General features: G+C 71.4%; 108 protein-coding genes, 1 pseudogene and 1 riboswitch (2 of these 110 cut by a window edge). Of the genes and pseudogenes, 58 read left to right on the top strand and 51 right to left on the bottom strand.

Going from position 1 to position 110,340, the window contains the following annotated elements; all coding sequences use genetic code 11:
- The 3 genes from ABWV20_RS06665 to ABWV20_RS06655 form a co-directional block, all read right to left on the bottom strand.
- Positions 1-832, bottom strand: partial view of an alpha/beta hydrolase family protein gene (locus ABWV20_RS06665; protein WP_353354047.1) — the 5' portion only. The gene continues 248 nt to the left of window position 1, outside the view; 832 of the gene's 1,080 nt are visible here — the first part of the coding sequence; it begins with the start codon at positions 830-832; its stop codon lies off the left edge, out of view.
- Between the two features lie 116 nt (positions 833-948).
- Positions 949-1,821: a CHAP domain-containing protein gene (locus ABWV20_RS06660; protein ID WP_353354046.1), complete on the bottom strand. Its 873-nt coding sequence runs from the start codon at positions 1,819-1,821 to the stop codon at positions 949-951.
- Positions 1,822-1,823: 2 nt separating this feature from the next.
- A riboswitch (cyclic di-AMP (ydaO/yuaA leader) is annotated at positions 1,824-2,016 on the bottom strand.
- Between the two features lie 145 nt (positions 2,017-2,161).
- A complete protein-coding gene (locus tag ABWV20_RS06655; protein WP_353354045.1) occupies positions 2,162-2,959 on the bottom strand; it encodes a hypothetical protein in 798 nt (265 codons plus the stop codon).
- A gap of 191 nt (positions 2,960-3,150) precedes the next feature.
- Here ABWV20_RS06655 and ABWV20_RS06650 point away from each other — a divergent pair, with 191 nt between their 5' ends.
- Entirely contained in the window at positions 3,151-4,254 is a 1,104-nt protein-coding gene (locus ABWV20_RS06650; RefSeq protein ID WP_353354044.1) for a transposase, read from the top strand.
- Positions 4,255-4,470: 216 nt separating this feature from the next.
- On the opposite strand, the gene ABWV20_RS06645 is transcribed toward ABWV20_RS06650, so the two are convergent.
- The gene (locus tag ABWV20_RS06645) at positions 4,471-5,487 is read right to left on the bottom strand and encodes a zinc-dependent alcohol dehydrogenase family protein (RefSeq protein ID WP_353354043.1); all 1,017 of its coding nucleotides are present in this window, start codon (positions 5,485-5,487) and stop codon (positions 4,471-4,473) included.
- A 61-nt stretch (positions 5,488-5,548) separates the two neighbouring features.
- Between ABWV20_RS06645 and ABWV20_RS06640 the strand changes: the two genes are divergently transcribed.
- The 3 genes from ABWV20_RS06640 to ABWV20_RS06630 all read left to right on the top strand — a co-directional run bounded on the left by ABWV20_RS06640 (position 5,549) and on the right by ABWV20_RS06630 (position 8,858).
- Positions 5,549-6,802 (top strand): MFS transporter, encoded by a 1,254-nt coding sequence (locus ABWV20_RS06640; RefSeq protein WP_353354042.1) that lies wholly within the window; start codon positions 5,549-5,551, stop codon positions 6,800-6,802.
- Between the two features lie 216 nt (positions 6,803-7,018).
- Positions 7,019-8,422 carry an FAD-binding oxidoreductase gene (locus ABWV20_RS06635; RefSeq protein ID WP_353354041.1) on the top strand — a complete coding sequence of 468 codons (1,404 nt, stop codon included), beginning with the start codon at positions 7,019-7,021 and terminating at the stop codon, positions 8,420-8,422.
- Positions 8,423-8,570: 148 nt separating this feature from the next.
- Positions 8,571-8,858, top strand: a complete 288-nt coding sequence (locus tag ABWV20_RS06630) for a WhiB family transcriptional regulator (protein ID WP_353354040.1) — start codon at positions 8,571-8,573, stop codon at positions 8,856-8,858.
- Between the two features lie 204 nt (positions 8,859-9,062).
- Here ABWV20_RS06630 and ABWV20_RS06625 read toward each other — a convergent pair whose 3' ends face one another.
- A complete protein-coding gene (locus ABWV20_RS06625; protein ID WP_353354039.1) occupies positions 9,063-10,220 on the bottom strand; it encodes a GNAT family N-acetyltransferase in 1,158 nt (385 codons plus the stop codon).
- Positions 10,221-10,316: 96 nt separating this feature from the next.
- Between ABWV20_RS06625 and ABWV20_RS06620 the strand changes: the two genes are divergently transcribed.
- Together ABWV20_RS06620 and ABWV20_RS06615 are read left to right on the top strand one after the other, a co-directional pair.
- Entirely contained in the window at positions 10,317-11,252 is a 936-nt protein-coding gene (locus ABWV20_RS06620) for a DUF4097 family beta strand repeat-containing protein (RefSeq protein ID WP_353354038.1), read from the top strand.
- Between the two features lie 74 nt (positions 11,253-11,326).
- Positions 11,327-12,616, top strand: a complete 1,290-nt coding sequence (locus ABWV20_RS06615; protein ID WP_353354037.1) for an alpha-hydroxy-acid oxidizing protein — start codon at positions 11,327-11,329, stop codon at positions 12,614-12,616.
- Positions 12,617-12,660: 44 nt separating this feature from the next.
- Here ABWV20_RS06615 and ABWV20_RS06610 read toward each other — a convergent pair whose 3' ends face one another.
- The 4 genes from ABWV20_RS06610 to ABWV20_RS06595 form a co-directional block, all read right to left on the bottom strand.
- The gene (locus ABWV20_RS06610; RefSeq protein ID WP_353354036.1) at positions 12,661-13,278 is read right to left on the bottom strand and encodes a DUF3618 domain-containing protein; all 618 of its coding nucleotides are present in this window, start codon (positions 13,276-13,278) and stop codon (positions 12,661-12,663) included.
- Positions 13,275-13,718: a phage holin family protein gene (locus ABWV20_RS06605; protein ID WP_353354035.1), complete on the bottom strand. Its 444-nt coding sequence runs from the start codon at positions 13,716-13,718 to the stop codon at positions 13,275-13,277. The genes ABWV20_RS06610 and ABWV20_RS06605 overlap by 4 nt, the downstream gene beginning before the upstream one ends.
- A complete protein-coding gene (locus ABWV20_RS06600; protein ID WP_353354034.1) occupies positions 13,715-14,620 on the bottom strand; it encodes a hypothetical protein in 906 nt (301 codons plus the stop codon). Before ABWV20_RS06600 ends, ABWV20_RS06605 begins: the two co-directional genes overlap by 4 nt.
- A 241-nt stretch (positions 14,621-14,861) precedes the next feature.
- Positions 14,862-16,370 (bottom strand): long-chain-fatty-acid--CoA ligase, encoded by a 1,509-nt coding sequence (locus ABWV20_RS06595; RefSeq protein ID WP_353354033.1) that lies wholly within the window; start codon positions 16,368-16,370, stop codon positions 14,862-14,864.
- 192 nt (positions 16,371-16,562) lie between these two features.
- Between ABWV20_RS06595 and ABWV20_RS06590 the strand changes: the two genes are divergently transcribed.
- Positions 16,563-17,534, top strand: coding sequence for a zinc metalloprotease (locus tag ABWV20_RS06590; protein WP_353354032.1), 972 nt, complete (start codon positions 16,563-16,565; stop codon positions 17,532-17,534).
- 3 nt (positions 17,535-17,537) lie between these two features.
- Here the strand turns inward: ABWV20_RS06590 and ABWV20_RS06585 are convergent, their stop codons facing one another.
- Positions 17,538-17,726: a hypothetical protein gene (locus ABWV20_RS06585; protein ID WP_353354031.1), complete on the bottom strand. Its 189-nt coding sequence runs from the start codon at positions 17,724-17,726 to the stop codon at positions 17,538-17,540.
- Between the two features lie 232 nt (positions 17,727-17,958).
- Between ABWV20_RS06585 and ABWV20_RS06580 the strand changes: the two genes are divergently transcribed.
- On the top strand, positions 17,959-18,501 hold the full coding sequence (locus tag ABWV20_RS06580; protein WP_353354030.1) for a 2'-5' RNA ligase family protein: 543 nt from the start codon (positions 17,959-17,961) through the stop codon (positions 18,499-18,501).
- A gap of 9 nt (positions 18,502-18,510) precedes the next feature.
- On the opposite strand, the gene ABWV20_RS06575 is transcribed toward ABWV20_RS06580, so the two are convergent.
- Both ABWV20_RS06575 and ABWV20_RS06570 read right to left on the bottom strand, forming a co-directional pair.
- A complete protein-coding gene (locus tag ABWV20_RS06575) occupies positions 18,511-19,944 on the bottom strand; it encodes a lipase/acyltransferase domain-containing protein (RefSeq protein WP_353354029.1) in 1,434 nt (477 codons plus the stop codon).
- 118 nt (positions 19,945-20,062) lie between these two features.
- Positions 20,063-21,064, bottom strand: a complete 1,002-nt coding sequence (locus tag ABWV20_RS06570) for an ERCC4 domain-containing protein (protein ID WP_353354028.1) — start codon at positions 21,062-21,064, stop codon at positions 20,063-20,065.
- A 103-nt stretch (positions 21,065-21,167) separates the two neighbouring features.
- Between ABWV20_RS06570 and ABWV20_RS06565 the strand changes: the two genes are divergently transcribed.
- Both ABWV20_RS06565 and ABWV20_RS06560 read left to right on the top strand, forming a co-directional pair.
- Entirely contained in the window at positions 21,168-21,692 is a 525-nt protein-coding gene (locus tag ABWV20_RS06565) for a hypothetical protein (RefSeq protein ID WP_353354027.1), read from the top strand.
- A 1-nt stretch (position 21,693) separates the two neighbouring features.
- Entirely contained in the window at positions 21,694-22,434 is a 741-nt protein-coding gene (locus tag ABWV20_RS06560) for a S1C family serine protease (protein ID WP_353354026.1), read from the top strand.
- Positions 22,435-22,444: 10 nt separating this feature from the next.
- Here ABWV20_RS06560 and ABWV20_RS06555 read toward each other — a convergent pair whose 3' ends face one another.
- On the bottom strand, positions 22,445-23,053 hold the full coding sequence (locus ABWV20_RS06555; RefSeq protein ID WP_353354025.1) for a hypothetical protein: 609 nt from the start codon (positions 23,051-23,053) through the stop codon (positions 22,445-22,447).
- A gap of 54 nt (positions 23,054-23,107) precedes the next feature.
- Positions 23,108-23,806: a hypothetical protein gene (locus ABWV20_RS06550; protein ID WP_353354024.1), complete on the bottom strand. Its 699-nt coding sequence runs from the start codon at positions 23,804-23,806 to the stop codon at positions 23,108-23,110.
- A gap of 352 nt (positions 23,807-24,158) precedes the next feature.
- Here ABWV20_RS06550 and ABWV20_RS06545 point away from each other — a divergent pair, with 352 nt between their 5' ends.
- Together ABWV20_RS06545 and ABWV20_RS06540 are read left to right on the top strand one after the other, a co-directional pair.
- On the top strand, positions 24,159-25,271 hold the full coding sequence (locus ABWV20_RS06545) for an alpha/beta hydrolase (RefSeq protein ID WP_353354023.1): 1,113 nt from the start codon (positions 24,159-24,161) through the stop codon (positions 25,269-25,271).
- 163 nt (positions 25,272-25,434) lie between these two features.
- The gene (locus ABWV20_RS06540; RefSeq protein ID WP_353354022.1) at positions 25,435-26,187 is read left to right on the top strand and encodes an SDR family NAD(P)-dependent oxidoreductase; all 753 of its coding nucleotides are present in this window, start codon (positions 25,435-25,437) and stop codon (positions 26,185-26,187) included.
- Between the two features lie 84 nt (positions 26,188-26,271).
- On the opposite strand, the gene ABWV20_RS06535 is transcribed toward ABWV20_RS06540, so the two are convergent.
- Complete coding sequence (locus ABWV20_RS06535; RefSeq protein WP_353354021.1) at positions 26,272-26,682, bottom strand: PRC-barrel domain containing protein; 411 nt, start codon at positions 26,680-26,682, stop codon at positions 26,272-26,274.
- Positions 26,683-26,897: 215 nt separating this feature from the next.
- Between ABWV20_RS06535 and ABWV20_RS06530 the strand changes: the two genes are divergently transcribed.
- Positions 26,898-27,932, top strand: coding sequence for a hypothetical protein (locus ABWV20_RS06530; protein WP_353354020.1), 1,035 nt, complete (start codon positions 26,898-26,900; stop codon positions 27,930-27,932).
- An 18-nt stretch (positions 27,933-27,950) separates the two neighbouring features.
- Here ABWV20_RS06530 and ABWV20_RS06525 read toward each other — a convergent pair whose 3' ends face one another.
- From ABWV20_RS06525 to ABWV20_RS06515, 3 genes are all read right to left on the bottom strand, one after another.
- A complete protein-coding gene (locus tag ABWV20_RS06525; RefSeq protein WP_353354196.1) occupies positions 27,951-28,298 on the bottom strand; it encodes an NINE protein in 348 nt (115 codons plus the stop codon).
- A gap of 157 nt (positions 28,299-28,455) precedes the next feature.
- On the bottom strand, positions 28,456-28,827 hold the full coding sequence (locus ABWV20_RS06520; RefSeq protein WP_353354019.1) for a carboxymuconolactone decarboxylase family protein: 372 nt from the start codon (positions 28,825-28,827) through the stop codon (positions 28,456-28,458).
- Positions 28,828-28,853: 26 nt separating this feature from the next.
- Positions 28,854-29,117 carry a metal-sensitive transcriptional regulator gene (locus tag ABWV20_RS06515; RefSeq protein WP_353354018.1) on the bottom strand — a complete coding sequence of 88 codons (264 nt, stop codon included), beginning with the start codon at positions 29,115-29,117 and terminating at the stop codon, positions 28,854-28,856.
- A gap of 166 nt (positions 29,118-29,283) precedes the next feature.
- On the opposite strand from ABWV20_RS06515, the gene ABWV20_RS06510 reads away from it, so the two are divergent.
- From ABWV20_RS06510 to ABWV20_RS06490, 5 genes are all read left to right on the top strand, one after another.
- Positions 29,284-30,795, top strand: coding sequence for a protein kinase domain-containing protein (locus ABWV20_RS06510; RefSeq protein WP_353354017.1), 1,512 nt, complete (start codon positions 29,284-29,286; stop codon positions 30,793-30,795).
- Between the two features lie 124 nt (positions 30,796-30,919).
- Complete coding sequence (locus tag ABWV20_RS06505) at positions 30,920-31,594, top strand: phosphodiesterase (RefSeq protein WP_353354016.1); 675 nt, start codon at positions 30,920-30,922, stop codon at positions 31,592-31,594.
- A 332-nt stretch (positions 31,595-31,926) separates the two neighbouring features.
- Positions 31,927-32,244 (top strand): rhodanese-like domain-containing protein, encoded by a 318-nt coding sequence (locus tag ABWV20_RS06500; protein WP_353354015.1) that lies wholly within the window; start codon positions 31,927-31,929, stop codon positions 32,242-32,244.
- Positions 32,245-32,311: 67 nt separating this feature from the next.
- Entirely contained in the window at positions 32,312-33,043 is a 732-nt protein-coding gene (locus tag ABWV20_RS06495) for a class I SAM-dependent methyltransferase (RefSeq protein ID WP_353354014.1), read from the top strand.
- Complete coding sequence (locus tag ABWV20_RS06490) at positions 33,040-35,874, top strand: cation-translocating P-type ATPase (RefSeq protein ID WP_353354013.1); 2,835 nt, start codon at positions 33,040-33,042, stop codon at positions 35,872-35,874. Before ABWV20_RS06495 ends, ABWV20_RS06490 begins: the two co-directional genes overlap by 4 nt.
- Positions 35,875-35,884: 10 nt before the next feature.
- On the opposite strand, the gene ABWV20_RS06485 is transcribed toward ABWV20_RS06490, so the two are convergent.
- On the bottom strand, positions 35,885-36,961 hold the full coding sequence (locus ABWV20_RS06485; RefSeq protein ID WP_353354012.1) for an NYN domain-containing protein: 1,077 nt from the start codon (positions 36,959-36,961) through the stop codon (positions 35,885-35,887).
- 186 nt (positions 36,962-37,147) lie between these two features.
- On the opposite strand from ABWV20_RS06485, the gene ABWV20_RS06480 reads away from it, so the two are divergent.
- Entirely contained in the window at positions 37,148-37,495 is a 348-nt protein-coding gene (locus ABWV20_RS06480; RefSeq protein WP_353354011.1) for a hypothetical protein, read from the top strand.
- A 92-nt stretch (positions 37,496-37,587) separates the two neighbouring features.
- Here the strand turns inward: ABWV20_RS06480 and rocD are convergent, their stop codons facing one another.
- Complete coding sequence (gene rocD / locus ABWV20_RS06475; protein WP_353354010.1) at positions 37,588-38,802, bottom strand: ornithine--oxo-acid transaminase; 1,215 nt, start codon at positions 38,800-38,802, stop codon at positions 37,588-37,590.
- Positions 38,803-38,992: 190 nt separating this feature from the next.
- On the opposite strand from rocD, the gene ABWV20_RS06470 reads away from it, so the two are divergent.
- Positions 38,993-40,378, top strand: coding sequence for a cyclic 2,3-diphosphoglycerate synthase (locus ABWV20_RS06470; RefSeq protein ID WP_353354009.1), 1,386 nt, complete (start codon positions 38,993-38,995; stop codon positions 40,376-40,378).
- Positions 40,379-40,441: 63 nt separating this feature from the next.
- Here the strand turns inward: ABWV20_RS06470 and ABWV20_RS06465 are convergent, their stop codons facing one another.
- On the bottom strand, positions 40,442-40,780 hold the full coding sequence (locus ABWV20_RS06465) for a YciI family protein (protein ID WP_353354008.1): 339 nt from the start codon (positions 40,778-40,780) through the stop codon (positions 40,442-40,444).
- A 272-nt stretch (positions 40,781-41,052) separates the two neighbouring features.
- Between ABWV20_RS06465 and ABWV20_RS06460 the strand changes: the two genes are divergently transcribed.
- Positions 41,053-42,315, top strand: a complete 1,263-nt coding sequence (locus tag ABWV20_RS06460) for a PucR family transcriptional regulator (protein ID WP_353354007.1) — start codon at positions 41,053-41,055, stop codon at positions 42,313-42,315.
- 93 nt (positions 42,316-42,408) lie between these two features.
- Here ABWV20_RS06460 and ABWV20_RS06455 read toward each other — a convergent pair whose 3' ends face one another.
- From ABWV20_RS06455 to ABWV20_RS06445, 3 genes are all read right to left on the bottom strand, one after another.
- Positions 42,409-43,338 carry a serine/threonine-protein kinase gene (locus tag ABWV20_RS06455; RefSeq protein WP_353354006.1) on the bottom strand — a complete coding sequence of 310 codons (930 nt, stop codon included), beginning with the start codon at positions 43,336-43,338 and terminating at the stop codon, positions 42,409-42,411.
- A gap of 242 nt (positions 43,339-43,580) precedes the next feature.
- Entirely contained in the window at positions 43,581-43,943 is a 363-nt protein-coding gene (locus tag ABWV20_RS06450; protein WP_353354005.1) for an antitoxin, read from the bottom strand.
- A gap of 90 nt (positions 43,944-44,033) precedes the next feature.
- A complete protein-coding gene (locus ABWV20_RS06445) occupies positions 44,034-45,212 on the bottom strand; it encodes an acyl-CoA dehydrogenase family protein (RefSeq protein WP_353354004.1) in 1,179 nt (392 codons plus the stop codon).
- A 99-nt stretch (positions 45,213-45,311) separates the two neighbouring features.
- Here ABWV20_RS06445 and ABWV20_RS06440 point away from each other — a divergent pair, with 99 nt between their 5' ends.
- Positions 45,312-45,932: a TetR/AcrR family transcriptional regulator gene (locus ABWV20_RS06440; RefSeq protein WP_353354003.1), complete on the top strand. Its 621-nt coding sequence runs from the start codon at positions 45,312-45,314 to the stop codon at positions 45,930-45,932.
- 98 nt (positions 45,933-46,030) lie between these two features.
- A complete protein-coding gene (locus tag ABWV20_RS06435) occupies positions 46,031-46,807 on the top strand; it encodes an inositol monophosphatase family protein (protein WP_353354002.1) in 777 nt (258 codons plus the stop codon).
- Positions 46,808-46,819: 12 nt separating this feature from the next.
- On the opposite strand, the gene ABWV20_RS06430 is transcribed toward ABWV20_RS06435, so the two are convergent.
- From ABWV20_RS06430 to ABWV20_RS06420, 3 genes are all read right to left on the bottom strand, one after another.
- Positions 46,820-49,120, bottom strand: a complete 2,301-nt coding sequence (locus ABWV20_RS06430) for an FG-GAP-like repeat-containing protein (protein ID WP_353354001.1) — start codon at positions 49,118-49,120, stop codon at positions 46,820-46,822.
- Between the two features lie 176 nt (positions 49,121-49,296).
- Positions 49,297-51,477 (bottom strand): ATP-dependent DNA ligase, encoded by a 2,181-nt coding sequence (locus tag ABWV20_RS06425; RefSeq protein WP_353354000.1) that lies wholly within the window; start codon positions 51,475-51,477, stop codon positions 49,297-49,299.
- 168 nt (positions 51,478-51,645) lie between these two features.
- Positions 51,646-52,458 carry a UbiA family prenyltransferase gene (locus tag ABWV20_RS06420; RefSeq protein ID WP_353353999.1) on the bottom strand — a complete coding sequence of 271 codons (813 nt, stop codon included), beginning with the start codon at positions 52,456-52,458 and terminating at the stop codon, positions 51,646-51,648.
- A gap of 76 nt (positions 52,459-52,534) precedes the next feature.
- Here ABWV20_RS06420 and ABWV20_RS06415 point away from each other — a divergent pair, with 76 nt between their 5' ends.
- From ABWV20_RS06415 to idi, 4 genes are all read left to right on the top strand, one after another.
- Positions 52,535-53,617, top strand: coding sequence for a type III polyketide synthase (locus ABWV20_RS06415; protein ID WP_353353998.1), 1,083 nt, complete (start codon positions 52,535-52,537; stop codon positions 53,615-53,617).
- Between the two features lie 3 nt (positions 53,618-53,620).
- Positions 53,621-54,160 carry an isoprenylcysteine carboxyl methyltransferase family protein gene (locus ABWV20_RS06410; RefSeq protein ID WP_353353997.1) on the top strand — a complete coding sequence of 180 codons (540 nt, stop codon included), beginning with the start codon at positions 53,621-53,623 and terminating at the stop codon, positions 54,158-54,160.
- Positions 54,157-55,260 carry an NAD(P)/FAD-dependent oxidoreductase gene (locus tag ABWV20_RS06405; RefSeq protein ID WP_353353996.1) on the top strand — a complete coding sequence of 368 codons (1,104 nt, stop codon included), beginning with the start codon at positions 54,157-54,159 and terminating at the stop codon, positions 55,258-55,260. Before ABWV20_RS06410 ends, ABWV20_RS06405 begins: the two co-directional genes overlap by 4 nt.
- A complete protein-coding gene (idi, locus tag ABWV20_RS06400) occupies positions 55,257-55,874 on the top strand; it encodes an isopentenyl-diphosphate Delta-isomerase (RefSeq protein WP_353353995.1) in 618 nt (205 codons plus the stop codon). Before ABWV20_RS06405 ends, idi begins: the two co-directional genes overlap by 4 nt.
- 30 nt (positions 55,875-55,904) lie before the next feature.
- Here idi and ABWV20_RS06395 read toward each other — a convergent pair whose 3' ends face one another.
- A complete protein-coding gene (locus ABWV20_RS06395) occupies positions 55,905-56,762 on the bottom strand; it encodes an arylamine N-acetyltransferase family protein (RefSeq protein WP_353353994.1) in 858 nt (285 codons plus the stop codon).
- Between the two features lie 158 nt (positions 56,763-56,920).
- Here ABWV20_RS06395 and ABWV20_RS06390 point away from each other — a divergent pair, with 158 nt between their 5' ends.
- A complete protein-coding gene (locus ABWV20_RS06390; protein WP_353353993.1) occupies positions 56,921-58,111 on the top strand; it encodes a 6-phosphofructokinase in 1,191 nt (396 codons plus the stop codon).
- 8 nt (positions 58,112-58,119) lie between these two features.
- On the opposite strand, the gene ABWV20_RS06385 is transcribed toward ABWV20_RS06390, so the two are convergent.
- The 3 genes from ABWV20_RS06385 to ABWV20_RS06375 form a co-directional block, all read right to left on the bottom strand.
- The gene (locus ABWV20_RS06385) at positions 58,120-59,115 is read right to left on the bottom strand and encodes a patatin-like phospholipase family protein (RefSeq protein WP_353353992.1); all 996 of its coding nucleotides are present in this window, start codon (positions 59,113-59,115) and stop codon (positions 58,120-58,122) included.
- 156 nt (positions 59,116-59,271) lie between these two features.
- A complete protein-coding gene (locus tag ABWV20_RS06380; protein WP_353353991.1) occupies positions 59,272-60,018 on the bottom strand; it encodes a dienelactone hydrolase family protein in 747 nt (248 codons plus the stop codon).
- A 49-nt stretch (positions 60,019-60,067) separates the two neighbouring features.
- A complete protein-coding gene (locus tag ABWV20_RS06375) occupies positions 60,068-60,316 on the bottom strand; it encodes a DUF2630 family protein (protein WP_353353990.1) in 249 nt (82 codons plus the stop codon).
- 47 nt (positions 60,317-60,363) lie between these two features.
- On the opposite strand from ABWV20_RS06375, the gene ABWV20_RS06370 reads away from it, so the two are divergent.
- Positions 60,364-61,041: an alpha/beta fold hydrolase gene (locus ABWV20_RS06370; protein WP_353353989.1), complete on the top strand. Its 678-nt coding sequence runs from the start codon at positions 60,364-60,366 to the stop codon at positions 61,039-61,041.
- 137 nt (positions 61,042-61,178) lie between these two features.
- Here the strand turns inward: ABWV20_RS06370 and ABWV20_RS06365 are convergent, their stop codons facing one another.
- Positions 61,179-61,871, bottom strand: a complete 693-nt coding sequence (locus tag ABWV20_RS06365) for a zf-HC2 domain-containing protein (RefSeq protein ID WP_353353988.1) — start codon at positions 61,869-61,871, stop codon at positions 61,179-61,181.
- Positions 61,868-62,356 (bottom strand): sigma-70 family RNA polymerase sigma factor, encoded by a 489-nt coding sequence (locus ABWV20_RS06360; RefSeq protein WP_353353987.1) that lies wholly within the window; start codon positions 62,354-62,356, stop codon positions 61,868-61,870. Before ABWV20_RS06360 ends, ABWV20_RS06365 begins: the two co-directional genes overlap by 4 nt.
- A 96-nt stretch (positions 62,357-62,452) precedes the next feature.
- On the opposite strand from ABWV20_RS06360, the gene ABWV20_RS06355 reads away from it, so the two are divergent.
- The gene (locus ABWV20_RS06355) at positions 62,453-62,944 is read left to right on the top strand and encodes a COG4315 family predicted lipoprotein (protein ID WP_353353986.1); all 492 of its coding nucleotides are present in this window, start codon (positions 62,453-62,455) and stop codon (positions 62,942-62,944) included.
- Between the two features lie 23 nt (positions 62,945-62,967).
- On the opposite strand, the gene ABWV20_RS06350 is transcribed toward ABWV20_RS06355, so the two are convergent.
- Positions 62,968-63,759, bottom strand: coding sequence for an O-methyltransferase (locus ABWV20_RS06350; protein ID WP_353353985.1), 792 nt, complete (start codon positions 63,757-63,759; stop codon positions 62,968-62,970).
- A gap of 162 nt (positions 63,760-63,921) precedes the next feature.
- Between ABWV20_RS06350 and ABWV20_RS06345 the strand changes: the two genes are divergently transcribed.
- The 5 genes and pseudogenes from ABWV20_RS06345 (at position 63,922) to ABWV20_RS06325 (ending at position 68,743) form a co-directional block, all read left to right on the top strand.
- A complete protein-coding gene (locus ABWV20_RS06345; protein ID WP_353353984.1) occupies positions 63,922-64,779 on the top strand; it encodes a uracil-DNA glycosylase in 858 nt (285 codons plus the stop codon).
- 41 nt (positions 64,780-64,820) lie between these two features.
- Positions 64,821-65,429 (top strand): TetR/AcrR family transcriptional regulator, encoded by a 609-nt coding sequence (locus ABWV20_RS06340; protein ID WP_353353983.1) that lies wholly within the window; start codon positions 64,821-64,823, stop codon positions 65,427-65,429.
- Positions 65,430-65,525: 96 nt separating this feature from the next.
- A pseudogene (locus tag ABWV20_RS06335) lies at positions 65,526-67,265 on the top strand (MMPL family transporter); the annotation flags it as partial.
- A 155-nt stretch (positions 67,266-67,420) separates the two neighbouring features.
- Entirely contained in the window at positions 67,421-68,200 is a 780-nt protein-coding gene (locus tag ABWV20_RS06330; RefSeq protein WP_353353982.1) for an MMPL family transporter, read from the top strand.
- A 39-nt stretch (positions 68,201-68,239) separates the two neighbouring features.
- Positions 68,240-68,743: a DnaJ family domain-containing protein gene (locus tag ABWV20_RS06325; protein WP_353353981.1), complete on the top strand. Its 504-nt coding sequence runs from the start codon at positions 68,240-68,242 to the stop codon at positions 68,741-68,743.
- A gap of 59 nt (positions 68,744-68,802) precedes the next feature.
- On the opposite strand, the gene ABWV20_RS06320 is transcribed toward ABWV20_RS06325, so the two are convergent.
- Positions 68,803-69,606, bottom strand: coding sequence for an HAD-IIA family hydrolase (locus ABWV20_RS06320; RefSeq protein ID WP_353353980.1), 804 nt, complete (start codon positions 69,604-69,606; stop codon positions 68,803-68,805).
- A gap of 78 nt (positions 69,607-69,684) precedes the next feature.
- Here ABWV20_RS06320 and ABWV20_RS06315 point away from each other — a divergent pair, with 78 nt between their 5' ends.
- Together ABWV20_RS06315 and ABWV20_RS06310 are read left to right on the top strand one after the other, a co-directional pair.
- The gene (locus ABWV20_RS06315; RefSeq protein ID WP_353353979.1) at positions 69,685-70,080 is read left to right on the top strand and encodes a VOC family protein; all 396 of its coding nucleotides are present in this window, start codon (positions 69,685-69,687) and stop codon (positions 70,078-70,080) included.
- A 168-nt stretch (positions 70,081-70,248) separates the two neighbouring features.
- Positions 70,249-71,259 (top strand): alpha/beta fold hydrolase, encoded by a 1,011-nt coding sequence (locus ABWV20_RS06310; RefSeq protein WP_353353978.1) that lies wholly within the window; start codon positions 70,249-70,251, stop codon positions 71,257-71,259.
- Here ABWV20_RS06310 and ABWV20_RS06305 read toward each other — a convergent pair.
- Complete coding sequence (locus tag ABWV20_RS06305; RefSeq protein WP_353353977.1) at positions 71,192-71,365, bottom strand: hypothetical protein; 174 nt, start codon at positions 71,363-71,365, stop codon at positions 71,192-71,194. The two genes, ABWV20_RS06310 and ABWV20_RS06305, sit on opposite strands and share 68 nt — an antisense overlap.
- A 498-nt stretch (positions 71,366-71,863) precedes the next feature.
- Between ABWV20_RS06305 and ABWV20_RS06300 the strand changes: the two genes are divergently transcribed.
- Positions 71,864-72,481: a class I SAM-dependent methyltransferase gene (locus ABWV20_RS06300; protein WP_353353976.1), complete on the top strand. Its 618-nt coding sequence runs from the start codon at positions 71,864-71,866 to the stop codon at positions 72,479-72,481.
- A gap of 31 nt (positions 72,482-72,512) precedes the next feature.
- On the opposite strand, the gene ABWV20_RS06295 is transcribed toward ABWV20_RS06300, so the two are convergent.
- Positions 72,513-73,337: an alpha/beta hydrolase gene (locus ABWV20_RS06295; RefSeq protein WP_353353975.1), complete on the bottom strand. Its 825-nt coding sequence runs from the start codon at positions 73,335-73,337 to the stop codon at positions 72,513-72,515.
- A 125-nt stretch (positions 73,338-73,462) separates the two neighbouring features.
- Here ABWV20_RS06295 and ABWV20_RS06290 point away from each other — a divergent pair, with 125 nt between their 5' ends.
- Both ABWV20_RS06290 and ABWV20_RS06285 read left to right on the top strand, forming a co-directional pair.
- Positions 73,463-73,723, top strand: a complete 261-nt coding sequence (locus ABWV20_RS06290; RefSeq protein WP_353353974.1) for a metal-sensitive transcriptional regulator — start codon at positions 73,463-73,465, stop codon at positions 73,721-73,723.
- A gap of 95 nt (positions 73,724-73,818) precedes the next feature.
- Positions 73,819-74,352 (top strand): hemerythrin domain-containing protein, encoded by a 534-nt coding sequence (locus ABWV20_RS06285; protein ID WP_353353973.1) that lies wholly within the window; start codon positions 73,819-73,821, stop codon positions 74,350-74,352.
- A 10-nt stretch (positions 74,353-74,362) separates the two neighbouring features.
- Here the strand turns inward: ABWV20_RS06285 and ABWV20_RS06280 are convergent, their stop codons facing one another.
- Positions 74,363-75,634, bottom strand: coding sequence for a class I SAM-dependent methyltransferase (locus ABWV20_RS06280; RefSeq protein ID WP_353353972.1), 1,272 nt, complete (start codon positions 75,632-75,634; stop codon positions 74,363-74,365).
- Positions 75,631-77,097 (bottom strand): FAD-binding oxidoreductase, encoded by a 1,467-nt coding sequence (locus tag ABWV20_RS06275; protein ID WP_353353971.1) that lies wholly within the window; start codon positions 77,095-77,097, stop codon positions 75,631-75,633. Before ABWV20_RS06275 ends, ABWV20_RS06280 begins: the two co-directional genes overlap by 4 nt.
- A gap of 169 nt (positions 77,098-77,266) precedes the next feature.
- On the opposite strand from ABWV20_RS06275, the gene ABWV20_RS06270 reads away from it, so the two are divergent.
- Together ABWV20_RS06270 and ABWV20_RS06265 are read left to right on the top strand one after the other, a co-directional pair.
- A complete protein-coding gene (locus ABWV20_RS06270) occupies positions 77,267-78,424 on the top strand; it encodes a MinD/ParA family ATP-binding protein (RefSeq protein ID WP_353353970.1) in 1,158 nt (385 codons plus the stop codon).
- 115 nt (positions 78,425-78,539) lie between these two features.
- On the top strand, positions 78,540-79,166 hold the full coding sequence (locus ABWV20_RS06265; RefSeq protein ID WP_353353969.1) for a LysE family translocator: 627 nt from the start codon (positions 78,540-78,542) through the stop codon (positions 79,164-79,166).
- Positions 79,167-79,174: 8 nt separating this feature from the next.
- On the opposite strand, the gene sigJ is transcribed toward ABWV20_RS06265, so the two are convergent.
- Positions 79,175-80,131 (bottom strand): RNA polymerase sigma factor SigJ, encoded by a 957-nt coding sequence (gene sigJ / locus ABWV20_RS06260; RefSeq protein WP_353353968.1) that lies wholly within the window; start codon positions 80,129-80,131, stop codon positions 79,175-79,177.
- A gap of 175 nt (positions 80,132-80,306) precedes the next feature.
- Here sigJ and ABWV20_RS06255 point away from each other — a divergent pair, with 175 nt between their 5' ends.
- Positions 80,307-80,747 (top strand): DUF6069 family protein, encoded by a 441-nt coding sequence (locus ABWV20_RS06255; protein WP_353353967.1) that lies wholly within the window; start codon positions 80,307-80,309, stop codon positions 80,745-80,747.
- A 47-nt stretch (positions 80,748-80,794) separates the two neighbouring features.
- Here the strand turns inward: ABWV20_RS06255 and ABWV20_RS06250 are convergent, their stop codons facing one another.
- Positions 80,795-81,805 carry a GTP pyrophosphokinase gene (locus ABWV20_RS06250; protein ID WP_353353966.1) on the bottom strand — a complete coding sequence of 337 codons (1,011 nt, stop codon included), beginning with the start codon at positions 81,803-81,805 and terminating at the stop codon, positions 80,795-80,797.
- Positions 81,806-81,874: 69 nt separating this feature from the next.
- Here ABWV20_RS06250 and ABWV20_RS06245 point away from each other — a divergent pair, with 69 nt between their 5' ends.
- A complete protein-coding gene (locus ABWV20_RS06245) occupies positions 81,875-83,452 on the top strand; it encodes a plasmid pRiA4b ORF-3 family protein (RefSeq protein WP_353353965.1) in 1,578 nt (525 codons plus the stop codon).
- Positions 83,453-83,471: 19 nt separating this feature from the next.
- Here the strand turns inward: ABWV20_RS06245 and ABWV20_RS06240 are convergent, their stop codons facing one another.
- A complete protein-coding gene (locus ABWV20_RS06240) occupies positions 83,472-84,671 on the bottom strand; it encodes an exonuclease/endonuclease/phosphatase family protein (RefSeq protein ID WP_353353964.1) in 1,200 nt (399 codons plus the stop codon).
- Between the two features lie 96 nt (positions 84,672-84,767).
- Positions 84,768-86,105 carry an amino acid permease gene (locus ABWV20_RS06235; protein ID WP_353353963.1) on the bottom strand — a complete coding sequence of 446 codons (1,338 nt, stop codon included), beginning with the start codon at positions 86,103-86,105 and terminating at the stop codon, positions 84,768-84,770.
- Positions 86,106-86,185: 80 nt separating this feature from the next.
- Here ABWV20_RS06235 and pdxR point away from each other — a divergent pair, with 80 nt between their 5' ends.
- Entirely contained in the window at positions 86,186-87,613 is a 1,428-nt protein-coding gene (pdxR, locus tag ABWV20_RS06230) for a MocR-like pyridoxine biosynthesis transcription factor PdxR (protein WP_353353962.1), read from the top strand.
- 88 nt (positions 87,614-87,701) lie between these two features.
- Here pdxR and ABWV20_RS06225 read toward each other — a convergent pair whose 3' ends face one another.
- From ABWV20_RS06225 to ABWV20_RS06215, 3 genes are all read right to left on the bottom strand, one after another.
- On the bottom strand, positions 87,702-88,136 hold the full coding sequence (locus tag ABWV20_RS06225) for a CHRD domain-containing protein (RefSeq protein WP_353353961.1): 435 nt from the start codon (positions 88,134-88,136) through the stop codon (positions 87,702-87,704).
- 83 nt (positions 88,137-88,219) lie between these two features.
- A complete protein-coding gene (locus ABWV20_RS06220) occupies positions 88,220-88,873 on the bottom strand; it encodes a hypothetical protein (protein ID WP_353353960.1) in 654 nt (217 codons plus the stop codon).
- A gap of 117 nt (positions 88,874-88,990) precedes the next feature.
- Positions 88,991-89,386 carry a DUF2237 family protein gene (locus ABWV20_RS06215; RefSeq protein WP_353353959.1) on the bottom strand — a complete coding sequence of 132 codons (396 nt, stop codon included), beginning with the start codon at positions 89,384-89,386 and terminating at the stop codon, positions 88,991-88,993.
- Between the two features lie 64 nt (positions 89,387-89,450).
- On the opposite strand from ABWV20_RS06215, the gene ABWV20_RS06210 reads away from it, so the two are divergent.
- Positions 89,451-91,592, top strand: a complete 2,142-nt coding sequence (locus ABWV20_RS06210; RefSeq protein WP_353353958.1) for a penicillin acylase family protein — start codon at positions 89,451-89,453, stop codon at positions 91,590-91,592.
- Positions 91,593-91,596: 4 nt separating this feature from the next.
- Complete coding sequence (locus tag ABWV20_RS06205) at positions 91,597-91,887, top strand: hypothetical protein (RefSeq protein ID WP_353353957.1); 291 nt, start codon at positions 91,597-91,599, stop codon at positions 91,885-91,887.
- 105 nt (positions 91,888-91,992) lie between these two features.
- Here the strand turns inward: ABWV20_RS06205 and ABWV20_RS06200 are convergent, their stop codons facing one another.
- From ABWV20_RS06200 to ABWV20_RS06185, 4 genes are all read right to left on the bottom strand, one after another.
- Positions 91,993-93,099: a DNA polymerase IV gene (locus ABWV20_RS06200; protein ID WP_353353956.1), complete on the bottom strand. Its 1,107-nt coding sequence runs from the start codon at positions 93,097-93,099 to the stop codon at positions 91,993-91,995.
- A gap of 87 nt (positions 93,100-93,186) precedes the next feature.
- Positions 93,187-95,346 carry an alpha-galactosidase gene (locus ABWV20_RS06195; RefSeq protein ID WP_353353955.1) on the bottom strand — a complete coding sequence of 720 codons (2,160 nt, stop codon included), beginning with the start codon at positions 95,344-95,346 and terminating at the stop codon, positions 93,187-93,189.
- A 36-nt stretch (positions 95,347-95,382) separates the two neighbouring features.
- A complete protein-coding gene (locus ABWV20_RS06190) occupies positions 95,383-97,014 on the bottom strand; it encodes an HNH endonuclease (protein ID WP_353353954.1) in 1,632 nt (543 codons plus the stop codon).
- 82 nt (positions 97,015-97,096) lie between these two features.
- Positions 97,097-98,743 carry an FAD-binding dehydrogenase gene (locus ABWV20_RS06185; protein WP_353353953.1) on the bottom strand — a complete coding sequence of 549 codons (1,647 nt, stop codon included), beginning with the start codon at positions 98,741-98,743 and terminating at the stop codon, positions 97,097-97,099.
- A 221-nt stretch (positions 98,744-98,964) separates the two neighbouring features.
- Between ABWV20_RS06185 and ABWV20_RS06180 the strand changes: the two genes are divergently transcribed.
- From ABWV20_RS06180 to ABWV20_RS06160, 5 genes are all read left to right on the top strand, one after another.
- Positions 98,965-99,576 (top strand): ATP-dependent Clp protease proteolytic subunit, encoded by a 612-nt coding sequence (locus tag ABWV20_RS06180; protein ID WP_353353952.1) that lies wholly within the window; start codon positions 98,965-98,967, stop codon positions 99,574-99,576.
- Positions 99,573-100,199 (top strand): ClpP family protease, encoded by a 627-nt coding sequence (locus tag ABWV20_RS06175; protein WP_353353951.1) that lies wholly within the window; start codon positions 99,573-99,575, stop codon positions 100,197-100,199. The genes ABWV20_RS06180 and ABWV20_RS06175 overlap by 4 nt, the downstream gene beginning before the upstream one ends.
- A gap of 67 nt (positions 100,200-100,266) precedes the next feature.
- Positions 100,267-100,707 carry a helix-turn-helix domain-containing protein gene (locus tag ABWV20_RS06170; protein ID WP_353353950.1) on the top strand — a complete coding sequence of 147 codons (441 nt, stop codon included), beginning with the start codon at positions 100,267-100,269 and terminating at the stop codon, positions 100,705-100,707.
- Between the two features lie 103 nt (positions 100,708-100,810).
- Complete coding sequence (locus ABWV20_RS06165) at positions 100,811-101,836, top strand: ATP-binding cassette domain-containing protein (protein ID WP_353353949.1); 1,026 nt, start codon at positions 100,811-100,813, stop codon at positions 101,834-101,836.
- Positions 101,833-102,687, top strand: a complete 855-nt coding sequence (locus ABWV20_RS06160) for an ABC transporter permease (protein WP_353353948.1) — start codon at positions 101,833-101,835, stop codon at positions 102,685-102,687. Before ABWV20_RS06165 ends, ABWV20_RS06160 begins: the two co-directional genes overlap by 4 nt.
- 6 nt (positions 102,688-102,693) lie before the next feature.
- Here ABWV20_RS06160 and ABWV20_RS06155 read toward each other — a convergent pair whose 3' ends face one another.
- The gene (locus ABWV20_RS06155; RefSeq protein ID WP_353353947.1) at positions 102,694-103,491 is read right to left on the bottom strand and encodes a deoxyribonuclease IV; all 798 of its coding nucleotides are present in this window, start codon (positions 103,489-103,491) and stop codon (positions 102,694-102,696) included.
- Positions 103,492-103,705: 214 nt separating this feature from the next.
- Here ABWV20_RS06155 and ABWV20_RS06150 point away from each other — a divergent pair, with 214 nt between their 5' ends.
- The 6 genes from ABWV20_RS06150 to ABWV20_RS06125 all read left to right on the top strand — a co-directional run.
- Positions 103,706-105,373, top strand: a complete 1,668-nt coding sequence (locus tag ABWV20_RS06150) for a peptide ABC transporter substrate-binding protein (protein WP_353353946.1) — start codon at positions 103,706-103,708, stop codon at positions 105,371-105,373.
- A 98-nt stretch (positions 105,374-105,471) separates the two neighbouring features.
- Positions 105,472-106,482 carry an ABC transporter permease gene (locus ABWV20_RS06145; protein ID WP_353353945.1) on the top strand — a complete coding sequence of 337 codons (1,011 nt, stop codon included), beginning with the start codon at positions 105,472-105,474 and terminating at the stop codon, positions 106,480-106,482.
- Positions 106,483-106,495: 13 nt separating this feature from the next.
- Entirely contained in the window at positions 106,496-107,422 is a 927-nt protein-coding gene (locus tag ABWV20_RS06140; RefSeq protein ID WP_353353944.1) for an ABC transporter permease, read from the top strand.
- A gap of 4 nt (positions 107,423-107,426) precedes the next feature.
- Positions 107,427-108,473, top strand: coding sequence for an ABC transporter ATP-binding protein (locus tag ABWV20_RS06135; protein ID WP_353353943.1), 1,047 nt, complete (start codon positions 107,427-107,429; stop codon positions 108,471-108,473).
- Complete coding sequence (locus ABWV20_RS06130; RefSeq protein WP_353353942.1) at positions 108,470-109,501, top strand: ABC transporter ATP-binding protein; 1,032 nt, start codon at positions 108,470-108,472, stop codon at positions 109,499-109,501. Before ABWV20_RS06135 ends, ABWV20_RS06130 begins: the two co-directional genes overlap by 4 nt.
- A gap of 109 nt (positions 109,502-109,610) precedes the next feature.
- A protein-coding gene (locus ABWV20_RS06125; RefSeq protein WP_353353941.1) for an MFS transporter crosses the window boundary here: on the top strand, positions 109,611-110,340 show its 5' portion. Its footprint extends 827 nt past the window's final position; only the first 730 of its 1,557 coding nucleotides appear in the window; it begins with the start codon at positions 109,611-109,613; its stop codon lies beyond the right edge, outside the window.

Below are 110,340 nucleotides of genomic sequence, written 5' to 3'. Positions count from 1 at the left end.
GCGCCCGCTCGGGCGTCCCGAGTCGCCGTAGCACCGCTCGGGCGTCGCCCTCGCGGTCGTCGTCGCGGCGGACCCACCGGTTGAAGTTGTCAACGGTGTCCGAGCTCACCGGGCTGTAGGCGACCCCGGCCTTGAAGAGGCCGGGCCTGGCGACGAGCGCGTTGTAGACCACCCCGCCGCCCATCGAGCGGCCGATGATGCCGATGCGGTCGGGGTCGACGGCCTCGAACTGCTGGAGGGCGAGACCGGCGTTGATCGCGTCGACCGCGTAGCCGAGGCGCAGCGCAGCGCCGTTGTCAGGGTCGTCGTCGGACTGCGCATGGTTGCGGTAGTCGATGTGGAGGGTGACGTAGCCCTGTCGGGCCAGGTAGTCGCGTTCCCGGAGCATCGTGGCGCCGTTGGTGTACTCCTCGATGGGGACGTAGCCGTGGGCGAGCACAACGGCGGGGAAGGGGCCCGTGCCGCGGGGGACGTTGATCCGTCCGGAGATCAGGAGTCCGTCTCCCCGGAACGTCGCGTAGAACTGGCGGTAGGCGCTCGTGCTCCCGCCCTCACGACCCAGCCGCAGGTCGCGACCGTCGAAGTCGGTGTCGATGAGGGACTGGATGAAGGCAGGGTCCGCAGGCTCAGTCGTGCTCGCCCGTGCCCGAGTCGTCCCTGATGACGTCGCGGCCGAGGCGGACGTGGGCGCCGTGGCCGACGCCGTGTTCGAACCCGTGGTGGGCGCACTCCGGGTCGCGGTGCCCCCGGGCGTCTCGCGGACGGACTCGCTCGTGCAGGCGCTGACGGCCAGCACGGCCGTCAGGGTCCAGGCGACGATGGTCCCTCGCACCCCTGCAGTGTCTCAGGGGAACCTGCCCAGCGGCCGCTGGCTGGGCATGACACAGGCGGGACGGGTGCCTCGGCACCCGTCCCGCCTGTGACCGCGGTGTCAGCAGCTGCGCTGCATCACGGAGCGTAGATGTACTGCATCCCGCCCACGTGCGTGACCGTGCGGGTGTTGTAGTTGTACGGCCCAGCAAGGGCGTTCATCTCGATCATGGTGATCTCGTTGCCGTTGACCGCGGTGACCCACGCCACGTGGCCGACGCTCGAGGAGCCGTGGACACCCGGCTGCATGACGACGATGGAGCGCGTGCGCGGGGTGCTGGACACGGTGTAGCCGGCGTTGGCGGCGCCATAGCCCCAGGCCATCGCGTTGCCGGTCCAGCCGCCCGGGTAGTACCCCTCGGACTGGTACCACTTGTTGAGCGCGCCCCAGGTGCACTGGCCGGCAGTGGCCCAGTTGTAGGCGGACTTCTGGCCGGACGAGCCGTTGACCGTCGCCTTCGGCGAGTAGGTCGACGACGTCAGCGTGGCGCGAGTGGCCGAGCGTGAGGCGCGCTCGGCGGCCGCACGGCGGGCCTCGGCGGCCTCGCGCGCCTTCTGGGCCGCCTCCTCGCGCTTCTTCTCGACGACGACGTCCTTGATGACGATCGGCTTGGCCGTGGGCGCCTTCGTCGTCGTCGACGCGTAGCCGATGGAGCTGAGCGCCGGTGCCGCCGCGACAGCGGGTGCGAGGGCGGCGTCAGGGCCGACGGCGGCGGCAGCCTTCGGTGCGGCGACCTTCGGCGCGGCGACCGGTGCGGCCGCGGACGCGCCGGACATGGTCTCGGCCGAGGCCGGAGCGGTCAGCGTGGCCACGAGCCCGCCAGCGGCGGCGACGACAGCCGCGCCCTTCATGGCCGGCTGCGCGGACTCACGAGCAATGCTCTTGAGCTCGCCGAGCGGGCTGTACCCACCCGGCGCCCGGTGGCGCCCGGGACGGTTGTCAGTCTTCACAGAGAACCTCTCCGCGCCTACGAGGTTAGCTGTCGGGTTCGGGCGAAAGGCTGCCCGGCCTCGTCTCGGGCCCGGAGGCCCTCCTCGAGTGCTACACCCCAAGAGCGACGGGCAACCGGACGGGTCCGGCTCCACGACGCTCGGAGGAACTGTGGTTCCCCCGCTCCTGCCATGCGGGTCAAGCGGGACCTCGAGGCGATGGCAGGACTCGGCGTCCGCCTCACGGCCGGCCCCACCGAGGGAGGGGCTGGGCAAGAGACTAGAGGACTCCTTCCCCGATGTCACGTTCGGGTAACGGGCTGTCCATCAAATGGTAAAGACGGCCGCCGGGTTGCCGGGCTCAGCCGGCCAGCGGGCAGGCCGCCTTGGCGCCCGCCGCGGCCGCCGTGAAGTAGGGCGGGTTTCGCTTCAGCCCCTGCTGCCAGAGGGACCGCCAGAGCGCCTCGGCGCGGGTCGCCGTGATGCCGCCCGCCTTGAAGTGCGACTGGTCCTTCAGGTGGGTCTCCCACGGCTCGATGGCGGCGCGGGCCCGGCCCAGGATCCCGTCGACCACCTTCATGCTGGCCGCGCAGGTGGCCAGGTCCTTCGTCTGCTGACTGGGCGTCGCGCCCGGGGGCACGTCGCAGCGTCGTTCCGCTGAGCGGTAGGCGCGGTCGGCCGCATGGAACGCGGCGATGTGCTGGGGCGCGTCGGCGGTGGTGGGTCCCCAGTCCTTCTTGGCCTTGGCCAATGAGATCTTGCCGGCCTGGAGGGCGTTCATGATGTCGAGGTGGGCGTCCCACTCCCTGAGCGACGTCCCTGCAGCGCTACGAGCCTTCGCCTGCAGGAGCCAACCGCTGCGGCACTCCTCCACCCGCGCCGCGACGGGGTCGACGGTGGGCGTCGGGGACTCGGAGGGGGTCGCCGCTGTCGTCGGCTGGGTCGAGGCCGTGCTCGGCGCGGTCGACGGAGGTGTCGAGGTGGCCGTCGGGCTGACGGGAGCCGCTGTCGGGGACCCGACGAAGAGGTCCTTGCCGAACCAGACGGCGGCGCCGAGGACGATCAGGGCGACCACGAGCACGGCGACGGCAGCCGCCGGCCCGCGCTGCTGGCGCTCGAGCTCGCGCCGTTCGCGGCGGGTCCCTGGTTGTTGTGTCATCGCGCTACCCCCAGAAGTGGCCGATTCCCGAACACCTACCCGGCCAACTCTAGGTGCTACCCGGCTCAGGGGATGTTACTGGCGCGTAAGGCTCTTCGAGACCGCCATGGACCGCGGGGGTCGGTATCCTCGCAGAGTTGACCGGATCCCGTCTCCACAGGTCCGGCCCGGGGGAGTCATGAGGTGCAGCCATGTCCCATCCACCAGTCAAGCGGTACCCAGAGGACAAGGACGCGAGCGACGATCGGCCCGAGGAGGCGGTCGTCGTCCATCTGCCGAGCCGTGGCACCTCCCGCCCGACGCCGTCGCGGGCCAAGCGGTACACCAGCGAGTTCCGCGCCCACGCCGTCGCGCTGGCTCGCCGACCCGGTGTCACGGTGACGGCCGTCGCCCAGGAGGTCGGCGTCAGCGTCAGCACCCTCCGGCGCTGGCTGCGGGACGCCGGTTCCGACGAGCTGCGCCACACCGCCGCCAGTGAGCCGCCGCAGCCCGTCGACGACCCCCGGCCCGTGCGCGAGCGCATCGAGGAGGAGTGGCCGGACTGGCGGACGTACGACTGGCCCGTGCTCCCGGCCCCGGAGTCCGAGGCGGTCAGCAGTGGGACCGGGACCGCCCCCAGCAAGGACGAGCCCTCGGCCCCGCAGCCCGCTCCCCGCGCCAAGTCCACGCAGCGCTCGCAGCTCACGCAACCCAGGCAGCCCATCCAGCCTGGTCCGGCCGCGGCCCGCGACCTCGCGGCGGCGGTGCCCACTGATGGGGTCTTCGCGGCAACCGCCCGCCTCAGCCCGCTCCACCGCCTGGTCATCGTCCTGACGGCCTTCGCCGGCTGCATCGTGCTGTCCCGGCTCGTTCCCGAGTCGTACTCGATGCGCCCTGCCGTGAGCGCCCTTCACGTGATGTCGCTCGTCGCATCCTTCGGGGCCGTGCTCCTCGTCGACTGGCACGGGCTGCTCTGGCTCGCCGGTCGCCGGGCGCTGACCGAGTCCACTCGCCTGGCTGCGGCGGCCTCGCCCATCATCTGGATGGGTCTCGGCGGGCTCTTCGTCACCGGCACCCTCCTGCGGCCCGACATCGGGTCGCCCCTCACCCTGCTCAAGCTGGCCCTCGTGCTCGCCGTGTCGGTCAATGGCGCGGTGATGGCGCCGGTCCGCCTGCGGCTCGCCGCCCTGTCGTCAGACGCGTCCCCGGTCGACGTCCCGGAGCGGGAGTGGCGCCAGATGATGCTGTCCACGGCGGTCTCCCAGGTGGGTTGGTGGGGTGCAGTCGTCATCGGCTTCGTCAACTCGGCCACGTGAGACATCGACGCCGGCCCACTCGTCAGGTGGTCCGCGCCGCTCCGGAGGGTGCTCCAGCACCTGGTCGCCGCGCTGACGGTGGGCTCGCTCGCCGTGCTCCTTCTCGTGGTTCGGGGCCCGGTCCTCGGCCGGGTCGCGCTGGGCCGGTGCCGTCGTCTGGGCGCTCGGTGGGTCGGCGACCGCCGGCCTCGGGATCGCCACCCGTGGCCGTCGACATCAGGGCCGCAGGAGCACCTTGATGGCTCGACGCTCGTCCATCGCCCGGTAGCCCTCCGCGACCTCGGCCAGCGGCAGCGTCAGGTCGAACACCCGGCCCGGGTTGATGCGCCCGTCGAGGACCCGCTCGAGCAGGTCCGGCAGGTAGCGCCGGACGGGGGCCATGCCGCCGGCCAGGCCGATGTTGCGGCGGAACATGTGCCGCACCGGAAGCTCGACACCGTGGGGAACCCCGACGAAGCCCACCGTGGAACCGGGCCGTGCGACGTTGAACGCCGTCCGGATGGCCTGGTCGGTCCCGACGCACTCCAGGACCGCATCGGCGCCGACCCCATCGGTGAGCTCGAGGACCGCGGCGACCCCGGAGTCGTCGCGCTCGGCCACGATGTCGGTCGCCCCGAACTCGCGGGCGAGCGCCTGCCGGTCCGCGTGCCGCGACATGACGACGATTCGCTCGGCACCCAGCTCTCGTGCCGCGATGACGCCGCAGAGCCCGACCGCACCGTCGCCGACGACAACGGCGGTCCCTCCCTGCCGGACCCCGGCAGCCACGGCCGCGTGCCAACCGGTCGCCATCACGTCGGACAGGGCGAGGAGTGAAGGCAGGAGCGAGTCGTCCGGCATGCCGTCGGTCCTGACCATGGAGCCCTCAGCCTGGTTGACCAGGGTCAGCTCCGCCTGGCCGCTCGACGTGAAGCCGAGGTTGTCGCAGGCGGACTGGACCCCGGCCCGGCAGTGCGGGCACGTGTTGTCGCAGTGGTCGAACGGGACGATGACGAAGTCGCCCGGGCGGAAGGAGCTCACGTCGGACCCGACCTCCTCCACGACGCCCACGGCCTCGTGTCCGATGGTGGCGCCGGCGTCGATGGGGTTCTCTCCGCGGTAGGGCCACAGGTCGGAGCCGCAGATGCAGGCGGCGACCACCCGGACGACTGCATCGGTCGGTGCGGTGATGGTCGGGTCGGGGACCTGGCTCAGCCGGATGTCGCGAGGGGCGTGGATCGTCGTGGCGCGCATGGCCCCCATCTTGCCGGGTCTGCGAGGACCGACCGGCATCATGGGGTGCGTGAGGAGAGAGATGACGAGCTGGCGGGTCGTGCTGTGGTTCGGCGTCATCAGCCTCACGGCGGACATGGTGTACGAGGGTGCGCGGTCGATGTACGGCCCACTTCTCGCCTCCCTCGGAGCCACCGCCCTTGTCGTGGGGGTGGTGACGGGCCTCGGCGAGGCGATGGCCCTCGTCCTGCGGCTGGTCTTCGGACCACTCGCCGACCGGACCGGCAAGTACTGGCTGCTCACCATCAGCGGCTACACGCTCACCGCGGTGTGTGTGCCCCTCCTGGCGGTGGCGCCCTTCGTCGGCGGGGCGGGGCTGGCGGTCGCTGCCGTGCTCATCCTGCTCGAGCGGAGCGGCAAGGCGATCAGGAGTCCGTCGAAGTCGGCGCTTCTCGCGCATGCCGCCGGCGCCCTCGGGCGGGGGCGTGGCTTCGGCGTCCAGAAGGCGATGGACCAGGTGGGCGCCTTTGCCGGGCCCCTCCTCGTCGCTGCGGTCGTCGCGGCGACGGGAGCCATCTGGCCCGGGATGCTCGTCCTCGCCGTTCCCGGAGGGGTCGCCATCGCCGTCCTGCTGGTCCTCCGGGCCCGGGTGCCCGACCTGGGCGTCGTTGCCGAGGACGGGCACCCGGAGAGCCCGCCCAGCGGCATACGGCGTCGGGGGGCGGTGCGAGCCTGGCTGAGCGATGCCTTCGGCCGGCATCTGCCACCCGAGTTCTTCTGGTTCGCGGTGGCGGCCAGCCTGACGACCGGGGGACTGGTCACCTTCGGCATCATCGGCTACCACCTGACGGCGGACGGCGTCGTCCCCGTCGCTGCCGTGCCGCTGGTCTACGCCGTCGCCATGGCCGTCGGGGCTGTGTCCGCCCTGGTCGTCGGGTGGGCCTACGACCAGGTCGGCGCCCATGTCCTGCTCGTCGTGCCGTTCCTCGTCGCAGCCGTCCCGCCGCTTGCGCTGACAGAGTCGGTGGGCCTGGTCCTCCTCGGCGTGATCGCCTGGGGGTTGGCTCTCGGCGTCCAGGACTCCGCCGTCAAGGCCCTCGTTGCCGAGATCGTCCCCCCGGGGCGGCGGGCGACGGCCTACGGCGTGTTCGCGGGCGTTCAGGGTGCTTTCGCCGTCATCGGCGGGGCCGGTATCGGCTGGCTCTACGACGTCTCCCTGCCTGTCCTCGTGTTCACGGTCGCCGCCGCCCAGGTCCTGGCCCTCGGCCTGCTCTGGCGCACCGTCCGACCCAGCGCTCGGCCGCGCCGGGGAGCCCGGCTCCATCCCGGGACGTAGGCGCGCCACCCCCGGCCTACGCCGCTGGGCGGAACTCTCCGCCGAATCGTTTGAACTGTCGGTGGTGCGACGTACGGTCGGGGGGAACTGTCACAACTGATCGACCTGACGCGTCGTATTCGTGCGCGCTCGTTCGACGTCAGGGAAAGGAGCCGAGCAACCGGCCGCAGCAAACGCATTGACTTAACGTGCACTTCAACTCGAAGGATGGACGCCATGACCTCCACACATGGTTCTGTGACCCTCGACCGCCAGCGACTGCGCGGGCTCGCCGAGACCGTCACCGGTGCGGTTCTCACCCCCGGCACGGACGGCTACGACGACGCCCGCCACATCTTCTTCCAGCACCTCGACCAGGCCCCGGCAGTCATCGTGCAGCCGCAAGACACCGACGACATCGTCGCCGCCCTCGCGTTCGCTCGATCCAACGGCCTCGAGGTCGCCGTCCGGGCCGGTGGCCACAGCGGAGCGGCCCACAGCACCGTCGAGGGGGGCCTCGTCATCGACCTGCGTCACCTCGCCTCGATCGACATCGACGTCGACGACCGCACGGTCCGGATCGGGGGCGGTGCGACCGCCGGGGCGGTCACCGGCGCGCTCGGCGAGCACGGCCTCGTCCTCGGGTTCGGCGACACCGGGACCGTCGGCGTGGGCGGCATCACGCTCGGCGGCGGAGTCGGGTTCCTCAGTCGGCTGCACGGCCTGACGATCGACAACCTGCTCGCCGCCGAGCTCGTGACCGCAGACGGGCGCGTCGTCGTGGCTGACGCGGACCACCACCCCGACCTGTTCTGGGCGCTCCGTGGCGGTGGCGGCAACTTCGGCGTCGCCACCCGGTTCACGTTCCGCCTGCACCGGCTCGATCAGGTCGTCGGCGGCATGCTGATCCTGCCGGCGACCGCCGACACCATCGCCGGGTTCGTGCGCCAGGCACAGCATGCTCCGGACGAGCTCACCTGCATCGTCAACGTCATGCCGGCACCCCCGATGCCGTTCCTCCCGCCGGAGCAGCACGGCAGGCTCGTCCTCTTCGCGTTGGTGACCTTCGCCGGGACGGCGACGGAGGCCGAGCCGGTGCTCGCACCCTTCCGGGCACTGGCCACCCCCCTCGCCGATCTCGTCCGGGAGATCCCTTACGCAGGGATGTTCCAGCCGGCCCCGGAGGACTACCGCCCGGTCGCGGCGGGTCGCAACGGCTACGCCGACGACTTCGACCGCACGAGCGCTCAGCTCGCCCTCGACACGCTGACCGCGCAGCTCGCGAAGCCGGAGGTGCAGATGGCCGTCGCTCAGCTGCGCCCGCTCGGTGGCGCCATCGCACGGGTCAGCCCCGATGCGACGGCCTACGCACACCGGCAGCGGGCCCTGATGGTCAACGTCGCGGCGATCGTGAACCGACCCGAGGAGCTGGACGCCCAGCTGCCGTGGCTCGACGCGCTCAAGGCGGCGCTCTGCGGCGGCACGCCGGGTGGCTACGCCAACTTCGTCTACGACGACGGGCCCGACCGGATCCACGACATCTACCCGGCCGACACCTACACGCGGCTCGCCCGAGTGAAGGCGCAGTGGGACCCGGACAACGTCTTCCACCGCAACCACACCGTGCTGCCGGCGTCCTGACCGGGCCGCCCGAGGGGAGCACCCAGACCAGCGAAGGGGGATCACACCGATCAGTTCCAGGCAATGCGTCCCGGCGCTCCACCGCCGGGCCGACGTCAGAACCAGGCGCGCCGCCTCCACGGGTGCGCCCGGACTACAGGGGTGAACGATGAAGGAGAGCAAGCAGCCCAACCTCGATGGCGAGGTGCTCCACCACGGCGAGACGATCCCGTGTCGCGAGTACGACGCGGAGCTCTGGTTCGCGGAGCGACCGGAGCAGGTCGAGTTCGCCAAGGCCTTGTGCGGAGCATGCCCGCTCCGGGCGGAGTGCCTCGCCGGCGCGCTTGACCGAGGGGAGCCCTGGGGGGTCTGGGGTGGACAGCTGATCGTCGACGGCGCCGTCGTCGCGTTCAAGCGGCCGCGAGGGCGTCCGCGCAAGCGGCCGGTCGCCGCCTGACCCGGGTCCACCGAGCGCCACCGAGCAGCACCGAGCAGCACCGAGCAGCACCGAGCACCACCGAGCAGCACCGAGCACCACCGAGCACCACCGCAGCGATGTCGTGTGCCGCCCAGCCGGTGGCACACGACATCGTCATGCCCGGCGTCAGGGTCCCGGCGGGGAGGGACCCGTGCGTCTCTTCCGCGCGCCACCGCGGCCCTCCTACAGGGGCGGGTGCCGGACCAGCTCCCAGTGGAGGGCATCCTCGAACCTGCCGTCGGCCAGCTCATCGGTCGCGTGCTCCCTGCCGAACTCGGTGAAACCGACCGCGCGGAGCACGGCGTTGCTCGCCAGGTTGTCGGCGGCCGTCTCGGCGACGAGCCGCCGCAGGCCGAGGCCCCCGGCGGCCCTGGGTGCGAAGGCGTGGGCGATGGCCAGGCGACAGGCCGCCTTGGTCAGGCCTCGGCCGCGAGCGCTGGGCATCAGCTGGTAGCCGAGCTCCGCCACGTCGCCCGTGAGCGTGCCGCCGCGCAGGAAGATCGTCAGGTGACCGAGCGCCCGGTCGGTGTCGGGGTGGGCGATGGCCCACTCGACGGACATGCCACTCGCCATCAGCTCGTGCCGGCGGAACAGCCAGGCGTCGAAGGTGTCGGGCCGGAGCGGGTTGGCCGACGGGAACCAGTGTGCCGGGTCGTTGCGCTCCTCGATCGCCGCCAGGTCCTCGGGTCGCCACCCGCGCAGCCGAATCAGCGCACCCTGCAGGGGTGTTGGCTCCATCCAGGGGTGGCGCGGCTGCATCGGCTCCCCGGCCGCAAGGCTGGCGTGCCAGGAGTCCAGGGCAGGGCCGTCCGGGTCGACCGGGTCGGCGTCAGTGCCGGGCAGGGTGCCGTGGAAGGTGAACCCGGCGGCCCAGGCGACCCGTCGTGAGGGCCAGTTGCCCGCGAGGGCGCGCCAGTGGATGCGGTTCAACGGCCGACCCCACAACCCGTGCTCGAAGGCGTGCGTCGCCACGAGGCGGACGGCGCGTGACATCGCGCCACGGCCTCGCGCCGACGGGTGCAGGCCGAATCCCAGCGAGGCGTGGTCCCAGGACGCGCCCGGGCGGGCGTCGATCGTGCCGGCGAACTGCGGATCGCCGTCGTCACCAGTGATCTCGATGGCCCACGAACGGGTCCCGGCCGGGTCAGCCCAGGCGCTCTCGATCTGCTCGAGGAACTCCACTGCGTGCGCGCGGGTGTAGTCCCGTGGGACGGTGGTCCACCGCAACGACCATTCGTCTGTCGCCTGCTCGACGATGCGGTCGACGTCGGCCGGAGTGTGCCGCCGAAGCGTCACCGTGCCATCGGTGAGCAGGCGCGCGGGAGTCGGATGAGAGGGCATGCGGTCACCCTGCCATCGGCGATGAGCGCGGGCGAACGAATAGTGTCCCCTCGATAAGTCGTGGCGCCCCGGGCACCACCTGCCTACGGTGGGGCGGTGACCTCCACACCCAGCGCTCCACCGCCGGGTGGGTCGGCCGGAGCCACCTCATCGGGTCCGTTCCTGCCCCGACCCACGATGCCCCCCGCGACGCACGTGCCGGACGACCGCGTGCCGGACGATCGGGTGCCGGGCGACCCCGGCCCGCCGCCGTCACCGGCCCCGTGGCCGGTCCAACGCCGGCTCCGCTCGCGCCGGCCGTGGCTCGCCGTGGCAGGGGTGGGCCTGGTCCTGGTCGTCTCCAGTGCCGGCGGGCTCGCGCACTCGGAGTCGCACACCGAGGTCGTTCCCTTCACCGGCGGCACGATCTCCTTCGATACCGGACCGACCGACGTCACGGTGCTCGGTGGCGCCCCGGCCGGCACCGTGGAGGTGACGAGGCACCTCGAGTGGGGGGTCGGTGGCTCGAAGCCCACCGTGGACGAGGCGTGGGACGGCGAGACGGCGGTCGTCCATGCTCCCGACTGCACCGGGTGGGACTGGCGTTGCTCGGTCGACTACGTCGTCCGCGTGCCAGACACCACGGCGATCACCCTCGACGGCGGGTCCGGCGATGTGGTGTTGGAGGGCCCGCTCGGGACGGTCCGGCTCGAGCTGGGATCCGGTGACGTGGAGGCCCGGGCCCTGGCGAGCAGCGACATCAGGATGGTGACCGGGAGCGGCGACCTCGATCTCGAGCTCGACTCCGCCCCGGCCTCGGTCGTCCTGCGCGCCGGCAGCGGCGACATCGACCTCGAGCTGGTGTCCGGTCCAGCCTCCCTTGACGTCACCACCGGCTCGGGGGACGTCGCGATCGACGCGGCGGAGGGTGAGCGGTACCGACTCGACGTGGGCACCGGATCGGGGAAGCAGGATCTCGACCTCGCCTCGGACGCCGATGCGAGCCAGCGCGTGAGAGTGCGGACCGGGTCCGGCGACGTCGAGATCCACTAGGCCGGATCCCGGACGTGGGGTCCTCGCGACCCTGACGACCCCGACGACCCTGGCGACCCGCCATGCTGGACGGCATGAGCGAGCAGGACAGCGTGGGTCGGCGGGTCCAGTCACGGATCTATCGGGAGGGGGTCTTCGGGCGCCGCCCTGCGGTGCCGGTGGAGCCGGCCGCGCTGGAGGAGGCGGCCCGGAGGAAGCTGAGCGCCCGCGCCCGGGCCTACGTCGCGGGCAGCGCCGGCCAGCAGCGCACCGACATCGCCAACCGGGCGGCCTTCGACGACGTCCCGATCGTCCCGCGCATGCTCGTCGACGTCTCCTCGCGGGACCTGTCGGCCGAGCTCCTCGGCCGACGCGTCCCGGCGCCGGTGCTGTTCGCGCCCATCGGTGCGCTCGAACTGGCCCACCCGCGCTCCGACGTGGAGCTCGCGTCGGGAGCGCGCGAGCTCGGCCTGCCGGTGGTCATCTCCAACCAGGGCTCGCGGCCGATGGAGGAGACGGCAGCGACCCTCGGCGACTGTCCGCGCTGGTTCCAGCTGTACTGGAGCAGCAACGACGAGCTGGTCGAGTCCCTCGTGCGCCGGGCCGAGGCGATCGGCAGCCAGGCCCTCGTCGTCACCCTCGACACCCACACGCTCGGGTGGCGGACCAAGGACCTCGACCTCGGCAGCCTGCCGTTCACCCGGGCTGAGGGCATGGCCCAGTACCTCAGCGACCCGGTCTTCCGCCGTCTCGTCGAGGAACGGGTCGCCAGTCCGGTGACGCCGATCCAACCGACGCCCCGACCCACGCGCGCGGCCGTCGGGGCGGCCCTGTCGATGGCGCGGCACTGGCCCGGCCCGATCCGGGACAACCTCCGCTCGCCGCTGCCGCGAGCTGCCGTCGAGACCTTCCTCGAGGTGTTCTCCCGTCCCTCGCTCACCTGGGCGGACCTCGGCTTCCTGCGCGAGCGGACGCGCCTGCCGATCCTCCTCAAGGGGATCCAGCACCCCGAGGACGCTGCGCGAGCGGTGGATGTCGGCATGGACGGTGTCGTCGTGTCGAACCACGGGGGTCGCCAGGTCGACGGGGCGATCGCCTCGCTGCATGCCTTGCCGGCCGTCGTGGAGCAGGTGGCCGGGCGCCGTGCGGTGCTCTTCGACAGCGGAGTCCGCAGCGGGTCCGACATCTACAAGGCGCTGGCGCTCGGGGCCGACGCCGTGATGGTGGGGCGGCCCTGGGTCTACGGGCTCGCCGTCGGAGGGGCGGCGGGAGCGCGAGCGGTGATGGAGTACCTGCTCGCCGAGCTCGACCTGACCATGGCCCTCACGGGGGTGCGCAGCATCGCCGAGCTGCGCGAGCGCGGCCTCGGCCGGGCAAGGACCTGAGGTCCCTCCCCGGCCGAGACCGCGCTCGGTGGACGCGACGTGGGTCAGCGGTTGACGTCGCGCGCCTGCTGCTCTGCCTCGGTGCGGACCGAGTCCGCAGAGCTCTGGGTCTGGCTCTTGATCTCCTGAGCGGAGTCGCTCGCGGCGGTCTTGACCTCCTCGACGGCCTCCTGGGCCGGCTGCTTGAGGTGCTCGGCCATCACGCTGCCAGCGGCCTTCACCTCAGCGGTCGCCTGCTCGACGAACGGCTGAGCCTGCTCCTTGACGGCGGCCGCCGCCTGCTTCTCCTTCTCGGAGGCCGGCAGGACGGAGCCCACCAGCCAGCCGGCAGCCAGCGCGACGACGCCCGCGGCGAGCGGGTTGCCCTGGGCCTGCTGACGGGCCTTGACCTTCATGTCGTGGCCCATCTCCTGGACCCCCTCGACGGCTGAGTGGCCCGAGTCGGTGCTGCCCGGGGCGGCGCCGCTCCTCGAGTACGGGTCGTCGTCGCTGCCGAGCAGGCGCTCGCGCCAGCTCGACACCTTCTGGCTCACCTTCGCCTTCTGTCGCTCGGCGATGGTGCTCGGCGACACCGTCGTGCCGAGCCGGTTGACGTCGTCGCTCAGTTCCTGGCGGGTGCGCTCCACCTCGGTGCGCAGTCGCTCGGTCTCGTAGTCGCTCATGATGCGTTCCCCTTCATGGCTTCAGGTATCTGCTTGGCGGTCTCGGTGGTCTTCGGCAAGCCCTGCACTCGCTTGAGCTCGCCACGGCCCATCGAGTAGAGGACGGCCGCGATGATGGCCCAGACCACGGCGACGATGAGCGCCGACCAGCCGAGACCGAGGGCAGCCCCGATGGCCCACCAGAGGGCGATCGAGAGGAAGAACAGGATGAACCAGCCGGCCAGTCCTGCACCGCCCAACATGCCGGAGCCCTTGCCGGCTCGCTTCGCCGAGTCCCGCAGCTCGGCCTTGGCCAGCTCGGTCTCCTGGCGGACGAGAGTCGACAGGTCCTTGGCGATGTCGGCCACCACGTCCCCGAGCGAGCTCAACGGCTCACCCGGCAGGTTGTCGGTCGTCTCGCGCGGCGGCGAGGCCCCGCGCGCGCCGGATGTGTCGATCATCGGGAGTCACCTCGATCGGTCCAGTCCTCGCGCGTCGCCTCATCCGAGCCGAAGGTGTCAGGGTGGGCGGCGGTCCCCGACGGGGTCGTCCCCGTGGTGGGGTTGGTGGCTCCGGTCGGCGCGGTGGGGGACGTCGCCGTGGTGCCGGTGGTCGCCAGGGGGCCGTCCATGACGGCTCCCGTCGTGCCCCCAGTGCCGTAGGCGCCCGTGGCGCCGGTCTCCGGGTAGGTCTCCGGGGCGGCAGCCGGGTACGCCGGCGTGCCGTACGCCGTGGAGCCCGCGGCCCGTGGAGCCGTGTCCTCGTCCTGGCCCGCCGCGGCGAGACCGCGCGTCATGCGGCCGGAGAGGAAGCCGAGTCCCGCGGCGACGGCGAGGAACGTGCCGGGCTTGCGCCGGGCAAACCGCTTGACCTCGTCGAGGACGGCGCCGGGCTCGTTGCCGTCGAGCCAGTCACCGAGGGCCCTGGCCTGCTGCGAGACCTGGCGGACCAGGTCGTGCGCGACACCCGGCTGACCAGCGACGGCCATCGAGTCGAGCTCGTCGGTGAGGCTGCGCAGGTTCGTGGTGAGCCGCTGCTGCTGGGAGCGGGCCTGCTCGGTCAGCTCTGAGCGGGACTGGTCCATGAGCCGGCGCATCTGGTCGGTTGCCGTGGCGGTGACGTTGCCGAGCTCCTGCTTGGCGGTCTCGGCGACGTGCTTCGCCTCGCCCTTGGCGACCTGAGCGGTCTCGCGACCGGCCTCCTTGGCCGCCTCGGTCCTCGAGCCACTGGTCGTGCTCGTCGTGCCTGGTGTGCTCGTCGTGCCTGGTGTGCCTGCCGTGCCTGGTGTGCCGCTCTGGTACGTCTCGGAAAGGCCCGTGTCCTCCAGGCTCCCGGACGTCCATCCGTTCGTGTGCTGGGACATCTGTCCTCCTCCTTGGGTCGCGGCGCAGGCGAAGCCCCGCCGCTGAAGTGCTCGTCAGCCCTCACTGCTTGAGGGTTCGACCGCTCCGCTCCCACTACCCCCGGCCGGAGAAGGCCTAACCGTCCCCACCCGGCCGGGCGGGGACGGGAGCCGCCGCTGGGAGCCGGCCCAGCGGCATACGGCACACGGGAGAGGCCGCACCCCCGGGAAGGGAATGCGGCCTCTCGTCGGCTGCCTGCGCTCAGCCCGGCTGGCGCACCTCGCGGCGCAGGATCTTGCCCGTCGGGCCCTTGGGCAGCTCGTTCAGCTGCCAGATCTTGCGGGGGTACTTGTAGGCGGCGATCCGCTCCTTGACGTACTCCTGCACCTCGTCGAGCGTCGTCTCCGAGCCCGGCTTGAGCGCAACGGCGGCGCCGACCTCCTCACCGAGGACGTCGTCCGGGATGCCGACGACCGCGGCCTCGAGGACGTCGGGGTGCGTGTAGAGGACCTCCTCCACCTCGCGCGGGTAGACGTTCATGCCGCCCCGGATGATGAGGTCCTTCTTGCGGTCGACGATGGTGAAGTAGCCGTCCTCATCGACGGTGGCGAGGTCGCCGGTGCGGAACCACCCGTCCGGGATCGCCTCCGCCGTGGCCTCCGGCTTGCGCCAGTAGCCCTTCATGACGTTCTCGCCCCGGATCGCGATCTCCCCGATCTCGCCGGGCGGTGTGTCGTTGCCGTCGAGGTCGACGAGCTTCATCTCGCAGCCCGGGATGGAGCGGCCGATGGTGCCCGGCTTCGTCGGCCGGTCGGGCATGTTGAAGGACGCGACCGGGGAGGTCTCCGACAGGCCGTAGCCCTCGAGGATCTGCGCGTCGAACTTCTGCTCGAAGTTGCGCATCACGGCCTCCGGCAGTGCGGACCCACCCGACACGCACGTGCGCAGGCTGGCGGTGTCGGCCGAGTCCGCGTCGGGGTGGTTGAGCATCGCGGCGTACATCGTCGGCACGCCCTGGAAGATGGTGACCTGGTCCCGTCCCACCACCTCGAGCGCCTTGGCGGGGTCGAAGCGGGGGATCAGCGTCAGGGTGCAGCCGCGCAGGACGCTCGTGTTCAGGCCACAGGTCAGCCCGAAGACGTGGAAGAGCGGCAGGCACCCCATGATCACGTCGTCCTCGCTCATCTCCATGATGTCGTCGCACGACCGCTCGGCGTTGCGGTGGAGGTTGAAGTGGGTCAGCTCGGCACCCTTCGGCTTCCCCGTCGTCCCCGACGTGTAGAGGATCACCGCGGTGTCGTCGTCGGCCCGCTCCACCGGCTCGGTCAGCGGGTCGGCGTCGGGAAGCGCACCGGGCCCGGGGCCCATCGCGGTGCACTCGATGACCTGGGTCGCGACGCCTTCGTCGGCGGCGATCTGCGCGCCCTTGCGGGCCTCCTCGGCGAAGTCCGGCCAGACGAACGAGAACGTCGTGCCGGCGTCCTGGTAGTAGTACGCGATCTCGCCGCTCTTGAGGAGCGGGTTCATCGGCACGACGATGCCGCCCGCGAGGAGCGTGCCGTAGAAGAGGACGGGGTAGGCGGGCACATTGGGGAGGATGAGCGAGACGCGGTCGCCGGTCTGGAGCCCCGCCTCCCGCAGCTGGCCGGCGACCTTGGCGGCGGCCGCGTGCAGCTGCCCCCAGCTGATCTCGGCTTGGTCGAGCTTGATCCCGACCTTGTCGGGCAACCGCGTGGCGGTGGCGACGAGATTGGTGGCGAGATTGGTCATGTGAGCTCCTTTGCGGCCTACCGGCGAGTACCAGAGCCATCATGCAGCGGATCGGGCCCGGAATGGTGCCGGAGTGGTGCCGACCACGCCCTCCTGAGATCGGGACGTGGTGAACGGCCCACGCGGGAGGGTTCGCAGGTAGCGTCGCACCGTCCTCCCACCGGAGAGCTCCCGACCGAAAGGCGCACCTCGATGCTCAGAAAGACTCATGCGCGACTGGCCCTGCTCGGCACGGTCACCGCCGCTGCCCTCATCGTCAGCGGCTCGACGCCGGCCGTCACCGCAGCCCCGTCCGACTCGCGGCCCACCACCTCCCCGGCGGCCGCTGAGTGCGAGCAGGCGGGTGGCCTCCCGGACCTGGCCCGGGTGCGGGACGGTGCCGCGGCAAAGGAGCCGCAGCTCTTCCCCGACAACGAGGCGAAGGCTTACGGTCTGCTCCCGGACCGGCCCACGCTGCCCGCCGGCAGTGTGAACGTGCGCACCGTCTTCCACTCCATCTCCGACCACCCCCTCAGCGCTGAGGAGCAGTCGCGGATGGAGCAGATGATCGAGGACCAGATGACGGTGCTCAACGACTCCTTCTCCGGTGCGACGGCCGCGGACGCCGCCGACACGCCGTTCCGCTTCGAGCTCGACAGCATTGACTGGGTCGTCAACGACGACTGGTACACCGTGACGCCCGGCAAGTCCGAGCGGGACATGAAGAAGTCTCTCTACAAGGGTGACTCCGAGACGCTCAACGTCTACACGGCCAACATCGGCGGCGGCCTGCTCGGCTGGGCCTACTTCCCGAAGGACTACAACACCGGCCGCGACTTCATCGACGGCGTCGTCATCCTCGACGAGTCCATGCCGGGCGGCACGGCAGGGAAGTACGCCTTCGGCGACACGCTGACGCACGAGGTGGGGCACTGGCTGCTGCTGCACCACACCTTCAACAACGGCTGCTCCGCCTCGGGCGACTTCGTGGCTGACACGCCCAAGGAGGCCCACCCGCAGTTCAACTGCCCGGAGGGCGCCGACACCTGCGCCGCCGAAGGCCTCGACCCGATCCGCAACTTCATGGACTACACCAAGGACGAGTGCATGGAGATGTTCACGACGGGTCAGGCGGACCGGATGAGCGACGCGTGGCTCGCGTTCCGCGCCGGCGGGAAGGGCTGACCCTCAGTCGGGCGGGTGCCGCGACCTGAGCACGAAGAAGACCCCGACGAGGGCGACGACGGGCCCGACCACGGCCCAGAGAGCGACCCGGGTCATCATGCTGCCGCCGATGTGGCCGAGACCCTGCAGCGTCCACAGGCCGCCGATCAGGATGAGGAGGATGCCGATGGGCAGGTTCCAGTGCCGGTTCACCCGCCACCTCCTCAGCTCGATGTCGTCCAACCCGTCACGTGGCCCAGTGTCCCCCACGACGCCGTATGCCGCTGAGCTCGCTCAGCGGCGCACGGCGGGGGCGGTTGGTGGGCGACCTGTGACGACGCGCGTGGCGAGCTGAGCGGCATCCGGACGACTCCGTATGCCGCTCAGCCGGCTTCGTGTCGACGGTGGACCCTCGCCGTCGTGGGCCTTTGCGCACTCTCGTGCGATGTCGCAGGCTATGGGGGTGGCTCTGGCTGTGTGCCTCCTCTTCGACCGGCGGACCGACCGGTTGATCCGCGAGCTCTGGGCGCGTCTGGAGGGCAAGGGGATCCGGACCCTGGAGTCGCACACCCACGGCCGGCACCGTCCCCACCTGTCCTACGCGGTGCTGCTCGAGTGGGACTTCGTCGTCGTGCGGGCCGCCGTCGAGGACCTGCCTGACAAGGGCGGGTTCGACGTCAGCTTCCAGGGGACCGTCGCGTTCCCCCGGGGGCGGGTGGCGCTCGCGCCTGCGGTCGCGGCGGACGTCGCCGCCCGCCAGGAGGCCGTCGCGGGTGCCGTCATCGAGTCAGGCGGGATGCTGCACCGCCACTACGCCCCCGGGCGCTGGGTCCCGCACGTGTCGGTCGCGACCCGGGCCACGGGGGCCGGCCTGGCCGTGGTGGTCAAGGAGGTGGCCGACGTCCTTCCCCTCACCGGCACGGTGGACCGGGCGGCGCTCATCGACAGCTCGACGGGGGAGACCTGGCCCCTCCCCGGGATCCCCTGAGCCGCGCCCTCAGTCCGGTGTGGTCGGCCAGACCACCGTCGAGGACGTGACCGGTCGGACGCCCGCGGCGGGGGTCGGACCCGTGATCGTCACGGTGTGGGTGCCGGCGGGCAGTCCGGGGAACGACGCCCTCCCCGAGCCCTCCCCATCGACAGTGACGATCTCATGCGCGAGGACCTTGCCCTTCTCGGTGCGGACGGTCACCTCCAGCGCCGACGGAGGGGCGGCGCCGAGCGGCCCGGCGTCGGCTTCCACCTCGGCGTCGACGTCCACGTCGAGCGACTCGCCCTGGACGACGAGGTCGGGCACGCGAGCCCGGACGGTCACGGACGACAGGTCGCGGCGCCGGACCGGTGCGGCCGTAAGGAGCTCCTGGACCTGGTCGAGGACGAAGCGGTTGCACTGGAGGGCGCTGTGGTTCTCCGGGACGCGGACCGCGATGTTGGTGTCCAGCCGCTCGTCGTGCCCGATCGCCCCGGCGAGGGGGACGGTGCCGTCGCCGTAGTCGTTGTCCGGGCCGAACGTCTCCGACACCGTCGCGCGGCCCTCGGACAGCCGGACGGTGGTGTTCGTCGGCTGCCGGATCCCGACGACCAGGTGCGCCATGCTCCTGCTGTCGGCCCGCCCGCGCTCGGCGTCCTGGAGCTCCGTGTGGAAGGTCATGGCGTCAGACACCATGGCGGTGCGCAGCTCGGGGATGGTTGTCTCCGTGGTCTTGAGGTAGCCGGATCCATTGGCGATACAAGCGAACTCGGGCATCAGCTGGTGCAGTGAGGGGAGACTGCGCGCGAACCCGGTCAGGTTGACCGAGAGCGGGCCGATGCCCTTGCGCACGCCGTTGACGAGCTGTTCGACCGCGTTGGTCGCGCCGCGCCAGGGCGTGCCGAGGGTGATGAGCTTGCGGGTCACCTCGTGGCCGCCGCACTTCTCGATGTACCACCGCGCGACCAGGCCACCCATCGAGTGACAGACGAAGACGAGCCGCGCGTCGGCATACTCGCCGCCCTGGGCCCGCCAGCGATCGAGGGCGGGCTCGACGATGGAGGCGATCTGCCGGCCGTTGTAACGGTTGGACAGTCGCCAGTCGTACGGGGCCGGAACGAGGTTCGCGGGACGGTCCCCGGTCGCCTCGTGGTACCCGAGCGAGCGCAGGTGCTTCACGAGGACGTCGTAGCCCTTGAGCGGCGTCCAGATCCCGGGGATCGCATGGACGTCCGGCATCAGGCCCACCGGCTCGACGCCGTCGTCCGGGTGCGCGTCCCCGATGCCCTCGGGCAGCTCGTGGTCGAGGATGCTGTTGCGCCGCGTGATGAGCTTCCAGATCGCGCCGCCGGACGGCGCCCAGAAGAGGTTGTCCGAGGCCGGCGACCCGTCTTTGCCCCGCACGCCGAGTGTGCTGCCCATGATCCCGGGCAGGACGACGACCACATCGTTGTTGTTCATGTCTGTGCCCCCCATGTCTGTGCCCCCCATGTCTGTGCCCCCCGTGTCTGTGCCCCCCGTGTCTGTGCCCCCATGAGTCCACGGTGGCACGCGGGAGGGGCGGACGTGGCCGGTTCGCTCAACGACGCGACGCGCGGTAGGCGTCCCACACCTCGGGGCGCAGGCGGCCGCGGTCACTGACCGGCAGCCCCTCCGCCACGGCCCAGGCGCGCACCTCGGCCGTCGTCGGCTCGCGCGGTGGCACCGGGCCGGCCCGCTCCAGGTCGTCGAGGTGCGGTGCCGCCCCGAGATCCAGCCGGGCCTCGTGCAGCGCCGCGGCGAGGAAGCGGAAGGTCCACTCCTGGGCCAGCGCCCGCGTCTCGCAGAAGATGATGGGCACGGTGGGGTAGCGGGCCTGGCTCTCTGCGACCGCGTCCGCGACGGCCGCCGGCCGGACGTGCTTGAGCGAGAACACGCGGGAGTACTTGTCCTCGACGACCACCGCCCCGTGCCGTATGCCGCTGAGCTCGGCGAGGGCGTACCTGAGCCTGCCGTTCAGCAGGCTCGACGACAGGTCCTGGAGGGACTTGCGCTCCACCGCGGCGACGACGCGACCGTCCAGCTCGACGGCGTAGTCCCCGACGGAGAGCGGCGCCCTGCGGGTCGTGGCCTGTTGACGGCTGAACGTCCATGCGTAGCGCTCATAGCTGTCGACGAGGATCTCCAGCTCAGCCGGGATCGGCGGCCCGGCGTCGGGGGTGTCGGGATCACCCGGTCGGGGCCGCGCGGTCGGGATGCGGACGTTGGGGCGGGCCTGCTTCGCGGTCCGTGGGGTCTGCCAGAAGATGACGTGCCGACCCTTGGCCCGAGCGAGGACGAACTGCGACCGGTTCTCCCGGCTGCGATCGAGGACGAGGTCGATGGCGGCACCCCGGCTCGTGCAGACCCGGGTCGGCACGCGCTCGAGCACCTCGGCGTCGATGGGCCACGCCTCGGCCCGGTGGCAGTAGACCTTGGCCGTCCGCGGCCACGGCTCGCGGGCCTTGAGCACGATCCCGTCCGGCCCGAGCGGGATGCGGATGACGTAGGGCAGGGAGCTGCCCTCCTCCGGGTTGCGGGCCACGAGGAAGTCGTCAGGCACGACCACAGTCTGCCCGTCGTTGCCGTCGTCGGGCCGTGCCCGAGCCCACAGCTTCCACCTGAATCTGCTGACGCCGACGGCCAACTGGTCCACGATGTCCGGTATGGGGGAACGCCGCCGCATCGTCTGGATCGTCACCACGTGCCTGCTGGTCCTTGCGCTGGGGGCGAGCTCAGCGGCATACGTCTACTCCAACAACTCGGCCCGCGAGTGGCAGCTCCGGGCCGAGCAGGTCTCAGCCGACCTCGCCGACATGTCGGCGCAGCGCCGGCAGGTGCAGGGTCAGCTCGACGCGTCGCAGGCGGCGCTCGCGGAGACGAAGACGTCGCTCGACGAGGTCACCGCTGAGTACAACGAGGCCGCGAAGCGCATCCGTGACCTGGCCGACGAGAAGGCGCAGGCGGCGGACACGGTCGGCGTGCTCGGGTCCGCCGTGGAGCGGTCCCGCAACGTGGCCGTCCAGCTCGACCAGTGCGTCGCCGGTCTGCAGGAGCTGCAGGACTACCTGATAGACATCGAGAGATACGACGTCTCGGTCGTCCTCGGGATCGCCGGTGACATCAACCAGGGTTGCGACGAGGCGCAGGCGGCGAGCGATGCGTTCGTCAGCTGGCTGGAGGGTGGCTGACGTGCACCGTGCAGTCCGCGCCGCTGCGGCCGCGGCATGCGTCATCGCGTTCTCCGCCGGCTGCGCGGAGCTCGCTCCCGTCGCCCCGCCCGAGCAACGGGTGGTGACGGCGCAGCCGGTGACTCCCTCGACGTCCCTGGACCTCGAAGCCGCGGAACCCACCCTCGAGGGTTTCACCGAGCTGGAGCGAGCCGCCCTGCGGATCCGCAACATCGGGTGCGGGGGAGTGCGGACGGGCTCCGGCTTCGCGATCGGTGACCGGCTCCTCGTGACGAACCGGCACGTCGTGGCCGGGGCGACGACGTTGGAGGTGACCACCTTCGACGGGAAGGACATCGACGTGCGGACCTCCGGCGCCGCGTCCGTGGCGGATCTCGCGATCGTCCGGACCAGGGAACGCCTGCCCGCGTCGATCACCCTCGCACCGGGCAACCCCGAGGTCGGCCAGACGGTCACCGCCATCGGCTACCCGCTCGGCGGGCCGCTCACCACCACGGATGGACGGGTGCTGGGCTACCGGCCGGACCCCGTGGCCAAGTCGGACCTGCCGATGCTCCTCAGCTCCGCGCCGGTGGAGCACGGCAGCTCGGGCAGCCCGCTCGTCGACATCACCGGCGAGCTCGTCGGGGTCGTCTATGCCTCGACCGGGCCGGGTCACACCTACGCGGTGCCGATCGAGGTGCTCGAGGACGTGCTCGACCGGCCCTCGGCGTTCGCCTCGAAGACCGGCTGCACCGACTGAGGGAGCGGCGTCAGCTGCAGTTGGGGCACGGCCCGGCCACCGGCATCTCCATGAAGCACGTCGGGCAGACGCCGCCGCGGCGCTCCTCGTGCGAGCGTGACCTCGGTGCTGAGCGCGCCGTCACCGTCGCCCGGCCGGCCGGGGGTCGGCTCCCGCTCGTCGTGGTGCCGGCGGGGCGCCGTGGGGTGGCGAGGGTCGGCTCGGCGTCCGCCGGGACGTCGTCGCACCAGTGGCGGTAGCACTGGAGTCGGGCGGACGCCGCGTGCAGCTCCCGCTCGTGAGGATCCGAGACTGCGGCGCCCTCGAGCCGGAGGACCTCGTCGTACCCGGCGCCGACCTGCCCGTCCTGCTTGTGGACGACGAGAGCGGTCAGCGCAGGCTCGCCGCGCAGGTGGTTCGCCTGGGCGACCATCTTGAGCAGCTCCCCGACCCAGGTGCGCATCGCGGCGGTGGTGCGCAGGCCGGAGCGGCGTTGCACCTCCTCGGCGAGCTCGCCATAGGTGATGACGGCGTTGTGCTGGCCGGCGGTCTCGACGAGCACGTCGTAGGCGTGCTTGATCCAGAACTTCTTGCCCACGGTGGGGTTGACGAACCGGTCGTCGTTGCCCGTCTGGCTCATCCCCCGATTGTGCCGTGGGGCCCCTCCGCTGCACACGGTCGGGGTGGGGCAGGGTCAGCCGGGGAATCCGAAGCAGGGGTAGAACTCCTCGACGCCGGGGCGGGGGACCTCGACGCAGCGGAACTTGCTCTGTGTCAGGGTTGCCTCCGCGGCGTGGCCGCTCACCTCGTAGCCCGCCGCGGAAACGGTCATCTGCGCGGCGACCGGGCGCTCCAGCTCGTTCGCGGTCGAGCTGACATTGCCGGCACCGAGGTTGGCGTGCGTGTTGGTTGTGGTGTGCGTGAGCGGGCCGGTCGCCCTCCACGTGGCCGTGAGGTGCACCGTCAGCGGGTCCCCGTTGGAGTCCGTGGCGGGGATGGCGGTGCTGACGCCGGCCCCGCGGAGCCTGTTGTCGGTCACGAGCCGTGCCTGGTTCTGGCCCTCGGCCTCGAAGAGAAGCCCTCCGCCGCCACCGCCGGCGGCGGGCCGGGGGCCTGCCGACATGGAGGGCTCGGTGGCACAGACGTCGGTCACTCGGACGAACACTCCCGTCAGGCCCTGCTTGTTGACGGGGCCGGGCTGACCGGCATAGCTGCCGAAACTCGATGACACGAAGACCTCGATCCGCTCGCAGCCCTCCGTCCGGTCGACGAAGGCGAAGCCATGGCTCGACGTGATCGTGTGGTAGATCCGCGGCTGGGCTGCCCCCGCAGGCACGGCGGACAGCACCGCCAGCAGACCCGCGGCCAGCGCCGCTCCCATCAGTCGCCTCATCGCACGCCCCTCCCATTGGGCCAGTTTCACGATAGGACGTGCGGACACCGCTGGCGGCCATGTGTGAAGCACGAGACGTTCTCCCCAGATCCGGACGGACCGGGGACCTTCGGCTCTACCGCGCCACGGGTCGGAAGGAAAGCATGACGTGGAGTCAGGCGACTGCGTCATGGCCACGTCGCCTTGGCGACCGCCCGCCCCGGCGTCGGGTCGGGCGAGTGGACCCGGACAGAGGGAGGTGGGCGCCATGACAACGATCCCGGCGCCCGAGAAGCCATCAGCAGCTCGGACTCGACCGTCTGTCACGCCGCCTCGTCGGCGTCGTCACTGGGCGAGGTGGCTGGTCGTCACCGTGGTTGTCCTGCTCCTCGGCGCGCTCGGCGCCGGGGGCTGGTACTTCTCCGGGCGCATCTACTCCGGTGCGCTGGAGTCGAACCCGGCGCAGCCGCTCCCCGGCTACGACGACGTCGAGGTCGTCTCGGTGACGAGCAGCGCGGTCACGTTGCGGAAGGGGCCGGATGCCGGCGACAACTTCGACCCTCCCGCCAAGTACGCCCTGGCGTGGGAGGGAGGTTACGGCCTCGTCGGCCCGGCCGCGATCAACTCCGACGGGACGGTCACCCGTGACCTCGTGGTCGTCTCCGGCAGCGCGCCGACGGTGGGGCAGCCGGCTGGGATCGAGCGGTCCTACTGGCTCGGGGACACTCCTGAGGCGATGGGTCTGACGAGGCAGGAGGTGACCATCGGGCAGGCGCCGGCGTGGTACTTCCCCAACGGAACCGTGGCCCCGCAACGGATGGCCGTCTTCGTGCACGGGCAGAACGGCAACCGTGAGAACGGGCTGCGCTTCGTCGACGTGGCCGCCGCGCTGAGGCTCCCCGTCCTCGACATCACGTACCGCAACGACCTCGGGGCCCCGGACCCGTCCGGTCGCCTCCAGTACGGGGCCACCGAATGGGTCGATCTCGATGCGGCGGTGGCCTGGGCGCTGGGCCGGGGGGCCACGGACATCGTCCTCGTCGGTCAGTCGATGGGCGGTGGGATCGTCGCGGCCTTCCTCGAGAACTCCGAGCGCGCCGACGCAGTCTCCGCGGTCGTCCTCGACGCCCCGATGCTGTCGCTGTCCGAGGCGGTCAAGCACGGTGCCCGTGCGGCGCTGCCCGGTGGCCTCGCAGTGCCCGATCCGATGCTCTGGTCGGCGCGGCTCCTGAGCACGTGGCGCTACGGCGTGGACTGGGCAGCCATCGACTACCTCGACGACACGGCGTGGCTCGAGGTGCCGGCCCTGGTGCTCCACGGGTCGGCCGACCAGGTGACTCCGATCAGCGCGTCGCAGGCGCTCGCCGACGCGAAGCCTGACCTCGTCAAGCTCCTCGAGTTTCCCAACGCCCAGCACACGGAGACGTGGAACTTCGACTCGCTGCGCTGGAACGAGGAGGTCGCCGCCTTCCTGCAGACGGAGTGACCGCGCCCAGTCGCGCTCTCGTATGCCGCCGGGCTCGCTCCGGCGGCAGACGCACGCCCGCAGGAGCGAGGTGGACCGCTCGGTGGAATGGATGCCAGAGGAAAGTTGTTAAACTTTCAACTAATCCATCCACAACCACATCGGTTCCCACGAAGGAGTCACCATGAACAGGCTCGAAGGTCGCGTCGCCCTCATCACCGGAGCGGCGAGCGGCATCGGCAAGGCGACGGCGCAGCGACTCGCCCAGGAAGGCGCCGCGGTCCTCATCACCGACATCGCCGCCGAGGCCGGCGAGGCCACCGTCGCCGAGATCCGCGACGCGGGAGGCAAGGCCTCCTTCTTCAAGCACGACGTCACGAGCGAGGCGGACTGGAAGGCCGCCACCGCGAAGGCCGTCCAGGAGTTCGGCAGCCTCGACATCCTCGTCAACAACGCCGGCATGGGCGACCTCAAGACGATCGAGGACACGACCATCGAGGAATGGAACCGCACCGTCGCCATCGACCAGACGGGGGTCTTCCTCGGCCTGAAGACCGCCGCGCCGCACCTGAAGAAGTCGTCCAACGCATCCGTCGTCAACATCAGCTCGATCTTCGGCACGAGTGGTGGGTTCGGCACCTCGCCCGCCTACCACGCAGCCAAGGGCGCGGTCCGCACCCTGACGAAGAACGCCGCACTCAACTGGGCCACCGAGGGGATCCGCGTCAACTCGATCCACCCCGGGTTCATCGAGACCCCCATCATCCAGCCGACCAAGGGCACCGAGTACTGGGACGCGATGACCTCGCTCACCCCGATGGGTCACCTGGGCAAGCCCGAGGACATCGCCGCCGGCGTCGCCTACCTCGCGAGCGACGACGCGAAGTTCGTCACCGGCCTCGAGCTCTACATCGACGGCGGCTACATCGCCCGCTGACTCCGGTGGAGGCAGGGTCGACGCAGACGGAGCGGTGCGCCGGCCCTCCGCCGGCGCACCGCCCTGTCCGTCACCTCCAGCGACTCAGACTCGAGGTCCGTAGTAGTCGCCGTAGTAGCCGCCGAGACGGTCCCGGTAGTCCGGGTCGTCCCATCCGGCCTCGCCGAGCTCCGGCGAGTCCTTGATCTCGTCCTTGGTCCGGTCGACGTAGACCGCCTGGTCCTCCCAGTCGACGCGCTCGATGGTCCCGGCTGGGAGCATCACCTTGCGGCCGAAGATCCACGGCCCGGTGTCGACGACGATGTAGCTCGCCCCGACCTCGTCCGTCGAGCCGTCGACCTTGCCGATCGAGCCGTCCGTCGCCTCGACGCGGAAGCCGACGAGGTCGTGCTGCCGACCGGTCGTGTCCTCCACGACATCATCGGTGACATCGCCTCGACGTCCGCTGTAGACGTTCTCGCGGTAGTTCCACGGATCCCAGTTGTGGGTCGTCATGCGCAGCTCCTTCCCTTGTGGGGTGTGCGTACTGGGCGCCTACCCGGCTCCCCCACGGGCCTAACGAGGACACGCCGGATCGTGGCCGTATGCCGCTGGGCCCGGTGCCGTCGACGCTTCCGTTTGGCTCTGGTTGCGTCCGGCGGCCGTCCCCGTGCCGACGCCGCTGTGCGGAACCGAGCCCAGCGGCATACCCCCGCTTGTACTCTCACGTCATGGACCCCGGCGCTCCGGTCGCGCGGTTCGGCGGCATGACGGCTGGCTACGAGAGCTTCTACCTGCGCGCGGCGGCACCCTCGGGCGGGCAGGGCTTCTGGCTGCGCCACACGGTCCGCATCGCCCCGGGTGAGCACCCGACCGGCTCGCTGTGGCTCACCTGGTTCGACGCGGTGCGTGGGCCCACTGCCACCAAGCTGACGGTGCCCGGCCCGGAGGCGGGCGAGGGTGGGCTGGGACACTGGCTGCAGATCGGAGGGGCGACCCTGGGCGAGGGGCGGGCCGTCGGCGCCATCGCGGAGGCGCCGAACGCCGCCCAGGCGCAGTGGGACCTCAGCTTCACCGGTGAACGGCGACTCGAGCACCTCGTTCCGGAGTGGCTGTACGCGGCGCCGCTGCCGCGGACCAAGCCGACGAGCCTGCACCCGTTCGCCCGGTTCGCCGGCTCCGTCTCCATCGGCGGGGAGCATCACGACATCGACGACTGGCCCGGCATGGTCGGCCACAACTGGGGCGCCCAGCACGCCGAGCGCTGGATCTGGCTCCACGGCATGCACTTCGACGGCGCCGGCGACGACACCTGGATCGACGTCGCCCTGGGACGGGTCCGGGCCGGTCCGGTGCTGCTGCCCTGGCTCGCCAGCGGCGCGATCTCGCTCCGAGGAGACCGGATCCCCCTGGGTGGGATCGGTCGCTTCCCCCGCCTCAGCGTGGCGGAGCGGCCCACCGGAGCCCTCCTGCGCCTACCCGGACCCGCGGGGATGACCGTGCGTGTGGAGGTCGGCGCTCCCCGTGAGCGTTTCGTCGGCTGGAACTACGCCGACCCGGACGGCCGCACGCACGACGTCGCCAACTGCTCCATCGCTGGTATCGAGCTGACGGTGCGGAGCCCGTCGGGCCCCGGGACCGTGCTGAGCGCCGCGGGCACGGCTGCCTACGAGCTCGGCATGCGGGAGGTGGACCACGGCATCACGATCCAGCCCTTCGCCGACGCGCCACGCGGTGCTCCCGAGCCTCCGGATCCGCCTGCGTGACGGCCGCGGGGCTCCGCGTCACCAGTTGATGAGCGGCCTGCCCTCCTTGTCGCGGAAGGCGCCCACGATCACCATGACGAGGTCGATCAGCCACCAGATGCCGAGGCCGCCGGCGGTCAACAGCTGCACCAACCCCGTCCCGATCTTGCCGACGTAGAACCGGTGCACACCCAGCGGGCCGAGGAAGGCGCAGAGCAGGGTCGCCGCGAGTCGTGAGCTCGGGCTCACCGGCATGCCGGTGGCGTCCACGGCATAGTGCGTCCCGAGCTGGCCGGGCGCGGCGGTGGCCAGCGGGGCGAGCTGCTCGGTCCAGCTCGCCCCATCCCAGTAGCGCGACATCGGCTTGCCCTCCGGTCCGGGTACCAGCCGGCCGGGGGACTGCTCGCTGAAGGCTGCTCGGGCATCATCGACATGGCTCCTCCGTCATGGCGCGTCGTCGGGTCGTGACGCGGAGGCCGCACCAGATCCCCCCGGTCCTGGGACCAACGGTAGTCGAGCCGTACGCGGCGCCGTCCGAGGTGGCTCAGTCCTCGACGAAGTCCTCGAAGGCGGCATAGGCCCGCGGGCCGTAGACCGTGGCCGGACCGCCGGACATGAGGATGGTGACACCGATCGCCTCGGCGACCTCCTGGCGGTTCGCGCCGGCCCGGGCAGCGCCACGGGCGTGTGAGGCGATGCAGCCGTCACACTCCTCGCTCACGGCGATGGCCAGCGCGATGAGCTCCTTGGTCTTCGTGTCGAGCACGCCCGGCGCGAGGGCCGCCTTGTGCAGCTCGCTGAAGCCCGCGTAGACGTCCGGGATGGCCTGACGCAGCGACCGGCTGAGCGGTGCGATGTCCTGCAGCACCTGCTTGCCGTGCGAGTGGTTGGTCTGCGGGGCGACGGTGTCGGTCATGATGTGCCTTTCGTGTTGGTGCTGGGTCAAGCCAGGCTGAGGAAGAGCTTCTGCAGCTGCTGCAGCTCGGCGTCGTCGGGCCCTTGCCCGGACTCGAAGCACGCCTTCATCCCGTCGGTCATGAGCACGACACCGGCGCGCTGGAGGGCCTTGATGACGGCCGACAGCTGCAGCGCGATGTCCTGGCAGTCGGCGTCGTCCTCCATCATCGAGATGACCTTGCCGAGGTGACCGTGAGCGCGCTTGGTGCGGTTACGAATCGCGGTCATCGACGCTGCGTCGAGCTGCATCGTGCGCCCTCCTGACGGGGTGACGAACCGGAGTCGGTTCCCGTCGACAATAACCCCCCGGGGGGATACCTCCGCAACACACCCGCTCACAGGCAACCCACCCGTGCCCCTGGGCGGTGCGTTGCCCGTTGTCGGGTGTGTTGCGGGATGCAGCAGGATGGGGGCCATGGAAGCGGGACAGGTCCTCGCCGGCCGGTACGCCATCGGCCGGTCGATCGGGGCGGGCGGAATGGGCCAGGTCTACGCCGGCACGGACCAGGTGCTGCAGCGTGAGGTCGCCATCAAGACCTGCCCGGTCGACCCCTCCGACCGCACCGGCTCGGAGCGCTTCCAGCGCGAGGCACGCGCGGCCGCGGCCCTGAGCCATCGCAATGTCGTGATGATCCACGACGCCGGGGCCGAAGCCGGCCTGGCGTACATCGTCATGGAGCTGCTCCCCGGCCCTGATCTCGCACGCCACGTGGCAGAGCGAGGTCCGTTGCCGGAGGCCGAGGCGGTGTCCATCGCCACCCAGGTCGCCTCCGGGCTCGCCGCCGCCCACGAGGCCGGCATCATCCATCGCGACATCAAGCCGGCCAACGTCCTCTTCGACGGGACCGGCGGGGTGCGCATCGTCGACTTCGGCATCGCTCGCCTCGAGCAGGCCGCTGGCCTCACGGCGGCCAACACCGTCCTCGGCAGCGCCGGCTACCTCGCTCCCGAGCAGGTGGCGGGCCAGCCGGCAGAGGCGCAGGCCGACCTCTACGCCCTGGGCTGCGTGCTCATGACGATGCTGACCGGGCGTCCCCCCTTCGAGGGTGAGCACGCGCTCGCCGTCGCCCACCAGCAGCTGAGCGCGGCGCCCCCACGCGTCTCGGACCGTCGCCCCGACGTCGACCCCCGGATCGACGCGCTCGTCGCCGAGCTGCTCGCCAAGTCGCCCACCGACCGGCCCTCGTCCGCACGCGAGCTCCTCGTTCGCCTCGACGCGATCGCTGGCGCCCCGAGCGCACCGAGCGCACCGAGCGGGCTCGGCGCAGCGCAGGCAGGGACGACGCGGGTCCTGCCCGCCGCGGGGCTGACGATGCCGATGGCCGGCCCTGCGGGAGTAGCACAGCAGACCGAGCGGATCCCCGTCGCAACGTCGGGCGCTGCCCGCGGCAGGTCACACGCCGGGCCACCGTCCGGTCGTGGGCCGGTTCGGCCACCACGCCGTCGAGCCCCGTGGGCCCTCATCTCCACGGTTCTGGTGCTCCTCCTGCTCGCCGGCGTCCTCTGGGTCGCCCTGGGCGGGGAAGGCGAGGACCCCGGCGCTGCAGCCGCCTCCGGTGCGCCGTCGGCCTCGGCCCGGACGACGCCCCGCACCACCACAGCTTCGCGGAAGACGGAGGCCCCGACGACGACCGGCGCCGGGGCCGGCACGACGTCAGGTGCGGCGGCCCGGGCCCTGGACACCGTCCGCGGGGTCATCTCCACGGTCGCGTCCTTCGGCGGTCTGCAGGACAAGGACGCCGCTGACCTGGGCAAGCGGCTCGACGACCTCGGCCGGCAGCTCGGTCGTGACAACGAGGAGCAGGTCGCGAAGAAGCTGGACGACCTCGAGAAACGGGTGGACGACCTCGCGGAGAAGGGTGATCTCTCCGAGAGCGGGCACCAGCTCATCAGGGCGGCCCTCGACGCTCTCGACGAGGTGCTCTGACGATCGGCCCCGACCGGGCATCAGCCTCCCGCTTCACACCCGACGGTTCCGCGACGACTCCGCGACGACTCCGCGACGACTCCGCCGGCGTGACGAGGTCGGGCCCGGAGAGTATGAGGCTGACATGACGACACCGACGGCCCATGCCGGCGCCAAGGCCGCCGGTCAAGCTCTCGCGGGTTCCCTGGGCGTGGTGGCCGCACTCACCCGGCGCAAGCCGCTGCACGCCAAGGGCCGCACCTACCGCGCCACCCTGCGCATCGACGGGCCGATGATCGGCACGGGCGTGCCGTTGCTCTCCGAGCGCGGGCAGCACCAGGGCCTCGTCCGCCTCTCTCGCGCGATGAGCACGCCCGAGGGCTGGTGGGACATCGGCGGCCTTGCACTGCGGGTCGACCGCGCCGGGCCCGGCTGCGGGCCCGCCGACCTCCTGTTCGCCAACACCGGCACCGGTCGGGTCGGCCGCCACCTGCTCCGCCTGTCGCGACAGCCGATGTCGGAGCCGATGACGACGCTGTTGCCGGTCCGGGCAGGAGCCTCGTCGCTGCTCCTGATGGTCCGCCCGATCGGCCGCGGGGCCGGCCGGGAGCCCAGGCAGTTCGAGCTGAACGCCGGCCTCGACGGCGGTGCCTGGTCGCCGGTCGGGATCATCGAGCTCCGCGAGGAGATCCTCGGCGCATCGCCTCGCTTCGACCCCCTCGTGCGCCGGTTGGAGGGCACCGCGCCCCCCACGTGGGTGACCGCGCTGCGCGAGCCGGCCTACCGCCTGGCGCGACAGCTGGGACGGCGCACCCACTGAGGTCGGCAGCGGCGGCGAGCCCAGCGGCATACCCTCGCCTCGGCCCTCTGCCGCCGGGCCTCAACGCCCACCCCCCGATCGGCAACACACCGACTACCGGGCAACGCACCGGTGACGGATCCCGGTGTGTTGCACGGCAAAGGGTGTGTTGCGCCGTGCATTGGAGCGTGGGCGCGTGGGACTGGACGCCGGCGCGAGCGTCCTTCGACCGGGAGACAGGGCGGACGCCCGGGCCACCGATTGGGGGAATGAACGGCCGTCGGTTACGGTTTGCTCCGACGAAAGCAATACCCCCCGGGGTATCAACACACCGATCTGGAGGAAGCCACAGCATGCCGAACGCCACCATCTCCGAGCTCGCCGCCGCCCACGCCGACGGCGCGCCCGTGGTTGACGTCCGAGAGCCCATGGAATACGTCGGGGGGCACGTGCCCGGCGCTGTTCTCATGCCGATGGGCCAGCTGCCCTCACGAGTGCACGAGCTGGACAAGACCCGCACCCACTACGTCATCTGCGCGACCGGGAACCGGAGCCAGGCCATGGCCGACTTCCTGCGCCGGGCCGGCGTCGACGCACGGTCCGTCGACGGCGGCACCTCCGCGTGGGCCCAGTCCGGTCGCCCGGTCATCGCAGGGCCTCGCCCCGCCTGACGCGAGCTCCCGCGGGTGCGAACGGCGCCCCAGCAGCCGGCCGTGGTGCGGGGCCTATCCTCGAACCATGGCCGGCTGCTGTGACGCCAGGGGTTGCGACCGGGTCTTCGGGCCTCGTTTCGCCCACCACGCCGCGGAGCGCTACCGAAAGCGCGGCCTCGACCGGCCGTCCCGGCACCTCGTGGACTGGCTCGTCGCCCAAGGACTCGATGGGGCCAGCGTCCTCGAGATCGGCGGCGGCGTCGGTGAGATCCAGCTCGAACTGCTCCGCCGCGGAGCCGCTCGGACGATGAACCTCGAGCTGGTCACCGCCTATGACGAGGAGGCGGATGCCCTGGCCGCCGAGGCCGGGACCCAGGACCGGATGACGCGGCGGCTCGGAGACATCGCGATCGACGCGGACGTCGCCGAGCCGCACGACTTCGTGGTCCTGCACCGGGTCGTCTGCTGCTACCCCGACGTCGAGCGTCTGGTCGCGGCCGCTGCCGACCACGCGCTGCGGGGAGTCATCCTGACGCACCCGCCGCGCAACATCGCCTCACTGGCCGGCCTCGCCATCGGAAACCTGGCGGCCAGGGTGACCGGGCGGGAGTACCGCGCCTACGCGCATCCCCCAGAGGTGATGCGAGCGGTGCTCCGCGAGCACGGCCTCGAGCCGGTTCCGCTGCGCCGCGGACCGATCTGGCAGGTCCTCGCCGCGACCCGCATCCCGGCCCCTCCGGCCCCCCCGGCCCCCCCAGGCACTGCGGGCCCTCCGAACCCCACTGAGGGCCGTCGGGCCGGCGGGTTCGTCTCGTGACGACGAGTGCCCCGACGCTCGGCGACCCGACCCTCCAGCGGGCAGAGGACGTCGCCGGCGCGCTCGGCGTCGCCCCGGAGGATGGCCTGTCGGACACCGTCGCAGCCGAACGCCTCGCTGTGGACGGCCCCAACGAGCTGCGCGTCCGGCCGCCGGTTCCCCTGTGGCGCAAGGTTCTCAGGCAGTTCCAGGACCCTCTCGTCTACCTCCTCCTCGTCGCCATCGCCATCTCCCTCGTCGCCTGGGTGGGAGAGGGTGCCGGGTCCGTGCCCGTCGACGCGATCGTCATCGCGCTCATCGTCGTCGCCAACGCCGTCCTCGGCCTCGTCCAGGAGGCCAAGGCCGAGAGTGCCGTGGCGGCGCTCGCTTCGATGACCGCGGCAACCTCGACGGTCGTCCGGGGAGGACGGCTGGTCACCGTTCCCTCGAGGGAGCTCGTCCGCGGCGACGTCCTCAGCCTGTCCGAGGGAGACTCCGTCGGCGCGGACGCGCGGCTGCTGTCCGCCACGGCCCTGCGACTTCAGGAGGCCTCGCTCACCGGCGAGTCGGAGACGACGCCGAAGTCGCCCGAGCCCCTCACCGGGCCGGCTCCGCTGGGGGACCGGCGGAACATGGTCCACCGTGGCACGGCAGTCGTGCAGGGCGTCGGACGCGCTGTCGTGACCAGCACCGGGATGGACACCGAGATGGGCCAGATCGCGGAGCTGCTCGACCGGACGGAGCAGGAGCCGTCACCCCTGCAGCGCGAGATCACCGCGGTGTCGAAGACCCTCGGCCTGCTCGTCATCGGCATCGCGGTCGTCGTCATGGCAGCGATCGCGCTGCTCAACGGCGTTCACGACCTCACCGACGCCGTCACCATCCTCCTCATGGGCGTCTCGCTCGCCGTCGCTGCCGTGCCCGAGGGCCTCCCGGCGATCCTCTCCCTCGTCCTCGCGCTCGGGGTCCGCGTGATGGCCCGCCACCAGGCCGTCATGAAGGACCTCCACTCCGTCGAGACGCTCGGCTCCGCCTCGGTGATCTGCTCCGACAAGACGGGCACCCTCACGCGCAACGAGATGACCCTGAGCCGGGTCATCACCCCGAGCGGGCGCGTCGAGCTCTCCGGCACCGGCTACCGGCCCGAGGGTGAAGCGCACTACCGGGCCGCTGGCGGAAGCGAGGCGGATCTCGTGCGGGAGGCCCGCAGCGTCGTCGTCGCCGGGGCGCTCGCCAACAATGCGCAGCTCCTCGAGGAGGACGGCGAGTGGACGATCCAGGGCGACCCGACCGAGGCGGCCTTCCTGGTGGCGCTGCGCAAGCTCGAGGACGCCGAGCGTGTGGTCGCGCGCTACGAGCGAACGGCCGAGGTGCCGTTCACGTCCCAGCGCAAGATGATGTCGATCCTCGGTCACCACCTCGACGATGACGAGCATCGCCTCTTCGTCAAGGGGGCCCCGGACGTCCTGCTCGACCACTGCGACTCCGTGCGGGTCGGTGACCGGCTGGTGGCCCTGGACGCGGCCCAGCGCGCCGGCTTCCTCGCGGCCGTCGAGGACCTGTCGGCCGGCGCCTACCGGACCCTTGGCGTCGCCTACCGCGACGTGGAACCCGATCGCGTCGTCGCGCCGGACGGAGGCGGACGGCCACGGATCGACGAGACCGTTGAGTCGGGGCTGGTGCTCCTCGGCGTGGTCGGGATCATCGACCCCCCGCGCGACGAGGCCCGCCAAGCCGTCGCGGAGGCACACCGAGCGGGCATCCGCACCGTCATGATCACCGGCGACCACCCGGGCACCGCTGCCCGCATCGCCGCCGACCTGGGCATCGCCCGCCCGGACCAGCGGGCCCTCACCGGGGCCGACATCGACGCGTTGGGGGAGCCGGAGCTGCGCGCAGCCGTGCTCGACACGGCCGTCTATGCGCGCGTCGCACCAGAGCACAAGCTGCGCATCGTCGACGCGCTGCAGAGCCACGGTCTGGTCGTCGCGATGACCGGGGACGGCGTCAACGACGCTCCCGCCCTCAAGTCCGCCGACATCGGCATCGCCATGGGCGTCACCGGCACCGAGGTCACCAAGGAGTCCGCTCGGATGATCCTCGGCGACGACAACTACGCGACCATCGTCGACGCGGTCCGCCAGGGCAGGGTCATCTTCGACAACATCAAGAAGTTCCTGCGCTATCTGCTCTCGTCCAACCTCGGCGAGGTCGCGACGGTCTTCTTCGGGGTCGTCCTCGCCAGCGTCATCGGCCTCTCGGAGGCGGACGAGCCCGGGGCGATCGTCCTGCCACTGCTCGCCACCCAGATCCTCTGGATCAACCTCGTCACCGACTCCGGGCCCGCGCTGGCCATGGGGGTCGATCCCGAGATCGACGACGTCATGGCCCGTCCGCCCCGGCGCCGGTCCGACCGCATCCTCGACCGGGCGATGTGGAGCAGGATCGGCTTCATCGGCGCGGTCATGGCCGCCGTCACCCTCCTGACGATCGACATCATGTTGCCCGGTGGTCTCGTCGAAGGGTCCTCGTCGCTGGAGGTGGCGCGCACCGCGGGTTTCACGACCCTGGTGGTCGCGCAGCTGTTCAATGCGCTGAACTCCCGGTCCGACGAGAGCAGCGCCTTCCGCCACCTGACCGACAACCACTGGCTCTGGGCGGCCATCGCACTCGCGCTCGTCCTCCAGGTGGCTGTCGTCACCGTGCCCTTCCTGCAGACCGCCTTCGGCACCGAGGCGCTCGGTCTCGGTCAGTGGATGGTCTGCATCGCCATGGCCTCGGTCGTCCTGTGGCTCGAGGAGCTGTCCAAGCTGGTCCGCCGGCGCAGACACTCCCAGCGGCTCCGATCCTGACCGCCCTGCCTCACCGACCGATCTCGTCCATCGCGTCCCAGAACTGCTCGCGCAGGCGGTAGCGGAGCTCGTCGGGAATGTCATAGACGTCCAGGCGAGCCGACAGGTCGGTCAGGAGCGTCCGGTCGAGGTCGCTGGGAATGAAGGGCCGCTCGCTCGTCACCCGGCGCCGGTCCTCCTTCGTCGCCGTGGCCCGCCACGCCCCTACCACCCCGCGGCAGACGTCGTCGATCATCTCGATCAAGGCGGGGGAGAGCGTGTGCGTCCGGTGAACAGGATGGTCACTGCTGCTCGACCACGCCACCTTGCTCCCACCCCCGGCGCCGGACAGGCCACCGGGGCCGGTGCCGGTCGGGTGCTGCGGTCGGCTGTGCGCGAGGATCGCCGGGGTCGGACGTTCCGGCTCCGCCGACGCCGTGGGAGCGGAGTCCGCACCGGCGGGCTCGTCCGGGCGCCGGGCGGATCGCGGTCCCGGCAGCGGGACGACGACGCCGGCCGCCTCTGGTGACAGCTCGCCCACCGCCTCCGGCTGCAGCTGCCGCGGACGAATCGTCTCGTCGATGGTGGGTGGGTCCACGAGCTCGAGGCCGTCGGACTCGCGGATCAGATGGTTCGACACCGCGTGCGGCCTTCCGGCCGGGTCAGGCACGGCGAGGATGACGACCTGGGCCCCGTGGCTCTGCGCCTCCTCGACGGCCTCGGACAGGTCATCATCCCCCGAGACGAGGTACATGATGTCGACGACGTGGTTGCGCCCGTGCGCGGCGAGGTCGAGCCCGATGCGCAGGTCCACCCCCTTCTGCTCGCCGTGCGGGGACGTCCGCCCGAGGCGGAGCTTGACTCGCGGCAGCATGCCGATCGACTCCTGCGTGGGATCAGGTGCCCCACCCGGGCGGTTGCCGGAGTCGTACCAGTTGAGGCGCAGGAGCGGCAGCCCACTCAGGGTCTCGGCCTGCTCGACGAGGCGGCGCACGAGATCGGGGTAGGAGATGACGACGCTGCCGCGCAGGCTGGTCCCGGTGACGCGGGTCGCCGCAGCCGCGAGGAGGTAGCCGGCGTCGACGTAGAGGGCGCAATGGGACCGCATACCTCAGCCTCCCACGAAAGCGACCCCACCAAGACCCGATGCGGCGCGCCGTGCCGCGCCGTGCCGCGCCGTCGCGGATGGGTACGGGTGACCCGTCTCACCTCTTCCGATCCTCATGCCGCAGAGGTCGTTTCATAGACTGCATGTGGGAGCCGAGAGCTCTCACCTCGCTGAAGGAGCGTCGACATGAACGCTGAAGCCAGCCACGCCCTCATCGAGCGCGTCCGCCTCGAGGACGGCGCCACCACGGACGATCTGCGGTTCATCGAGCGGACCCTCGGCCAGCTGTTCACGCAGCTGTCCCGGTTCGACCCGCAGATGGTGGACATCGGTCTGCGGTTCAAGGACCGCGGACAGCCCGGCATGCGCACCTCGCTCGAGCTGCACGTCCAAGGGCTGCCGGCCATGGTCGGCGTCTCCGACCTCACCGAGACGAAGGCCGCGCTCAACGACGCCGAGGCCAAGGTGCTGTCACAGCTTCGCTCCAACGTCACGAGGCGGGCCGACCACCACCCGCGCCGCGCCAACGCCTGAGGCAGCCCCCCACACTTCAGTCGTATGCCGCTGGGCCGGCACCCAGCGGACCGTGCCGCCCGAGGGCGGCCGGGGCCCGCTCGACGCGTCGATCAGCGCAGGGTGCGGGCGAGGCTGTCCACGAGCAGCTCGACCTCGGCCTCCTCGACGACGAGCGGAGGCGCAAGCCGCAGCGTCGACCCGTGCGTGTCCTTGGCGAGCACGCCCTCGACGAGGAGGCGCTCGCAGATCTCGCGGCCGGACGCCAGCGCCGGATCGACGTCGATGCCGGCCCAGAGCCCTCGGACGCGCACGCGCTCGACCCCCCGCCCGACGAGCGACTCGAGGCCGTCCTCGAGCACCTTGCCGAGCCGGGCGGCCCGCTCCTGGTACTCACCCGTCGAGAGCAGCCCGACGACGGCGCGCCCCACGGCGGCGGCGAGGGGGTTGCCGCCGAAGGTCGACCCGTGGCTGCCCGGAGTGATGACGCCGAGCACGTCGGCGTCGGCCACGACTGCTGAAACGGGCACGATGCCCCCGCCGAGCGCCTTGCCGAGGATGTAGACGTCCGGCACGACGTCCTCGAGGTCGCAGGCGAAGGTCGTCCCGGTGCGGCCCAGCCCCGACTGGATCTCGTCGGCGAGCATGAGGACGCCGCGTCGGCGCGTCACGTCACGCACCTGCCGGAGGAACCCGGCGGGCGGGATGACGACGCCGCCCTCGCCCTGGATGGGCTCGAGCAGCACCGCCACCGTGTCGTCCGTGATCGCCGCGTCGACGGCCTCGATGTCGCCGTAGGGCACGAGGTCGAAGCCGGGGGTGTACGGACCGTAGTGGTCGTGGGCGAGGGGGTCGTCCGAGAAGCTGACGATCGTGGTGGTCCGGCCGTGGAAGTTGCCGCGCATCACGATGATCCGAGCTCGCCCGTCGGGCACGCCCTTGACGAGGTAGCCCCAGCGCCGAGCCACCTTGATGGCGGTCTCGACCGCCTCGGCGCCGGTGTTCATCGGCAGGACCAGCTCCTTGCCGGCGAGCTCGGCGAGGTCGCGGCAGAACGGGGCCAGCTGGTCACTGTGGAAGGCTCGACTGGTCAGGGTCAGCCGTCCCAGCTGGTCCTCCGCCGCTGCGACGAGCGCCGGGTGCAGGTGGCCGAAGTTGAGGGCGGAGTACCCCGCCAGGGCGTCGAGGTAGCGCCGCCCCGACACATCCATGACCCAGGCTCCCCGGGCGCTGGCGATGACCACCGGTAGGGGGTTGTAGTTGCGGGCCACCCATTGTTCGGCCAGGGACAGGTGCTCCTCGTGGGAGGTGAGGTCGACGGTCTCCATGGGCACAGCGTTCACCCGACGGGTCGTGCCCACAAGGTGTTTGCAGCCGGACCAGAGGTGAGCCGGGTCTCACAGCCGAGGACTGGTCCGCTTGTGGCGGCGGCATACACTGGCGTCGGCGGGTGGCCGAGGCCAGGACTACCCAGTCCGGGTGTGTCGGTCCGTCGGCGACCGCAGCCGGAGGTTCGTCGTGAGCACTTCCCTGAACACCGTCCGCAAGGTAGTCATCCTGGGAGCCGCTGGGCGCGACTTCCACAACTTCAACGTGGTCTTCCGGGACGACCCGCGCTACCGGGTCGTCGCGTTCACCGCGACCCAGATCCCCGACATCGAGGGCAGGACCTACCCGCCCGAGCTCGCCGGCGACCTCTATCCGGACGGCATCCCGATCGTCGACGAGTCCGAGCTGAAAGACCTCATCCACCGGGAGCAGGCCGACGTCGCCGTCTTCGCCTACTCCGACCTGCCACACGAGCAGGTGATGCACCTCGGGTCGCGGTGCATCGCCGCGGGAGCGGACTTCTGGCTGCAGAGCGCCCGGAGCACGATGTTGACGAGCAGCCGCCCCGTCATCGCCGTGACCGCCGTGCGCACCGGCGTCGGCAAGAGCCAGACGACGCGCTACCTGTCGCGGATCCTGCGCGACCTCGACCAGAAGGTCGTCGCGATCCGGCACCCCATGCCCTACGGCGACCTTGCAGCACAGGCGTGCCAGCGCTTCGAGACGTACGCCGACCTGGACCGCCACGAGACCACGATCGAGGAGCGCGAGGAGTACGAACCGCACATCGACAACGGCTCGGTCGTCTATGCGGGCGTCGACTACGAACAGATCATCCGCCAGGCCGAGCAGGAGGCCGACGTCGTCCTCTGGGATGGCGGCAACAACGACCTGCCGTTCTACACCCCGGACCTGCACATCGTTCTCGTCGACCCGCTGCGACCCGGCAACGAGGAGACCTACCACCCGGGTGAGGCCAACCTGCTGATGGCCGACGTCGTCGTCGTCAACAAGTGCGACAGCGCGCGTCCGGAAGACATCGAGGCGGTCGAGCACACCGTGCGACGGCTCAACCCGCGGGCCCGGATCATCCGGGCCGACAGCCCGGTCACCGTCGAGGACGTCAGCGCCGTGGCCGGCAAGCGCATCATCTGCATCGAGGACGGGCCGACGTTGACGCATGGCTCGATGAGCTACGGCGCCGCCGTCGTCGGCGCTCGCGCCGCGGGCGCCGCCGAGATCATCGACCCCAGCCCGTATGCCGTCGGGTCCCTCGCGTACACCTACGCCAAGTACTCGAACGCGGTGGGGATCCTGCCGGCGATGGGCTATGGAGCCGCCCAGGTCAGTGACCTGGAGGCCACGATCGAGGCGACGATCGCGGCGACCGGCGCTGACGCGGTGGTCTCGGGGACCCCGATCGACCTCGGCCGGGTGCTGAGGGTCAGCAAGCCGCTCGTGCGGGCTCGCTACGAGCTGCGTGAGCACGCCCCGGGAGGTCTCGAGGCGGCGGTGCGGGAGGTCCTGGAGAGGCCCGTGACCACTCAGTCACAGGTCGGAGCCGCCACCCGCTGACGCTCGTATCCTCAGAAAAAGTTGCCGCGGCCCCGATCGAGAGCCTGCGTCGGCTCGGCGCCGTCAGCCGGACTGGAACGCCCGGACCTCGACGGGGTTGGCGCAGGCGACCGAGCCCTCGCGGGCGAGATCGAGGGCCTCGTCCAGCGACGCCGCCTCGATGACCCAGAAGCCGCCGAGGACCTCCTTCGCCTCGCTGAAGGGCCCATCGGTCACGGTGGCGCCGTCGGCAACCTTCGCCTCGCCGGGCGGCACGAGGCCGCCGGCGAAGACCAACGCGCCGGCCTTCTCGAGCTTGGCGTTGAAGCGGTCGACGGCGGCGTAGACCTCGTCGAGGTCGTCGTCCGGCCCCGGGGTGGGGTAGCCGTCTCGGTGGTGCACGGCCAGGAGGTACTGCGTCATCGTGTCCCCTCACATGTCGGCGATGTCCGCATTCTCCCACCCTCGACAGTGGCGCGGGCGCCGGGCAGGGGCCCGCGACCGGTGGAGGTCGGTCACGGACCTGCCTCGGTGCAGCCCCGACTGCACTGGCATGTCACCTTCGGCTCCCCCAGGGACGCCCGCGGACGCGACGAGAGTGCATCGCCGGGCGAGGTGGGGTGCGTCCCATGTTCCTCTCCTGATCGGACCGCGCGAAATGGGAAATGCTCTAGTCTTTTCGCTGGGAGGTTGTGATGGATCACAGTCGGACCGGTCTGACGTCGTGGTGGCAGTCCCGACTGGCATTTGGTGCCGTGCCGCTCGGAGATGTCGTGGAGCAGCACCGGGCCGAGCTCGTCGCGGCGATGGTGCATCGGCTCGGTGCCGAGCTGCCGAGCTATGCGGGGATGACCACCCCGGAGCCCGAGGGCCCGGTGCTCAGCATGTCCACGCGGTTCGTCGACTACTACATCGAGGCGTTCCGCCGGCGCGAGCTGCCGGACCCGGCGATGCTCGCGCCCGTTCGACAGACGGCCGAGCGCCGGGCCACGGCAGGGGTCCCGATGGAGGAGGTGATGTCGGCCTTCCACATCGGGGCTGCCGTCGTCACCGAGCACCTCGCCCGGCTCGCCGGACCGGACGACGCCGCAGCCATCATCGCCATCCAGGCGCTCGGGCTGGACCTGCTCCGACTTGTCGCCGTGGCGGTCGCGACCGGCTACTCGACCGAGCGGCAGTCGGTCCTCGGCGAGGAGCTGGCCACGCGGCAGACGCTGGTGGCCGACCTGCTCGGCGGCACGGCGACCGACGAGTCGGCCCTGCGCGCCGGCATCCGCCTGCCTCCTGCCTACATCGTCGTCGCATTCAGCCTCGGCGCGCGCGGAGTCCTCGACGACGACGACGCGGCGCGGCGGGCCATCCGACGGATCCGGGTCGAGGCGACCCGCATCGTCGAGGAGCCGGTGCTCTGGGCGTCACCCCGTTCCGGCTGGCTCGCCTTCGTGCCCTACCCGGCGGGCTCCGACTGGTTCTCCATGGACGACCGGGTCTGGCTCGCCCTGACTCACCGCCAGGTGCAGGCTGTCATCGACCTGCCGATCTACACCGGCTGGGCGGCGGCGCCACCCCCGAAGGTGCCGGAGGCGGCGAAGCTGGCCCGCGACGTCTGCGACGTCGTGCTCGCGACCCACCGCCCGCCGGGGATCTACGAGCTGGATGACGTGCTCATCGACTACCAGCTGATGCGGCCCAGCCCGGCACGCGAGCGGCTCCAGGAGATGTTGACGCCGCTCAGGGATCGCCCGGACCTGCTCCTCACGCTGCGGACCTACCTCGACACCGGGCGTGACCGGCGCAGGACCGCCCAGCTGCTGCACCTGCATCCCAACAGCGTCGACAACCGCCTCCGCCGTTGCGCCGACGTCACCGGCCTCGACGCGACGCAGTCCGAGGAGGCCATGGTGATCCGAGCCGCCCTGCTCGCCTGGCCCGCGCAGCCGACGGTCCAGCCGCGCTAGAGCCGGCCGACCGGAAAAGGTGCCGTATGCCGCTGAGCCGGCTCAGCGGCATACGGCGTGGTCGGCGTCCTTCCGCCCTGGCGGGGCGGGGGATCAGTGGTCGGCGGGAGTGGGCATCCCCTGCGTGGGGATGTCCTCCGGCTGGAGCATCTCGTCGGGCACCCCGCCGAGGGCCTGGGCAAGCCCGAGCGCGAGGCCGGCGACCTCCTGGTCGCCGAGGCCGAGGCGGACGGCGACCGCGGCAGCGTTCGGCGGGCGGTCAGCAGGGTTCTTCTGGAGGCAGTCGTTGATGACCTGCGCGAGGTCGTCGGGCACGTCGTCGGGCAACGGCGGCGGCGACTCGTTGACATGGCTGAGTGCCGTCGCGATCGGGGTGCCGCGGTCGAAGGGGCGCGACCCGGAGAGCATCTCGTGGCCGACGACGCCCAGGGCGTAGAGGTCGCTCGACCCCGTGGCGGGCAGGCCCATGGCCTGCTCAGGGCTGATGTAGTTGGGCGTGCCGAGCATCTCGCCGTGCTGCGTGTGACCGGAGGCGTCGAGTGCGCGGGCGATTCCGAAGTCGGTCAGCTTCACGACTCCGTCGGGTCGGACGAGGATGTTGGCCGGCTTGACGTCCCGGTGGATGACCCGCGCCTCGTGCGCGACGGCGAGGGCCAGGGCGGCCTGACCCATGATCGACCGAACCTCGGCGGCGGGAAGGGGGGCCCGCTCGCGCAGGATGAGCGAGAGCGGCTCGCCCGTGACCAGCTCCATGACGAGGTAGGCCAGACCGTCGTCCTCGCCGTAGTCGAAGACGGTGGCGATGTTGTTGTGGTTGAGCCCCGCGGAGTGGACCGCCTCGTCCCGGAAGCGCAGCGCGAAGAGCTTCTCGTGCTTGGAGTCGGGCCGCATGATCTTGATCGCGACGGGGCGCTTGAGGACGTCGTCGCTGCCGGCCCAGACGTCCGCCATGCCGCCGGAGGCGATGCGCTGCTCGAGCCGGTATCTGTCGCCGAGGACGAATCCCTCTTGGAGTCGGTTCATTGCACGGGCACCCGTGGCCTTTCGGACTGAAGGTGCGCGTCGTTTGACATCTCAGGGGCCTTCGTCAGCAGGAATCATACGCGAGCGCTTCGGCTGGTGTGTCGCTTGGACGCCCATAGGTTGTGGTAGTGGGCTGTCGACCCCCGTCTCCTACCCACACCAGATGTCCCGAACCTACCTCTGGCCGGGCGGTTTGTGGGGCTTGGGCGATGTCGTCCTCCGGACCCTGCGGCGCCGCCCGGTCAGGACGGAGAGCCCGCCGGGGCGTCGTCGGCGTCGTCGGCGTCGAAGGCGGAGTGCGTGTCGTCGGGAACCGTCGGGGACGTCGGGGCGGCCTTCTGCTCGACGAGCTTGCTGATCCGCTTGTCGACCTGCTCGCGGACCTTGGTCACCGTGTCCGCATGCTTGCCGCCGGTGCGCTCGTCGATGGTCTGGGCCGCCTTGTCGAGCACCCCGTCGACCTTGTCGCGGTTCTCCGCCGCGTAGCCGGCGGCGATGCCCACCGCCGCCTTGACGACCTCGACGACGGCGTCGCCGAAGTCCTTCGCCTTGGCCTGGAGGTTGACCTCGTCGGCCTTCTGCTTCATCTGCTCGCTGAACGTCACCCTGGTCTCCTTACCCCTGTGGTGGGCTTCCGATCAGTGCAACGGCCGCGCGGCTCGCGGCGTTCCCGCGTCAGGGACGGCGGCCTCGCGTCAGCGGAAAGCGGCCTCGCCGGTCAGGGCCTGGCCGATGACGAGCTGGTGCACCTCGGAGGTGCCCTCGTAGGTGAGGACCGACTCGAGGTTGTTCGCGTGGCGCATGACCGGGTACTCGAGCGTGATCCCCGCGGCGCCGAGGATCGTGCGGCACTCGCGGGCGATGGCGATGGCCTCGCGGACGTTGTTGAGCTTGCCGAGGCTGACCTGGTTGGACTGGAGGCGGCCCTCGTCCTTGAGCCGTCCGAGGTGCAGGGCGAGGAGCATCCCCTTGCCGAGCTCGAGCGCCATGTCGGCGAGCTTGGCCTGCGTGAGCTGGAACGATGCGAGCGGACGGTCGAAGATGTCGCGCTCCTGCGCGTAGGTGATGGCGGTCTCGAGGCTGTCGCGGGCGGCGCCGAGCGAGCCGAAGATGATGCCGTAGCGCGCCTCGTTGAGGCAGGACAGCGGCCCCGAGAGGCCACCGGCCCCGGGCAGCACCGCCGACGCGGGGAGGCGAACCTCGTCGAGCACGAGCTCGCTCGTGACCGACGCCCGGAGGGAGAGCTTCTTCTTGATCTCCGGTGCGGAGAAGCCGGGCGTGTCGGTAGGGACGACGAAGCCGCGGATCCGGTCCTCGGTCTGGGCCCAGACCACGGCGACGTCGGCGACGGACCCGTTGGTGATCCACATCTTGTTGCCGGTGAGGATCCAGTCGTCGCCGTCACGGCGGCCCCTGGTGCGCATGCCCGCGGGGTTCGAGCCGAAGTCCGGCTCGGTGAGACCGAAGCAGCCGATCGCCTGGCCCGCCGCCATCCGCGGGAGCCACTCCTGCTTCTGCTCCTCGGAGCCGTGCTTCCAGATCGCATACATCGCGAGGGAGCCCTGCACCGACACGAGGGACCGGATGCCGGAGTCCCCGGCCTCCAGCTCCATGCAGGCCAGCCCGTAGGCGGTGGCGCTGGTGCCGGCGCAGCCATATCCGTCGAGGTGCATCCCGAGCACGCCCAGCTCACCCAGCTCCTGGGCCAGCTCGCGGACCGGGAGCTGGCCGGTCTCGTACCACTGCCCGACCTCGGGCTTGATCTTGGTGTCGACGAAGTGCCGCACGGCATCGCGGATCGCGCGGTCCTCCTCGCCGATGAGGTGGTCGGTGTCGAACAGTCGAAGCGGCGCAACGGGCGTCGTGGGTGCCATGGGAGTCTCCGTCTCGGGCGGCGTCGCTCGGGCGCGACCTAAACCTAACAGTGTTCGGATGCTAACCTAACACTGTTAGGTCGTGCAAGAGGAGAAGCCATGGCGAGACCGCGTACCCCGTTGCTCAGCAAGGAGCGCATCCGCGATGCAGCGCTCGAGCTGATCGACTCGGATGGGCTCGCCGCACTCTCGATGCGGCGGCTCGCGGACGCCCTCGGCGTGCAGGCCGCCTCGCTCTACACGCACTACGCGACGAAGGAGGCCGTCCTCGACGCCGTCGCCAACCGGCTCATCGCCGAGGTCGACACGACCGGGTTCGAGCACGGCTGGCGCGAGGGACTGCTCACCTGGGCGCGGTCCTACCACGCGGCCCTCGCCGCGCACCCCAACGCCGTGCCCCTCATCGCGTCCGGCACCCAACGACGGGACGAGTTCCTCGGCATGGCCAACGCCGTCCACGGTGGGCTCGTCGGCGCGGGCTGGCCGGCCCGCCGGGCGACGGAGATCTCCGGCGCGGTGAAGTACCTCGTCATCGGGGCCGCGTCGACGCCGTTCGCCTCCGGTTTCGCCGACGACGTGCAGATCTACCTCGACCGCTATCCCCACCTGATGCAGGCCCACCGCCTGCGCGCCGACGCTGCCCGGATCGACCACGACAGCTTCGAGCTCGGCCTCCAGTGCCTCGTCCGCGGCCTCGAGCCCGGCCCTCCGGCGCCGTGACAGTGACGCTGGCTGCCCCCACCGCACGGCCCGCCCGTATGCCGCTGGGCTGGCTCGAGTGGCCCGGCTGTCCACCGGACTGCGGATAGGTTGGGGCCGTGGACACCGACGCAGTACTGACACTGCTCAAGGATGTGGCCGAGGAGGTCATCAACCCCCGGTTCCGCGCCCTGGCGACCGGCGAGGTCCACGAGAAGAACCCGGGCGACCTCGTCACCGTGGCGGACCACGAGGCGGAGGTGCTCATCACCCAGGCCCTCAACGCCGCCTACCCGGACGCCCTCATCCTCGGCGAGGAGGCCCACGCCGCCGAGGGACTGCTCCTCGAGGCCTACGCGGCGGCCACCCACGCGTTCACCGTCGACCCCGTCGACGGGACGAAGAACTTCGTCCACGGCTCACCGGACCACGCGGTCATGGTCAGCGAGGTCCGCAACGGCGAAGGGGTCAGGGCCTGGATCTGGCAGCCGCAGCACGGTCTCGCCTACGTCGCCGAGCGCGGAGCAGGCGCCTATCGCAACGGCGAGCGGCTCCACCGGGCGGCCCCGTCCAAGGACGCGCTGGCGGGGCGCACGTCACGGCGCGCCTGGATCGGCAGGGCCTTCGGCGAGCTCGCCCCGTTGACGCTGACGTGGGTGTCGTGCGGCATCGACTATCCCAAGCTCGTCGAGGGCGAGACCGACTACATCCTCTACGGCTCGACGCGGCCGTGGGACCACGTGCCCGGCTCGCTGCTCGTCCGGGAGGCCGGGGGCGCCGTCGGCCGCACCGACGGGCGCCCCTATCTCGCCAGCGACATCGCGGCCCCCGGCCTGGTCGCCGCAGCGAGCCCAGCGGCATACGACATCGTCTGGCGAGCCGTCGCCGGCGACTGACCGGCCGGCGGGTCAGAGGAACGTCGAGAACCCCGTCCCGAGATGGCTGCGGGTGGTGAAGCCGCCCGTGCCGGTGCCCTTGTAGAGATAGAGGGTGCCGCCCGGGGTCACCGCCAGGAGGTCAGCTCGGCCGTCACGGTTGAAGTCGCCGACGCCGGAGAAGGAGTGGTAGATGTTCCACCCCGAGCCGACCCGCTTGGCGGTGCCGAAGCCGCCCCTGCCGTTGCCGGGGTAGAGCCAGAGAGTGCCGTCCGACTTCCGCGCGAGCAGGTCGTTGCGGCGGTCGCCGTTCACGTCGCCGGCGCCGGTGATGTGGGTGAAGGATCCCCAGCCGCCGTTGATCCGCTTGCGACTCCAGAACGGGGTGGCTCCGGAGCGGCGACCCGTCTGGATGTAGAGGTAGCCGCCGTCGCTGACGGTGAGGAGGTCGGGCAGACCGTCGCCGGTGAAGTCGCCGGGCGCGATGACGTGGCGGAAGCTGCCGAGCCCTGACGCGGCGTGCGACCACGCCAGCCGCCACCTCCCCCCGTCCACCGTCCAGTACATCCGGAGGTTCCCGTCGTAGGTGACGGCCCAGATCGGCTCACTGGCGCCTCCGGGCGCGGTGAGGGAATGTCCGAGGACGCTGCGGATGCCCCACTGGCCACTGCTCACCGTGAGGCCCGGATACGTGATGGTGCCCGTGCCGCTGCCCCGGTAGAGGTATGCCGTGGCACTCCGGGAGACGCCGACGACGTCCCGTCGTCCGTCGTCGTTGGTGTCGTTGACTCCGGCCAGCCGGATCGCCTTGCGCGGGATCGCCGTGGTCCGGACCGCCGCGCTGGTGCCCACGGCGTTCCTCGCGCGGACGTAGAAGGTGTGGCGCACGTCGTTCGCGAGGTCGCCGATGACCAGCGAGCGGGCCGTCGCGGATGCCGTGTAGGTCTTGCCGCCGGGGCTGACGGTGACGGTGTACCCGGTGACGGGAGCGAGGGCGTCGGAGGGGAAGTGGTCCCACTGCAGGCGAGCTGCCTGCGCTCGTGGGCTTGCCCACGCGGAGGCCGTCTCCGGGGGAGCGACGACCGTGGCCGCCATGGCCGCCAGGTCGACCGTGTGGGTTGCGGGGCAAGGGACGTTGCACAGCACGCGCCCTGAGGAGTCGTAGCGGCTCCAGTTGCCCGCTTGGTCGTACACGGTGACCGACGTGGCGTTCCACGTTCCCGCGCTGACCTCGGGGACCGGCCCCGTCGCCGTTCCGGGAGTGGCTGCGCTCGGCAGGGCATGCAGGGTCCAGCCTTCTGGTGACATGGACACGTTGCCGGCGGTGTAGTCGACGTCGAGCGCCGTCACAGCTCGGTTGTCGGAGGCCTGGTAGGAGATCGTTCCCGACCCACCCGCTGGCAGGTACTGCTGTGGGTAGGTGAGTGTGGTGAAGGTCGGAGGCGTGGCGTCGACGGTCGAGCCGGTGACCGTGATCGTCAGGTCGGCAAACGCGAAGTTGTGGGTCGATGGACCGGTCGCGCCGGACGGGGTGCGCGTCACGGAACCGTCGGCCTCGTACCTGGCTTGGTTGCCCACGGCGTCTCGCGTGTGGAAGAACTGCAGCCGATACGTTCCGTTGGGCACCGTCGTCGGCACGGTGCCACTCAAGGAGCCGTCTGGGAGTTCGGACAGGGAGACGTGGAAGCTCGCGCCACCGCCGTTGGCGAAGCGTGCATACGTGGACGAACGGGGTAACCGACCCGCGGGGTGCTCCTCGGCGAGGGTGAACGTGGCCCGCGCGACCTCACCGACTGCGACGGTCGTGGTGGGCACGGTGATGCTCGAGAGGATCGGCACGGCCTGGTCCTCGGTTGAGCCCCCGACGACCAGGTCCAGCGCGGTGAGGTCCAGATCGGGGGGCGGAGTGGAGCAGTAGCTGCAGTAGGGCGGCCTGTCCCGGTAGTAGTGGGCGTAGTTCCCGGCGGCGTCGAAGACCCAGGCGGACGTGGCCGTGAGGGACTCGTTGGGCAGGCCGCCGGTCAGCGCCGCCTCGATGGTGCCGGCGGGGGAGAGCCCCTGCCCGAGGTCGATGTAGGAGACCCTTCCGCTCGAGTCCCGGTAGCCGACGAAGATGCCGCTGAGGGTCGCGGAGTCCTCGGTCGCCTCGTAGGCGTAGGTCACCGTGCCGGGCGATGCGACCGTCGCCGCGGACGTGCGGGTCAGGGACGTCAGCAAGGGTGCCGTCGTGTCCGCGGCCTCGGCGCGGGGCCCGGTGGCGCTCAGCAGGGTCACCCCCAGGGCGACGGTGAGGATGGCGGCGAGGTGGGTGCGGGCGCGGTGGGCGAATGGCACGGAAGTTTCCCCTGACTGGTCGAGTCGACGAGCGAATCCTAGGGCTCGGCCGTCCATCGTGCGCGTCGAAGACCCAGCCGCAGGGGAGCCCCCGACGGGGAGCCGGCCCAGCGGCATACGGAAGGGTCGTATGCCGCTGAGTCCCCTTCCGCTCGAAGGAGACCCAAGGCGGTTGCTCAGTCGCGGCCGGCGGACAGGACGTCCGCCAGGTCGTAGCTGACCGGCTCCTCGAGCTGCTCGAAGGTGCACGACTCAGGGCTGCGGTCGGGCCGCCACCGGACGAACTGGGCCGTGTGCCGGAAGCGGGTGCCCTCCATGTGGTCGTAGCGGACCTCGACGACCCGCTCGGGGCGAAGCGGGGTGAAGGAGAGGTCCTTCTGGTTGTTCCACCGGGAGTACTCGGACGAGCGCGGCGTGCGGACTCCCTCCTCGGGCTTGGCCCAGTTCCACGGGTGGTCGTCCCACTCGGCCACCAGCGGTTGGAGCTCCTCGAAGAGCTCACGCCGCCGCGCCATCGGCAGGGCGCCGATGACCCCGACGCTGGCGAGGTTGCCGTCGCCGTCGTAGAGCCCGAGCAGCAGGGACCCGATCGCCCTGGCGTCCGTCTTGTGGGTGCGGTAGCCGGCCACGACGCAGTCGGCCGTCCGCTCGTGCTTGATCTTGAACATGAGCCGTTTGTCGGGCTCGTAGCGGACGTCGACCGGCTTGGCGATGACGCCGTCGAGACCGGCTCCCTCGAACTGGTCGAACCAGCCCTCGGCGACGGCCCGATCCGCGGTCATGGCTGTGAGGTGGATCGGGGCCGCGGCCCGGGCGAGGGCCTGCTCCAGGGCAGCCCGGCGCTCGCTGAAGGGTCTTCCCGTGTAGTCCTCGTCGCCGAGGGCCAGCAGGTCGAACGCGACGAAGCTCGCCGGCGTCTCCGCTGCGAGCTTGCGGACCCGCGACGCCGCGGGATGGATGCGCTGCTGGAGCAGCTCGAAGTCGAGCCGGTTGCCCTCAGCCGGGTCGATGAGGATGATCTCGCCGTCGATGACCGCGCGCTCGGGGAAGTTGGCCTTGACGGCCTCGACGATCTCGGGGAAGTAGCGGGTCATCGGCTTCTCGTTGCGGCTGCCGATCTCGACCTCGTCGCCGGAGCGGAAGATGATCGAGCGGAAGCCGTCCCACTTCGGCTCGTACACCACCTCGCCCTTGACGGCGCCGAAGTCCTTGACCGCCTTGGCCAGCATCGGCGGGAAGGGCGGCACGACCGCCCCCCACAAAGCGCGCAGCTCGGCGTCGCGGTCGGCCTTGGGCGCCATGTAGTCGGCGTCCGCCTTGTCCTGGCGCCGCTTGCTCGGCTGGACCCGCGGGGGCTCGCCGGGCATCTTCGGGTAGTCGGGCGGGAAGTTGAGCTCGCCGAGGCCGCGGGCCACGTCGGCGTCCCACAGGGCCAGGGCCGCGGCGACGTCGCCCACTGCGGAATCGATGCCCGCCCAGGCGTCCCCGCGCTCAGCCACGAGTCCCGGCACGGTGCGCACCGTGAGCTGCTTGGGATCGACGTCGCGCAGCTCGTCCCACGTGACCGGCGTGGAGACGGGCGCGCCGGGAAGCGGACGAGGGGAGTAGGCGGAGGCGATGGTCCGGTCTCTGCACGCCTGGTTGAAGTCGACGAAGACCCGCTCGCCGCGCTCCTCCTTCCACCACGAGGTGGTGACGAGGTCAGGGAGCCGTCGCTCGAGCTCGCGGGCGATGCCGATGACGCCGTGCCTGACGTCGAGGAACTCGTGGGTCGGCGCGACGCGCGCGTAGACGTGGACGCCGCGATTGCCCGACGTCTTGGCCCACGCGGTCAGCCCGATCTCGCCCATCACCTCGCGCAGGGCGAGGGCCGCCTCGACCGCGTCGCGGAAGTCGCGGCCGGGCTGCGGGTCGAGGTCGATGCGCAGCTCGTCGGGGTTGTCGACGTCGGCCGTGCGAACTGGCCACGGGTGGAAGGTGATCGCGTTCATCTGCACGGCCCACATCGCGCTCGCCACCTCGTCGATGACCAGCTGCAGGTGCCGGCGACCCGACGGGTAGGTGCACATCACGGTGCGGGTGAAGTCGGGGACCCCCTTGGGCGGGTTCTTGCTGAAGAACTCCTCGCCCTCGATCCCCTCCGGGAACCGCTGCAGGGTCACCGGGCGGTCGCCGAGTGCCCGCAGCAGCGGATCACCCACGGCGAGAATGTAGCTGGCGAGGTCAAGCTTGGTGACGGGCCTGCCGTCCGCCATCCCGGACGCGGGCCAGAGCACCCGGTCCGGGCTCGAGATCCGCACGTCTCGGACGGTGCCGTCTGGACCGGGGACCTCGATCACCGCTGGCTTGGCGCTCACCGGTCGATCGTATGCCGCTGAGCTGACACCGAGCGGAAGCGACGTCCGCGTCCTCCCGCCCACTCGGTCGAGTGTGCAGAACCTGCCCGGCACCGGCTGCGCACCCGATGGCGACTGAGCCCAGCGGCATACGGCATCAACTGCACACTCGACGGGGACGGTGGCGCCTCAGGGGGTCTGGCGCACCACCAGGCTGACGACGTTGGCCAGTGCGATACCGACGGCTGCGACGAAGGGCACCTTGCCCCGGCCCTGCACCGCCACGGCGGCGAGCACCACGCAGACGCCCAGCAGTGCGACGCCCGGAAGGTCGAAGCCGCGACCGAGGGCGGCGACCACCGATGCGGCGAGCAGGACAGCGGGAGCCAGCCATCGCACCACGACAGGACCGAGTCGGTGGGGGAGGCCACGGACCCCGGTCGCCTCGTCATCCGCGAGGTCGGGCAGGGCGTTGAGCAGATGGGCCCCGGTCCCGAGCAGGGCGCCGGTGAGCATGACCCAGCCATCCGGCCACACGGGGTCCGGGAGGGCGAGCGTCACCACGGCCGGCAGGGCGGCGAACGCGACAGCGTAGGGAAGCGGCGACACCACCGTCCTCTTGAACCACAGGTTGTAGGCCCACCCGGACGCCACACCGAGCAGCAGGTGCACCGTCGCGGAGGCGATCCCGCAGGCCAGCGACAGGACGATGCAGGCGACGAGGGCAACCGCTGTCGCGGCGCGGACGGTTCCCTCCGACACGTCGCCACGGGCGACGGGCTTGTCCGAGCGGTTGACGGCCCGGTCGCGTGCAGCGTCGACGAGGTCGTTGGACCACCCGATGGAGAGCTGGCCGGCCAGCACCGCTGACGTGACCAGGGCGCCGCGCGCGGGGGTGTGCCCCGCGGAGGCGGCCAGCAGGGCCGTGAAGGTCGTCACCGCGAGGGTCGGCCCGGGGTGGCAGGCCAGCGTGAGGCCGCGGGTCACGCCAGTGATCGACACGGGTCGAGCCTAGAGGCGTGGCAGCACACCCCCGCCACGACGGGGCGATCCCAGCATCTCCGCTTAGGCTGACCCGATGACCCACCTCGCGGCCGTCCAGGGAGTCCTCCCGGAGCACACCTACGTGCAGAGCGAGATCACCGCGGCCTTCGCCGACGTCCTCGGCTCGACGGGGTCGGACCGGGCGATGCTCGAGCGGTTCCATGCCAATGCGGGCGTCAGCCAGCGCCACCTCGCCCTCCCGCTCGAGCGCTACTGGCAGCTCGCCGACTTCGGGGAGGCCAACGACGAGTTCATCCGCGTCGCGACGGACCTCGGGGGCACCGCGGTGACCAAGGCGCTCGCGGCCGCCGGCCTCGGCCCGCGGGACGTCGACCTCATCGTGTCCACGACGATCACCGGCCTCGCCGTGCCGTCGATCGAGGCGCGCATCGCGGGTGAGATCGGCCTGCGTGACGACGTCAAGCGGATCCCGCTCGTCGGCCTCGGCTGCGTCGCCGGTGCGGCAGGCATCGCACGGGCCCACGACTACCTGCTCGGGCACCCGGACGAGGTCGCCGTGCTCCTGTCGGTCGAGCTGTGCAGCCTGACCGTGCAGCGGGACGACTCGTCGGTCGCCAACCTCGTGGCCAGCGGCCTCTTCGGGGACGGGGCCGCCGCGGTCGTCATGGTCGGAGCAGGCCGTGCCGCGGAGCACGGTCCCGGCCTGGCCGCCGGTCAGCCGCAGGTCGTCGCCACGCGCAGCCGGCTCTATGCCGACACCGAGCGAGCCATGGGCTGGGACGTGGGTGCGACGGGCCTGCGCATCGTCCTCGGTGCGGAGGTGCCCGACCTCGTCCGAGGCCACGTCCGCGGTGACGTCGACCGCTTCCTCGCCGACCAGGGTCTGAGCCGCGCCGACATCGGCTGGTGGGTCGCCCACCCCGGTGGGCCGAAGGTCCTGGAGGCGATGGAGGAGGCGCTCGAGGTGGAGCGCGAGGCCCTGGGCGTCACGTGGCGCTCGCTCGACCGGATCGGCAACCTCAGCTCGGCGTCGGTGCTGCACGTCCTGGCCGACACCCTCCGTGACCACACGCCGGCCCCGGGCAGCTGGGGTGTGCTCCTCGCGATGGGGCCCGGCTTCTGCCTCGAGCTCGTGCTCCTCCGCACGGCGGACTGAGGGATGAGTGTGGACGACCTGTCGCAGTGGCTCTTCACCGGGCTCGTCCTGCTCGTCGGGCTCGAGCGGCTCGCCGAGCTCGTCGTGTCGAAACGCCATGCCGCCTGGGCGTTCGCCCACGGAGGCGTCGAGCGTGGCCAGGGCCACTACCCGCTCATGGTGGCGCTCCACTCGGGCCTGCTCGTCGGCGCGGTGGCCGAGGTCTGGCTGGCGGACCGGCCCTTCGTCCCGGCCCTCGGCTGGCTCATGCTCGGCGTGGTCGTCGCGTCCCAGGCCCTGCGCTGGTGGTGCATCGCCACCCTGGGCACCCAGTGGAACACCCGGGTCATCGTCGTCCCGGGGATGCCGCTCGTCCGGCGCGGGCCCTATCGCCTCCTGCCCCACCCGAACTACGTGGCGGTCGTCGCGGAAGGGGCGGCGCTGCCGCTGGTGCACAGCGCCTGGGTCACTGCCGTCGTCTTCACCGCAGCCAACGCCGCCCTGCTCACCGAGCGGGTCCGGGTCGAGAACGCCGCCCTCCGCGAGCTCGCGGTGACACCGTGAGCGGGGTGGTCGAGGTGGACGACGCCGACCTCATCGTCATCGGCGGGGGACCCGTCGGGCTCGCCACGGCGTTGTACGCGACGAGGCGCGGCCTGACCCCCCTCGTGCTCGAACCGCGAAGCGGGGTCATCGACAAGGCGTGCGGTGAGGGCCTGATGCCCGGGGGGCTGCAGGCGCTCAACGATCTCGGCGTGGACCCGCCGGGCCACGAGCTCCGCGGGATCCGCTACCTCGCCGGCGGTCGGGCGGCGGAGGCGGACTTCCGGGCCGGCCCCGGGCGCGGGATCCGCCGCACCGTCCTCCACGGAGCCCTGCTGGACGCCGTCGCGGCAGCCGGAGTCCGCGTCCTCCACTACGCCGCAGCGGGGCTCCAACAGGACGACCGTGGTGCCACGGTCGTCACCGAGGCGGCCGGCTCACCCGGACCGAGCCTGCGAGCGCCCTGGGTCGTCGCGGCGGACGGCCTGCACTCCCCGACCCGCCGCTACCTGGGGCTCGACCGTGCCGTCAGCCCCGGCCATCAGCCGGGTAAGCGTTACGGCCTGCGCCAGCACTACGCGGTCCGCCCCTGGAGTGACCATGTCGAGGTGCACTGGGGGCCGGACGCGGAGGCCTATGTGACGCCCGTGGCCGAGGACCTCGTCGGGGTCGCCATCCTCAGCCACCACAGGCCGGTCGGCAGGGACCCGCTCGCGGGGTTCCCGGAGCTGCTAAGCCGGCTCGAGGACGCGCAGGTCGTCACGTCGCTGAGGGGTGCGGGGCCGTTGCACCAGCGGACGACCCGGCGCGTGGCCGGTCGGGTCCTCCTCGCGGGGGACGCGAGTGGCTACGTCGACGCCCTGACCGGCGAGGGCATCTCGCTGGGGCTCGCCCACGCGCGGGCGGCAGTGGCTGCGATCGCCGCGGCGGACCCCCAGTCCTACGAGCGTTCGTGGCGGGCGGCCACCCGNNCGGCCACCCGCCGCTATGCCCTGATGACGCGCAGCCTCGTGCAGGTGACCCGCCCGGCACTCGGGCGGCGGCTCCTCGTGCCGGCGGCGGCCGCCCTGCCGTCCGCCTTCCGGGCGGCCGTCAACGAGCTCGCGAGGCCCGTCCCATGACCGACCCGAACACGCCCGGTCCTGCCCCTGAGAGGGCCGAGGAGCTCGTCGTCCTCCTGTCCCCGGACGGCCGCGCCATCGGCACCGCGCCCAAGGCCACCGTCCACGGCGCTGAGACGCCGCTGCATCTCGCCTTCTCCGCCTACCTCTTCAACGACCGCGGCCAGCTGCTGCTCACCCAACGGGCCCACGACAAGGCGACGTTCCCCAGTGTCTGGACGAACTCCGCCTGCGGCCACCCCGGCCCCGGCGAGCGGCTCGAGGACGCCGTGCGCCGGCGAGTGGCCACAGAGCTCGGCCTCGAGGTGCGCGACCTCCGGCTCGTCCTCCCGCGCTTCGCCTACCGCGCGGAGATGGAGGGCGTCGTCGAGTGGGAGCTCTGCCCGGTGCTCGCGGGCCACGTCGACGGCGAGCCGACACCGGACCGGGACGAGGTCGCCGGCACGGTGTGGGTGGACTGGCGGGGCTTCGTCGCCGACGTGCTGTCCGGTCGCCGCGCGGTCTCCGCGTGGTCGCGCGAGCAGGTGGAGGAGCTGGAGCGGCTCGGTCCACATCCGGAGACGTGGCCAACCGCTGACCCCGCGCGGCTGCCTCCCGCCCTGGCTCACAGCTGAGCACTCAGGCGGCGGCTCACAGCTGAGCACTCAGGCGGCAGCGAGCCGGCGGATCTCCGCTTCCGTGAGCCTGATGCCGAAGACATCGTCGAGCACCGTCCCGACCTCCGCTGCGCCCACGGGTCGCTCGCTCCGCTCGGGCGTCGCTCCGCGGGTGGTCTCGAGGATCCGCGCTCGGCCGCCCGAGAGCGTCAGGGTGACCCGACCCGTCTCCGTCAGGCGCGACGCGACTCGCTTCTGCGTGAAGTGGCTTCGCGGAGACGACTGCTGCCACCGGTTGCGCTCCTCGAAGTCCGCCATGCGCCGCGGCGTCGTCGTGAAGAGGTACTGCGACTCCCAGCCGCTGCCGTGGTCCTCGCAGTAGGCCCATGAGCCGTCGTCGGCCCGCGCCAGGCCGACGGACTTTCCTGCCTCCTGCCGGCTGAACCCGTCCTCGAGAGGTAGGGGCTCGGTGAACGCATCGCCGAAGCCGACGTCCACGAGCTGGGGATGTGACACGAGAGGAGAGGTCACGAGGAGCGCGAGGTGGTCGAAGTCCTCGGTGAGCCCGCCACCCGCCGTGGTGACTCGGGCACTGAGGAGCTCAGCGGCATACCCCACGCTTCTGAGCAACAACGCGAAGAGACCGTTCAGCTCGTAGCAGTACCCCCCTCGGCCGGCCCGGAGGACCTTCTCCACGAGGCTGTCGGGATCGATCCGGATGGGACGGCCGAGGGCGATGTCGAGGTTCTCGAAGGGGACTCGCGCGAGGTGCGCCCGGTGGAGCTCAGCCAGCGCGTCGAGCGTGGGTTCAGCGGGGGCGGGCGCCCCGAGACGGGAGAGGTACGCCGCTGAGTCCCCGGGTGCCAGCGCCGGCTGGACGTTGGGCTGGGCGTGGAGGGCGTTCACGTCACCATCCTGCGAGCTCAACCGCCCTTGAGGTCAAGGGTGCGTGGCCCGGCCACCCCCCGCTCCCCCCACCGTGACGGAGAGGCTGAGCGACGCCTGCGTGGTGTCGGTGGCGCACACGCCTCGAAACGCCGCCGGGTGGCGGTAGTTTCGAAGGCATGGCGAGCGACAAGCTGACGATCGCGATCCTCACCGGCGGCGGCGACGTCCCGGGGCTCAACCCGGCCATCCGCGCCATCACCATTCGCGCGCTCCGCGAAGGTCATCGTGTGGTGGGCATCCGCCGGGGCTGGGCGGGGCTGGTGGACTACAGCCGCGAGGCGGGCGCCGACAACTCCAACAGCGTGCAGGAGCTCACGGAGGCCATCGTCAACCGCGCCGGACGGACGGGCGGCACCTTCCTGCACACGTCGCGCACCCAGCCGAGCCAGCTGCCACGAGAGCGGGTGCCGGCGCATCTGAGCGGATACCCGGATCCGGTCAACGACGTGACCACGGACGTCCTCCGGAACCTCGAGCACATCGGCGTCGACGTCCTCATCCCGATCGGTGGCGACGACACGCTCAGCTATGGCAAGCGGTTGCACGACGAGGGAGTGAACGTCGTCGCCATCCCGAAGACGATGGACAACGACGTCTACGGGACCGACTACTGCATCGGGTTCAGCACCTGCGTCACCCGCACCATCGAGCTGACCCACCGGCTACGGACCACCGCGGGGTCACACGAACGGTTCCTCGTCATCGAGGTCTTCGGCAGGTATGCCGGCTTCACCGCGCTGCTACCCACGATGGCCGGTGCAGCCGACCGCTGCCTCATTCCCGAGCATTCGGTGGACGTCGAGCACCTCACCGAGCTGCTCGTCTACGACCACAACCGGAACCCGAGCAGGTACTCGGTGGTGCTCGTCTCGGAGGGCGCGAACCTGACCTCGCACGAGGGAATGAGCTTCGAGAGCGAGGAGACCGACATGTTCGGGCACCGCAAGCTCGGCGGCATCGGCGACAAGGTCGCGTCGGCCCTGAAGGAGTACTCGCCGCGCTACAACAACGGCAGGCGGATCGACGTGGTCAACCAGAGGCTCGGATACCTCGTGCGTTCCGGCGATCCCGATGCCCTGGACTCGATCGTGCCGATGGCATTCGGCAACCTCGCCCTCGACCTGATCCTCAGGAAGCAGTTCGGCCGCCTCGTGAGCATCCATCGTGGGTTCTACGACAGCGTGCCCATCGAGAGCGTGACGTCGGAGAAGAAGGTGGTCGCGGTGGACAAGTACTACAGCCGGGACCGGCTCCGGCCGATCTACGAGTTCGACGGCGCACCGTTGTTCATCATGACGAGCGACTGACCTTCGTCTCAGAAGCCGGCTCGGTCGAGGGCTTGCGTCGTGAGCGTTCGGCCGAGCTCGATCATCTCGGCGGCCCGGTGGAAGTCGAGCGTGTTGACGGCGTTGTAGGGGACGGTGACGAGGATGTCCGGCGGGTTGCTCGCCATCCGGTAGCGGGTGATGAGTGCGCTCATCGTCTCGAAGCTCATGTTGAGCAGGTTGATGGTCCCGATCTCGGCCTTGCCGACCACCCACTCCTCGACGGCCGCCACCTCGTCGGCCGCGGCCACCTCCTCGGCCGCGGCCGCATCCTCACGCCGATGGCCGCCACCGAAGCGACCGGCGAGGGCTCGAAGGCGCTCCGACTCGAGGACCTCGGCGGTGCTGCGGCGCAGCCGGGACGTCCACTCGTCGAACGGCCTGGTCTCGGAGGTCTCCTTGACCGGTGTCGCGTGCCCGATCGTGGCGCGCGGTCCGGAAAGGCTCACGGCCACGGTCACGTCGGCGCTCACCGCCGCGGTGGGCTCGATGGGCAGCGGGTTCAGCAGGCCGCCGTCGACGAGGGTGCGGCCGTTGATGACGATGGGAGTGATGACCCCGGGGATGGCGATGGAGGCACGGATCGCCTGCACGACCGGGCCGTGCTGGAACCATACCTCGCGTCGGGCCGCGAGGTCGGTGGCCACCGCGGTGTAGGGGATCGGCAGGTCGTCGATGGTCGCACCGCCGAGGATCTCGCCCACCTTCCCGATGATCCGCTCGGCCCTGATGGCCCCACCGGGTGCAGACAGGGTGAAGTCGAGCAGGCGGAACAGCTCGCGCTGCGTCAGGGAGAGCGACCACTCGGTGTACTCGTCGAGCCGACCGGCCGCCGCCACCCCGCCGACGAGGGCCCCCATCGACGTCCCGGCGAGGGCGACGACCTCGAAGCCTCGCTCGTCGAGCACCTGGAGCGCCCCGATGTGGGCGTAGCCTCGCGCCCCGCCGGATCCGAGGACCACCGATGCCCGCATGCCGTCCGCCACCTCACCGAGCCTAGCTCGCGTCCCCAGCCACCCACCCAGGGTGTCGAACCGTCCGGTCGCGCTATCCCTACTTCCGGGTGCGGCCGACTCGGGTGCAGGCCTGGCGTGAGGAGAACGAGCTCGCCGGCCGGGACCTCATGCGCGACGGTGTCTGGCTCAGCGAAGAGTCCGGTCGAACAGCTCCCTGAGTGCGGTGAAGTGGCGCTCGGTGGCCGCGTCGTCGTACACCGAGGTGTCGGCCATCGTGTAGCCGTGCGCTGCCCCCTCGTAGATCTCGTTGGTCGCGGTGAGACCGGCTGACCGCAGCGCTTCGTCGAGGCGGACGACGGCCTCGGCGTTCATCGACGTGTCGTGGTCAGCGTGCCCGAAGAGGAACTCGGCCCGTGCGGCCGGGAGGCCCAGGTGGGGGCTGTCTGCGGCATCGCTCGCCAGGCCACCGCCGTGGAAGCCGCCGCAGGCGGCGACGACGTCAGGGTGCGCGTTGGCCGCCCGGACCGCGAGCCGTGCGCCCATGCAGTAGCCGACCACCCCGATCGGTGTCGTCACCTCCGGGCGCGACGTCAGCGCCTCGACGTAGCTGGTGATGTCGCGCAGGGCGAGCTTCGTCGTCAGGGCGGAGATGCGCCGGGAGGCGACCGCGAAGAAGGCCCGACGTGCCTCTTCCGAGTCGAGAGGTCGGTCGGTCGAGGTCTCCGCCGCGGTGCCGTTGCGGTAGAAGACGTTGGGTGCGAGGACGACGTACCCCCAGGACGCGATCCGGTCGGCCATGTCGAAGATCCGCGGGCGCAGGCCGAGGGCGTCCATGAACAGCAGGACTCCGGGCAATGGCGCGTCCTCGGGGAGGGCCGTCGGCCTGGCGAGCCAGGCCTCGGCCGTCCCGTCAGCGGCTGCGACCTCGAGCATCACGACAGCGATCCCGATCCGGTCTGGGATGGCGTTGACCGAGCCGGCGTCACCCGGTGTAGCCCTCGACCGTCCTGGGGTCGCGCACGCGGGCCTCGTCCGGGTCAGAGCCGAACTCCCGCTTGGCGCGACGCTGCCGCAGCAGGTCCCAGCACTGGTCGAGCTCGACCTCGATGGTGCCCAGACGGGTCCGTTCGACCTCTGCGGAGATGGTGCCCTTCTGGAGAGCCTCACGGAGGCGGTGCTCCTCGTCGATGAGGGAGGTGATCCGGTGCTGGATGTCCACGTCGTCAGCCATGCCTTTCACCCTCGCACGGAGAACGCCGTTCGCCTAGCATGTGGACAGTGACCACATTCGTCCTCGTCCCCGGAGCGGGTGGCGCCGGTTCGTACTGGCACCGGGTCGTTCCGTTGATCCTCGGCGCCGGCCACGAGGCCATCCCCCTGGACCTGCCCGCTGACGACCCGGCCAGCGGGCTGCCCGAGTACGCCGAGATCATCTCGGCGACGGTCGGGTCGCGGCCCGATGTCGTCCTCGTCGCCCAGTCGCTCGGCGGGTTCCCGGCAGCGCAGGTCGCGGCCTCGGGCCGCCACCCGGGCCTGCGTGCGCTCGTGTTCGTCAACGCGATGATCCCCGAGCCGGGAGAGACCGCGGGTGAGTGGTGGGGCCACGTCGACCAGGAGGCCGCCATGCGGGCCGCCGCGCGGGCCGGCGGCTGGCCGGTCGAGTTCGACCCGCAGGCGCACTTCCTCCATGATGTGCCGGCCGAGGTCGTGGCCTCCCTCGGGTCGGCGGAGCGCGACGAGACCGAGACGATCTTCGGAGCTCCCTGCGAGTTCACCGAGTGGCCGGCCATCGCCATCCGCGTGGTCGCCGGCCGGGACGACCGATTCTTTCCCGTGACCTTCCAGCAGTGCGTGGCCCGCAAGCGACTCGGCGTCGAGCCGGACGTGCTTCCCGGTGGCCACCTCATCGCACTCTCCCGACCGGGCGAGCTCGCCGAATACCTTGTGGCCATCTGAACGCGCCCGCGTGTATCAGGCCCGCCCGGGCCGGCTCTGTGCTGACGAGGGGAACGCCGGCGCGGGACCTGGGGGCTGGTCCCGCGCCGCACTCTCGACCCACCCCCGCACCGCTGGCATGGTGGCCGAGCGCGTGGTCAGGTCCGCAGCGAAGCGATCACCGTCCCGTCCGCCGTGCGGACCTCGATGGACCGGATCTGTTCCGGGCGCAGTGCGGTCGCGCCGGTCACGCGTGCATAGCCGGACCGCGTGCCCAGCCACGAACCGGCCGGCGACTCACGTCCCGTGGCGTCGCGGACATAGACGACGATCTCCTGGCCGACCGGCATGTTCGTGCAGGCGAGGTCCAGCTGCGTGCCCCAACCGCGGGTGACGAGGTCGACACCCACCTGAGCTGCCGAGCCGGCCGGAGCGGTCGCCGTGTAGTGCTCCGACGGCGGAGGCGGGTCGAGCAGGGCCGGGCCGAGCCACGAGCCGGCCCCGAAGAGGCCGATGGCTGCGACGCTCGCAGCAGCCGCGAGCCAGCCGTGCCGCCGCCTCCGACGGCGCCGGGCTTCGGCCAGCAGGTCGGGCAGGCCCTTCGCGCCCGACCCCGCCGCGCGCCCCTCGGCAGGTGCCGCGGGAGCGAGCTCAGCGGCATACGGCTGCTCTGTCGGCGGCTGGTCGACGAGGGAGAGCAGCCGGGGGAGCCCGGACAGCTGCCCCAGCTCCTGCTGGCACCCGGTGCACGTGCGCAGGTGCTCCGTGAACGCGCGATGGTCCTCGTCGGAGAGCCCGCCGAGCACGTAGGCGCCCAGCAACATGTGCAGGTCGTCCGGCGCGGAGGTCATCTCGTCACCCCCATCTCATCGAGGATCACGCGCAGGCTGCGCACGGCGTAGTAGGCGCGGGACTTGACGGTGCCGTCGGGCACCCCCACGCGGGCGGCGGTCTCGGCCACCGAGAGCCTTTCGTAGTAGAGACAGGTGACGACCTCGCGGTGCGCCGGCTGCAGCCGAGCCAAGGCCTCTTCGACGAGGACCTGGTCAAGGGCCCGGTCGATCGCCGAGTCCTTCTCGGGCAGGTCCGCGAGACGCACCTGCTGGGGACGGCGACCGGCGGCACGATGTTGGTCGACGATGAGGTGCCGGGCCGTCGTGATGAGGTAGGCGCGGAGGCTGTCAGCGTCCGGGGCCTGGCGCCAGACGCGCAGGATCGTCTCCTGGACGATGTCCTCCACGCGGTCAGGGTCGCTCGTCGCCCGCCAGACGACCCGCCGAAGCATCGGGCCGTGCTCGCGGTAGATCGCCTCGACGGCGTCGTCGTCGAGCGGCATCTGACCAACCTCCCTCGGCACTGCTGTCCCCGAAGACGCCGCGACGGTCCTTCGGGTTCATCGAACCCGGCTGCCCGGCACAACGTCCTCGGGTGCATGACCCGTCGCCCAGCCCCCATCATCCTCGCCATGCTCGCTCTTGGGCCCGTGCTCGCTGCCTGCTCCGGATCGGAGCCTGCGGCGCCGGTGGCGCCGCAGGCCGAGGTGACCGAGCTCAAGGCGGCTGCGACCGCGTTGGGCGACGTCGTCACCGACGCCAACGGCAGAGTGCTCTACCTCTTCACGAAGGACACGCAGGGTGCGGCGACGAGTGCCTGCACGGGTGACTGCCTCACGGCGTGGCCCCCTGCCCTCGCGGGTGATGCCGCGCCGAAGGCGACCGGGGTGACCGGCTCCATCGGGACCATCGACGTGGCCGGTAGGACGCAGGTGACGCTGGACGGGTGGCCGCTCTACTACTTCGCCCAGGACGTGGCAGCGGGCGACGTCAAGGGACAGGGTGTCAACGACGCCTGGTACGTCCTTGCCCCGGCCGGCCAGCCGATCAGGACCAAGCCGTCCTCGCCCGAGGGCGGGATGGGCTACTGAGCCCCGCCGGGGGCGTGGCGTGGTCACCGTAGGGCGAGGAGGCCGATCTTGCCGACGACGGCACTCGCCGCGACGTCCTCCCGTTGCCGGACCGACTCCCAGGCTGATCGCATGCCGGCGCTGTAGTCGATGTCGTCGAGGGCGAGCAGGGCCCCGGGGGAGGCGGCCCGGGACACCTGCTCGACGTACCGCTCGGTCGCCGCGCCCTGGTGGTTGGCGTCGATGAAGGCGTAGTCCCACGACGTGCCCGCCAAGGTCGGTGCGAGCGTGTCGGCGAGGCGACCGACCACGACGCGGGCGTTGTCGATCCCCGCCTCGCGCCACGTGCGCTCCGCTTGTCGAGCGAGGGCAGGGTATGCCTCGAGGGAGGTCAGGGCGCCTGACGGCATCGCCGCGGCCTGGTAGGCGGCAGAGACGCCGACGCAGGTTCCGAGCTCAAGCGCCTCACGGGGCTGCCACATGGCCACGACGTGGTGGAGGAGGCGGGCGCCGGAGGGCGGCTGGGAGGCCCGGGCGCAGATCCGCGCCAGCGACTGCGTCGTGTCGTCCGCCCAGGGCACCGTCTCGGCGCTGCGGAGCATCGCCCGTCGTGCGGCCTCGATCCGGTCGAGCGCCCGTGCGGACTCGGCTGGCAGCTGGTCCGCGGCGATGCGGTCGAGAGCCCCCGCCAGCCGTTCGGCTTGCGAGTCCCCGACGTGGCGCAGGTCCGCCGCCTGCTGCGCCACGGAGCGACGGATCCCCGGCTGCAACAGCCGAGCCCTGAGCTCGACACGGGCGAAGAGCAGGGTCGGTCCCCATCGTCCGGCGACTCTCATCGTCGATCGTCCCCTTCCACGTCCTGCGTGCCACAGTAGGCGGTTTCGGGCTGGGGATTGCGGGGCCACTCGAGTGGGTGCGCGTGTCGAGTGGCCCGGGTGCGCACATCCGGGCTGGGGATTGCGGGGCCACTCGAGTGGGGAGGGTGGCAGAGTCGGAGCATGGCGAGCGAGCGGATGGACCCGCACCCGATCACCGGGGCGCTCTTCCCCTCACCCGTGCCGCCGGGGACCGGCTGGCCCGGCGACCCGGCCACGACCGAGACGCCGGTGGCGACCACCGCGTCGGAGGTCCGGCGGCTCGCGGCCACGGTGGGCACCGTCCGGGATCTGGACGCGCGCGTGTCCGTCTGCCGAGCCTGTCCGCGCCTCGTGGCCTGGCGCGAGTCCGTGGCGGTGCACGGGCGACGGGCCTCCTTCGCCGACCAGCCCTACTGGGGCCGGCCCGGCCCCTCGTTCGGGGACCCGCTTGCTGACGTGCTCATCGTGGGGCTCGCCCCGGCAGCCAACGGCACGAACCGCACCGGGAGGATGTTCACCGGGGACCGGTCCGGGGACTGGCTCTACGCCGCGCTCCACCGCGCCGGCTACGCCTCCCAGCCCACGTCCGTCGCGGCCGGGGACGGGCTGCAGCTCAAGGGGATCCGCATCGTGGCCACGGTCCGCTGCGCCCCGCCGGCCAACCGGCCCACGACGGAGGAGAAGGCCACCTGTTCGGGTTGGCTCGACCGGGACCTCGAGCTGACCTCAGCGACGCCCACCGGCCTCCGGGCGCTCCTCGCGCTGGGGTCCATCGGCTGGGACGCCACGCTCGGCGCGGCCCGGCGCCTCGGGTGGCAGGTCCCGCGGCCCAAGCCTCGCTTCGGGCACGGCGCTGAGGCCACGCTCGAGCGTCCGGACGGCCATCGCGTGCAGCTGGTCGGCAGCTACCACGTGAGCCAGCAGAACACCTTCACCGGCAAGCTCACCGAGGCCATGCTCGACGCCGTCCTCGCCCGCCTCCAGATTATTGCCCACTGAGCAATATTGCCCAATGGGAAAGATTGTGTGATCCTGACTCCATGACCGAGAAGGGACTGCGGGAGGCCAAACGCCGCGCGACCGCGCACGCCTTGGCAGAGGCTGCGTTCGACCTGGCCGTCGAGCGGGGCGTCGACGGCTTCACCATCGACGACGTCGCGAGGCGGGCGGGGTACTCGCGTCGGACTTTCGCCAACCACTTCTCCTGCAAGGAGGAGGCGATCACCGGGCTCGCGGTCGAGCGACTCCGAGAAGGGCTCGAGACCCTGCCGGCGATGCCGGAGGAGACCCCGCTCCTCGAGTGGCTCATGGCGCTCGCGCGCCACCAGCTCTCGGGAGGGATGCTGTCCCTGCTGCAGCAGCTGCGCGGCATGGCTCGGGATCACCACGGCCTCGAGCCCCATCTCGCCGAGGTTCAGCTCCAGATCCGCCGGACGGCCCTGGACGCGGTCGCAGCCCGAGCCGGGTCCAACGTGTCCCGCCTGTCCAGCCACATCCTCGTCGGCGCTGCCTACGGGGCCTTGATGTCCGTGCTCGACGGTCGGGTGCCGATCCGGCTGCCGGGTGATCCCGAGCCGGCGTCCGAGGACGCGGTCAGCGTCGACGAGTTCCTCGAGACCGTCTTCACGCACCTGCGCAGGGGCTTCTGAGCCGCCCCGTCCAACCCGCCGCGCCGCACCAGGAGCTGCGCGGCTCTCCACCTCGCGGCCGCCGAGCCGCCATGCCGACCTACCCGGAGGACCCTCATGTCCCTGTTGCTCTACCGCCTCGGCCGGATCGCCTACCGGCGGTCGTGGGCCTTCATCGCCCTGTGGCTCATCCTGCTCGGTGGAGGCGTGGGACTCGCCGTCGCCAACGGCGGGGCCACCATCTCCTCGAGCGTCACCATCGACGGGACGCAGGGCCAGGACGTCACGGACCGGCTCCGCGCCGAGCTCCCCCAAGCCGCCGGAGGGCAGGGCACGATCGTCTTCACCGTGCCGGACGGCGAGCGGCTCGATACCGGCGACCGAGCCGGGGGCATCGGTGACGCGGCCGCTGCCATCGCCGACCTGCCGATCGTCGTCGACCGCACCGACCAGACCGGGAAGGTGTCCTCCCGGGACACGGCTGCGGGCGTGACCGAGCCCAGCGGGATCCGCCCGATGGTGGTGGGCGGGCAGCCCGTCCCGGGTGTCGTGGTCTCCGAGGACGGCTCAGTGGCGATGCTCCAGATCCAGTTCACCGAGCAGGTGCAGGACCTCCCTGAGGGGTCGGTCGAGCAGGTGACCGGGCTCGCCGAGGAAGCGACGGCTGGCCTGGGTGTCGAGGTGCTGACGACCGAGTCGCTCAAGCCGCACGAGGCCCCGGTCGGCGGCCACGAGGCGCTCGGCCTCGGCGTCGCCGCCCTCGTGCTGCTCCTCACGCTCGGCTCCCTCCGGGCCGCCGGCCTACCGCTCCTCACGGCCCTCAACGGGGTCGCTATCGGTCTCGGTGGGGCCTTCGCGCTCTCCCAGACCATCACCCTGACGACCGCGACCCCCGTGCTGGCCCTCATGGTCGGCCTTGCCGTGGGGATCGACTACGCGCTGTTCATCGTCAACCGGCAGCGCCGGCTCATCGTCACCCAGGGTCTGAGCGCCGAGGAGGCCACGAGCCGTGCCATCGGCACCGCCGGCAGCGCAGTCCTCTTCGCCGGCCTCACCGTCGTCATCGCGCTGACCGGGCTCACCCTCATCGGCATCTCCTTCCTCACGACGATGGCCCTCGTCGCCGCGGTCACCGTCGTCCTCGCGGTCCTCGTCGCCCTCACCCTGTTGCCCGCCCTCCTCGGACTCGTCGGCGAGCGCATCGCGAGCGACAAGGCACGCGCCAAGGGCGCCGTGCTCACGACCGAGGAGCACCGTCACCTCGCGCACCGCTGGTCGGGCGCCGTCGTGCGGCACCGGTGGCTCGCCATCGTCGGTGTGGTCGCCGTCCTCGGGGCCGCCGCTGTCCCGGTCACGTCGATGTCGCTCGGCATGCCCAACGGGTCCACCGCCAACCCCGACACGGACGAGCGTCGTGCCTACGACGCCATCACCCGGGGATTCGGCGAGGGCTACAACGCGCCCCTCGTCGTCGTGGCCAGGCCCGAGGAGGGCCGCCGGCTCGGGCAGCAGGACGTCGGTCGGATCGCGGAGGCCCTGCGGGCCACGGCCGACGTGCGGGCGGTCAGCGTCATGGGAGCGGCCCCCGAGGGTGGGACGGCGATCTTCACCGTCATCCCTGCGGAGGGCCCCGACGCCGCCTCGACGTCCGCCCTCGTCGACACGCTGCGCGAGTCGGGCGCGACGGTGACCGGCGCCGAAGGGGTCGCCCTCGGCGTCACGGGCCTGACCGCGGTCAACATCGACATCTCCGAGAAGCTGCGTGACGTGCTTCCCCTCTACATCGGCATCGTCGTCGCGTTGTCGCTCGTCGTCCTGCTCCTCGTGTTCCGCTCGGTCGTCATCCCGGTCAAGGCGACCCTCGGCTTCCTCCTCAGCATCGGGGCGACATTCGGTCTGATGACGGCGATCTTCCAGTGGGGTTGGCTCAAGGACCTCTTCGGCTTCGACACGACCGGGCCGATCCTCAGCTTCCTGCCGATCATGGTCACGGGATCCTCTACGGCCTCGCCATGGACTACGAGATGTTCCTGGTCAGCTCGATGCGTGAGGCGCACGTCCACGGCCACCGCGGCCGCGACGCCATCGTCCACGGCTTCGACCAGGCGAGCCGGGTCGTCGTCGCCGCGGCGGTCATCATGGTCTCGGTCTTCGCCGGCTTCATCTTCAGCAGCGACCCGACGATCAAGCAGTTCGGGCTCGCGCTCGCCGTCGGCATCCTCGTCGACGCCTTCCTCGTCCGGATGACCCTCGTCCCTGCGGTCATGTCGGTCCTCGGCGAGGCCGCCTGGTGGCTGCCGCGCCGCCTCGGCGCGCTGCTGCCCAACCTCGACGTCGAGGGCGACCCGCTCAAGCGTCACCTGGCCGAGGGCTCCGACCGCCCGCGCCGCCACGGCGCCCTCCGCACGCGGGTCGTGCGTCACCCTGTGCCGACGCCTCTCGTCGGCAACGGCCATCACCCCGAAGGAGCACGTCCCATGGCCTTCCAGATCCCCCCGTCCCGCAAGGGCCTGCGCGAGAACCGTTTCGAGTTCACCCTCGACGGTGCCTCGCTCCACGACCTGCCACTCCTCCCGTATGCCCCCTTGGTGGCCGTCGAGGCCTTGGAGGAGGGGCGTGCGCTCTCCGCGGTCCTCACCGCGTGTGACTCCGACGATGCCCGCGACGTCATCCGCCAGCTCGACGCGGACCAGTTCGGCGCGTTCGTCGAGGCCTGGGAGGCGGCGTCCCTGGACCGGGGCGAGCGGGCCGGGAGCGCCCGACCGCGCGCCGCTGCAGAGCCGGTGCACTGAGCGCCCACCCCCGGGCATCGTGCGAGCTACCGTGAGGACATGTTCCAGCCGCCGTACTACGAGAGTGCCGTCGAGAAGGCGATCCGCGAGGCCCAGGAGCGCGGCGACTTCGACAACCTCCCCGGTGCCGGCAAGCCGCTCAACCTGGACGACTCCGACGACCCGGACTGGTGGATCAAGCGCTACGCGGCCCGGGAGAACCTCGACCTCGGCGGAGCGCTCCCCGGTCCGCTGGCCCTCCGCAAGGAGGCCGCCGGCTATCCCGACTCGCTGGTCGACGTGAGCAGGGAGCAGAACGTCCGCGAGATCATCGAGGACTACAACAAGCGGGTGCTGGCCGACCGGCTGCGGCCAGCGGTCGGCAACCTCCCGCCGCTGCTGGCCAGGACGCTCGACGTCGAGGAGATGGTCGAGGGGTGGCGGCGGGTCCGCGCGGAGCAGCAGGCGCAGCGGGCGGCCGCCGCGGCTGCGGCCCAGCAGGAGGCCGGCCCGTCGACCGAGCCGCGTCCTTCGTGGTGGCGCCGGCTGCGTCGGCGCAGCTGACCCGGCCGACCACGAGAGCCGCCGTATGCCGCTGAGCCGGCCCAGCGGCGTACGGCACCTCAGTGGGTGGCCGAGTGGTCGTGGTCGACGAAGCGGATCAGGTCGGCCACGGACTCGACGATCCGGCTCGGCCGGTAGGGGAAGGTCTCGACCTGCTCACGGCGCGTCGACCCGGTGAGGACGAGGACGGTGCGCAGTCCCGCCTCGAGCCCCGAGACGATGTCGGTGTCCATCCGGTCGCCGACCATGATCGTCGTCTCGGAGTGGGCGGCGAGGCGGTTCAGTGCGCTGCGCATCATGAGCGGGTTCGGCTTGCCGACGTAGTAGGGCTGGCGCCCGGTCGCGGTCGAGATGAGGGCTGCGACGGAGCCGGTGGCCGGGAGGGTGCCGAAGGGGCTCGGCCCGCTCGGGTCCGGGTTGGTCGCGATGAAGCGGGCGCCCTTCTCGATGAGCCGGATCGCCCTGGTGATCGACTCGAAGGAGTAGGTCCTGGTCTCCCCGAGGACGACGTAGTCGGGATCGCGCTCGGTCATGACGAAGCCGATGTCGTGCATGGCCGTGAGCAGGCCCGCCTCGCCCACGACGTAGGCGCTCCCGCCACCGCGCTGGTCGGCGAGGAACTGCGCGGTCGCGAGCGCCGACGTCCACAGGGCGTCCTCGGGGACGTCGATGCCGCTGGCCAGCAGGCGGGCGCGCAGGTCCCGCGGAGTGAAGATCGAGTTGTTCGTCAGGACGAGGAACCGCTTGCCCGAGACCCGCAGCGCCCGCACGAAGTCCGCCGCCCCCGGGATGGCCTGCTCCTCGTGGACGAGCACGCCGTCCATGTCGGTCAGCCACGTCTCGACGGGTCGATGCTCGCTCATGTCCGCAATTGTGCTGGACGACGGATCGGCGACGACGGCTACCGTGGGACCGACCGTCGACGAGGAGGGTGACACGTGATGGATCAGGCCACCGGCGCCCGGCGGGGACTCGTCCAGGTCGCGCAGCGCGCGGAGGACCTCGGCCGGGCGAGCGCCTTCTACGCCGACCTCCTGGGCGCCGAGCCGCTGGCGACGTTCGACCCGCCCGGACTGGTGTTCTTCGACCTGGGCGGGGTGCGGCTCCTCCTCGACCGTGGAGCGCCGAGCTCCCTGCTCTACCTTTTCGTCGCCGACATCGACTCGACGGTCGAGCGGCTCCGAGCGGCAGGCACGCACATCGAGACCGAGCCGCACGTGATCTTCGGGCACGAGGACGACACGCTGGGTCCCGCCGGCACCGACGAGTGGATGGCGTTCATCCGGGACTCGGAGGGCAACCTCGTCGGCCTGGTCGAGCAGCGGCTCCGCCCCTGACGGTGTCGCGATGTCGATCCGGCGCGGAGCTGTTGCGTCGTCTGGGCCACCGTGCGGAGGCTGCGGAGGCCTACGATCGAGCGATTCGCCTCACCGACAACCAGGTCGAGCGCGCCCACCTCCAGCGCCGTCGCGCCACCCTGGACCCACCCGACTAGATTTGCCCGCATGACCGCCCTCCACCCCTCCGCGCCCACCGGCCTCGCCGAGCCGTGGGGCGGACGGAGCCGGGTCAGCGACCTGGGTGGCCCGGTGCACTGGGTCGACTTCACCGAGGCGTATGCCGCTGGGCCCGGTTCCCCGGGTCAGCCCCCTCCCAGCGAGGTCGGGTCTGCGGCGCCTCTCGTCCTCGTCCATGGGCTGGGCGGCTCCCACCTCAACTGGGTGCACGTCGCCCCGGCGCTGGCCGAGCACCGCCGCGTCGTCGCCATCGACCTGGCCGGCTTCGGCCTCACGCCGGCGGCCGGCCGCGACACGGGGGTGCGCGCCAACGCCGCGCTGCTCGGACGGTTCGTCGACGAGGTCCTCGGCGAGCCGGCCGTCCTCGTCGGCAACTCGATGGGCGGGATGGTGTCGATCATGCTGGCCCACTCCCGGCCCGAGCGCGTCGCGGGCCTCGTGCTCGTCGACCCGTCGGTGCCGAGTGGTGTGAGCAGCCTCGACCGGCTCGTCGCCCTCCAGTTCGGTGTCTACGCGACGCCGCTCGTCGGCGAGCAGTTCCTCGTCCGGATGCGCCGGCGCTACACGACCGAGCAGCGCGTCACCGGCACGATCCGGCTCTGCTTCGCCGACGCTTCCCGCGCCGATGCGGCCGTCCTCGCGGCGGGGGCCGCCCTCCTGTCCTATCGCGACGAGCTGGCCCGCCCCGAGGCAGAGTTCCTCCGGGCCGCGAGGTCGCTGCTCACGGTGCTCCGTCGCGGACGGGCGTACTCCGACCTGATCCGCAGCGTCGCGGCGCCGGTTCTGCTCATCCACGGCGAGCAGGACCGGCTCGTGCCCGTCGCTGCGGCACGCCGCATCGCTGCCGCCAACCCCCACTGGGAGACCGAGTGGCTCGCCGACGTCGGCCACACCCCCCAGCTCGAGGCGCCCGAGCGCTTCGTCGAGATCGTCAACCGCTGGCTCGGGAGCCCAGCCGGTGACCCCACGCCTCGGCGCGGTCCAGCTCGCCGTCCTTGAGCGGGCCGTCGGTGTCCTCGACCCAGAACGTCTCGCCCTGCTCGGCGCGCCGGAAGCCGCGGGACCGCAGTGCCTTGACGGCGGACCTCGCCGCCGACCCGGGCATGAGCCTGACCTTGACCCGCGTGTCGAAGGTGACGACGGCAGCTCCGCACGGGGGGCGACAGCGTCGATCCACTCACGGATGCCGGTGCGCACGTGCTCCTGGGCGCCCTTGGTCTCGGCGTCCTTCCGCGTCGACGCACGGGTCATGCTGAAGGCGTGGGTCGGCCCTCCGAGGATGAGCAGGCTGACGTCCTCGGGGATGACGCCGGGTGCGTCGTCCGAGCGCAGCAGTCCCACCTCGACCGGCCGGTCGCGCGTCAGTCCGCGCTTGACGGCCTCCGCAACGGCCCTCGTGTTGCCGAACAGGGACTCGTGGATGATGAGTGCCTTCATGGCCGACCCCCTCCGTCTGCAGTCCCACGCTAGACGGAGCGGCTCCTGCCGGCGGCGGTTCGTGATCCATCAGACGCGGGGCCGGGTCGGGAAGCGGCCCGGCGCACAATGGACGAGCGGCGAGAGCCAGAGCCGCGTACGAGGAGAGCCACGGAGGAGACCGCGGATGGACGCCAAGGACTGGGACGAGCGCTACGCGACAGCGGATCTGGTCTGGTCCGCCGATCCCAACCGCTTCGTCGAGGAGATCGTCACTCCGTTCACGCCGGGCACGGCCATCGACATCGCTGCGGGCGAGGGCCGCAACGCCCTCTGGCTCGTCCAGCAGGGGTGGCGGGTCACGGCGACCGACTACTCCAGTGTCGCGGTCGAGCGGATGCGAGCCCGGGCTGCCGCCGTCCTCGGGGAGGAGGCGGGTCGGCTGACCCCGCTCGTCGCCGACGCCACCGTGGCCGCGCCGGGCGGCCCAGCGGCATACGACCTCGTGCTCTTCTGCTACCTCCAGCTCCCCGCGTCTGAGCTGGCGACCGCCCTGCGCCACGGTGTCGAGGCCGCCCGGCCGGGCGGTCACGTCCTCGTCGTCGGGCACGCCGGCCGCAACCTCACCGAGGGCTGGGGCGGGCCGAGCTCCCGCGAGGTGCTCTACGACCCGGACGAGGTCGTCGACGCCACTGACGGGCTGCCCGTCGTCGTCGAGCACGCGGACATCCGGGTGCGCCCCGTGGAGACGGAGGAGGGGCCGCGCGAGGCCCTCGACACCGTCGTCCTGCTCCGGCGCGCCTGACCCCGCGGTCGAGGGAGTCTGCTTCCTTCCGTCAGGCCGTGGACGCCGGGCGCCGGATGGTGGCCCGGATGAAGTCGATGACGTCGTCCAGGACCTCCTCCTGGTTCGTCTCGTTGAAGATCTCGTGCCGCGCGCCGGGGTAGGACTTCGACGACGCATGGCGACCTGCCAGCGTGGCCCAACCCGCCCTGGTGTCGGCCATGGGCACGAGCTCGTCAGCCTCGCCGTGCAACCAGAGGATGGGGTCGTCGACGGCGCCGGCGGCGGTGGTCATCCGCAGCGCCTCCTGGATCGCCTCGAGTGTGGGCCGCTTGAACGGCCCGTGCCAGACCCGCTGGTCGGCGACGTAGGCCGCTCCCACGGCCGGGTCGCGGCTCAGCGTCGAGGGGTCGATCGGGTCCTCCGGGATCTGCTCGGCGGCCAGCAGGCTCTCGGCAGCCCGCCACCGGCCGAGGACGGGAGCGGACAGGACGATGGCCGCGAGGCCGTCGCCCCATCGCTGGGCGTAGCGGGCGGCGATGAGCCCGCCCAGCGAGTGGCCGATGAGCACGACCGGAAGGGTCGGGTGCTCCATCCGGGCGCGGGCCTCGAGGACGTGCACGTCCTCCTCGACCTCCTGGAAGCTGTCGATGAGGACCGGCTCGCCGTCGCTCCGCCCGTGCCCGACGTGGTCATTCGCGTAGACCACGGCGCCGTCGTCGACGAGACGTGCCGCGACGTGCTCGTAGCGGCCGCTGTGCTCGCCGTAGCCGTGGACGAGGAGGACGACGTAGTCCGGCTCGTCCCGGCCGTCCGCCCATCGTCGACCGACGATCGTGCCGGCGTGGCCTTCGAATGACAGCTCGCTCGACTCCATGCCGACACCTTCGCCGCGCAACGGCACCATGGCAAGGGCCTCGCGGCGGCTCGAGTGTCGGAGACCCATACCCGCCGGGGTATTATGAGAAGATCTGACACAACTTTCAAGCACAGGAGGAAGCCATGGAGCTCGACGCTGCGGAGATGCAGTCGGTGATCCGTCGTCTCAACCGGGCCCGTGGCCAGCTCGGGGGCATCGTCAAGATGATCGAGGAGGGCCGCGACTGCCGTGACATCGTCACCCAGCTCGCCGCCGTGTCGAAGGCCGTCGACCGCGCCGGGTTCGCCGTCATCGCGACCGGCCTCAAGGAGTGCATCACCAATCCCGACGGCGAGACGATGGACGTCGGCGACATGGAGAAGCTCTTCCTGTCGCTCGCCTGAGGGAAAGGTCACACCGCCCGGCGGATAAGTCAGGCCGCAGGGGTGGACGGCAGGACCCGCGAGGACGACCATGGTAGCCACCGGAGGAGGCCACCATGGATGCCAGTTCAGACACCACGATGTTCCCCGCCACGCCAGCCACGGCTGAGTCGGCACCGACCGATCAGGGCACGACGACCAACGGTGAGTTCACCGAGCACATCGAGCGCGTGCGGGCCCACCGGGCCGAGCTGCGCGACGCCGTCACGGGTCTCGACCGGGCGCTCGAGGCCCCGATCGCCCAAGGTGACGCCTGGCGGGACCGGGTGCGCGGCGCCCTCTCGGAGCTGGCCCATGACTTCGACGACCACATCGCCATCACCGAGAGCTCCGGCGGCATCTACGACCGGGCCATGCGGACCGCCCCGCGCCTGAGCGGCGCCGTCAACCGGCTCCTCGCGGAGCACGAGGCGTTCCACGAGCAGATCCACCGCCACCTCTCCGCCCTCGAGCAGGGTGCGCAGCTCCCGGACCTGTCCGCCTTCCGGGAGGAGCTGACCACTCTGGTCGGCCGGCTCGTCCGGCACCGGCAGGCCGGTGGCGACCTGGTCTACGAGGCCTACAACGTCGACCTCGGCGGCATGGGCTGACCCTGCTCCCTCAGGTGAACTGCGGCCGCAGCGGATAACCCGACGTGCCCGACTCGCTCGTCCGCGTCGCGAGGACCTGGTGCAGCTGGATGCCGTTGTCCTCGAAGCCCAGCCGTGAACCGGCGAGATAGAGGCCCCACACCCGTGCCCGGCCGAGGCCGGCGAGGGCGACGCAGTCGTCCCAGTGCTTGGAGAGGTTGGCGCTCCAGCCGGCGAGGGTGAGGGCGTAGTGCTCGCGGAGGTTCTCGTGGTGCTTCACCTCGAGGCCCTCGTCCTCCATCACCCGGACGATCTCACCGGAGCCGGTCAGCTCCCCGTCCGGGAACACGTAGCGGTTGATGAAGCCGCGGGTCGGCAGCCCGGGGTTCTTGTTGTCCGGCCGGGTGATGCAGTGGTTGAGCAGACGCCCCTCGTCCCGGAGATGGTCGCGCAGGAAGCGGAAGTACGAAGGGTAGTTCTTGACGCCGATGTGCTCGGTCAGACCGATGGAGCTGATCGCGTCGAACCCACGCTCGGTGACGTCGCGGTAGTCGGCGTGCCGCACCTCGGCCCGCCCCTCGAGGCCGTCGCGCCGGATGGCCTCCTGCGCCCACCTGGCCTGCTCGCGGGACAGGGTCACCCCGAGAGCCGTGACGCCGTAGTGCTGCACGGCATGGCGGACCATGCCGCCCCACCCGCAGCCGACGTCGAGCAGCCGCATCCCCGGCTCGAGACCGAGCTTGCGCGCGACGAGGTCGTACTTGGCGAACTGGGCGTCCTCGAGCGTCGTCTCCGGTGTCTCGAAGACCGCACAGGTGTAGGTCATCGACGGGCCGAGGACGTACTCGTAGAAGTCGTTGCCGACGTCGTAGTGGTGGTGGATCGCCTCCGCGTCGCGGCGCCGGCCGTGCCGCACTCCGTAGGCGAGGCGGCGCAGCTGGCTCGGGGTCTCCTCGGGCGGCAGCTCGGGAACGGCGATCCCGGTCGAGCGGACGACACCGAGCAGCTCGCGGAGGTCCCGCCACGCGGGCAGCTTCGCCCGGAAGTCGCCGCCCAGGTGCTTGACCACGTCGTAGGGGTTGCCCTCGTCCATCCCGTCGATGGTGAGGTCGCCGCGGATGTAGGCGCGGGCCGCACCGAGCTCGCCCGGGGCCGTCAACAGGTAGCTGAGGGCCCGCGGTGAGTGGAGTCGCACCGTGAGGCCGTCACTGGGGCCCCCGGCGGAACCGTCCCAGGCGACGACGCGCAGGTGCGCGTCCGCGCCGAGGATGCGCTCGAATGCCTGACCGACCGAGATCGTCATCGTGCCTGCACCGCCTTCTCGTAGAGGGTTGGGAAGCGTCCGCGTGGGTCGTAGCGGCGCTTGGCGGCGGCGATGGCCTCGCCGCCGTAGAGGCGCGCGAAGGTCGCCTCGTCGTAGTACGCGTCGGAGTAGAGCGACTTGTGGCCCCCGAGCTCGGTCACCTTCGCCTCGATGGCGCGGTTGACGTCGCCGGGCCGTGCGCCGGGTTGGATCTCGACCGACGACCAGAACCCGACGTTGACGTAGGGGACGCCCGAATGCATCGGATAGAGCGGCCACGGGGGAGTCCCGCGGTCGGTCGGCTCGTCCGACGGCGGCCGTATGCCGCTGGGCTCGCTCCCGCTCGCCGGTGCCCTGCGCAGCTGGATCGGACACACCCAGACCGGGTCGATGGGGACGTGGCTGAGGAACCAGGTGAGGAACTCCGCGGTCCGGTCGAGGGGGATCTCGACGTCCTGGATGACCCGCTCACGGGGGAGGTGGCCGCGCTTGGCGTCGATGGCGGCCATGACGCCGTGACGCTGCTCGAAGGCGACGATCTTCCAGTAGACGTCGCTGCGCAGCTTGTCCTTCGGCCACAGCCGCCGGATCGTGGGGTGCTGCGCGCCGAACGCCCGAGAGCACCAGAACCAGTCGGTGTCCCAGCGCCACAGGTAGTCGTGGGCGGTCAGCACGTCGGTCCGCCGCTCCTGGATCGAGCGGTAGTAGATGCGGTCACGGGTGTAGTCGCTCGGCCCCGCTTGCCCCTCGATGCGATCGGACCAGTGGCCGAGGGTCAGGTAGGACTCGCGCGGCTCGAAGACGACGCCGTCGACGAAGTCCACCCGGTGGCCGTCCCAGACGCGCGCCTCCATGACGGTCCGCACCGCGTCGGTGAGCGCGTCGACGCTGTCGAACCGGACGTGCCGGAGGGCGACGTAGGGCGCCGCGGGCTCGAGCTCGATGACCAGGTCGAGGACGTAGCCGAGCGAGCCGTAGGAGTTCGGGAACGTGTGGAAGAGATCTGCGTGCTCGTTGTCCGCGGTCGCCGTGACGACCTCACCACGGCCGTCCACGCCGGCGGTGAGGATGCGCATCTCCCGGACCGACTCGTGGGGCAGGCCGTTGCGGAAGGACGACGCCTCGATCCCGAGCCCGGTGACGGCGCCACCGATGGTGATGGTGCGCAGCTGCGGCACGACGAGCGGGACGAATCCCCTTGGCAGCAGGGCGTCGACGAGCTCCTCGTAGGTCGTGAGCCCGCCGACGCGAGCGGTTCGCGACGCAGCGTCGACCTCGAAGACCCCCCGGAAGGCTGAGAGGTCGAGGCCGGAGCGAACGCGGTTGCGGGCCGATCCGTGCCGGAACAGGTTGGAGGTCCGCTTGGCCAGGCGCACCGGCTGGTCGGGGGGCAGGGAGGCGAACTCCCGGGCTGCTGCCTCGATGGAGTGGACGATGCGATCGACTGCCACGCTCGTCGGCATGGTTCGAGTCAACCAAAGGCTCTCGCGGATTCCAACGGGGAATTCGTCCCGGACCATGGTGAGACGCGAGAAATGTGCGGACCCGGGTGCCCAGTTGCATACGAGCACGGTTGAATTGGCTCATGAAGCGCCGGGCTGCGCCCAGCTGGTCACGGATGAAGGGTCATTGATGGAACCCAACGCACTCCACGACGATCCCGCCGCGATGAAGATGTGGCAGCCGGTCGACCCGACCGGCCCGGAGCCGCAGCCGGTGGTGGAGGCCGAAGCGGTGGTGGAGCCTGCGCTGGCTGAGCCTGTGCTGGCGGAGCCCGCGCCCGTGCACCGCGCCACCGCCTCCGACTTCAGTGAGGCCGCGGTCCTCGGACGCCGCGGCCAGGCGGCCCGGACCGGCTGGCGGCACGTTCTCACCGACCTCACCGGCGGCCGGCTCCGCCTGCCCCCGAGCCTGTCCGAGATGCGCCGCAACCAGCTGATGAACCGCGTCCGCACCCCCTTCGACGGAACGCGGCGCATCGTCGTCATGAGCCGCAAGGGGGGCGTCGGCAAGACGACCGTCACCGTCGGTGTCGGCTCGACCTTCGCGTCCGTGCGGGGTGACCGCGTCGTGGCCGTCGACGCGAACCCCGATGCGGGCAACCTCGCCCACCGGATCGCGGGGGACTGTCAGCGCACCATCACCGACCTGCTCGCCGACTCGGGACGGGTGCGTTCCTTCGCCCAGGTCCGCGGCTACACCTCGCAGTGCCTCGAGTCACGACTCGAGGTGCTCGCCTCCGACGACGACGCGCGGATCGCGCAGGCCCTCGACCGGGACGCGTATCGCCAGGTCGTCTCCCTGCTGGACCACTTCTACAACCTCATCCTCCTCGACACCGGGACCGGCATCCTCGACAGCGCCAACCAGGGCCTGATCCACGAGGCGGACCAGCTGGTTCTCGTCGTGCGACCCGCCCTCGACGGCGCCAAGGCCGGCGCGCAGACCCTCGACTGGCTGGAGGAGCACGGCCACGAGGAGCTGGTCCGGTCCGCGGTCGTCGTCGTCAACGGCATCGAGCGCGAGACCGACCCGATCGTCGGCTTCACCCGGAAGCACTTCGAGAGCCGCTGCCGCCAGGTGACGACGGTCCCGTGGGACCGGACCCTGGAGGCCGGGGGCCGCACGACCCCGTCGGCGTTGCACCGCAGGACCCGTCGCGCGTTCCTCGACGTCGCCGCGGCCCTGGCCGACGGCTTCTCGGAGGAGCCGCTCGCCCGGGAGTCGCGCGACGCGGCGAGCCACGGCTTCACCTTCGGCCCGCTGCCGCCGGTGGATCAGGCCGACTGAGGGCGCCCGCGCCGGGCCCGAGTGTGCACCTCGTGCCACCTCATCCCGGCCACGGGTCCGGTCCGCCCCCTGGATTCCGGCTGGACGCGGAGCGGAGTGGGGGCACACTGATGGGGTGCCCACGTCGAACCAGTGGATCGCGTTCCTCATCGCCTCCATCCTGTTCATCCAGGTCCCGGGCCCGAGCCTGCTGTTCACCATCGGGCGCGCCCTGACCGTCGGGCGTCGCGAGGCGCTCCTGTCCGTCGTCGGGAACGGCCTCGGCATCACCACCCAGGTGCTCCTCGTCGCCGTCGGGCTCGGCGCGGTGGTGGCGGCCAGCGCCACGGCCTACACGGTCGTCAAGGTCGCCGGAGCCGGCTACGTCATCTGGCTCGGCATCCAGGCGATCCGGGACCGGGCCGCTGCCCGCGCCGCTCTCGGCGGCCAGGTCGCCACGAAGCAGGGCCATGCGCTGCGGATCGGCTTCGTCGTGGGGGTGACCAACCCCAAGACGATCCTCTTCTTCATCGCCTTCCTCCCCCAGTTCACCAATGCGCGGGCCGGCCATGTCGGCGCGCAGATGGCGGTGCTCGGCGTGGCCTTCGGCGCGATGGCCATCTGCTCGGACAGCGTGTGGGCCGTGGTCGCGGGCAAGGCTCGGGAGTGGTTCGCGCGCAAGCCGAAGCGGCTCGACCAGCTGGGTGCCACCGGCGGTTCGATGATGGTCGGCCTCGGCGTGATGATGCTCGCCCGCGAGTAGTCCGCGGCTCACCTCGTCCAGGGCCGCAGCTTGTCCGGGTTGCGCACCGCCCAGATGTGCCGGATGCGGTGGCCCGCGACCTCGAAGGCCATCACCGTCACGACCGCGCCGTCCTGCTCGAGAACCAGGCCGGGCGCCCCGTTGACGGTGCGCTCGACGAGGGCGAGACCCGGCACGTGCTGCGCCAGGTCGAGGACGGTCCGGGCGACCTGCTCGCGGCCCTCGATCGGCCGGAGCTCGGCTGACACCCGTCCACCGCCGTCGGCGATCGCGATGGCCGACGGGTCGAGGATGCCGAGGAGAGCGGGGATGTCCCGGGCCTCCCAGGCCCTCTTGAACTCCCTCACGATGGCAGCCTGTCCGGCCATCGACGCCGCCGGCGCCTGCGCTGCCCGGAGGCGAGCTCGGGCCGACGATGCGAGCTGACGACACGCCGCAGGTGTCCGGCCGACGATGTCGGCCACCTCGCCGAAGGGGTAGCCGAAGACGTCATGGAGGATGAACGCCACTCGCTCCGCCGGGGTCATCGAGTCGAGCAGGACGAGGAAGGCCATGTTGACCGACTCGTCGAGCGTGACCCGGTCGGCCGGGTCCGCCGGTTGGGCCGGGCCGCGCGGGTCCGCCCACTCGGCCCGGTCGGGGAGGGGCTCGGGGATCCACTCCCCGACGTAGCGTTCCCGCCGGTGCCGGGCGGACCGCAGCTCGTCGAGGCAGATCCGGCTGGCGACCTTCATCAACCACGCGCCCGGTGACTCGATCGCTTCGCGGTCCGGCGCCCGCATGGCATACCACCGGGCGTAGGTCTCCTGGACGACGTCCTCCGCGTCGGCGAAGGAGCCGAGCAGCCGGTAGGCGAGGTTGACCAGCTGGCGCCGCTCATCGAGCAGGCCGGGGAGGTCCGCGTCCGGACCCCCGCCCGGACCCCGGCCCGGACCCGGCCCGCTGGTCTCAGGTGTGGTCGTCATCTCGCACGGCTCTCCCCGCTCGGCGTCGCTCCTCACCCGTCCGACGAGACAGCCGGCGCGAATGTCAGATCGACGCCTGACATCCGCAGGGCCTGCCTCGTCGGGAGGGGGACAGGCCGGGACGGCCCGGCAGGAGCAACACCACCAATCATGACCCGACCCAGGGAGGTCCGACATGAGCACCACATCCACGTCCGGCACCGGCCACCTCGCGTCCCCCGCGCCGGGGCGGTCCGCCCGGACGGTCATCGCGGCCGGGGCGGGCATCGCCGCCCTCGTCAACGCGGGACTCTGGCTCGCGGGACGCGCCGCGGACGTGTCCTTCCGGACGAGGCCACCGATGACCGACAGCGACCTGACCGTCGGCCTGGCCGCGATCGTCCTCGCCACGGTGGTCATGTTCGGCCTGGGGTCCTGGCTGCTCACCCGGGCAGCGCGGCGATCGCCCCGATGGGCGGCGCGACTGCTGGTGGCTGCGGCCGCGTTCGCCGCGCTGTCCGTGATCGGTCCCCTGACGACTGCGTACGAGGGCTCGAGCGCAGCCCTGCTCGCCTCGATGCACCTCGTGACGGGGGCAGTGTTCCTCTTCACGGCCACCCGGGGACGCGGCCGCTGAGCCGCGCACTCTCGTGCTGCCCCGGCGCCGCGGGCCCGGCTGGCGAGTCAGGCGCGCAGCTTCGCCAGCCGCGACTCGAGCCCGGCCCTCCGGTGGGCGTTCCCCTCGAGCTCCACATACCGGCTCCCGAACGCCGCGAGGAGCGCGTCGTCGAGGTGCCGCACCGCGCCGGGCGGGTACTTGTAGCCCATCCGCGCGGTGATGAGCGCGGTGTCGACGGGAGCGAGCACCTGGTCCAGCGACTCGACGTCGGTGATGTCGAGCTCACGGAGCAGCCCGGAGATCCAGGCGTAGTGGTCGGTGCGGGACCACCCGGCGTCGGCGTACTTGCCGGCGAGGAACTTGGCGAGGTCCTGGGAGCCGATCTGCGCCTCTGCGGGAGGCTGGCCCTCCTGCGGCTCGGCGGGGATGGCGACCTGCAGGCGGTCGCGGATCGCCGCGAACTCCCGGTCGGCGAGCTCGAGCAGGCCAGCCGCCAGCGTGAATCGCCGGTCGAGGTCGGACGCATGCTCCTCGGGCACCGTCCCCTTGTAGCGGATGTCGTGCTCGAACTCCGCCCACGCGTGCTGGAGCACCGTCCGGATCTGCACCGAGGCGCTCAGTCGGCGCAACGGCTCGTAGGTCGCCGGCACGGTCCGGCTCGCATCGACGGCGACGAGCAGGTGCCGGCTCGCGTATCCCCACCGACCCGCCCGGGCCGTCTCGAGCCCGAGGTCCCGGTCGTCGAGCACCGCGAGCTCCTGGGCGAGCAGGTCCGCGACAGCCGTGACGTCGGCCTGCACGTAGGTGATCACCCGGACGCCGATCGCGTCGGTGATGTCCTCGATCGGGTTGGGGTGCAGGGGGACGCCGTCAGCCATTCGCTCGGCCTTGCCCCTGAAGGATGCGACGGACTTGGTCCGCCCCGACACGCTGAGGTAGTTGATGCCGGCGTCGTCGAGCAGCGCCTGGACCATCTCGACGTAGAGTCCGGTGGCCTCGACGAGCCGCGGGTAGCGCTCCCGGTACTCCGCGGCGGCCCGCTCGGCGACCGCCTGGTGATCACTGCGCCTCGACATGCCCACCATCCTGCCCTGCCCGTCCGGGGCCCAGTAGCGTCGGTGCTGCAGACCGCAGGAAGGAGCGAGATGACGCAACCACCCGACGGGCCGCGCACGCCCGCCGAGATCAAGGCGTGGGTCGAGTCGCTCAGCGCCGACCAGGTGATGACGTTGGCCGAGTCGATGATGACCGACACCGTCGGCCAGGCACTCGGGACGAGCGGGCTCGAGGCCTTCGGCGATCGGAACCCTCCCATCGAGCTCCCCGCGCCCCCGCGCCAACCCGTCCTGCTCACCATCAGGGTGGCCCTCGACGACACGGAGCCGCAGGTCTGGAGACGGCTCTGCGTCCCGGGCGCGCTCCACCTGGGTGAGGTGCACGACGCCCTGCAGCAGGCGATGGGCTGGAGTGAGTCCCACCTGCACCGGTTCAGCCTCGGTCCGGCCCACTCGGGGCCCTACTTCGTCACGGACTTCGACCAGTCGGAGGGAGACGCAGGCACACCGGAGACCGACGCGCGTCTCGACCAGGTCCTCCGTGAGCCCGGCGACCGGCTCACCTACGAGTACGACCTCGGCGACGGCTGGACCCACACCATCACCCTCGAGCAGGTCGACCCGCTCCCCGACCCGGCCGACCCGGCGGCGAGCGCCGACCCGGGAGCGAGCCCAGCGGCATACCCGCTCGTCTGTCTCGGGGGCGAGCGAGCCTGCCCGCCCGAGGACGTCGGCGGCGTCCCCGGCTACGAGGAGGCCGCCGAGTGGGTGCGGCGCGGACGCAACCGACGGCACACCTTCGACAACGGGCTCTCCGGCGAGGAGATGGAGGGGTGGCTGCCCGACGGCTGGGATCCCGACCACTTCGACGTCGACGAGGTCAACGCAGCGTTGGCCCGGCTCGCCCCGCGGGACCTCGACACAGCCCTGGCCCAGCTGCCCCCCACCGTCCGGCAGCTCATCGGGCGCCTCTCGCGGCCGGCGCGATTCGAGCTCGACGACTGGCTCGCAGCCCCCGCGTGGGCCGAGCCCGCGACGTTCACCGACGCCGAGGCCCTCGCCCTGACGACCGGCTACCGAGTCCTGCTCGACGCCGTCGGCGACGGGATCACCCTGACCGCGGCGGGCTACCTGCCGCCGCGCGTGGTCTCCCGGATCTTCGCCGAGGCCCGGCTGGCCGAGGACTGGATCGGGGCGGGCAACCGCGAGGACCTCACCCCGCCGGTCGGGGACCTGCGGGACCGCGCCCGCCGCGCCGGTCTCGTGCGCCGGCTCAAGGGACGCCTGCTACCCACCGCCAAGGGGCGTCGCCTCCGTGACGATCCCCCGGCCCTGCTCGACGTGGTCCTGACGCAGCTCGCCCGTGAGGGGGAGCAGTTCGATCGGCTCGCGAGCGCCCTCTGGCTCGTGGCGTCGGTGCACCATCCGAGCACGGACAGGCGGGCGTCGACCAGCGACGAGGACATCGCTGCAGTCGCCGACCTGCTCTCGGTGGCCGGCTGGCGCGACGGCGAGGGCTACCCGCTCGAGGACCGCCACGTCTCAGGGGCCATCTGGGAGACGATGTACGCCGTCAAGCAGATGGTCCGCGGTGCGGGGATCGAGCCGGCCGAGGCAGCCGACGTGACCCGCCGCCTGGCTCGCGCGGTCCTGCGCCGGATGGAGTGACGGCCCCCGAGCCGGTCACTCACCAGCCGCGGAGGCGGAGGACGACGCCCGCGTGGTCGGACGGCCACAGCCCGGTCAGCGGGTCGCGGTCGGCGACCTCGTCACCGGTGATGAACCCGTGGTCGACCTCGAGCGGGTCGCCGTCGAGGGTGTGCGAGAAGACCATGTCGATCCGGTGGTCGATGCCGACGGGGGTCTCGTCGTCGACGAGCTCGGACAGGCCGGAGGTCCAGCCCTCCTCGGCCGGTGCCCACTCGAGCCACTGGTCGGTGTAGCCGCCCGGCCCGGTGATGAGCTCGTACGGGTCGTTGTGCTGGACGTTGTTGTCGTTCGGCTTCACGGAGTCGTCGAGCGGGTCGGAGTTGCAGTCGCAGACGAACACGGTGGTCCGGTCGCCGGCGGTCGCCTCGGCCACCGTCTGCTGCGCCTGGAGCAGCGCGAGCGTCGAGCTGAACGCCTCGAAGTGGCTGTTGACGAAGCGGAGCTGCCGCTTCCCGGCGAGGACGTCGACCCACTGGTAGCCCCGCGAGAAGTTGAGCTGGATGCCGGCGATCGACACGGGCAGGTTGGCGTCGAAGATCTGGTCGCCCTTCGCCGTGACCCGGAAGGAGTTGTCGGCCTTCTTGAGGATGACGTCGTGCATGGTCAGCCGGACGTTGCGCAGGTTCTGGCCGGTCGGGGTGAAGGCGGGCGCCTCGACGTCGGCGCGGGTGCCGATGTTGACCGCGTCGTACTCTGCGCCGAGCGACTCCAGGTCGTCGAGGAGGAGCTGGAGGAAGTCGTAGTCGACCGTGGTCGCGCTCGGGTGGGCGATCGCCGCGGGGTTGAACGGCCCGGACCGCCACAGGGCCACCTCCTGGAGGCCGACGAAGTCGGGCTCGGCGTCGGCGATCTCGCTCGCGAGCAGCTTGGAGCGCACCGGGAAGTTGGTCTGGTCGACGATGCGGCGCGTGGCGTCGGTCGCGACCGCGAGGGCCGTGATGATCGACTGCTGCGTGGCGCCGTCCTGCGCTGCCGCCCGCTGCGCCGCCAGGACGGGGCGGTTGATGTCGGCGCCCAGGTAGATGTTGCGGGTCATCACCGTCAGCGGCCTGCTCGGCCGGGCACCGGCCCGGTCGGCTGCGCCGTCGGTGGCCTGGGCCGGCGCGACGAGCAGCGGGAGCGCGACCAGCGCCCCCACCGCCGCCGCCAGGCCCGCGCGAATCCGTGAGACGTGCATGTGGTCCTCCCCATTGAGTCGGTGAGGGCGAGCCTGCTCCTCGCAGGGGCATGATGCAACGGTTTCGCCACAACCCGAGGCCGTATGCCGCTGGGCTCAGCGGGCGCCGCTCGTGCCGGGGGCGCGTCGGCGGGCTTGGTGGACGAGCGAGGCCCCGACGATGCCGAGGGCCCACAGGGTGTGGACGCCGGTGACGACGAGGAGTCCGAGCGTCGCCACGAAGGCGGTGGCTGCAGTCCACCAGCCGAGGCTGAGACGGGGGAGGAGCCGCAGGGCAGCGCCCGTCCCCATGACGTAGACGAGGGTGAAGCAGCCGGTCGCGAGGAGCATGAGCGGGGTCAGCCCGAGGTCGAGCACTCCGGTGACGAGGAGCGAGAGGCCGGCGCCGAGCGTGAGCAGGCCCAGGCTGCGGCGGGGCACCTCGCCCGCGGCGCTGCCCTTGGCCAGCACGGCCGGGAGCGCCCCGTCGCGGGCCAGCGCGGCGCCGAGCCGGGAGCCACCGGCGAAGTACGCGTTCATCGCGCCGAGCGTCAGCATCACCGCGGCGACCGCGGTGACGACCCGGGCACCGTCGCCGACCGCGACGGCGAGCAGGTCGGACAGCGGCGCCTTGCTCGTCCCGGTGGCCGGGCCGAGCACGAGGACGCTCGTCGCCGCGAGCCCGAGATAGAGCACCCCGACGACCGTGACGGCGATCCCCGCCGCGCGGGGCACGTCGCGTCGCGGGTTGCGGTACTCACCGGAGAGGGGCGCGACCGCCTCCCAGCCGGCGAAGCCCCACACGAGGACGGCTGCGGCCGTTCCGACGGCGCCCCACCCCTCGGGGGCGAACGGCGTCAGGTGCGCCCGGTCGCCCCGGGGCAGGGACACGGAGATCGTGACGACCATGAGCAGGGCGAGGGTGGTGGCGAGGGCCAGCTGCACCCTCCCGGAGAGGCGGAGCCCGGCGGCGTTCATCGCCCCCGTGCCGAGGATGAGGACCGCTGCCACGGTCAGGGTCGTCGCCCGACCGCCGCCCACCACGTCGGCGACGTAGCTGCCCGCCATCATCGACGCCGGCGGCGCTCCCACCGGTACGGCGAAGTAGAAGCACCAGCCGACCGCCCCCGCCGCGCGGTCACCGAACGCGCGCCGGACGTACGTCGACACGCCTCCGGTGTCCGGAAATCGGGCGCCGAGCGCAGCGAAGGTGGCCGCGAGGGGGATGGACAGCAGCACGAGAGCGGCCCACGCGACGAGGGAGGCCGGGCCGGCGACCTCGGCGGCCAGCGCAGGCAACGTGATGACGCCGGTGCCGAGCACGGCACCGACCGACAGCGCGGCACCCTGCGCGACCGTGAGCCGACCGTGGCCACCGGGCGTGGCGGACGTCGTGTCCGAGGTGCTGGGTGTCGAGGTCGCCGCTGCCGTGGCCGCACGCGTGGAGAGTGCCATGCGTCAATCGTCGAGTGGATGTGGACCGCCGGGCAGGTCCGGTTTCCGCCGAGTCGGCTGGGCCGATCTAGGCTGATCCGATGGACCTCCACGTCAGCCTCGACGCGCCGGGGGACCGGACGGCGCGGATCTACGTGGCGCTGCGCGAAGCGATCCTCGACGGCCGCCTCGCCAGGGGCGACCGCGTGCCGGCGACGCGCGACCTCGCCGCGCAGCTCGGGGTCGCCCGGGGCACGGTGACCTCCGCCTACGACCGTCTCGTGGCGGAGGGGTTCCTCGAGAGCCGCACCGGATCGGGGACCTACGTCACCGAGGTGGCGCTCGCGTCGGGGGCTGAGGAGCGCGCGCGGCGGGCCCGGGCCGGGGCCGTCCAACCGGTCGACCTCTGGCTCGAGCCGGCCCCGGAGCCCGCGCCGACCCCCGAGGGGCGCGCCCACGACCTCTATCCCGGCCTCCCCGACCACCGGCTGTTCCCGCTGGAGGTGTGGCGGCGCCTCGTCTCCACGCAGCTGCGGCGCTCGCGGCTCGAGGACCTCACCTACGTCGGCCGCGGGCACCGCCGGCTCCGCGAGGAGATCGCCCGACACCTCGGCCTGGCCAGGTCGGTGGTCGCCTCGGGGGACGACGTCGTCGTCACCCTCGGCGCACAGCAGGCGCTCGACCTCATCGCCCGGGTGCTCGTCGAGCCGGGCACCGTCGTCGCGGTGGAGGACCCCGGTTACACAGCCGCGCAACGGCTGCTCCAGACGCACCGGGCCGTGGTCCGCGGGGTGCCGGTCGACCGTGACGGCCTCGTGGTCGAGGCCCTCCCCGACGACGCGCGCCTCGTCTATGTGACCCCGTCGCACCAGTTCCCCACCGGGGTCGCCATGTCCCTCGCCCGGCGGGCTGCGCTGCTCCGCTGGGCCGTCGAGCACCGGGCCGTGATCGTCGAGGACGACTACGACAGCGAGTACCGCTTCTCCGACCGCCCACTCGAGCCGCTGCAGAGCCTCGACCGCGACGGCCGGGTCGTCTACGTCGGCACCTTCTCGAAGTCCCTCCTGCCTGCGCTGCGCGTCGGCTACCTCGTCGCCCCGCTGTCCCTCCAGCCCTCGTTGCGCGAGGCGAAGCGGGTCAGCATCTGGGAGGGCGACGTCGTCACCCACGGGGCCCTCGCCGACTTCATCGCCGAGGGGCACCACGCCGCGCACGTCCGCAGGGCCAGCCGCGTCTACCGCGAGCGCCGACTGCGGCTCCTCGAGCATCTCGCGGCCCTCGACGACGTCCTCGAGGTCGTGCCGTCGGTCGCGGGACTGCACGTCTGCGCCCACTTCGTCGACCAGGGCGTCGACGACCGCGAGGTCGCCGCCACGGCCGCCCGGTTCGGGGTGCGGCTCGAGGCGCTCTCACCGCGCTACCTCGAGCAGCCACCCCGAGCCGGACTCGTCATGGGCATCGGCACCATCGAGGCCGCCGCCATCCCCGATGCCGTTCGCCGGCTCGCCCGAGCGCTCCCGCGCCCGTGAGCGGGGGCCGGCCCAGCGGCATACGGCCTGGTCGTTCGGTCGATGTGATCGATCGGGATCTGCCCCGATCGATCACATCGACCGCGGGTCAGCCGAGCTGGCCCCGAATCGCTCCGGCGGGGTAGACCGTCGTGTGGACGTTGACGTAGAAGACCTGCGGCGCCTTGAGGATCGCCTTCGCGAGGTCCCGGTCGACGTCGACGCAGCCCTCGGACGACCCGGAGACCGGGGCTGCGAGCGGCACGACGATCGGGCCGCTGACACCAGCAGGGGCGCTGTGGATGTGGGCGCCGATGACCGGGTCGAGGTCGGCGACGACGAGGTGGTAGCAGACCTGGCTCTGGCCGATGTTGACCCAGACGTGGGCGGTTCCCGATCCGTCCGGGTCACCACCGCCGGGCTCGGCGGCACCGGTCAGCGCGGTCGAGAAGGGTCGGCCCTCGGCGAGGGCGGGAGCCGGCGCCAGGAGCGTGGCGGTTGCGGCCATCGCTGCGGCCGCGGCCAGGTAACGGGTTCGATGCATGGTCAGTCCCCTCCAGGTGAACGGGTGGTGGGACTGAAGACGACAGGCAGGCACGCGCGGTTCACTCCGGGGGCGCCGGCCGGTCAGGACGCCGGCGTCGGGGGAGACGGCGGCGGCAGCGCGAGGTTGGTCCGCAGCGCGCCGTTGACCATGGCGAGGAGGACACCGACCTCCGAGCGGATCACGGCGAAGCGGGCAGGGGCCTGCGGTGATCCGGCGAGCGCCTCGGCGGAGGCAGCGTCGGCGAAGAGGCGCAGCGAGATGACGCGGCCGAACCAGCTCGGCGGGTCCAGCCCCGGCGGAGCCCCCGTCGTCTCGATCGTCGTCAGGTGCCGGGCCAGCGACTCGAACTGCAGCGCGGCGCCCGTGCCGGTGCCGCCCGTCCGGTCCAGCGCGGTGATGTCGCGGATCAGGGCGGCATAGCTCGTCAGTGCGGCCGCCTCGCTGAACGGCGTGGTCGAGGTGGCCACCGGGCGCGGCGGAAGGGTCAGCGTCACCGTGGGCGTCACCGGCACCGTGGTCGCGGTCACCATGGTCGTCGTCGCCGTGAGGGTCTGCGTGACGGTCCGCCACGCCGGGACCGTCACGGTCACCGTGGGTGTCGCCCGCGAGCCGGGTGCCGCCTGGCTCAGCTCCACCTGCGGGTTCTCCCCGGAGCAGGACGCCACACCCGCCACAGCGGTGGCCACGAGGAGCACGGCGGCGATCCGTGTCCCGCGCAGTCGGACGACTCGCATGGACCCTCCGGTGGCGCCGCTCGGGGACGGATGTGACAGCACGGGCGCCGACCTGATTGTCGAACGTCGGCGCCCGCTGTGGGAAGAATTGGTCAGATTGCTCTCAAACCGTGCCGGTCAGAGCAACGAGCTCGGGTCGTCGGGGACGTCAGCGGCATACGCCTGGAGCAGCTGGAGCGGGACGACGTCGAGGGCGCGCTCGTGGGTGGCGGCGAGGACGACCGGTGCGGCGCAGCCCGCTTGGTGCGACTCGAGCCAGCGGGTCGCGACCACGCACCAGCGGTCGCCGGGACTCAGGCCCGGGAACCGCCAGTCGGGCCGCGGCGTGCCGAGGTCGTTGCCGATGCTGCGCTGGTGCTCGAGGAACTCGGCCGTGACGACGGCGCAGATGGTGTGGCTGCCCCGATCCTCCGGCCCGGCCGTGCAGAATCCGTCCCGGTAGAAGCCCGTGACGGGATCAGTGCTGCACTCCGCCAGGTCACCGCCCAGGACGTTGCGTTCTCCGCGGACCATGACCCAAACCTAGTGCCCGGATTCCCGTGGACGCCGACGGCCGATGCCCGTGATGCTGTGCCGCATGACTGGTCACGTCGTCCGCGACTCCCACGGCATCCCCCATCTCCGGGCCCGTTCCGTCCTCGAGCTCGCGCGTCTCCAGGGGCAGGTCACCGCAGAGGACCGCGGCTGGCAGCTCGAGTGGTTCCGGTGGCGCATGGAGGGACGCACCGCGGAGCACGTGGGCGAGGACGGCCTGCCCTGGGACCGCTTCGCCCGCCAGGTCCGGATCGAGGCGACGGTGCGGGCCTGCTACGAGGCGCTCGACGAGGAGACGCGCAGCTGGGTGTCGGCCTACGTGGACGGCGTCAACGACGGCCTGCCCCTCGGCCTGGCGCGGGCTCCCGAGATGCGACTGCTCGGCCTGGCGGACCGTGCCGAGCAGCCCCGCCCGTGGGCGCCGTGGACACCGCTCGGGATCTTCTGGGCGGTCCACCTGCTCTTCGGGACGTTCCCGGCGAAGCTGTTCAACGACCACGTGGCGCGGCAGCTGGGACGGGACTGGCTGCCGCTCTTCCACGCCGAGGGAGTGACGCAGTCGGGTAGCAACGCGTGGGTCGTCACGGGGGATCGCACGGTGAGCGGACTCCCGCTCCTCGCCGGCGACCCGCACCGGATCCTCGAGGTGCCCGGCTGCTACCAGCAGGTGGGACTCGCCTGCGATGAGTTCGACGTCGTCGGCTTCGCCTTCCCGGGGGTGCCCGGCGTCCAGCACTTCGCGCACACCGGGGACGTGGCCTGGGGCATCACCAACGCGATGGCCGACTACCAGGACCTGACCCGCGAGCAGCTGAGGCGTGGCGAGGGCGGCGCGCTCGAGGCCCGGGGCGTCGACGGGTGGACGGCCGCGACGGCGCAGGTCGAGACCGTCACCGTGCGCGGCGCAGGCTCGGTCGAGGTGCCCGTCGTGGTCACCGACCGAGGTCCCGTCGTGACCGGCCTCGAGGACGGGCTCGACGACGGGCTCGAGGACGGGCTCGAGGTGGCGCTGACGCGTGCGGCGGAGGGCAACGCCCGTGGAAGGCAGGGCCCGGACTGTTTCAGCCTGCGCACCCCGTCGCAGGTGTCGCTGGACCTCGGCTTCGGCGCCTTCCTCCCGCTCCTGCGGTCCCGGACGGTGGACGACGTCACCGCGGCACTCGAGCACTGGGTAGAGCCGGTCAACAGCGCCCTCGTCGCGGACCGCAGCGGCCTGGTTCGTCACCTCGTCGTCGGCCGCGTCGCCGACCGCGCCGCGGCGAACCTCGAGGCGCCCGTGGACGCCTGGGACCCCCGCCACGAGTGGGTGGGCTGGCGGCGTGCCCCCGCGACTGAGGTCGACGACGTCATGGTCAGCGCCAACGACCGCCGCAGCGGCGGCGGTCTCGGGGTCGAGTACGCGTCCCCGTTCCGCGCCGACCGGATCCGTGACCTCGTCGGCGACCGGCTCGGGCTCACCGCGGACGACTTCCTGGCCATCCACATGGACACCCTCAACGGACAGGTCCCGCTCATGCGGCGCCTCGTGTCCGACCTGTCCGCCTCCCCGGTCTCCGGTGCCGCCTCGGACGTGCGCGCCGAGCTCCTCGCGTGGGACGGGCGCAGCGAGCCGGGCAGCCGGGGCGCCCTGGTCTTCGCCGAGTGGCGGCACGCCTTCGTCCAGTGGCTTTCCGAGCACCCGGCGCTCGCCGCGCTGCACGAGCCGACCGGCCACTCCACGCTGTTCACGCCGTGGCTGACCGTGCCGCTCCAGATCGGCATCGGGTGGCACTCGATGGCGCGAGGGGCCGCCGCCCACGGGATCGACGTCGCGTCCGGAGCCGCGGAGGCCCTGGAGCGTGTGGCGCGGCAAGCGGACTCGGCCACGCTCTGGGGCGACCGGCACTGGTTCGACCCGGTCCATGCCCTGGACGGCGTCGGCGGGGCCCCGACGGCACCCGACGACCCCGTGCCGGGCGACAAGGGCTGCGTCCTCGCCGCGGGCAGCGCCCCCGGCGTCACCGACCGCTGCTACGTCGGTCCGGCCGCCCGGTACGTCTGGGACCTGGCCGACCGCGACGCGAGTCGGTGGGTCGTTCCCCTGGGGGCATCCGGCGTCGAGGGTGACGAGCACTTCGCCGACCAGCTCCCGCTGTGGTTGGCCGGACGCGCCCTGTCGACCCAGTCTCCGCCTGTGCGAGAGTGACGCCGTGCATTCCAGCGTGACGAGGACGACGATCGTGTGGTTCGTCGTCGCCGCGGTCGCCGGCGCGGCGGCCGTCTTCCTGCATCTGTTCCGGTCAGCCTTCGGCGGCGGCAGCAGCGCAGTGCCCCTGGCCATCGCCGCCTACGCCGTGACCGCGCTGGCGGTCGTCTCGGTCTACCGCGGTGTCATGACCGCTGCCGCCGAGCAGGACCGCGCGCGCCGCCACGCCGAGCAGGAGCGCGAGGTCGCCGAGCGGCTCTCCCGCTGGGAGGGCCTGCGCCCCCGCGACCACTGACCCGCCGGAGGAGCACGCCTCAATCGAGAGAGCACTTCGCGACGCCGACTCTGTCGCGAAGTGCCTTCTCGATCGTGGGGGTGTGTCGCGAACTGCTCTCTCGATTCAGAGGCGGCCGCGGATCGGGGTCCGCTCGACGGGGTCGCCCTCGTCCGGCATGACCATCTCGGCTCGCACCCCGAGCAGCCGCACCTCGCGGCCGGCCTCGAGCTTGTCCGCCAGCGCCACCGCGGCCGCGACCACCTCGTCCCTGTCGTGGGTCGGCGCCTTGAGCTTGCTCGCCTTCGTCTGCGTGAAGAACGGCGCGTAGCGCACCTTCAACGTCACTCGGAAGACCGGCCGACCCTCCTTCGCGGTGTCCGCCTGCGCCTGCTCGGCCAGCACCCGGATCGCCTCCCGGATCTCCTCCGGTGTCGTGAGGTTCTGCTGGTAGGTCGTCTCGCGACTGTGCCCGCGGGCGATCCATGGCGTGTCATCCACCACGGCTGACCCCAGGCCGCGGCCGAGCTCGCGATACCAGGTCCCCATTCGTGGCCCGAACTCAGCGACGAGGACCGACTCGTCCGCAACGGCGAGCTGCCGCACGGTCTCGATGCCCAACGCGGCCAGGCGCTTGGAGATCTTCGACCCGACGCCCCAGAGGTCGATGGTCGGCCGGTCGCCCATCACCTCGATCCAGTTGTCCTTCGTCAGCCGGAAGACGCCTCGGGGCTTGCCGAAGCCGGTGGCGATCTTGGCCCGGATCTTGGTGTCGCCGATGCCGACGGACGAGTGCAGTTCGGTGGCCGCCAGCACGGCCGCCATCGCCTGCCGGGCGAAGGCCTCCGGGTCGGCGGTGGTCACCCCGAGGAACGCCTCGTCCCACCCGAGCACCTCGAGCACGACGGGACCATGCTCGCTCCGGAGGCCGCGCAGGGTGGCCATGACCTGCTCGGAGGCGGCGTTGTAGGCGTCGGCGTCGACGGGCAGGATGATCGCGTCAGGTGCCTTCCGGGCCGCGAGCCGCAACGGCATCCCTGAGCCGACGCCGAACTCCCGGGCCTCGTAGGACGCCGTCGACACGACCGCTCGCTCCGTGGGGTCACCCCGGCCGCCGACGATGACCGGCTTGCCGGCGAGCTCGGGCCGCCGCAGCACCTCGACCGCAGCGATGAACTGGTCGAGGTCGACGTGCAGCACCCACGGGCGCGGACCCTCCGTCACGCTCACCATGGTGCCGTATGCCGCTGACCTCGCCGGGTGCCCAACCGACCTCCGGCGCGGCACCGGGTGCACACTCGAGGAGTGGTCGGCTGCTGGTCAGACGGCAGTGGCGTCGATGAGCAGGTAGCCGTCCGGTTGCAGGACGGGCAGCTCGAGGCCGACCTCGCGCAGCACCCGTCCCGACAGGGCAACGGACTGGTCCATCCATGCGGGCCGTCGTCCGACCGGAGCCCGGTCGCCTGGTGGGAGGAGGCTGACGCGGTAGGTCACGTCGTCGCGGAGCCCGCCCAGCGGCATACGGCCGTAGGAGGACGTGAGGGGACGGTCGTAGCCGGCCAGTCCGTAGACGCCGCGTGACCCGTCCTGGGCGACGACACCCTCGAGCCGGAAGGCGTCTCCGGAGAGGTCGGCGTGGACGACCCGACCGTTGTGCAGCAGCGGACGGAGTGACGTGTGCAGGGCCACCCACTCGGCCACCTCGGCGCGCTCCTCCGCGGTGGCGCGGGTGAGGTCCCACTCGATCCCGAGGTGGCCCCACAGGGCGACGCCGCCACGGAGCGACAAGGGCTGCACCCGCCCCGTCGTGTGTGCTCGCGGGGACCCGATGTGCGTGCCGACGAGCTCCGGCGGAAGCAGCAGACCGGTGCCGCGCTGGATGTCGAGCCGGTCGTGGGCGTCGACGCAGTCCGACGCCCAGACCCGGTCGGCGAACTCGATGATGCCGAGGTCGATGCGCCCGCCTCCGCCGCAGCAGGACTCGATCTCGAGCCCCGGGTGGCGGTGCTTCAGCTCGGCCATGATGCGCTGCACGGCGAGCGCGTTGGCGTGGCCGGCCGGGCTGCCCAGGGGCTGGCCGCCGGCGTCGACGACGGCCCGGTTGTGGTCCCACTTGAGGTAGGCGATGTCCAGCTCGGCGATCAGTGCTGACATCCGCTCGGTGACGTAGGTGACGACCTCCTCCTTGGACAGGTCGAGGACGTGCTGGTGGCGCGACTCGGGCCCCGGTCCGCGCCCGACGCCGAGCAGCCAGTCGGGGTGCGCGCGGGCGAGGTCGGAGTCGAGGTTGACCATCTCTGGCTCGAACCACAGCCCGAACTCCATGCCGAGTGCGTGCACCCGGTCGACGAGCGGCCGCAGGCCGTCCGGCCAGACGGCCTCGTCGACGAACCAGTCCCCGAGGCCGGCCCGGTCGTTGCGCCGACCGCGGAACCACCCGTCGTCGAGGACGAACCTCTCGACACCGACCTCTGCCCCCGCCTCCGCGAGCGCGGTCAGCCGGTCGAGGTCGTGGTCGAAGTAGACGGCCTCCCACGTGTTGAGCAGGACGGGTCGCGGTCGGCTCGGGTGCTGCGGTCGAGCGCGCAGGTAGTCGTGGTGCCGGCCGGCGAGCTCGTCGAGGCCGTCGCCCCACGAGGCGACGAGCCACGGCGCGGTGTAGGTCTCGCCCGGCTCGAGGACGACCTCGCCGGGAAGGAGCAGCTCGCCCCCGCGCAGCAGCCGCCAGCCGCCGTCGGTGCGCTCGGCGACACTGACCTGGTTGCCGTTCCAGGCGATGTGCACGGACCAGACCCGGCCTGTCTGCCAGCCGAAGCCGGGCACGCCGGCGGCGATGATCGTGGTGGCGTCGTGCCCCGGGCGGCCGCCGCGTGCCTCCCGCACGAGCTGGCCGACCGTGAAGGGCTGCCGCTGGGGAAGCCGCTCGCGGGTGTGGTGTCCGGTGAGGTGCATCAGCTCGTCAGCGGCTGCCGGGACGGGCAGGGCGCACTCCAGGGCGGCGAGGGCGTAGGGCGTTTCACCGTCGTTGCGGACGGAGGCACGGGCCCGGACGAGGCCGCTGGGGTGGACCTCGAGCTCCGTCGTGAGGGTGAGCGCAGCACCGGGGTCGGTGCCCTCGCTGACCAGTCGGCAGACGCCGTCGGAGTCCGCCCGGGCATGCTGGGCCGAGGTGAAGAGCGGCGACCAGCCGGGCCCCGGCAGGCCGTCGACGATGCGGTTGCCGGTGATGCCCGGTCGGCCGAGCCAGCCGGTCCCGTGCTGCGGCACGAGCGGCACCGAGGTCTGGTGGGTGACCACCGAGTCGCCTGTCGTCGGCCGCACCGCGTCGGCCAGCGCGGCCAGCGCCAGGTCGTCGAGGTCGCCGAGGTCGCACCCCCAGCGGAGCACGCGGGGGATCGTGTCGTCCCCGACCTCGACGACGACGCTCGTGTCGCCGGCGCGCAGGTGCTCGTGTCGACGGGGCGGGCGCGGATCGTCCATACGCAGACCGTATGCCGCTGGGCCGGCTCGCGGGGGTCAGCTCGCCAGCAGCTGGGCGAGGTGGGCCTCGAGGCGGCTGTCCGACGGCCCGGAGGCCGCGCCGGGGAGCACGGGTGGGGCGGTCGTCGTGTGGCGGTGACCGGTCGGCGTGACCAGGGTGACGGTGTGGGGTCTCGGGCTGCCTGCCGCGTGGCCCGGATCGGCCACGCGGGCATGCCAGCCGGCCCGCTCCTTGACGAGGTTGCACCGGACGCACAGGCCTTGGCCGTTGGCCTCGCTCGTCGGTCCGCCTCGGTGGTGCGGCTCGACATGGTCGACGTGACGGATCGGCGCATCGCACCACGGGGTGCGGCAGGTGCCGTCGCGAGCGATGACGAAGCGGCGCAGCCCCCGCGGGAAGAGGCGGCGGGTGGAGTCCATGGCCACCAGGGTGCCGGTGTCGGGATGGGTGTAGAGCCTGCGCAACCACACCTTGGCCCGGTCGTCGGTGCGTCGGGGAGGCGGGTCGCCGGGTCGAGGAGGACTGCCGGTGGCGATGACCTCGTCGACGACGGTGCGCGTCAGCAGCTCGCGGGCCCAGCCGGCGGGCACGGGGCCGTAGCTGGGGATGTGGGCGGGAGTGTCGGCACCGTCGATGAGGGCGCGGTCGGTGATGACGATCTGCACCTCGACGGGCACGTCCGCGGGCCCGTCCGCCGGAGGGTCGGCTGGTGAGTCGCCCGAGGCCGTGGTCGCAGCGGTGGGGCTGACGACGCGGTGGACCAGTGTGTCGGCCATGACCTGGCCACGGCTGCGGTCATCGCCCTCGCCCATGGCCCGGTCGGCCGCACGAGTCAGCGCGGCATGGACCGCCACGGCCTCCCGGACCGGGAGGACCGCCGAGACGATGGCCATCGTGTCCGGGATGGGTCGCAGGGTCACCCGCCGCTCCGACTCCGCGGTGCGTGCCCGGGCGACGGCGGCGGCCGCGTCGATCCGGTCGGAGCAGGCGCGGACACGCTGCTCCAGCTCCCGGTCGCCCCACGTCCGGACCGCTGCGCCGGCCGCGCCGATGACCTCGGCGTCGACCCTGACTCGCTGGTCCGGGTCGAGATGGCTGGTGAGCCGCGCGACGAGCTCAGCGCGGCGCTCGACGAGAAGTCCCTCACCGAGGGCGGCAAGGGTGTGGGGCAGGTCCTGTGAGAGCGACAAGGCGATGGTGGCCAGTCGTGCCCCACGGGCGGGGGACTCGTGACGCGCCAGGCCGACCTGCGCAGCGATGCCGGCTCGGTCGAAGCCCCCTCGCCGACGCGCCCCGGCTGCTCGGGCTCCTCGCGGGCCGAGGCTGACCGGCTCGAGCTCGGACCGACGCGCCAGCTCCCGCGCCGCTCGCCAGCCCTCGAAGTCGTTGGCGGCGGAGCGCTCCGCCGCCCGCGCCCGGTGCTCCTCGGCGACCGCCCTCTGGGAGTCCACGAACCGGGCCGTGATCCGCACCTGCGCCGCGGCGCAGGCCGCCTTGACCCGCTCGAGCGCGTCGAGCTGGTCGACGCGATCCACATCATCGGCGGCGCCGGCGTCCCCGTCGAGCAGGCCCAGCGCAGCGACCAGCCCGAGCAGGTCAGAGGCACCCGGTGGGGCGTCCCCGGACCGCTCCATCGCGTGGTCGGGACGCCCCTGGATGTCGATCACGTGTTCGATCCTACGCCGTGGGTGCAGCCCGCGACAAGCGCAGATCAGGTTGAATCGCGTTTTACCTCAAACGAATTCGCCATTACAGCGCCCGGGCGGCGGCCCGCCCCGCCGTCCTCCCGCTGAAGAGGCAGCCGCCCAGGAAGGTCCCCTCGAGCGAGTTGTAGCCGTGCATCCCTCCGCCGCCGAACCCGGCCACCTCACCAGCGGCGAAGACCCCCGGCAGCGGCGCCCCTTCCGCCGTCAGCACCCGGGACGACAGGTCCGTCTCGAGTCCGCCCAGCGTCTTGCGCGTGAGGATGTTGAGCCGCACCGCGATGAGCGGGCCGGCCTGGGGATCAAGCAGCTTGTGGGGTGTCGCGACGCGGATCAGCTTGTCCCCCCGGTAGTTACGCGCGCCGCGGATGGCCGTGACCTGGGCGTCCTTCGAGAAAGCGTTGTCCATCTGGTTGTCCCGGGCGACGATGGTGCGCCTCAGGTCGTCCACGTCGATGAGGTCGTCGTCGACCAGCTGGTTCATCCTGGGGACGAGCTCCTCGAGTGTCCCTGCGACGACGAAGTCCTCGCCGTGCTGCTTGAACGCCTCGACCGGCCCCGGCGCGCCCTTCTTCGCACGACCGAGCACCTGGCGCACGTCCTTGCCGGTGAGGTCGGGGTTCTGCTCGGAGCCCGACAGTGCGAACTCCTTCTCGATGATCTTCTGCGTCAGCACGAACCACGAGTAGTCGTAGCCCGTCGACATGAGGTGCCGCAGCGTCCCGAGCGTGTCGAAGCCGGGGAAGAACGGCGCGGGAAGCCGCCGGCCGCGCGCGTCGATCCTCAGGGACGAGGGGCCGGGGAGGACCCGGATGCCGTGGTTCGGCCAGATGGGGTCCCAGTTGCGCAGGCCCTCGGTGTAGTGCCACATCCGGTCCGGGTTGATGACGCGACCGCCGGCCTGCTGCGTGATCCCGAGCATCCGGCCGTCGACGTGCGCGGGGACCCCGGCCACCATCCGCGCCGGGGGCTTGCCGAGCCGCTCGGGCCAGGCCCGCCGGACGAGGTCGTGGTTGCCACCGATCCCACCGCTCGTCACGATGACGGCCTGGGCGGTGATCTCGAAGTCGCCGGTCTCGTCGCGGCTGGTCACCCTGCCCCTCGGGGCGTCGTCGGACGCAAGGAGGCGACCGCGCACTCCGGTGACGGCTCCTGCCGTGACGACGAGCTCGTCGACCCGGTGCCGGAAGGCGAACGTGACCAGTCCCTTCGCGACGCCGTCGCGCACGCGCCGCTCGAAGGGCTCGACGAGACCCGGGCCGGTGCCCCACGTGACGTGGAAGCGGGGGACCGAGTTGCCGTGGCCGTCGGCGCGCCCGTCGCCGCGCTCCGCCCAGCCGACGACGGGGAAGAAGCGGTGCCCCAACTGGCGCAGCCAGGCCCGCTTCTCCCCGGCAGCGAAGTCGAGGTAGGCCTCCGCCCACCTCCGGGGCCACAGGTCCTCCTCCCGGTCGAAGGCCGCGCTGCCCATCCAGTCCTGGGTCGCGAGCTCGAGACTGTCGCGGATGCCCATCCGTCGCTGCTCGGGGCTGTCGACGAGAAAGAGGCCGCCGAAGCTCCAGAAGGCCTGACCCCCGATCGACTGCTCCCCCTCCTGGTCCACCAGGACGACTCGCCTCCCGGCGTCCGCAAGCTCCGCGGCGGCGGCCAGGCCTGCGAGCCCGGCCCCCACGACGACGACGTCGGTCTCCATCACATCAGCTCCTCATGCTGTTCGATCCATGCCGTATGCCGCTGGGCTCGGTCCCGCGTGGGGGTCAGGTTACCGACGGGTTGCGTTGGGCGGGAGGGGGCAGCGCGGGCCCCGCCACGGGAGCGAGCTCAGCGGCATCCGGCACGGGTCTTCGCCAGCGGCGAATCCGCCTGCAGCGGAAGGATGCTGCCAGAGCCACCAACGTCAGGGAGGCTGTTTCCATGACGACCGAGACCAGAGCACCCGCCCTGCTCGACGACCAGCTCGCGCTGCAGCTGCTCGCGGAGCGCATCATCGTCCTCGGAGCGGAGGTCGACGACCCGATCGCCAACCGGATCACCGCCCAGCTGCTCCTGCTGTCCGCGCGCGACCCGAGGGCCGACATCAGCCTCTACGTCAACAGCCCGGGAGGGTCGGTCACTGCCGGACTCGCCATCCACGACGCCATGCGCGTCATCCCCAACGACGTGTCCACCCTCGCGGTCGGGTTCGCGGCGTCCATGGGCCAGTTCCTCCTCAGCTCCGGGACGCCCGGGAAACGGTTCGCCCTGCCCAACGCGCGGATCATGATGCACCAGCCATCGGCCGGCATCCAGGGGACGGCGGCCGACGTCGAGGTCCAGGCGAAGAGCCTCAAGGACATGAAGCAGCGCGTGAACGAGCTGCAGGCCGAGCACACCGGGCAGCCCGTGGAGCGGATCACCGCCGACAGCGAACGCGACCGGTGGTTCAGCGCCGACGAGGCGATGGCCTACGGCATCGTCGACCACGTCGTCGCCTCTCTCGCCGACGTCAGGCCGGCTCCGGCAGCGCGAAGGGTGGGGCTGGCATGAGCAGCTACACCATTCCCTACGTGATCGAGCGGACCCCGGCAGGGGAGCGGAGCCACGACATCTACAGCCGCCTGCTGCAGGAGCGGATCATCTTCGTCGGCACGGAGATCGACGACGGCGTCGCCAACGTCGTCATGGCGCAGCTGCTCCACCTCGCGGACGTCGCCCCCGATCGCGAGGTGTCCCTCTACATCAACAGCCCCGGCGGCTCCTTCACCGCGCTCATGGCGATCTACGACACGATGCAGTTCGTGCCGACCCCGGTCGCGACGTACTGCCTCGGGCAGGCGGCCTCGGCCGCGGCCGTCCTGCTGGCAGCGGGGGAGCAGGGGCGGCGGTTCGCCCTCCGGCACTCGCGGGTGCTGCTCCACCAACCCTCGTCCGGCGGCCAGGGGACGGTGTCCGACCTGGCCCTGCAGGCCGACGAGCTGCTCCGCGTGCGCTCGCAGGTCGAGGAGGTGCTGAGTCGCCACACCGGCCGCACCCTCGCGCAGCTGCGCAGCGACACCGACCGCGACAAGGTCCTCACCGCCGTGCAGGCCGTCGCCTTCGGGATCGTCGACGTCGTCATCGACCGTGCCGCCGAGGCCGCGCCACGGACGTCGTCCTCGACTTCGCCGTAGGCGAAACTTCGGCGCCGGTAGCAGCCCGGCGTGCGACGCTGGACCGGACGACGAAAGGGACACCGCCATGAGCCGCCCGTTGACCTCCATGACCTCCACCCGCGTCCCCGCCCGGCCGAGGACCCCGATCATCCAGCCCCTGCTGCGCGAGGTCTACGGACGGCAGCTGCGCCGTCTCCGACGGGCGCAGGGCCGCACGCTGGCAGAGGTTGCGGGCCTGGCGGGGATCTCCATGGCCTACCTGTCCGAGGTCGAACGCGGCCTCAAGGAGCCCTCGTCCGAGATCATCGCCGCGGTCTGCGGCGCGCTCGACGCCACGGTCGTCGACCTGGTGGGGGCCGCGCACGAGGAGCTGCGCGCCCTCGCGGAGGCGGTGGCCCGCGAGGCGCTGGTCCTCGACCTGACATCGGGGCGTGCCGCACCCGTCCGACGGCCGGAGCCGGCGACGCCCGGCGAGTCGCTGGACCGGTCCCCGGGGGCTGGATGTCCGGCGGTCCTCGCTGCGTGAGGCTCGCTCCTCCAAAAGATGTTGACGCCGTGCACACGCTGCTTAGGCTGTCGGTGGGTGGGCGTAGCGTCGGCCGCCCGACCTCCACTGACAGGGACCCCTCATGACCATCACCATGCGTGCCCGACCAGCCCGCGAGCGGTTCAGCGGACCGGCGATCGAGGCCGAGCACCTCGTCAAGCGGTTCGGTGACGTCCTCGCCGTCGACGACGTCTCCTTCTCCGTCCCCCAGGGCTCCGTGCTCGGGCTGCTCGGGCCCAACGGCGCCGGCAAGACGACGACGGTGCGGATGATGACGACCCTCAGCCGTCCCACGAGCGGCACCGCCCGGGTCGCCGGGCACGACGTCATCGCCAACCCGGACGCGGTGCGGCACTCGATGGGTCTGACCGGACAGGCCGCGACCGTCGACGAGTTCCTCACCGGCACGGAGAACATCCACCTGATGGGCTCCCTCTACGGCCTCTCGAGCCGCGACATCAAGGCGATGTCGGCCGAGCTGCTCGAGAGGTTCTCGCTCGCCGATGCCGGTGACAAGGTCGTCAAGGAGTACTCCGGCGGCATGCGCCGCCGCCTCGACCTCGCGGTCTCCCTCATCGCCGCCCCGCACGTCCTCTTCCTCGACGAGCCGACGACGGGTCTCGACCCCCGCAGCAGGGTCGAGCTCTGGGAGGTGCTGCGCGAGCTCGTCGCCGACGGCACGACACTCCTCCTGACGACGCAGTACCTCGAGGAGGCCGACCAGCTCGCCGACCGCATCGTCGTCGTCGACCGCGGGCGGATCATCGCCGAGGGCACCCCGCTCGAGCTCAAGGACCAGTCGGGCAAGGCGGCGCTCGTCGTGACCGTGTCGCACGCCGAGCAGCTCGAGGCGGCCCGCGCCCTGCTGGCCGCCCATGTCCGCGAGGTCCACGTCGACGAGGGGGCCCGCCAGCTGACCGCCCCGGCCGAGGGCCTGGCCGACGTCACGCGGATCGCGAGCCTCTTCGACGGTTCCGAGATCGTCCTCGACGACCTCGGCCTCAAGCGCCCCAGCCTCGACGACGTCTTCCTCCACCTCACCGGCCACCGCGCGGAGGACGACCGGTCCGACGACCCGATGGCGACGACGAAGGAGGAGTCCCGATGACCGGCACAACGGTGCACAGCGGGACGGAGACGCTGGTCGCCGCCCGTCCCACCATCGAGCCGCCCGGCCTGTGGAAGCAGGTTCGCGTCCACGTCTGGCGCAACCTCAAGCACATGCGGCGGATGCCCGAGATGCTCGCCGACGTCACCTTCCAGCCCATCATGTTCGTCGTGCTCTTCGCCTACGTCTTCGGTGGGTCGATCAACGCCGGGGTCAACTACCGCGAGTGGCTGCTGCCGGGGATCATGACGCAGACGATGGCGTTCTCCTGCTTCATCGTCGCCATCGGGCTGACGAACGACCTCAACAAGGGGATCGTCGACCGGTTCCGCTCGTTGCCGATCTCGCGTGCCTCGGTCCTCATCGGCCGCAGCATCTACAGCCTGATCCACTCCAGCATCGGGGTGCTCGTCATGTCGGTGACCGGCCTGCTCATCGGCTGGCGGGTTCGCAACGGCTGGTGGGACGCCGCCCTCGGCTTCGCCCTGCTCCTCCTCTTCGGCTTCGCCATGATGTGGATCGGCATCGTGGCCGGCTCCGCGCTGAAGTCCGTGGAGGCCGTGCAGGGCGTCATGTTCACGGCGATCTTCCCGCTGACCTTCCTCGCCGACACGTTCGCACCGGCCGCCAACATGAGCCCGACGTGGCTGCGCACCATCGCGGAGTGGAACCCGATCAGCTCGGTGGTCCGGGCGATGCGCGAGCTGTGGGGCAACGCCCAGCCGCTGGCGCCCGACTCGGCACTGCCGCTGCATCACCCGATCCTCGCCACGGTGATCTGGTCGATCCTGCTCACCGCCGTCCTCGCGCCGCTGTCGATCCGGGCCTTCAACAAGCGGACGACCGACTGACGCTCGTCAGGAGACCCGCGCCCGGAGCCACTCGATGTCGGACGACTGGCCGGCCCGGCCCCCCGGGGTCTCACAGACGACCGGGGCTGCCGCCGCCCGGACGACGTCCGCGAGGGCGTCCCCGTCGATGTGGCCGGCCCCGAAGTTCGTGTGCCGGTCGGCGCCGGAGTCGAAGGCATCGCGGGAGTCGTTGGCGTGCACGAGGTCGATCCGCCCCGTGATCGCCCGGACCCGGTCCACCACGCTGCCCAGGTCGTTGCCTCCGGCGTGGGCGTGGCAGGTGTCCAGGCAGAACCCGACGGTGTCACCACCACTCGCGGCCCCGATCGCGTCCCAGAGCCGGGCGATCGCCTCGAGCCGGCGCGCCATCGCGTTGTCGCCTCCCGCGGTGTTCTCGATCAGGAGGGGCACCGGCATCTCGAGCCCGTCGATGCACTTTCGCCAGTTGTCGAACCCCCGCGCGGCGTCCTCGTCCGCCCCGAGGTGGCCCCCGTGGACGATCACGGCCTTGGCGCCGATCTCCGCGGCGGCGAGGAGATGCTGCTGGAGCAGCTTGCGGCCCGGGATGCGAATCCGGTTGTTGAGGCTGGCGACGTTGATCGGGTAGGGAGCATGGACGTAGAGGTCGACGCCCGCGGCCTCGGCGTCGGCCTTGAGCGCTGCGGCGCCGCCCGCGTAGCGCACGACCGGGCCCTTGTAGCTCTGCGGGTCGCCGAGGAAGAACTGCGAGAGTGTGGCGCCGCGCACACCGGCCTCGGCAACGGGGTCTTCCTGGTCGACATGGGCACCGATGTGAAGGGGCATGCGCCCAGCGTAAATGGGCCGTTCCGGGGCTCCGGCCGGTGCCGGGCCGGACGCCGGTGCGCCGGCTGATGGCCGCGTCGAGGAGGTCACGTTATGGACACCCCGTTGACAACGCTTCCATAACAGGACGTCCCTGAGGCGCCTCTCCCGTCCCATCGGGTGCAAGTGTGTCCCCAACCCCCAGATATCCCCGGGGTTTCACAAGGAGGAGCCGATGAAGGTTCGCAGGTCCGCGACTATCGCGGTCGCAACCGCAATGACGATGATGGCGGTGGCAGCGTGCAGCAGCAGCAGCGACACGCCCAGCCCGGGTACGACGAACGGTGGCACGGGAGCGGCGGCCGGCCAGCAGGGTGGGGATCTTCGGATCTACGCCTCGGAGCCGGCGTTCCTGCTTCCCACTGCAGGTGACGACGAGCCGTCGATTCTCGTCATCCGCCAGCTCTACCGTGGTCTCGTCAAGTACAACGCCGAGAGCGGTGAGGCCGAGATGGACCTCGCTGACTCGATCGAGTCCAGCGACCAGAAGAACTGGACGGTCAAGCTCAAGGACGGTTACACGTTCGAGAACGGTGAGCCGGTCAATGCCGACGCGTTCATCCGTGCGTGGAACTACGCCGCGTACTCGCCCAACGCCCAGAACAACGCCTACTTCATGTCCCGCATCGCGGGCATCGACGAGATGACCTCCACCGACCCTGACGGCGACGGCCCCAAGAAGGCCCCGGAGCCCAAGGTGAAGGAGCTCACCGGTCTCAAGAAGGTCAGCGACACCGAGTTCACGGTCGAGCTCAAGGAGCCGTTCGCCGCCTTCCCGGTGACGATGGGCTACTCGGGCTTCTTCCCGATGGCTGATGCCTGCATCAAGGACACGAAGACCTGCAACGAGACGCCGATCGGCAACGGCCCCTACAAGATCGACGGCAAGTGGGAGCACAACGTCGGCATCAAGCTCGTCCGCAGCGACACGTGGAAGGGCGAGGACAAGGGCATGGCCGACAGCCTGTCCTACAAGATCTACGCCGACGTGGACGCCGGCTACGCCGCCTACCAGGCTGGTGAGATCGACGTGATGTACACGATCCCGCCGGCTCGCTACAAGGAGGCCAAGGCTCAGTACGGCGACCTGATGTACGAGGCGCCCGGCGACTCGTTCACCTACGTCGGTCTGCCGCTCTACCGCGACGAGTTCAAGGACAAGCGCGTCCGTCAGGCCCTGTCCCTGTCCATCGACCGGCAGCCGATCATCGACGCGGTCTTCGACGGTCGCTTCACGGCCGCCACGGGCTTCGTCGCACCGACCTTCGAGGGCTTCCGCCCCGACGTCTGCAAGTACTGCAAGCAGGACGTCGCGAAGGCCAAGCAGCTCCTGCAGGAGGCTGGCGGCTGGAAGGGCGGCAAGCTCACCCTCTGGGCCAACGCGGGTGCGGGTCACGAGCAGTGGCTCCAGGCCGTCGGCGACCAGATCAAGGCTGCCCTTGGCATCGACTACGAGATCAAGGTGAACCTCCAGTTCCCCGAGTACCTCGCCACGGCTGACGCCAAGAAGTTCACCGGCCCGTTCCGTCTCGGCTGGGGCCCGGACTACCCGGTCATCGAGACCTACCTCAAGCCGCTCTACGGCACCGGTGGCTCGAGCAACAACTCCACGTACGCCAACCCGGAGTTCGACAAGCTGATCACCGAGGGCGACTCGGCCGCGACGGTCGAAGAGGCCATCTCGAAGTACCAGGCTGCTGAGGACCTCCTCGGCGAGGACATCCCGGTCATCCCGATGTGGTTCAGCAAGGTGGCGGCGCTGTACAGCAACAACGTCGACCAGTTCGTCTGGAACAAGATCTCCGATGCTGAGTACGGCAAGATCACGCTGAAGAAGCAGTGATCCCCGTCCCACCCAGCTGATCAATCCAGACTTGGTGGCGGCGGCGACCCGGAGTAGGGTCGTCGCCGCCACCGCACGTCGATAGGAGGCTTCCCACCGTGGGGAGATACGTCATACGGCGGGTGCTTCAGTTCATCCCGACCGTGCTCGGCACGATGTTTCTGCTGCACTACATCACGTCGCTTGGTATTCAGCTGACCGGAAACCCGGTCCGCGCCCTGTTCGGCGATCGCACGCCGACACCCGCAATGATGGAGGCGCTCTCCGAGCGCCTCAACATGAACGACCCCTGCTTGACCCAGACGGGCAACCCCTGCTTCACCCTCTTCGGTGAGCGCATGGTCAACATCGCCCAGTGGGACTTCGGCATCAGCCTGGTGGGGCAGCGCGAGGTCATCGACATCATCGGTGCCGCCCTGCCCTACACCGCGAAGCTCGCGCTCATCGCCTTCCTCTTCGAGGGCATCGTCGGCGTCCTCGCCGGCGTCCTCGCGGGCCTGCGCAGCGGCGGCTTCGTCGACTACTTCGTCAAGATCTCGACCACGCTCATCATCGCCGTCCCGATCTTCGTGCTCGGCATCGTCATCCGTGAGTTCGTCGGGGTGAAGTTCGGCAACACGCTGCGCACCGACCCGAGCTTCCCGGACATCATCTCGAGGGGACTGTTCGCGGCCGGCTACAAGCCGGACTACCCGTGGGCGAGTCTCGTCATCCCCGGTCTCGTGCTCGGGGCGACCAGCCTTGCCGTCACGGCCCGTCTGACGCGGACGAGCATGGTGGAGAACGTCCGGGCCGACTACGTCCGGACGGCCAGGGCCAAGGGCCTGCTGCCGCGGCGCATCACCGGCGTCCACACCCTGCGCAACTCGCTCATCCCGGTGGTCACCTCGCTCGGTGTCGACCTCGGCGTCCTCATGGGCGGCGCTGTCGTCACGGAGACGATCTTCAACGTGCCGGGCATCGGCCGGGTGGCCGCACAGAGCGCCCGCACCGGCGACGCCAGCGTGGTCATCGGCATCGTCACCCTGGCGGCGCTGATCTTCCTCGTGGCCAACCTTCTGGTCGACATCTTGTATGCCGTCCTCGACCCACGTATCCGATACGAGTGAGCGGGAGCAGACAGTGAGTGACTTCGTACCCGCCGTCTCCGACGAGCCGACGACCGCGCCTCCCACGTCAGCGGGGGCCGGCCCGTCGTCCGAGGCATCCGCCAGCCTGTGGAGCGATGCCCGGAAGCAGCTGATCCGCAACCCGATCTTCGTGCTCTCGGCGCTCTACATCCTCGTCGTGGGCTCGATGGCGATCTTCCCGACCCTGTGGACCGACCAGGACCCTCGTGAGTGCCTCATCGGCCGCAGCCGACAGCCCCCTCAGGACGGGCACCCGTTCGGCTTCAACATCCTCGGATGTGACTACTACTCGCACGCCATCTACGGCGCGCAGCCATCGCTGTCCATCGCGATCGGCGCCACCCTGGGCATCGTCCTCATCGGCGGCACCCTCGGGCTCCTCGCCGGGTTCTACGGCGGCTGGGTCGACACGATCATCTCCAGGATCGTCGACATCTTCCTGTCGCTGCCGTTCCTGCTCGGAGCGCTCGTCTTCCTGACCGTGGTGAAGGTGCAGAACATCCTCACGATCACGATGGTGCTCGTCATCCTCGGCTGGACGACGATCGCCCGCGTCATGCGTGGGGCCGTGCTGTCGGCGAAGAACCTCGACTACGTCCTCGCGGCGCGGTCGCTGGGCGCCGGCAACGGGCGGATCATGCTTCGGCACATCCTGCCCAACGCGGTGGCTCCGGTCACGGTGCTGGCCACCATCGCCCTGGGAAGCTTCGTCGCGGCCGAGGCCACGCTGACCTTCCTCGGCGTCGGCCTCCAGCCGCCCGAGGAGTCCTGGGGAATCATGATCACGGCACACCAGGTGTACTTCCTGGAGGCCCCATGGCTGCTGCTCTTCCCGACCGTTCTGCTCATCGGCACCGTGCTCAGCTTCATCCTCATGGGTGACGCCCTGCGTGATGCCCTCGACCCGAAGATGCGGTGACCGGATGACCACCGAAGTCCCCACCAAGGAGCCCTCGACCGCGCGGTTCCTCAGCCAGCTCGACCCGGCGGCTCCACCGCTCGAGGTGCGTGACCTCCACGTGGAGTTCCGCACCACGAGCGGCCGGGCCCACGCGGTCAACGGCATGAACTTCGTGCTCAACCAGGGTGAGACCCGGGCGATCCTCGGCGAGTCCGGCTCGGGCAAGAGCGTGACGGCTCAGGCGATCATGGGCATTCTCGACAGCCCGCCGGCGGAGATCACCAAGGGCGAGATCCTCTATCGAGGGGTCGACCTGCTCAAGCTGTCCGACGAGGACCGTCGGCGGGTGCGCGCGAACCACATCGCGATGATCTTCCAGGACGCGCTCTCGGCGCTGAACCCCGTCTTCACGGTCGGGTTCCAGCTCGGCGAGCTGTTCCGCAAGCACCGCGGCATGTCGCGTCAGGCGGCGAAGGCCAGGTCCATCGAGCTGCTCGACATGGTCCGGATCCCCGCGGCCAAGGACCGGGTCAACGACTTCCCGCACCAGTTCTCGGGAGGTATGCGCCAGCGGGTCATGATCGCGATGGCGCTCGCCCTCGAGCCGGAGATCCTCATCGCGGACGAGCCGACCACGGCACTCGACGTGACGGTGCAGGCCCAGGTGATGGGTCTGCTCTCCGAGCTCCAGAGCGAGCACAACATGAGCCTCATCCTCATCACCCACGACATGGGCGTCGTCGCCGATGTCGCGGACACGATCTCGGTCATGTATGCCGGCCGGGTCGTCGAGGACGCTCCGGTCCGCGACATCTACGCGCGCCCGGCTCACCCCTACACGAAGGCGCTGCTGGAGTCGATCCCGCGCGTCGACATGAAGGGCCAGGAGCTCGCCGTCATCAAGGGCCTGCCACCGGTGCTGACCAACATCCCGCCGGGTTGCGCCTTCCACCCGCGGTGCAAGTTCGCGCAGGACAACTGCAAGGTGCCGCCGGAGCCGCCGCACTACGACGTCGACGTCAACCGGATCGCGGCGTGTCACTACTGGAGGGAGGTCATCGAGTCATGACGGAGACCCCGAGCAAGTTCGGCGAGGTCGTCCTCGAGACCGTGGACCTGCGCAAGCACTACCCGCTGACGCAGGGCATCGTCTTCAAGAAGCAGATCGGCGCCGTGCGGGCGGTCGATGGCGTCAACGTGCAGCTGCGCCGCGGTGAGACCCTCGGCGTGGTCGGTGAGTCCGGCTGTGGCAAGTCCACGCTCGCCCGTCTCCTCGTCGGCCTGGAGAAGCCGACGGAGGGCAGGATCATGCTCCACGGGCGTGACCTGTCGACGGTGTCCCCTCGGGACATGCGCAAGGTGCGTCGCAACATCCAGATGGTGATGCAGGACCCCTACACGTCGCTCAACCCCCGCATGACGGTGGGCGACATCATCGGGGAGCCCTTCGACATCCATCCGGACGTCGAGCCGAAGAAGGGCCGACGGGCGCGGGTGCGCGAGCTGATCGATCTGGTGGGCCTCAACGCCGACCACATCAACCGCTACCCGCACCAGTTCTCGGGTGGGCAGCGCCAGCGGATCGGTATCGCTCGCTCGCTGGCCCTCAACCCCGAGATCATCGTCTGCGACGAGCCGGTCAGTGCCCTCGACGTGTCGATCCAGGCCCAGGTGGTCAACCTCCTCGAGCGTCTTCAGAACGAGCTGGGGCTGGCCTACATCTTCATCGCCCACGACCTGTCGGTGGTGCGCCACATCGCCGACCGGGTGGCCGTGATGTACCTCGGCAAGATCGTCGAGACGGGCAACGAGGACGCGATCTACGAGCACACGACCCACCCCTACAGCCAGGCGCTGCTCTCCGCTGTCCCGGTGCCCGACCCGACGCTGCGGGACCGCCGCGACCACATCATCCTCGAGGGTGACGTGCCGTCGCCGGCCAACCCACCGTCGGGCTGCCGGTTCCGGACGCGCTGCTGGAAGGCGCAGGAGATCTGCGCCCAGGAGGAACCGCCCCTCATCGAGCGGCCCGGCTCGGATCACCCGAGCGCGTGCCACTTCGCCGAGGAGCGGCAGGTCGTGGGCGCGGTGACCTGAGCCGCCCGGCTCAACCGGACAAGAGTCTCGGTGGTCGTGTCGAGATCGGACCTCCCCGGTCGACGAACAGGTGACAGGCGTTCACGCCCACCTGACCGGAGGAAGTCCCATGAACGACACGACCACCGAGACTGCCGTCCCGCTGACCGAGCCGGAGCCACGGCTCGACGCGACCCCGGGGGGCGCGGCGCGCCGCTGGGTCGCGCTGGGTGTCCTCGCGCTGACGGCGCTCCTGCTCAGCCTCGACGTCAGCGTCCTCTACCTCGCGCTGCCTGCGCTCGCGGCTGACCTCGGGGCGAGCACCACGGAGCAGCTGTGGATGCTCGACATCTACTCCTTCGTCCTCGCCGGCCTGCTCGTGACGATGGGCGCGGTCGGTGACCGGATCGGACGCAAGCGGCTGCTGCTCATCGGGGCGGTGGCCTTCGGTGTCGCCAGCGCCTTCGCCGCCTACGCGACCTCGCCCGGCCAGCTCGTCTTCTGGCGGGGCGTGCTGGGAGTGGCCGGGGCGACCCTGATGCCGTCGACGATGGGCCTGATCCGCACGATCTTCACCGACGAGAAGTCGATGATGACCGCGATCGGCGTCTGGTACAGCTGCTTCATGGGCGGGATGGCGGTCGGTCCTCTCGTGGGCGGCCTCCTGCTCCAGCACTTCTGGTGGGGCTCGGCCTTCCTGCTCGGCGTGCCCTTCATGGTGCTGCTCGTGATCGTCGGCCACCGGGTGCTCCCCGAGTCGGCCCGCGCGGTCGGCGTGCCGGTCGACCTGACCAGCGCGGCGCTCTCGCTGGGGGCGATCCTGCCGATCATCCACGGGTTCAAGGAGATCGCCCGTGGCG

This window comes from Intrasporangium sp. DVR (genome assembly GCF_040365325.1).
Lineage (GTDB): Bacteria > Actinomycetota > Actinomycetes > Actinomycetales > Dermatophilaceae > Intrasporangium.
This window is presented reverse-complemented; position numbering and strand designations above follow the sequence as displayed.

What these genes read in the sequence shown, in the direction of transcription:
- ABWV20_RS06655 (WP_353354045.1), bottom strand. Translation starts at nt 2,959, where the DNA reads ATGACACAACAACCAGGGACCCGCCGCGAACGGCGCGAGCTCGAGCGC.
- ABWV20_RS06650 (WP_353354044.1), top strand. Translation starts at nt 3,151, where the DNA reads ATGTCCCATCCACCAGTCAAGCGGTACCCAGAGGACAAGGACGCGAGC.
- ABWV20_RS06645 (WP_353354043.1), bottom strand. Translation starts at nt 5,487, where the DNA reads ATGCGCGCCACGACGATCCACGCCCCTCGCGACATCCGGCTGAGCCAG.
- ABWV20_RS06640 (WP_353354042.1), top strand. Translation starts at nt 5,549, where the DNA reads ATGACGAGCTGGCGGGTCGTGCTGTGGTTCGGCGTCATCAGCCTCACG.
- ABWV20_RS06635 (WP_353354041.1), top strand. Translation starts at nt 7,019, where the DNA reads ATGACCTCCACACATGGTTCTGTGACCCTCGACCGCCAGCGACTGCGC.
- ABWV20_RS06630 (WP_353354040.1), top strand. Translation starts at nt 8,571, where the DNA reads ATGAAGGAGAGCAAGCAGCCCAACCTCGATGGCGAGGTGCTCCACCAC.
- ABWV20_RS06625 (WP_353354039.1), bottom strand. Translation starts at nt 10,220, where the DNA reads ATGCCCTCTCATCCGACTCCCGCGCGCCTGCTCACCGATGGCACGGTG.
- ABWV20_RS06615 (WP_353354037.1), top strand. Translation starts at nt 11,327, where the DNA reads ATGAGCGAGCAGGACAGCGTGGGTCGGCGGGTCCAGTCACGGATCTAT.
- ABWV20_RS06610 (WP_353354036.1), bottom strand. Translation starts at nt 13,278, where the DNA reads ATGAGCGACTACGAGACCGAGCGACTGCGCACCGAGGTGGAGCGCACC.
- ABWV20_RS06605 (WP_353354035.1), bottom strand. Translation starts at nt 13,718, where the DNA reads ATGATCGACACATCCGGCGCGCGCGGGGCCTCGCCGCCGCGCGAGACG.
- ABWV20_RS06600 (WP_353354034.1), bottom strand. Translation starts at nt 14,620, where the DNA reads ATGTCCCAGCACACGAACGGATGGACGTCCGGGAGCCTGGAGGACACG.
- ABWV20_RS06595 (WP_353354033.1), bottom strand. Translation starts at nt 16,370, where the DNA reads ATGACCAATCTCGCCACCAATCTCGTCGCCACCGCCACGCGGTTGCCC.
- ABWV20_RS06590 (WP_353354032.1), top strand. Translation starts at nt 16,563, where the DNA reads ATGCTCAGAAAGACTCATGCGCGACTGGCCCTGCTCGGCACGGTCACC.
- ABWV20_RS06580 (WP_353354030.1), top strand. Translation starts at nt 17,959, where the DNA reads ATGTCGCAGGCTATGGGGGTGGCTCTGGCTGTGTGCCTCCTCTTCGAC.
- ABWV20_RS06575 (WP_353354029.1), bottom strand. Translation starts at nt 19,944, where the DNA reads ATGAACAACAACGATGTGGTCGTCGTCCTGCCCGGGATCATGGGCAGC.
- ABWV20_RS06565 (WP_353354027.1), top strand. Translation starts at nt 21,168, where the DNA reads ATGGGGGAACGCCGCCGCATCGTCTGGATCGTCACCACGTGCCTGCTG.
- ABWV20_RS06555 (WP_353354025.1), bottom strand. Translation starts at nt 23,053, where the DNA reads ATGAGCCAGACGGGCAACGACGACCGGTTCGTCAACCCCACCGTGGGC.
- ABWV20_RS06550 (WP_353354024.1), bottom strand. Translation starts at nt 23,806, where the DNA reads ATGAGGCGACTGATGGGAGCGGCGCTGGCCGCGGGTCTGCTGGCGGTG.
- ABWV20_RS06540 (WP_353354022.1), top strand. Translation starts at nt 25,435, where the DNA reads ATGAACAGGCTCGAAGGTCGCGTCGCCCTCATCACCGGAGCGGCGAGC.
- ABWV20_RS06535 (WP_353354021.1), bottom strand. Translation starts at nt 26,682, where the DNA reads ATGACGACCCACAACTGGGATCCGTGGAACTACCGCGAGAACGTCTAC.
- ABWV20_RS06530 (WP_353354020.1), top strand. Translation starts at nt 26,898, where the DNA reads ATGGACCCCGGCGCTCCGGTCGCGCGGTTCGGCGGCATGACGGCTGGC.
- ABWV20_RS06520 (WP_353354019.1), bottom strand. Translation starts at nt 28,827, where the DNA reads ATGACCGACACCGTCGCCCCGCAGACCAACCACTCGCACGGCAAGCAG.
- ABWV20_RS06515 (WP_353354018.1), bottom strand. Translation starts at nt 29,117, where the DNA reads ATGCAGCTCGACGCAGCGTCGATGACCGCGATTCGTAACCGCACCAAG.
- ABWV20_RS06510 (WP_353354017.1), top strand. Translation starts at nt 29,284, where the DNA reads ATGGAAGCGGGACAGGTCCTCGCCGGCCGGTACGCCATCGGCCGGTCG.
- ABWV20_RS06505 (WP_353354016.1), top strand. Translation starts at nt 30,920, where the DNA reads ATGACGACACCGACGGCCCATGCCGGCGCCAAGGCCGCCGGTCAAGCT.
- ABWV20_RS06500 (WP_353354015.1), top strand. Translation starts at nt 31,927, where the DNA reads ATGCCGAACGCCACCATCTCCGAGCTCGCCGCCGCCCACGCCGACGGC.
- ABWV20_RS06495 (WP_353354014.1), top strand. Translation starts at nt 32,312, where the DNA reads ATGGCCGGCTGCTGTGACGCCAGGGGTTGCGACCGGGTCTTCGGGCCT.
- ABWV20_RS06485 (WP_353354012.1), bottom strand. Translation starts at nt 36,961, where the DNA reads ATGCGGTCCCATTGCGCCCTCTACGTCGACGCCGGCTACCTCCTCGCG.
- ABWV20_RS06480 (WP_353354011.1), top strand. Translation starts at nt 37,148, where the DNA reads ATGAACGCTGAAGCCAGCCACGCCCTCATCGAGCGCGTCCGCCTCGAG.
- rocD (WP_353354010.1), bottom strand. Translation starts at nt 38,802, where the DNA reads ATGGAGACCGTCGACCTCACCTCCCACGAGGAGCACCTGTCCCTGGCC.
- ABWV20_RS06465 (WP_353354008.1), bottom strand. Translation starts at nt 40,780, where the DNA reads ATGACGCAGTACCTCCTGGCCGTGCACCACCGAGACGGCTACCCCACC.
- ABWV20_RS06460 (WP_353354007.1), top strand. Translation starts at nt 41,053, where the DNA reads ATGGATCACAGTCGGACCGGTCTGACGTCGTGGTGGCAGTCCCGACTG.
- ABWV20_RS06455 (WP_353354006.1), bottom strand. Translation starts at nt 43,338, where the DNA reads ATGAACCGACTCCAAGAGGGATTCGTCCTCGGCGACAGATACCGGCTC.
- ABWV20_RS06445 (WP_353354004.1), bottom strand. Translation starts at nt 45,212, where the DNA reads ATGGCACCCACGACGCCCGTTGCGCCGCTTCGACTGTTCGACACCGAC.
- ABWV20_RS06440 (WP_353354003.1), top strand. Translation starts at nt 45,312, where the DNA reads ATGGCGAGACCGCGTACCCCGTTGCTCAGCAAGGAGCGCATCCGCGAT.
- ABWV20_RS06415 (WP_353353998.1), top strand. Translation starts at nt 52,535, where the DNA reads ATGACCCACCTCGCGGCCGTCCAGGGAGTCCTCCCGGAGCACACCTAC.
- ABWV20_RS06410 (WP_353353997.1), top strand. Translation starts at nt 53,621, where the DNA reads ATGAGTGTGGACGACCTGTCGCAGTGGCTCTTCACCGGGCTCGTCCTG.
- idi (WP_353353995.1), top strand. Translation starts at nt 55,257, where the DNA reads ATGACCGACCCGAACACGCCCGGTCCTGCCCCTGAGAGGGCCGAGGAG.
- ABWV20_RS06390 (WP_353353993.1), top strand. Translation starts at nt 56,921, where the DNA reads ATGGCGAGCGACAAGCTGACGATCGCGATCCTCACCGGCGGCGGCGAC.
- ABWV20_RS06380 (WP_353353991.1), bottom strand. Translation starts at nt 60,018, where the DNA reads ATGCTCGAGGTCGCAGCCGCTGACGGGACGGCCGAGGCCTGGCTCGCC.
- ABWV20_RS06375 (WP_353353990.1), bottom strand. Translation starts at nt 60,316, where the DNA reads ATGGCTGACGACGTGGACATCCAGCACCGGATCACCTCCCTCATCGAC.
- ABWV20_RS06365 (WP_353353988.1), bottom strand. Translation starts at nt 61,871, where the DNA reads ATGACCTCCGCGCCGGACGACCTGCACATGTTGCTGGGCGCCTACGTG.
- ABWV20_RS06360 (WP_353353987.1), bottom strand. Translation starts at nt 62,356, where the DNA reads ATGCCGCTCGACGACGACGCCGTCGAGGCGATCTACCGCGAGCACGGC.
- ABWV20_RS06355 (WP_353353986.1), top strand. Translation starts at nt 62,453, where the DNA reads ATGACCCGTCGCCCAGCCCCCATCATCCTCGCCATGCTCGCTCTTGGG.
- ABWV20_RS06350 (WP_353353985.1), bottom strand. Translation starts at nt 63,759, where the DNA reads ATGAGAGTCGCCGGACGATGGGGACCGACCCTGCTCTTCGCCCGTGTC.
- ABWV20_RS06345 (WP_353353984.1), top strand. Translation starts at nt 63,922, where the DNA reads ATGGCGAGCGAGCGGATGGACCCGCACCCGATCACCGGGGCGCTCTTC.
- ABWV20_RS06340 (WP_353353983.1), top strand. Translation starts at nt 64,821, where the DNA reads ATGACCGAGAAGGGACTGCGGGAGGCCAAACGCCGCGCGACCGCGCAC.
- ABWV20_RS06330 (WP_353353982.1), top strand. Translation starts at nt 67,421, where the DNA reads ATGGACTACGAGATGTTCCTGGTCAGCTCGATGCGTGAGGCGCACGTC.
- ABWV20_RS06325 (WP_353353981.1), top strand. Translation starts at nt 68,240, where the DNA reads ATGTTCCAGCCGCCGTACTACGAGAGTGCCGTCGAGAAGGCGATCCGC.
- ABWV20_RS06320 (WP_353353980.1), bottom strand. Translation starts at nt 69,606, where the DNA reads ATGAGCGAGCATCGACCCGTCGAGACGTGGCTGACCGACATGGACGGC.
- ABWV20_RS06315 (WP_353353979.1), top strand. Translation starts at nt 69,685, where the DNA reads ATGGATCAGGCCACCGGCGCCCGGCGGGGACTCGTCCAGGTCGCGCAG.
- ABWV20_RS06310 (WP_353353978.1), top strand. Translation starts at nt 70,249, where the DNA reads ATGACCGCCCTCCACCCCTCCGCGCCCACCGGCCTCGCCGAGCCGTGG.
- ABWV20_RS06305 (WP_353353977.1), bottom strand. Translation starts at nt 71,365, where the DNA reads ATGCCCGGGTCGGCGGCGAGGTCCGCCGTCAAGGCACTGCGGTCCCGC.
- ABWV20_RS06300 (WP_353353976.1), top strand. Translation starts at nt 71,864, where the DNA reads ATGGACGCCAAGGACTGGGACGAGCGCTACGCGACAGCGGATCTGGTC.
- ABWV20_RS06295 (WP_353353975.1), bottom strand. Translation starts at nt 73,337, where the DNA reads ATGGAGTCGAGCGAGCTGTCATTCGAAGGCCACGCCGGCACGATCGTC.
- ABWV20_RS06290 (WP_353353974.1), top strand. Translation starts at nt 73,463, where the DNA reads ATGGAGCTCGACGCTGCGGAGATGCAGTCGGTGATCCGTCGTCTCAAC.
- ABWV20_RS06285 (WP_353353973.1), top strand. Translation starts at nt 73,819, where the DNA reads ATGGATGCCAGTTCAGACACCACGATGTTCCCCGCCACGCCAGCCACG.
- ABWV20_RS06280 (WP_353353972.1), bottom strand. Translation starts at nt 75,634, where the DNA reads ATGACGATCTCGGTCGGTCAGGCATTCGAGCGCATCCTCGGCGCGGAC.
- ABWV20_RS06275 (WP_353353971.1), bottom strand. Translation starts at nt 77,097, where the DNA reads ATGCCGACGAGCGTGGCAGTCGATCGCATCGTCCACTCCATCGAGGCA.
- ABWV20_RS06270 (WP_353353970.1), top strand. Translation starts at nt 77,267, where the DNA reads ATGGAACCCAACGCACTCCACGACGATCCCGCCGCGATGAAGATGTGG.
- sigJ (WP_353353968.1), bottom strand. Translation starts at nt 80,131, where the DNA reads ATGACGACCACACCTGAGACCAGCGGGCCGGGTCCGGGCCGGGGTCCG.
- ABWV20_RS06255 (WP_353353967.1), top strand. Translation starts at nt 80,307, where the DNA reads ATGAGCACCACATCCACGTCCGGCACCGGCCACCTCGCGTCCCCCGCG.
- ABWV20_RS06250 (WP_353353966.1), bottom strand. Translation starts at nt 81,805, where the DNA reads ATGTCGAGGCGCAGTGATCACCAGGCGGTCGCCGAGCGGGCCGCCGCG.
- ABWV20_RS06245 (WP_353353965.1), top strand. Translation starts at nt 81,875, where the DNA reads ATGACGCAACCACCCGACGGGCCGCGCACGCCCGCCGAGATCAAGGCG.
- ABWV20_RS06240 (WP_353353964.1), bottom strand. Translation starts at nt 84,671, where the DNA reads ATGCACGTCTCACGGATTCGCGCGGGCCTGGCGGCGGCGGTGGGGGCG.
- ABWV20_RS06235 (WP_353353963.1), bottom strand. Translation starts at nt 86,105, where the DNA reads ATGGCACTCTCCACGCGTGCGGCCACGGCAGCGGCGACCTCGACACCC.
- pdxR (WP_353353962.1), top strand. Translation starts at nt 86,186, where the DNA reads ATGGACCTCCACGTCAGCCTCGACGCGCCGGGGGACCGGACGGCGCGG.
- ABWV20_RS06225 (WP_353353961.1), bottom strand. Translation starts at nt 88,136, where the DNA reads ATGCATCGAACCCGTTACCTGGCCGCGGCCGCAGCGATGGCCGCAACC.
- ABWV20_RS06220 (WP_353353960.1), bottom strand. Translation starts at nt 88,873, where the DNA reads ATGCGAGTCGTCCGACTGCGCGGGACACGGATCGCCGCCGTGCTCCTC.
- ABWV20_RS06215 (WP_353353959.1), bottom strand. Translation starts at nt 89,386, where the DNA reads ATGGTCCGCGGAGAACGCAACGTCCTGGGCGGTGACCTGGCGGAGTGC.
- ABWV20_RS06210 (WP_353353958.1), top strand. Translation starts at nt 89,451, where the DNA reads ATGACTGGTCACGTCGTCCGCGACTCCCACGGCATCCCCCATCTCCGG.
- ABWV20_RS06200 (WP_353353956.1), bottom strand. Translation starts at nt 93,099, where the DNA reads ATGGTGAGCGTGACGGAGGGTCCGCGCCCGTGGGTGCTGCACGTCGAC.
- ABWV20_RS06195 (WP_353353955.1), bottom strand. Translation starts at nt 95,346, where the DNA reads ATGGACGATCCGCGCCCGCCCCGTCGACACGAGCACCTGCGCGCCGGC.
- ABWV20_RS06185 (WP_353353953.1), bottom strand. Translation starts at nt 98,743, where the DNA reads ATGGAGACCGACGTCGTCGTCGTGGGGGCCGGGCTCGCAGGCCTGGCC.
- ABWV20_RS06180 (WP_353353952.1), top strand. Translation starts at nt 98,965, where the DNA reads ATGACGACCGAGACCAGAGCACCCGCCCTGCTCGACGACCAGCTCGCG.
- ABWV20_RS06175 (WP_353353951.1), top strand. Translation starts at nt 99,573, where the DNA reads ATGAGCAGCTACACCATTCCCTACGTGATCGAGCGGACCCCGGCAGGG.
- ABWV20_RS06170 (WP_353353950.1), top strand. Translation starts at nt 100,267, where the DNA reads ATGAGCCGCCCGTTGACCTCCATGACCTCCACCCGCGTCCCCGCCCGG.
- ABWV20_RS06165 (WP_353353949.1), top strand. Translation starts at nt 100,811, where the DNA reads ATGACCATCACCATGCGTGCCCGACCAGCCCGCGAGCGGTTCAGCGGA.
- ABWV20_RS06160 (WP_353353948.1), top strand. Translation starts at nt 101,833, where the DNA reads ATGACCGGCACAACGGTGCACAGCGGGACGGAGACGCTGGTCGCCGCC.
- ABWV20_RS06155 (WP_353353947.1), bottom strand. Translation starts at nt 103,491, where the DNA reads ATGCCCCTTCACATCGGTGCCCATGTCGACCAGGAAGACCCCGTTGCC.
- ABWV20_RS06150 (WP_353353946.1), top strand. Translation starts at nt 103,706, where the DNA reads ATGAAGGTTCGCAGGTCCGCGACTATCGCGGTCGCAACCGCAATGACG.
- ABWV20_RS06135 (WP_353353943.1), top strand. Translation starts at nt 107,427, where the DNA reads ATGACCACCGAAGTCCCCACCAAGGAGCCCTCGACCGCGCGGTTCCTC.
- ABWV20_RS06130 (WP_353353942.1), top strand. Translation starts at nt 108,470, where the DNA reads ATGACGGAGACCCCGAGCAAGTTCGGCGAGGTCGTCCTCGAGACCGTG.